The sequence below is a fragment of the Luteimonas lutimaris genome (genome assembly GCF_039537065.1).
In the GTDB taxonomy this organism is placed as follows: Bacteria; Pseudomonadota; Gammaproteobacteria; order Xanthomonadales; family Xanthomonadaceae; genus Luteimonas; species Luteimonas lutimaris.
The window spans coordinates 54,489-169,831 of sequence record NZ_BAAAZU010000024.1; the positions used below are offsets into that span (position 1 = coordinate 54,489).

The 115,343-nt window shown below is 70.3% G+C and carries 92 protein-coding genes, 1 pseudogene and 1 riboswitch (2 of these 94 cut by a window edge); of the genes and pseudogenes, 43 read left to right on the forward strand and 50 right to left on the reverse strand.

Annotated features, from left to right (window positions below; translation table 11 throughout):
- From ggt to ABD679_RS11705, 3 genes are all read left to right on the forward strand, one after another.
- On the forward strand, positions 1-1,226 hold the 3' portion of the coding sequence (gene ggt, locus ABD679_RS11695) for a gamma-glutamyltransferase (protein WP_344760160.1). Its footprint begins 508 nt before the window's first position; only the last 1,226 of its 1,734 coding nucleotides appear in the window; the start codon falls outside the window, past its left edge; its stop codon occupies positions 1,224-1,226.
- A gap of 91 nt (positions 1,227-1,317) precedes the next feature.
- A complete protein-coding gene (locus ABD679_RS11700; RefSeq protein WP_344760265.1) occupies positions 1,318-2,205 on the forward strand; it encodes an MBL fold metallo-hydrolase in 888 nt (295 codons plus the stop codon).
- A complete protein-coding gene (locus ABD679_RS11705; RefSeq protein ID WP_344760161.1) occupies positions 2,205-2,993 on the forward strand; it encodes a TMEM43 family protein in 789 nt (262 codons plus the stop codon). Before ABD679_RS11700 ends, ABD679_RS11705 begins: the two co-directional genes overlap by 1 nt.
- A gap of 38 nt (positions 2,994-3,031) precedes the next feature.
- Here ABD679_RS11705 and ABD679_RS11710 read toward each other — a convergent pair whose 3' ends face one another.
- The 3 genes from ABD679_RS11710 to ABD679_RS11720 all read right to left on the reverse strand — a co-directional run bounded on the left by ABD679_RS11710 (position 3,032) and on the right by ABD679_RS11720 (position 6,191).
- A complete protein-coding gene (locus ABD679_RS11710) occupies positions 3,032-3,829 on the reverse strand; it encodes an SGNH/GDSL hydrolase family protein (protein WP_344760162.1) in 798 nt (265 codons plus the stop codon).
- A 14-nt stretch (positions 3,830-3,843) separates the two neighbouring features.
- Positions 3,844-4,473 carry a uracil phosphoribosyltransferase gene (gene upp, locus ABD679_RS11715; RefSeq protein WP_344760164.1) on the reverse strand — a complete coding sequence of 210 codons (630 nt, stop codon included), beginning with the start codon at positions 4,471-4,473 and terminating at the stop codon, positions 3,844-3,846.
- A 206-nt stretch (positions 4,474-4,679) separates the two neighbouring features.
- The gene (locus ABD679_RS11720; RefSeq protein ID WP_344760165.1) at positions 4,680-6,191 is read right to left on the reverse strand and encodes an aminotransferase class III-fold pyridoxal phosphate-dependent enzyme; all 1,512 of its coding nucleotides are present in this window, start codon (positions 6,189-6,191) and stop codon (positions 4,680-4,682) included.
- Between the two features lie 145 nt (positions 6,192-6,336).
- On the opposite strand from ABD679_RS11720, the gene ABD679_RS11725 reads away from it, so the two are divergent.
- The 6 genes from ABD679_RS11725 to secF all read left to right on the forward strand — a co-directional run bounded on the left by ABD679_RS11725 (position 6,337) and on the right by secF (position 12,817).
- Positions 6,337-6,768, forward strand: a complete 432-nt coding sequence (locus tag ABD679_RS11725; protein WP_344760166.1) for an Lrp/AsnC family transcriptional regulator — start codon at positions 6,337-6,339, stop codon at positions 6,766-6,768.
- Positions 6,769-6,943: 175 nt separating this feature from the next.
- On the forward strand, positions 6,944-7,999 hold the full coding sequence (queA, locus tag ABD679_RS11730) for a tRNA preQ1(34) S-adenosylmethionine ribosyltransferase-isomerase QueA (RefSeq protein ID WP_344760266.1): 1,056 nt from the start codon (positions 6,944-6,946) through the stop codon (positions 7,997-7,999).
- 136 nt (positions 8,000-8,135) lie between these two features.
- A complete protein-coding gene (gene tgt, locus ABD679_RS11735; protein ID WP_344760267.1) occupies positions 8,136-9,260 on the forward strand; it encodes a tRNA guanosine(34) transglycosylase Tgt in 1,125 nt (374 codons plus the stop codon).
- Positions 9,261-9,513: 253 nt separating this feature from the next.
- Positions 9,514-9,861 (forward strand): preprotein translocase subunit YajC, encoded by a 348-nt coding sequence (yajC, locus tag ABD679_RS11740; RefSeq protein ID WP_344760167.1) that lies wholly within the window; start codon positions 9,514-9,516, stop codon positions 9,859-9,861.
- Positions 9,862-9,964: 103 nt separating this feature from the next.
- Complete coding sequence (gene secD / locus ABD679_RS11745) at positions 9,965-11,833, forward strand: protein translocase subunit SecD (RefSeq protein ID WP_344760168.1); 1,869 nt, start codon at positions 9,965-9,967, stop codon at positions 11,831-11,833.
- An 18-nt stretch (positions 11,834-11,851) separates the two neighbouring features.
- Positions 11,852-12,817, forward strand: coding sequence for a protein translocase subunit SecF (gene secF, locus ABD679_RS11750; protein ID WP_344760169.1), 966 nt, complete (start codon positions 11,852-11,854; stop codon positions 12,815-12,817).
- A 154-nt stretch (positions 12,818-12,971) separates the two neighbouring features.
- On the opposite strand, the gene ABD679_RS11755 is transcribed toward secF, so the two are convergent.
- Positions 12,972-13,799 carry an inositol monophosphatase family protein gene (locus ABD679_RS11755; RefSeq protein ID WP_344760170.1) on the reverse strand — a complete coding sequence of 276 codons (828 nt, stop codon included), beginning with the start codon at positions 13,797-13,799 and terminating at the stop codon, positions 12,972-12,974.
- A gap of 87 nt (positions 13,800-13,886) precedes the next feature.
- Between ABD679_RS11755 and ABD679_RS11760 the strand changes: the two genes are divergently transcribed.
- The 3 genes from ABD679_RS11760 (at position 13,887) to ABD679_RS11770 (ending at position 17,830) form a co-directional block, all read left to right on the forward strand.
- The gene (locus ABD679_RS11760; protein WP_344760171.1) at positions 13,887-14,684 is read left to right on the forward strand and encodes an RNA methyltransferase; all 798 of its coding nucleotides are present in this window, start codon (positions 13,887-13,889) and stop codon (positions 14,682-14,684) included.
- A 108-nt stretch (positions 14,685-14,792) separates the two neighbouring features.
- Entirely contained in the window at positions 14,793-15,701 is a 909-nt protein-coding gene (locus tag ABD679_RS11765; protein WP_425561894.1) for a phosphate/phosphite/phosphonate ABC transporter substrate-binding protein, read from the forward strand.
- On the forward strand, positions 15,698-17,830 hold the full coding sequence (locus ABD679_RS11770) for a putative bifunctional diguanylate cyclase/phosphodiesterase (RefSeq protein WP_344760172.1): 2,133 nt from the start codon (positions 15,698-15,700) through the stop codon (positions 17,828-17,830). Before ABD679_RS11765 ends, ABD679_RS11770 begins: the two co-directional genes overlap by 4 nt.
- Before the next feature lie 99 nt (positions 17,831-17,929).
- Here the strand turns inward: ABD679_RS11770 and ABD679_RS11775 are convergent, their stop codons facing one another.
- The 3 genes from ABD679_RS11775 to ABD679_RS11785 form a co-directional block, all read right to left on the reverse strand.
- Positions 17,930-18,529, reverse strand: a complete 600-nt coding sequence (locus ABD679_RS11775) for a hypothetical protein (protein ID WP_344760173.1) — start codon at positions 18,527-18,529, stop codon at positions 17,930-17,932.
- A 145-nt stretch (positions 18,530-18,674) separates the two neighbouring features.
- Positions 18,675-19,325 (reverse strand): exopolysaccharide biosynthesis protein, encoded by a 651-nt coding sequence (locus tag ABD679_RS11780; protein WP_344760174.1) that lies wholly within the window; start codon positions 19,323-19,325, stop codon positions 18,675-18,677.
- Entirely contained in the window at positions 19,315-20,637 is a 1,323-nt protein-coding gene (locus ABD679_RS11785) for a hemolysin family protein (protein WP_344760175.1), read from the reverse strand. The genes ABD679_RS11780 and ABD679_RS11785 overlap by 11 nt, the downstream gene beginning before the upstream one ends.
- 275 nt (positions 20,638-20,912) lie before the next feature.
- On the opposite strand from ABD679_RS11785, the gene ABD679_RS11790 reads away from it, so the two are divergent.
- Positions 20,913-21,539, forward strand: a complete 627-nt coding sequence (locus tag ABD679_RS11790) for a DUF47 domain-containing protein (protein WP_344760176.1) — start codon at positions 20,913-20,915, stop codon at positions 21,537-21,539.
- 94 nt (positions 21,540-21,633) lie between these two features.
- Positions 21,634-22,755: an inorganic phosphate transporter gene (locus ABD679_RS11795; protein ID WP_344760177.1), complete on the forward strand. Its 1,122-nt coding sequence runs from the start codon at positions 21,634-21,636 to the stop codon at positions 22,753-22,755.
- 118 nt (positions 22,756-22,873) lie between these two features.
- On the opposite strand, the gene ABD679_RS11800 is transcribed toward ABD679_RS11795, so the two are convergent.
- Positions 22,874-23,284 carry a hypothetical protein gene (locus ABD679_RS11800; protein ID WP_344760178.1) on the reverse strand — a complete coding sequence of 137 codons (411 nt, stop codon included), beginning with the start codon at positions 23,282-23,284 and terminating at the stop codon, positions 22,874-22,876.
- 68 nt (positions 23,285-23,352) lie between these two features.
- Here ABD679_RS11800 and ABD679_RS11805 point away from each other — a divergent pair, with 68 nt between their 5' ends.
- Together ABD679_RS11805 and ABD679_RS11810 are read left to right on the forward strand one after the other, a co-directional pair.
- Positions 23,353-23,658 carry an MGMT family protein gene (locus tag ABD679_RS11805; protein ID WP_344760269.1) on the forward strand — a complete coding sequence of 102 codons (306 nt, stop codon included), beginning with the start codon at positions 23,353-23,355 and terminating at the stop codon, positions 23,656-23,658.
- Between the two features lie 149 nt (positions 23,659-23,807).
- On the forward strand, positions 23,808-24,470 hold the full coding sequence (locus tag ABD679_RS11810) for a rhomboid family intramembrane serine protease (protein WP_344760179.1): 663 nt from the start codon (positions 23,808-23,810) through the stop codon (positions 24,468-24,470).
- A 263-nt stretch (positions 24,471-24,733) separates the two neighbouring features.
- On the opposite strand, the gene ABD679_RS11815 is transcribed toward ABD679_RS11810, so the two are convergent.
- The 3 genes from ABD679_RS11815 to ABD679_RS11825 form a co-directional block, all read right to left on the reverse strand.
- The gene (locus ABD679_RS11815) at positions 24,734-26,752 is read right to left on the reverse strand and encodes a M13 family metallopeptidase (RefSeq protein ID WP_344760180.1); all 2,019 of its coding nucleotides are present in this window, start codon (positions 26,750-26,752) and stop codon (positions 24,734-24,736) included.
- A 190-nt stretch (positions 26,753-26,942) separates the two neighbouring features.
- On the reverse strand, positions 26,943-29,003 hold the full coding sequence (locus ABD679_RS11820; RefSeq protein ID WP_344760181.1) for a M13 family metallopeptidase: 2,061 nt from the start codon (positions 29,001-29,003) through the stop codon (positions 26,943-26,945).
- Positions 29,004-29,227: 224 nt separating this feature from the next.
- Positions 29,228-31,327 carry a M13 family metallopeptidase gene (locus ABD679_RS11825; RefSeq protein ID WP_344760270.1) on the reverse strand — a complete coding sequence of 700 codons (2,100 nt, stop codon included), beginning with the start codon at positions 31,325-31,327 and terminating at the stop codon, positions 29,228-29,230.
- Positions 31,328-31,585: 258 nt separating this feature from the next.
- On the opposite strand from ABD679_RS11825, the gene ABD679_RS11830 reads away from it, so the two are divergent.
- Complete coding sequence (locus ABD679_RS11830; RefSeq protein ID WP_344760182.1) at positions 31,586-31,879, forward strand: putative quinol monooxygenase; 294 nt, start codon at positions 31,586-31,588, stop codon at positions 31,877-31,879.
- 363 nt (positions 31,880-32,242) lie between these two features.
- Positions 32,243-33,565: a DEAD/DEAH box helicase gene (locus ABD679_RS11835; protein WP_344760183.1), complete on the forward strand. Its 1,323-nt coding sequence runs from the start codon at positions 32,243-32,245 to the stop codon at positions 33,563-33,565.
- Between the two features lie 150 nt (positions 33,566-33,715).
- On the opposite strand, the gene ABD679_RS11840 is transcribed toward ABD679_RS11835, so the two are convergent.
- The 6 genes from ABD679_RS11840 to ABD679_RS11865 all read right to left on the reverse strand — a co-directional run bounded on the left by ABD679_RS11840 (position 33,716) and on the right by ABD679_RS11865 (position 44,280).
- Entirely contained in the window at positions 33,716-37,294 is a 3,579-nt protein-coding gene (locus ABD679_RS11840) for an ABC transporter permease/M1 family aminopeptidase (protein ID WP_344760184.1), read from the reverse strand.
- 1 nt (position 37,295) lies between these two features.
- The gene (locus ABD679_RS11845) at positions 37,296-38,195 is read right to left on the reverse strand and encodes an ABC transporter ATP-binding protein (protein WP_344760185.1); all 900 of its coding nucleotides are present in this window, start codon (positions 38,193-38,195) and stop codon (positions 37,296-37,298) included.
- 234 nt (positions 38,196-38,429) lie between these two features.
- Positions 38,430-40,250, reverse strand: coding sequence for a DUF885 domain-containing protein (locus ABD679_RS11850; protein ID WP_344760186.1), 1,821 nt, complete (start codon positions 40,248-40,250; stop codon positions 38,430-38,432).
- A gap of 190 nt (positions 40,251-40,440) precedes the next feature.
- Positions 40,441-41,211 carry a queuosine precursor transporter gene (locus tag ABD679_RS11855; RefSeq protein ID WP_344760187.1) on the reverse strand — a complete coding sequence of 257 codons (771 nt, stop codon included), beginning with the start codon at positions 41,209-41,211 and terminating at the stop codon, positions 40,441-40,443.
- A gap of 222 nt (positions 41,212-41,433) precedes the next feature.
- Positions 41,434-42,150, reverse strand: a complete 717-nt coding sequence (locus tag ABD679_RS11860) for a DUF502 domain-containing protein (protein WP_425561895.1) — start codon at positions 42,148-42,150, stop codon at positions 41,434-41,436.
- A 30-nt stretch (positions 42,151-42,180) separates the two neighbouring features.
- Complete coding sequence (locus ABD679_RS11865; protein WP_344760188.1) at positions 42,181-44,280, reverse strand: protein kinase domain-containing protein; 2,100 nt, start codon at positions 44,278-44,280, stop codon at positions 42,181-42,183.
- Between ABD679_RS11865 and ABD679_RS11870 the strand changes: the two genes are divergently transcribed.
- On the forward strand, positions 44,228-45,724 hold the full coding sequence (locus ABD679_RS11870) for a hypothetical protein (RefSeq protein ID WP_344760189.1): 1,497 nt from the start codon (positions 44,228-44,230) through the stop codon (positions 45,722-45,724). The two genes, ABD679_RS11865 and ABD679_RS11870, sit on opposite strands and share 53 nt — an antisense overlap.
- 10 nt (positions 45,725-45,734) lie before the next feature.
- On the opposite strand, the gene ABD679_RS11875 is transcribed toward ABD679_RS11870, so the two are convergent.
- Entirely contained in the window at positions 45,735-46,205 is a 471-nt protein-coding gene (locus ABD679_RS11875; RefSeq protein WP_344760190.1) for a DUF4442 domain-containing protein, read from the reverse strand.
- Between the two features lie 12 nt (positions 46,206-46,217).
- On the reverse strand, positions 46,218-47,105 hold the full coding sequence (trxA, locus tag ABD679_RS11880; RefSeq protein WP_344760191.1) for a thioredoxin: 888 nt from the start codon (positions 47,103-47,105) through the stop codon (positions 46,218-46,220).
- 102 nt (positions 47,106-47,207) lie between these two features.
- On the opposite strand from trxA, the gene ABD679_RS11885 reads away from it, so the two are divergent.
- Positions 47,208-47,834 (forward strand): DUF998 domain-containing protein, encoded by a 627-nt coding sequence (locus tag ABD679_RS11885; protein ID WP_344760192.1) that lies wholly within the window; start codon positions 47,208-47,210, stop codon positions 47,832-47,834.
- Positions 47,835-47,839: 5 nt separating this feature from the next.
- Here ABD679_RS11885 and ABD679_RS11890 read toward each other — a convergent pair whose 3' ends face one another.
- On the reverse strand, positions 47,840-48,328 hold the full coding sequence (locus tag ABD679_RS11890) for a thioredoxin domain-containing protein (RefSeq protein WP_344760193.1): 489 nt from the start codon (positions 48,326-48,328) through the stop codon (positions 47,840-47,842).
- A 175-nt stretch (positions 48,329-48,503) separates the two neighbouring features.
- Here ABD679_RS11890 and leuS point away from each other — a divergent pair, with 175 nt between their 5' ends.
- The 6 genes from leuS (at position 48,504) to rlmH (ending at position 54,792) form a co-directional block, all read left to right on the forward strand.
- Complete coding sequence (gene leuS / locus ABD679_RS11895; RefSeq protein WP_344760194.1) at positions 48,504-51,242, forward strand: leucine--tRNA ligase; 2,739 nt, start codon at positions 48,504-48,506, stop codon at positions 51,240-51,242.
- 54 nt (positions 51,243-51,296) lie between these two features.
- Positions 51,297-51,932, forward strand: a complete 636-nt coding sequence (locus tag ABD679_RS11900) for an LPS-assembly lipoprotein LptE (RefSeq protein ID WP_344760195.1) — start codon at positions 51,297-51,299, stop codon at positions 51,930-51,932.
- 34 nt (positions 51,933-51,966) lie between these two features.
- Positions 51,967-53,016 carry a DNA polymerase III subunit delta gene (gene holA / locus ABD679_RS11905; RefSeq protein WP_344760196.1) on the forward strand — a complete coding sequence of 350 codons (1,050 nt, stop codon included), beginning with the start codon at positions 51,967-51,969 and terminating at the stop codon, positions 53,014-53,016.
- An 81-nt stretch (positions 53,017-53,097) separates the two neighbouring features.
- Positions 53,098-53,811: a nicotinate-nucleotide adenylyltransferase gene (gene nadD, locus ABD679_RS11910; RefSeq protein ID WP_344760197.1), complete on the forward strand. Its 714-nt coding sequence runs from the start codon at positions 53,098-53,100 to the stop codon at positions 53,809-53,811.
- A 34-nt stretch (positions 53,812-53,845) separates the two neighbouring features.
- On the forward strand, positions 53,846-54,286 hold the full coding sequence (rsfS, locus tag ABD679_RS11915; protein WP_344760198.1) for a ribosome silencing factor: 441 nt from the start codon (positions 53,846-53,848) through the stop codon (positions 54,284-54,286).
- Positions 54,287-54,321: 35 nt separating this feature from the next.
- A complete protein-coding gene (gene rlmH, locus ABD679_RS11920) occupies positions 54,322-54,792 on the forward strand; it encodes a 23S rRNA (pseudouridine(1915)-N(3))-methyltransferase RlmH (protein WP_344760199.1) in 471 nt (156 codons plus the stop codon).
- Between the two features lie 61 nt (positions 54,793-54,853).
- On the opposite strand, the gene ABD679_RS11925 is transcribed toward rlmH, so the two are convergent.
- Positions 54,854-55,531 (reverse strand): energy transducer TonB, encoded by a 678-nt coding sequence (locus ABD679_RS11925; protein WP_344760200.1) that lies wholly within the window; start codon positions 55,529-55,531, stop codon positions 54,854-54,856.
- A 356-nt stretch (positions 55,532-55,887) separates the two neighbouring features.
- Here ABD679_RS11925 and ABD679_RS11930 point away from each other — a divergent pair, with 356 nt between their 5' ends.
- Positions 55,888-58,731: a TonB-dependent receptor gene (locus tag ABD679_RS11930; protein WP_344760201.1), complete on the forward strand. Its 2,844-nt coding sequence runs from the start codon at positions 55,888-55,890 to the stop codon at positions 58,729-58,731.
- Positions 58,732-58,824: 93 nt separating this feature from the next.
- Here ABD679_RS11930 and ABD679_RS11935 read toward each other — a convergent pair whose 3' ends face one another.
- Positions 58,825-59,571, reverse strand: coding sequence for an SIMPL domain-containing protein (locus tag ABD679_RS11935; protein WP_344760202.1), 747 nt, complete (start codon positions 59,569-59,571; stop codon positions 58,825-58,827).
- 122 nt (positions 59,572-59,693) lie between these two features.
- On the opposite strand from ABD679_RS11935, the gene ABD679_RS11940 reads away from it, so the two are divergent.
- The 4 genes from ABD679_RS11940 (at position 59,694) to tldD (ending at position 67,428) form a co-directional block, all read left to right on the forward strand.
- Positions 59,694-60,314: a Maf family protein gene (locus tag ABD679_RS11940; RefSeq protein WP_344760203.1), complete on the forward strand. Its 621-nt coding sequence runs from the start codon at positions 59,694-59,696 to the stop codon at positions 60,312-60,314.
- On the forward strand, positions 60,311-61,801 hold the full coding sequence (gene rng / locus ABD679_RS11945) for a ribonuclease G (RefSeq protein ID WP_344760204.1): 1,491 nt from the start codon (positions 60,311-60,313) through the stop codon (positions 61,799-61,801). Before ABD679_RS11940 ends, rng begins: the two co-directional genes overlap by 4 nt.
- 195 nt (positions 61,802-61,996) lie before the next feature.
- Positions 61,997-65,977, forward strand: a complete 3,981-nt coding sequence (locus ABD679_RS11950; RefSeq protein ID WP_344760205.1) for a YhdP family protein — start codon at positions 61,997-61,999, stop codon at positions 65,975-65,977.
- Complete coding sequence (gene tldD / locus ABD679_RS11955; RefSeq protein ID WP_344760206.1) at positions 65,974-67,428, forward strand: metalloprotease TldD; 1,455 nt, start codon at positions 65,974-65,976, stop codon at positions 67,426-67,428. The genes ABD679_RS11950 and tldD overlap by 4 nt, the downstream gene beginning before the upstream one ends.
- 110 nt (positions 67,429-67,538) lie before the next feature.
- Here the strand turns inward: tldD and yjgA are convergent, their stop codons facing one another.
- Complete coding sequence (gene yjgA, locus ABD679_RS11960) at positions 67,539-68,084, reverse strand: ribosome biogenesis factor YjgA (RefSeq protein WP_344760272.1); 546 nt, start codon at positions 68,082-68,084, stop codon at positions 67,539-67,541.
- 47 nt (positions 68,085-68,131) lie between these two features.
- Here yjgA and pmbA point away from each other — a divergent pair, with 47 nt between their 5' ends.
- The 3 genes from pmbA to ABD679_RS11975 all read left to right on the forward strand — a co-directional run bounded on the left by pmbA (position 68,132) and on the right by ABD679_RS11975 (position 70,647).
- A complete protein-coding gene (pmbA, locus tag ABD679_RS11965) occupies positions 68,132-69,493 on the forward strand; it encodes a metalloprotease PmbA (RefSeq protein WP_344760273.1) in 1,362 nt (453 codons plus the stop codon).
- 109 nt (positions 69,494-69,602) lie between these two features.
- Positions 69,603-70,031, forward strand: coding sequence for a DUF4870 domain-containing protein (locus tag ABD679_RS11970; protein ID WP_344760207.1), 429 nt, complete (start codon positions 69,603-69,605; stop codon positions 70,029-70,031).
- A 160-nt stretch (positions 70,032-70,191) separates the two neighbouring features.
- Positions 70,192-70,647 carry a DUF4870 domain-containing protein gene (locus ABD679_RS11975; RefSeq protein WP_344760208.1) on the forward strand — a complete coding sequence of 152 codons (456 nt, stop codon included), beginning with the start codon at positions 70,192-70,194 and terminating at the stop codon, positions 70,645-70,647.
- Between the two features lie 352 nt (positions 70,648-70,999).
- Here the strand turns inward: ABD679_RS11975 and ABD679_RS11980 are convergent, their stop codons facing one another.
- From ABD679_RS11980 to tilS, 5 genes are all read right to left on the reverse strand, one after another.
- Complete coding sequence (locus tag ABD679_RS11980; RefSeq protein WP_344760209.1) at positions 71,000-72,298, reverse strand: M48 family metalloprotease; 1,299 nt, start codon at positions 72,296-72,298, stop codon at positions 71,000-71,002.
- Positions 72,274-74,139: a CHASE2 domain-containing protein gene (locus ABD679_RS11985; RefSeq protein WP_344760210.1), complete on the reverse strand. Its 1,866-nt coding sequence runs from the start codon at positions 74,137-74,139 to the stop codon at positions 72,274-72,276. Before ABD679_RS11985 ends, ABD679_RS11980 begins: the two co-directional genes overlap by 25 nt.
- Positions 74,140-74,210: 71 nt before the next feature.
- Positions 74,211-75,107 (reverse strand): farnesyl diphosphate synthase, encoded by an 897-nt coding sequence (locus ABD679_RS11990; RefSeq protein WP_344760211.1) that lies wholly within the window; start codon positions 75,105-75,107, stop codon positions 74,211-74,213.
- A 5-nt stretch (positions 75,108-75,112) separates the two neighbouring features.
- The gene (locus ABD679_RS11995) at positions 75,113-75,382 is read right to left on the reverse strand and encodes an exodeoxyribonuclease VII small subunit (RefSeq protein ID WP_344760212.1); all 270 of its coding nucleotides are present in this window, start codon (positions 75,380-75,382) and stop codon (positions 75,113-75,115) included.
- A 26-nt stretch (positions 75,383-75,408) separates the two neighbouring features.
- A complete protein-coding gene (gene tilS, locus ABD679_RS12000; protein ID WP_344760274.1) occupies positions 75,409-76,707 on the reverse strand; it encodes a tRNA lysidine(34) synthetase TilS in 1,299 nt (432 codons plus the stop codon).
- Positions 76,708-76,844: 137 nt separating this feature from the next.
- Between tilS and ABD679_RS12005 the strand changes: the two genes are divergently transcribed.
- Complete coding sequence (locus ABD679_RS12005) at positions 76,845-77,906, forward strand: NADH:flavin oxidoreductase/NADH oxidase (RefSeq protein ID WP_344760213.1); 1,062 nt, start codon at positions 76,845-76,847, stop codon at positions 77,904-77,906.
- Between the two features lie 79 nt (positions 77,907-77,985).
- On the opposite strand, the gene ABD679_RS12010 is transcribed toward ABD679_RS12005, so the two are convergent.
- From ABD679_RS12010 to ABD679_RS12030, 5 genes are all read right to left on the reverse strand, one after another.
- Positions 77,986-78,276, reverse strand: coding sequence for a hypothetical protein (locus ABD679_RS12010; protein ID WP_344760214.1), 291 nt, complete (start codon positions 78,274-78,276; stop codon positions 77,986-77,988).
- A 107-nt stretch (positions 78,277-78,383) separates the two neighbouring features.
- Positions 78,384-79,343 carry an acetyl-CoA carboxylase carboxyltransferase subunit alpha gene (locus ABD679_RS12015; protein WP_344760215.1) on the reverse strand — a complete coding sequence of 320 codons (960 nt, stop codon included), beginning with the start codon at positions 79,341-79,343 and terminating at the stop codon, positions 78,384-78,386.
- 102 nt (positions 79,344-79,445) lie between these two features.
- Positions 79,446-83,108 carry a DNA polymerase III subunit alpha gene (gene dnaE / locus ABD679_RS12020; RefSeq protein WP_425561896.1) on the reverse strand — a complete coding sequence of 1,221 codons (3,663 nt, stop codon included), beginning with the start codon at positions 83,106-83,108 and terminating at the stop codon, positions 79,446-79,448.
- A 282-nt stretch (positions 83,109-83,390) separates the two neighbouring features.
- Positions 83,391-83,612 carry a hypothetical protein gene (locus ABD679_RS12025; protein ID WP_344760216.1) on the reverse strand — a complete coding sequence of 74 codons (222 nt, stop codon included), beginning with the start codon at positions 83,610-83,612 and terminating at the stop codon, positions 83,391-83,393.
- A 33-nt stretch (positions 83,613-83,645) separates the two neighbouring features.
- The gene (locus tag ABD679_RS12030; protein WP_344760217.1) at positions 83,646-84,290 is read right to left on the reverse strand and encodes a YkvA family protein; all 645 of its coding nucleotides are present in this window, start codon (positions 84,288-84,290) and stop codon (positions 83,646-83,648) included.
- A 138-nt stretch (positions 84,291-84,428) separates the two neighbouring features.
- Here ABD679_RS12030 and ABD679_RS15650 point away from each other — a divergent pair.
- The 3 genes and pseudogenes from ABD679_RS15650 to ABD679_RS12040 all read left to right on the forward strand — a co-directional run.
- A pseudogene (locus tag ABD679_RS15650) lies at positions 84,429-84,743 on the forward strand (winged helix-turn-helix domain-containing protein); the annotation flags it as partial.
- A gap of 1,343 nt (positions 84,744-86,086) precedes the next feature.
- Positions 86,087-86,674, forward strand: a complete 588-nt coding sequence (locus ABD679_RS15655; protein ID WP_425561899.1) for a tetratricopeptide repeat protein — start codon at positions 86,087-86,089, stop codon at positions 86,672-86,674.
- A 156-nt stretch (positions 86,675-86,830) separates the two neighbouring features.
- On the forward strand, positions 86,831-87,160 hold the full coding sequence (locus ABD679_RS12040) for a hypothetical protein (RefSeq protein ID WP_344760219.1): 330 nt from the start codon (positions 86,831-86,833) through the stop codon (positions 87,158-87,160).
- Here the strand turns inward: ABD679_RS12040 and ABD679_RS12045 are convergent.
- From ABD679_RS12045 to ABD679_RS12115, 15 genes are all read right to left on the reverse strand, one after another.
- Positions 87,147-87,872: a ribonuclease HII gene (locus ABD679_RS12045; protein WP_425561897.1), complete on the reverse strand. Its 726-nt coding sequence runs from the start codon at positions 87,870-87,872 to the stop codon at positions 87,147-87,149. The genes ABD679_RS12040 and ABD679_RS12045 overlap by 14 nt on opposite strands.
- Positions 87,869-89,113 (reverse strand): lipid-A-disaccharide synthase, encoded by a 1,245-nt coding sequence (gene lpxB / locus ABD679_RS12050; protein WP_425561900.1) that lies wholly within the window; start codon positions 89,111-89,113, stop codon positions 87,869-87,871. Before lpxB ends, ABD679_RS12045 begins: the two co-directional genes overlap by 4 nt.
- Before the next feature lie 29 nt (positions 89,114-89,142).
- Complete coding sequence (lpxA, locus tag ABD679_RS12055) at positions 89,143-89,928, reverse strand: acyl-ACP--UDP-N-acetylglucosamine O-acyltransferase (protein WP_344760222.1); 786 nt, start codon at positions 89,926-89,928, stop codon at positions 89,143-89,145.
- A 1-nt stretch (position 89,929) separates the two neighbouring features.
- The gene (gene fabZ / locus ABD679_RS12060) at positions 89,930-90,385 is read right to left on the reverse strand and encodes a 3-hydroxyacyl-ACP dehydratase FabZ (RefSeq protein WP_344760223.1); all 456 of its coding nucleotides are present in this window, start codon (positions 90,383-90,385) and stop codon (positions 89,930-89,932) included.
- Complete coding sequence (gene lpxD / locus ABD679_RS12065; RefSeq protein ID WP_344760224.1) at positions 90,385-91,416, reverse strand: UDP-3-O-(3-hydroxymyristoyl)glucosamine N-acyltransferase; 1,032 nt, start codon at positions 91,414-91,416, stop codon at positions 90,385-90,387. The genes fabZ and lpxD overlap by 1 nt, the downstream gene beginning before the upstream one ends.
- Positions 91,417-91,461: 45 nt before the next feature.
- Positions 91,462-93,978: an outer membrane protein assembly factor BamA gene (bamA, locus tag ABD679_RS12070; protein WP_344760225.1), complete on the reverse strand. Its 2,517-nt coding sequence runs from the start codon at positions 93,976-93,978 to the stop codon at positions 91,462-91,464.
- 64 nt (positions 93,979-94,042) lie between these two features.
- A complete protein-coding gene (gene rseP, locus ABD679_RS12075) occupies positions 94,043-95,407 on the reverse strand; it encodes an RIP metalloprotease RseP (RefSeq protein WP_344760226.1) in 1,365 nt (454 codons plus the stop codon).
- A gap of 10 nt (positions 95,408-95,417) precedes the next feature.
- Complete coding sequence (locus ABD679_RS12080; RefSeq protein WP_344760227.1) at positions 95,418-96,614, reverse strand: 1-deoxy-D-xylulose-5-phosphate reductoisomerase; 1,197 nt, start codon at positions 96,612-96,614, stop codon at positions 95,418-95,420.
- 2 nt (positions 96,615-96,616) lie between these two features.
- Positions 96,617-97,474: a phosphatidate cytidylyltransferase gene (locus ABD679_RS12085; RefSeq protein ID WP_344760228.1), complete on the reverse strand. Its 858-nt coding sequence runs from the start codon at positions 97,472-97,474 to the stop codon at positions 96,617-96,619.
- Positions 97,471-98,202, reverse strand: coding sequence for a polyprenyl diphosphate synthase (gene uppS / locus ABD679_RS12090; RefSeq protein WP_344760229.1), 732 nt, complete (start codon positions 98,200-98,202; stop codon positions 97,471-97,473). Before uppS ends, ABD679_RS12085 begins: the two co-directional genes overlap by 4 nt.
- A gap of 133 nt (positions 98,203-98,335) precedes the next feature.
- Positions 98,336-98,893, reverse strand: coding sequence for a ribosome recycling factor (gene frr / locus ABD679_RS12095; RefSeq protein ID WP_344760230.1), 558 nt, complete (start codon positions 98,891-98,893; stop codon positions 98,336-98,338).
- Between the two features lie 194 nt (positions 98,894-99,087).
- Complete coding sequence (locus ABD679_RS12100; RefSeq protein ID WP_344760231.1) at positions 99,088-100,002, reverse strand: cation diffusion facilitator family transporter; 915 nt, start codon at positions 100,000-100,002, stop codon at positions 99,088-99,090.
- Positions 100,003-100,095: 93 nt separating this feature from the next.
- A complete protein-coding gene (pyrH, locus tag ABD679_RS12105) occupies positions 100,096-100,812 on the reverse strand; it encodes a UMP kinase (protein WP_344760232.1) in 717 nt (238 codons plus the stop codon).
- A 155-nt stretch (positions 100,813-100,967) separates the two neighbouring features.
- Positions 100,968-104,540, reverse strand: coding sequence for a transcription-repair coupling factor (gene mfd, locus ABD679_RS12110; protein ID WP_344760233.1), 3,573 nt, complete (start codon positions 104,538-104,540; stop codon positions 100,968-100,970).
- A gap of 208 nt (positions 104,541-104,748) precedes the next feature.
- Positions 104,749-105,342, reverse strand: a complete 594-nt coding sequence (locus tag ABD679_RS12115; protein WP_344760234.1) for a GNAT family N-acetyltransferase — start codon at positions 105,340-105,342, stop codon at positions 104,749-104,751.
- A 125-nt stretch (positions 105,343-105,467) separates the two neighbouring features.
- On the opposite strand from ABD679_RS12115, the gene ABD679_RS12120 reads away from it, so the two are divergent.
- Positions 105,468-106,406, forward strand: a complete 939-nt coding sequence (locus ABD679_RS12120) for a cation diffusion facilitator family transporter (RefSeq protein WP_344760235.1) — start codon at positions 105,468-105,470, stop codon at positions 106,404-106,406.
- A gap of 157 nt (positions 106,407-106,563) precedes the next feature.
- Here ABD679_RS12120 and ABD679_RS12125 read toward each other — a convergent pair whose 3' ends face one another.
- Positions 106,564-107,421, reverse strand: coding sequence for a 23S rRNA (adenine(2030)-N(6))-methyltransferase RlmJ (locus ABD679_RS12125; RefSeq protein WP_344760236.1), 858 nt, complete (start codon positions 107,419-107,421; stop codon positions 106,564-106,566).
- A gap of 163 nt (positions 107,422-107,584) precedes the next feature.
- On the opposite strand from ABD679_RS12125, the gene creB reads away from it, so the two are divergent.
- The 3 genes from creB (at position 107,585) to creD (ending at position 111,444) form a co-directional block, all read left to right on the forward strand.
- Positions 107,585-108,271 carry a two-component system response regulator CreB gene (gene creB, locus ABD679_RS12130; protein ID WP_344760237.1) on the forward strand — a complete coding sequence of 229 codons (687 nt, stop codon included), beginning with the start codon at positions 107,585-107,587 and terminating at the stop codon, positions 108,269-108,271.
- A gap of 24 nt (positions 108,272-108,295) precedes the next feature.
- Positions 108,296-109,735: a two-component system sensor histidine kinase CreC gene (gene creC / locus ABD679_RS12135; protein WP_344760238.1), complete on the forward strand. Its 1,440-nt coding sequence runs from the start codon at positions 108,296-108,298 to the stop codon at positions 109,733-109,735.
- Positions 109,736-110,115: 380 nt separating this feature from the next.
- Positions 110,116-111,444, forward strand: a complete 1,329-nt coding sequence (creD, locus tag ABD679_RS12140) for a cell envelope integrity protein CreD (RefSeq protein ID WP_344760239.1) — start codon at positions 110,116-110,118, stop codon at positions 111,442-111,444.
- 80 nt (positions 111,445-111,524) lie between these two features.
- Here the strand turns inward: creD and gcvP are convergent, their stop codons facing one another.
- Positions 111,525-114,419: an aminomethyl-transferring glycine dehydrogenase gene (gene gcvP, locus ABD679_RS12145; RefSeq protein ID WP_344760240.1), complete on the reverse strand. Its 2,895-nt coding sequence runs from the start codon at positions 114,417-114,419 to the stop codon at positions 111,525-111,527.
- 49 nt (positions 114,420-114,468) lie between these two features.
- Positions 114,469-114,590: riboswitch (glycine riboswitch) on the reverse strand.
- 265 nt (positions 114,591-114,855) lie between these two features.
- Between gcvP and ABD679_RS12150 the strand changes: the two genes are divergently transcribed.
- A protein-coding gene (locus tag ABD679_RS12150) for a multidrug effflux MFS transporter (RefSeq protein ID WP_344760241.1) crosses the window boundary here: on the forward strand, positions 114,856-115,343 show its beginning. 775 nt of this gene lie beyond the right edge of the window; the window shows 488 of its 1,263 coding nt (coding positions 1-488); the start codon lies at positions 114,856-114,858; the stop codon falls past the right edge of the window.

The following is a 115,343-nucleotide window of genomic DNA, read 5'->3' on the forward strand; positions in this document are numbered from 1 at the left end:
ACGGGCGCATGGCCCGCGGCTACGCGGCAAAGGGCAAGGTGATGGCGCGCTATCCCGGCACCCGCGCGGTGTACGAGCCCGGCGGCAAGCCGATCGCCGAGGGCGACACCTTCCGCCAGCCGGACCTGGCGCACACGCTGGAACTGCTGGCGCAGAAGGGCCATGACGGCTTCTACCGCGGCGAGACCGCGCAGAAACTGATCAAGGGCGTCAACGACGAGGGCGGTGAGTGGACCGCCGACGAGCTGGCCGGCTACCAGGTCCGCGAGCGCGCGCCGATCGTGTTCGACTACCACGACTGGAAGATCACCACCGCGCCGCCGCCGTCCTCGGGCGGGATCGCGCTGGCGGAGATGCTGCAGATCCTCGAGCCCTGGGACCTGCCCAAGCTCGACCAGGCGCACCGCGTGCACCTGGTGGTCGAGGCGATGCGCCGCGCGTATCGCGACCGCACCTTCTACCTGGGCGACCCGGACTTCGTGAAGATCCCGCAGCGCACCCTGACCAGCGCCGACTACGCCGCCGGCCTGCGCGCGACGATCAACCCGGACAAGGCGACGCCCAGCGACATGCTGTCCGGCCAGCAGACGCCGCTGGAGGACGACGAGACCACGCACTTCTCGATCATCGACGCCGACGGCAACCGCGTCGCCGCCACGCAGACGGTGAACCTGCTGTTCGGCTCGGGCCTGATCCCGCCGGGCACCGGCGTGCTGCTCAACGACGAGATGGACGATTTCGCGCTCAAGCCCGGCACGCCCAACGCCTTCGGCGTGATGGGCTACGACGCCAACGCGCCCAAGCCGGGCAAGCGCATGCTCAGCTCGATGACGCCGACGTTCATGGAGTCCGCCGACAAGGTCGCCGTGCTCGGCACGCCGGGCGGCACCCGCATCATCACCATGGTGCTGCTGGGCATCATGGGCTACGACGACGGGCTGTCCGCGCAGGACGTCGCCGCGCTGCCGCGCTACCACCACCAGTGGATGCCGGACGTGGTCGAGGCCGAGCCGGGCACGTTCGCGCCGGACACGGTCGTCGCGCTGCGCAAGATGGGCCACACGATCGAGATGCCCGAGGACGAACCCGGCGACGGCGGCCGTTCCAGCCACGTCTGGGGCAACCTGCAGACGGTGGAGTGGGACCGCGCGACGGACAAGCTCTCGGGCGGTACCGATCCGCGCAATCCGGTGGGCGCGGCAAAGGTGGAGCTTTCGTCGCCGTAGCGGCGCACTTGCCAGCTTTTCCCGGAGCGCGGCGGCGGTTCGAACGCCGCCGCGTTACCATGCCGGCATGCGATCCAAGGACGCGACGGCGATGAAACTCTGGTCGATCCCCGGCAACAGCCAGCAGCTCGATGGCGGCGCGATGTTCGGCAACGCGCCGCGCGCGATGTGGGCGAAATGGATGGCGCCCGACGAGGCCAACCGCATCCCGCTGGCCTGCCGCGCGCTGCTGGCCAGCCCGCTGGCTGGCAAGACGGTGCTGTTCGAGACCGGCATCGGCGCGTTCTTCGAACCGAAGCTGCGCGACCGCTACGGCGTGGTCGAGGACCGCCACGTACTGCTCGACTCGCTGCGCGCGGCCGGGTTCGAGCACGAGGACATCGACGTCATCGTGCTCTCGCACCTGCATTTCGACCACGCCGGCGGCCTGCTGGCGCCGTGGGCGGAAGGGCGCGCGCCGGAACTGCTGTTCCCGAACGCGACCTTCCTGGTCGGAGCCGAGCAGTGGCAGCGCGCGCGACATCCGCATCCGCGCGATCGCGCCAGCTACATCCCCGAACTGCCGCAGCTGCTCGAGGACAGCGGGCGGCTGGAGATCGTCGAGGGCGAGCGTTCGGCCACGCTCGGCGACACGGTGCGCTTCCACTACAGCGACGGCCACACGCCGGGACTGATGCTGGCCGAGATCGTCGGTCCGGAGCGCGTCGACGGGCAGGCGCACGGCGGCGTGGTGTTCTGCGCCGATCTCGTGCCCGGCAAGCCATGGGTGCACGTGCCCATCACCATGGGCTACGACCGCAACCCCGAACTGCTGATCGACGAGAAGCGCGCGTTCCTGGAAGACAAGGTCGCGCGCAACGTGCACCTGTTCTTCACCCACGACCCGGAGATCGCGCTGGCGCAGCCGGTGCGCGACGAGCGCGGCCGCTTCGGCACGGCGCACGAAGCGGCGCAGCTGCAGGCGAGGGCGCTGGGCTGATGCGCCCGGGCAGCGCTGGCGTGCCCGCGCGTGGATGTGGCGGCATCGCGGCCGTTGTCCGGCGCGGTACGTTCGCGCTGGCGGCAGTGCTGGCCTTCGCCGGTGCCACCTTGCCCGCGTTTGCCGCGCAGGCGCAGGACGGCGCAGGGCCGCGCGGCGAACCGCAGTCGAAGTCCCTGCGTGATCCCGACTTCGGCGTCACCACCCGCCACCCCGGCCTGCAGCGGCACGTGGAGATGTACCAGTGGACCCGCGACGGCGCCGGCTACGCGCTGGAATGGCGCGGCGCGCGCGTGGATTCGTCCGGCTTCGCGCCGGGCCATGCGAACCCGCGCGACATCCCGCTGCGCGAGCGCGAGTGGCGTGCGGACGTCACGCTCGACGGCAAGCCGGTGGCGCGCGACGTAGTTGATGCGCTCGGCCACTGGCAGCCGTTCCGGCCCAACTTCTCCGCGCTGCCGGGCAATATGGCGGCCACCTTCCAGCCCGAAGGCGACGGCCTGGGCAGCGCCGAGAACCCGCTGGAGCCGCAGGTCGGCGACCTGCGCATCACCTGGCGCGCACTCGTGCTGCCCCCGCTCGCCGACCGCCTGCTGCTGCGCGACGGCGCATGGGCGCTGCGCGAGCCGGTGGAAACACCTCCGGCCGTCGATGCGGCCACCGCGACGCCTGCGCCGGACGACACCGGCCGCGACCGGCCGCGCTGGCCATTCGTGGTCGTACCGATCCTGGTCGTGCTGGTGGGACTGGCCATAGCGATGCGCCGCCGCCGCGGCCAACGGGCATAGCGCCAGCGACCCTGCCTGCGGGCAGCGGGGCGGATCGGTCAGTCGTTGTCCTGTCCGATGACCGACAGCAGCCTGTCGATCGTGGCGGCTGCATAGGAGGTGCCGTGTGGAGTGCCAGCCTTGGGCGGCGGGGCGCCTGCCGGCCTCAATTCCGGCGTCAGGCCACTGTCGCTGGTGTAGATCGGGGCATCGACGGTGAAGTCAGGGGTGTCGGGAAGCGAGCCGAACGCGTCGCGGTAGAGAAGGACGGCGTCCAGCAGCACCAGGTCCTTTCCCGGATGCATGCCGTCCATGTAGAACCATGCGAACCCCGGCTCGGCGGCGCGCAGGCGCTGCAACTGCCCGGAGACTTCGATGTACGGGATGCCGGCATCGTTTGCCGCGGAAGCTTCCGCCTCAACCAGTCTGCGGGACGGGGCGGGAAGGGACTGGTAGGTTCCCAGCAGCACGGCGCGCGCGCCCTTCTTCCGGGCGAGGTCCGCCAGGGACTTGACCGCCTCGCGGGAGCGGATGCACGAGTCCGGACCGAATGCGCACATCAAGTCCCCGCCACGCTCCTGCAGGACCACCGTGGTGTAGGCATGTTTCGACAGCGCGCGTGCAACGGACCCGTCAGCCACGCGTTCTTCGAGCGTCGCGCCGCCCTTGACGATCATGTCGCTGTGGACGGCGTGGCCGCTTGCCGCTGCCAGCGCGGAGAAGACCGCCGGCAGGTTCCCGACGTAGACAAGGCTGTTGCCCACGAACAACACGCGGTCCGGGCGATCTGCCGGCGGCGCGGCACGGCACGCGCATAGAAGGACGATCGACAGGAAGGTGATCGCAAGCGTTCGCATGCGTGCTGGCCGGATCAGACCCGCGTGCCGAAGATCTTGTCGCCGGCGTCGCCCAACCCAGGCAGGATGTAGCCCTTCTCGTTGAGCCTTTCGTCGATCGAGGCGGTGTAGACCTCGACGTCCGGGTGCACGGCTTCCAGCGCCTTCAGGCCCTCCGGCGCGGCGACCAGGAACAGGCCCTTGATGCGCGGTGCACCCGCGGCCTTGAGCATGTCGACGGTGGCGATCAGGGTGCCGCCGGTGGCGAGCATCGGGTCGAGGATCAGGGCGGTGCGGTCGGCCATGTCGCCGACCAGGTTCTCGTAGTAGGGTATCGCCTGCAGCGAGGCCTCGTCGCGCTTGATGCCGACCACGCTGACCTTGGCGGCGGGGATCAGCTCCAGCACGCCCGGCAGCATGCCGATGCCGGCGCGCAGGATCGGCACCAGGGTGATCTTGCGGCCCTTGATCCGGCGCACGCACACCGGCCCGGCCCAGCCTTCTACCTCGGCGTCCTCGGTTTCCAGGTCCGACGTGGCCTCGTAGGTCAGCAGCGTGGCGACTTCCGCCGACAGTTCGCGGAAGGTCTTGGTACTGTTGTCGGCGCGGCGCATCAGGCCGAGCTTGTGCTGCACCAGCGGGTGGCGGACTTCGACTATTTTCATGCGGCGAAGTCTAGCGTGGCGGCGCGTGTCGCGCGCGCCCACAGGGCCGTGCTTCATTGGGATGCAGGAGCGGCTTCAGCCGCGAGTTCTTTCGTTCCTGCGTGCCACATGCAAAAGCTCGCGGCTGAAGCCGCTCCTGCAGAATCGGGAGACGGGAAAGGCCGGGTTGCCCCGGCCTTTCCCGGTTCCGCGATCTTGCCGTGCGGTCAGGCCGCGTCGGCCTGCTTCTGCCGCGGGCCTTCCAGCAGGGCGCGCTTGACCATCGACACGATCAGTTCGATCTCGTTCTCGTCGGCCTCGAAGCGCGGGGTGAAGCGCAGCGAGTTCTCGCCGCCGTGGATCACGCCCAGGCCCTGTTCGCGCAGCCATTCCTCGCTGGAACCGGCGCCGTAGCCCTTGAAGGCCGGGTCGAGTTCGCACGAGAACAGCAGGCCGGTGCCCTGGACCTTGGTGATCAGGCCGCCGAGTTCGTCCTTGAGCTTCTCCAGCGAGGCGATCGCCTGCTCGCCGCGCTTGCGGATGTTCTCGCGCAGTTCCGGCGTGAGCGCGCCCAGCACCACGCAGGCCACGTCCAGCGCGCGCGGGTTGCCGGTCATGGTGTTGCCGTAGGTGCCGCGCCTGTAGATGCCGGCGGCGCGCTCGTTCACCGCGAGCACCGACAGCGGGTACTGGCCGGCGTTGAGCGCCTTCGAGTACGTCTCCATGTCCGGCGCTTCCTGGCCTTCGAAGCCGGGATAGTCGACGACCGACAGCGTGCCGGTCGCGCGCAGGCCGGCCTGGATCGAGTCGACCAGCAGCAGCGAGCCGTGCGCCTTGGTCAACTCGCGCGCGGCGGCGTAGAAGTCCACCGGCACCGCGCGGCCCGGGTCGCCTTCGCCCATCACCGGCTCCAGGAACATCGCCTCGATGAACCAGCCGTTGGACTCGGCGTCGGCGAAGACCTGCTTGAGCGCGTCGATGTCGTAGGGCTCGATCGCGATCACGCTGTCCTCGCCGCGGTAGCTGGCGAGGAAGTTCATGTAGGTCTTGCGGGTGGAATCCGAATACAGCGCCGGGCGGTCGGTGCGGCCGTGGAAGCTGCCCTTGACCACCAGCCGCTTGACCTTGCGGCCGGCGTACCTGGCGCCGTCGTCGGTCATGGCCTTGGTGTTGGTGTCGGCGATGCGCGCGGCCAGCGAGACCGACTCGGAGCCGGAGTTGAGGCACATGAAGGCGGAGTAGGGGCATTTGCCGCCGCGGCTGTGGCCGATTTCCTTGCGCAGCGCGCGCTCGGCGCGCAGCTGCGACAGGCTCGGGGTCATGATGTTGGCCATCGCCTGGGGCTTGGCCATCGCGTCGATGATCGCCTGCGGCGCGTGGCCGAAGCCGAGCATGCCGTAGCCGCCGGTGTCGTACAGCACGGCGCCGTTGAGGGTCACGATCCACGGCCCGCGCGCGGCCAGCGCGATGTAGGGGTTCACGCCGTCCTGCGGGTAGAAGTTGACGAAGCCGGCCTGCACCGCCTGGACCTGGGCGTCCTCGTCGAGGTCGAGCAGGTCGGTGAGGTCGCCCTTGATGCGCGCGTATTCGGCCACGGCGGCATCGACGGCGGCTTCGAGTTCGGGATGGGTGGCGGCGAACTTCGCCAGCGTCGCGTCGTCCAGGCCGGTGGTGCGGCGCTTGCCCTTGTGGGCGCGGAGCGGGGCGAGCCTGTCGGCGAGCGGGTTGGTCTGCGACATATGCGGATCCTCCGTTGCGGGGTGGGGCCGGTGCCGCACGGGCGATGGCCAGCCCTCTATTATCGGCATCTGTTCGTCGGTTAACAGGTGCGATCTGCGCAGAATTCATGTAGATTTCGTCGAATCGACGAACCGGGAGGGTGCCATGCGGCTGACCGACGCCGACGAGGCCCTGCTGTCGCTGCTGCGCGAGAACGCCCGCACGTCCACCGCCCAGATCGCGCGCCGCCTGCAGCTTTCGCGCACCACCGTGCAGAGCCGGATCGAGCGCCTGGAGCGGCGCGGCGTGATCGCCGGCTACACCGTCCGCGTCGGCGACGACTTCGAGCGCGAGCAGGTACGCGCGCTGATCATGATCACCGTGTATCCCAAGCAGATGCCCGCCGTGGTCGAGGAACTGCAGCGCATGCCCGAGGTGCGCAGCCTGCAGTCGGTGAGCGGCATCTGGGACCTGGCCGCGGTGGGAATGGTGCCGACGATCGGCGACATGGACGCGCTCACCGACCGGATCGGCGCGCTGGACGGCGTCGAGCGCACCACCTCGTCGCTGGTGCTGTCGACCAAGTTTGAGCGCTGACCGGGAGTCCCTGTGGACCTTTGCAGGCTTTATGGGAGCGGCCATGGCCGCGATCCGGGCCGGGTCCGGCATCCAGGGCAATCGCGGCCATGGCCGCTCCCACAAGGGATCCCACAACGGGAATGCTCCATGCCGCGCCGCTTACAATGCGCGCCCACGCAGCGCCATGCCCGCCTTGAAGAAATCCGACTTCCACTACGACCTGCCCGCCGAGCTGATCGCGCAGGCGCCGCTGCCCGAGCGCTCGGCCAGCCGCCTGCTGGTGGTGCCGCCGGGCGAGTGCGCCTTCGACGACCGCCACGTGCGCGACCTGCCCGGGCTGCTGCGCGAGGGCGACCTGCTGGTGTTCAACGACACCCGGGTGATCCCGGCGCGGCTGTTCGGCCACAAGGCCGGCAGCGGCGGACGGGTGGAGATCCTGATCGAGCGCCTGCTGCCCGGCAACGAAGCGCGGGTGCAGGTGGGCGCGAGCAAGCCGCTCAAGCCCGGGGGGCGGATCGAACTCGACGCCGGCGGCGAGGCCGAGGTGCTCGGCCGCGAGGGCGAGTTCTACCACCTGCGGTTCGAAGTCGGCGACGCGCTGGAAGCCTGGCTGCTGCGCGCCGGCCGCCTGCCGCTGCCGCCCTACATCCGCCGCGAGCCCGGCGCCGACGACGACGAGCGCTACCAGACCGTGTTCGCGCGCAGGATCGGCGCCGTGGCCGCGCCGACCGCGGGCCTGCACTTCGACGACGCCCTGCTCGACGCGCTGCGCGAACGCGGCGTGCAGTTCGGCCACGTCACCCTGCACGTGGGCGCCGGCACCTTCCAGCCGGTGCGCGTGGACGACATTGCCCGGCACCAGATGCACAGCGAATGGCTCAACGTCGGCGCCGAACTGGTCGAGCAGGTGCGGCGCACGCGCGCTGCCGGTGGCCGCGTGATCGCGGTGGGTACGACGGTGGTGCGTGCGCTGGAGAGTGCCTGGCGTAAAAGCGGGGCGCTGGCCGACGGCGAGCTGCAGCCGTTCGCCGGCGAGACCCGGATCTTCATCTTCCCCGGCTACCGCGTCCGCTCGGTGGATGCGCTGCTGACCAACTTCCACCTGCCCGAGTCGACGCTGTTGATGCTGGTGTCGGCGTTCGCGGGCAAGGCGCGGATCTTCGCCGCCTACGAACACGCGGTGCGCGAGCGCTACCGGTTCTTCTCCTACGGCGACGCGATGCTGCTGTGGCCGGAGCATGCCGGATGAGCGCTCTCGACCGTCATTCCCGCGAACGCGGGAATCCAGTGGTTTTCCTTCCCGGCACGCGGGAGATCGCGGCTCGAAAGACGCCGGGCTCCCGCCTTCGCGGGAATGACGGCGATGGAGAGTCGACGTGAGCCGCATGTCCTTCGAGCTGCTCGGCACCGACGGCGCCGCCCGCCGCGGCCGGCTCGCGTTCCCGCGCGGCACCGTCGAGACGCCGGCCTTCATGCCGGTGGGGACCTACGGCACGGTCAAGGGCATGCTGCCCGCGCAGGTGCGCGACCTCGGCGCGCAGATCATCCTCGGCAACACCTTCCACCTGTTCCTGCGGCCCGGGCTGGAGGTGATCGAAGCGCACGGCGGCCTGCACGGTTTCGCGCGCTGGGACGGCCCGATCCTCACCGACTCGGGCGGCTTCCAGGTGTTCTCGCTGGCGCATCGCCGCAAGATCACCGAGCAGGGCGTGACCTTCGCCGCGCCCACCGACGGCCGCCGCGTCTTCCTCGGCCCCGAGGAGTCGATGCGCATCCAGAAGGTACTGGGCAGCGACATCGTGATGATCTTCGACGAGTGCCCGCCGGTGCACGTCGACGGCAAGCCGGTGGACCCGCGCGTGATCGAACGCTCGATGGAGCTGTCGCTGCGCTGGGCCGAACGCTCGAAGAAGGCGCACGAAGGCAACGACGCGGCGCTGTTCGGCATCGTCCAGGGCGGCGTGCACCGCGACCTGCGCACGCGCTCGGCCGAGGGGCTGAAGGCGATCGGCTTCGACGGCTACGCGGTCGGCGGCCTGGCGGTGGGCGAGACCGAGGCCGAGCGCAACGCGATGCTGGAGCACACCTGCCCGCAGCTGCCCGGGGACCGCCCGCGCTACCTGATGGGCGTGGGCCGGCCGGAGGACTTGGTCGAGGCGGTGGCGCGCGGCGTGGACATGTTCGACTGCGTGATGCCCACCCGCAACGCGCGCAACGGGCATTACTTCACCTCCACCGGCACGCTGCGCATCCGCAATGCGAAGTTCGAGCGCGACACGCGGCCGATCGAGGAAGGCTGCGGCTGCCCGGCCTGCACCGGCGGCTTCAGCCGCGCCTACCTGCGCCACCTGGACCGCTGCAACGAGATGCTGGGCCCGATCCTCGGCACCCTGCACAACCTTTGGTACTACCAGTCGCTGATGGTCGGCATGCGCGCGGCGATCGAGGAAGGCCGCTTCGCCGCCTTCCGCGACGCGTTCCACGCCGCGCGCCGGCCGGCCGGCGGCTGAGGCCCCGCCCGCTGTAGCGGGTAGCGGCCACGGCCGCGATCGCCTTGCCCGCCAGGACCCGGTGCGGCAAGGCATGCTCCATGACCGGCCGGATGCGCCCCCAGCGGAACCTTCTCCGGCGCGCGGAGTCCATTGCTGCCCCGGTGCCACCTGCGGCCGGGCATGGCCGGAATCGCGGCCCGGGGAGCCGCCGCGCGGCTTCGCGGCCGCCGCCGTGGCATAATTCCCCGCTATTTTGCCCGTGGAACCCCAGATGAACGTGTTCAATCCGCTCGACCTGCTGATCTCCCCCGCATACGCCCAGGCCGGGCAAGCGCCCCAGGGCGGTGGCCTGAGTTTCCTGATCATGCCGATCGTGCTGATCGCGGTGATGTACTTCCTGATGATCCGCCCGCAGATGAAGCGCGCCAAGGAACACCGCGCCATGCTCGACAAGCTCGGCAACGGCGACGAGGTCATCACCAACGGCGGCATGGCCGGTGTGGTGCGCGAGATCGGCGACAGCTTCATCACCGTCGAGATCGCCGACAACGTGCGCGTGCGCGTGCAGAAGGCCGCCATCGGCAACGTGCTGCCCAAGGGCACGCTCAAGTCCGCCTGATCCACCCTCCACCGGGCGCGGCGCCAGCCGTGCCCGGCACTGACCGCAACGTCGCGCCGAAGGCCCCCGGGGCCGGACCGCGCGATGCCCTGGAAACGCACTGATGCTTGAATTCCCGCGCTGGAAGTACGTCGTCATCCTGATCGTGGTGCTGGTGAGCACGCTGTACGCGCTGCCCAACATCTATCCGCAGGATCCCTCCGTCCAGATCACCGCCAACCGCGGCGGCAGCATCGACGACGCGTTGCGGCAGAAGGTCGAGAAGACCCTGGCCGACGCCGGCATCGCGAACAAGTCGGTCGAAATCGAGGACGGCAACATGCTGGTCCGCCTGCCGGGCCTGGACGAACAGACCCGCGCATCCGACACCCTGCGGCCGGCGCTGGGCGACGACTACGTGGTGGCGCTCAACCTGGCATCGACGGTGCCTTCCTGGCTGGAGGCACTGCGCGCACGGCCGATGCTGCTCGGCCTCGACCTGCAGGGCGGCGTGCACTTCCTGCTCCAGGTCGACCAGAAGGCGGCGCTGGAAAAGCGCTTCGAGGCCTACGCCGAGGACATCCGCGTGGCCCTGCGCGACGGCCGCGTGGGCTACGAGTCGGTCGAACGCGTCGGCAGCGGCGGCACCATCGTCGCCACCCTGGGAGAAGGCGTCGACGCCGCCACCGCGCGCGACGCGATCGCCAAGGCGCTGCCGACGATGCAGCTCTCCTCTGAAGGCAACAAGGTCACCGCCCGCGTGCCCGAGGCGGAGGTCAACGAGATCGTCTCCAACGCGATCGAGCAGAACGTCGGCACCCTGCGCAACCGCATCAACGAACTCGGCGTGGCCGAGCCGATCATCCAGCGCCAGGGCGCCAGCAACGTCGTGGTCGAGCTGCCGGGCGTGCAGGACACCGCCCAGGCCAAGCGCATCATCGGCGCGACCGCCACGCTGGAATACCGCGGCGTGGTCGACGGCAACCCCTACGACGCCGTCGCTAGCGGCAACGTGCCGCCGGACGCGCGCGTGTACTACCGCAAGGACCTGGGCCCGGACGGCAAGCCGATGCCGATCCTGCTGAGCAAGCGCGTGATCGCCACCGGCGAGCAGCTGGTCGACGCGCGCTACCAGATGGACCCGCAGAGCGGCACGCCGGCGGTGTCGGTGACGCTCAACGGCCCCGGCGGCCAGCGCATGTTCGACTTCACCAGCCAGAACGTCGGCAAGCAGATGGCGGTGGTCTACATCGAGCGCATCCCCGAGGTGAAGGTCATCGACGGGCAGGAAGTGCGCACCACCCGCACCACCGAGGAAGTGATCAACGCCGCCACCATCCAGGGCGTGTTCGGCAAGAACTTCCAGACCACCGGCCTTGAGAGCGCGCAGTTCGCGCAGGACCTGGCGCTGCAGCTGCGCGCCGGCTCGCTGGCCGCGCCGATGGACTTCGTCGAGGAACGCGTGGTCGGCCCCAGCCTGGGCAAGGACAACGTCGCTCGCGGCACCAAGGCCGTGGTGTTCTCGTTCGTGTTCGCGCTGGCGTTCTTCCTGATCTACTACCGGACGTTCGGCCTGCTGACCTGCATCGCGCTGCTGCTCAACCTGGTGATCATCGTGGCGGTGATGTCGCTGTTCACGGCCACCATGACGTTGCCCGGCTTCGCCGGCCTGGCGCTGTCGGTGGGCATGTCGGTGGACGCCAACGTGCTGATCAACGAACGCATACGCGAGGAGTTGCGGGCGGGCATGCCCGCCAAGACCGCGATCGCCGTGGGCTACGACCGCGCCTCGGGCACGATCTTCGACTCCAACATGACCGCGCTGCTGGCCGGCGTGGCGCTGTTCGCGTTCGGCACCGGCCCGCTGAAGGGCTTCGCGGTCACCATGATCGTCGGCATCCTCGCGTCGCTCTACACCGCGGTGACCGTCTCGCGCGGCCTTGCAACGCTGATCTACGCGCGTCGCAAGAAGATCAAGACGATCGCCATCTGACCGGAACCGGATACGACCATGAAACTTTTCCCGCTGCATCTCATTCCGGCCAGCCCCAACGTCGACTTCATGCGGCTGCGCTGGGTCTCGATCGGCCTGGCCGTCGCGCTCGCGGTCATCGCGGCCGGGGCGATGGCCTTCAAGGGCTTCAACTACGCGCTCGACTTCACCGGCGGCACGCTGGTCGAACTGCGCTTCGACCGCCCCGCCAACGTCGACCACGTCCGCGACCAGCTGGCCGAGGCCGGCTATGACGGTGCGCAGGTCCAGACCTACGGCAGCGGCAGCGACCTGCTGGTGCGCCTGCAGACCGAGGAGGGGCAGGACACCGCCGCGGCCTCCAGTACCGCCGCCAAGGCGGTGCTGGAAGCGGTCAACTCGGCGGACAACCCGGCGCACATCACGCGTTCGGAGTTCGTCGGCCCGCAGGTCGGCAAGGATCTGGCGCGCAACGCCGTGTGGGCGCTGCTGTTCGTGATCGTCGGCTTCCTGATCTACATCGCGATGCGCTTCGAATGGAAGTTCGCGGTCGCCGCCATCATGACTACCCTGCACGACGTGCTGATCGTGGCCGGCTTCTTCGCCCTGACCGGGCGCGAGTTCGACCTGACCGTGCTGGCGGGCCTGCTGTCGGTGATGGGCTTCTCGATCAACGACACCATCGTGGTGTTCGACCGCGTGCGCGAGAACTTCCGCAACCTGCGCGTGGAGCCGGTGGAACTGCTCAACCGCTCGATCAACCAGACCCTGTCGCGCACGATCATCACCTCGTTTGTCGCGTTCCTCAGCGCGCTGGCGCTGTACATCTACGGCGGCGGCTCGCTGGAAGGCATGGCGCTGTCGCAGATGATGGGCATCGTGATCGGCACCATCTCCTCGATCTTCATCGCCTGCCCGCTGCTGACCATCGGCCCGCTGAAGGTGAGCAAGCAGGACCTGATGCCGAAGGCCAAGGACCTGGAGGCGCTGGCGCGCCGGCCGTGACGGCCGGCTTTTGCCGGATGGGAAAAGGCCGCGCATTGCGCGGCCTTTTTTCGTGTGGGTTACCGCGGTGTGCTGCGGGAGCACTGCGGGCGCCGCCATGGCCGCTCCCATAAGGCCTCACAGTATCCCGCGACGGCCTGCTACCGGGCAGTGATCAGGAAAACGCCTGCAGGTAGCCCGACGAGGTGATCGTCTTCAGCAGCGGGTCCACGATGCGCACGTTGCCGGCGACCAGGTGGCGCGGGCCGGTTTCGATGTGCAGCGGGCCGGTGGCGCCGCCGCGGAAGTCGTTGACGCGGCCGCCGGCCTCGCGCACCAGCAGGATGCCGGCGGCGATGTCCCAGGGCTGCACGCCGGACTCGAAATAGGCGTCGCTGCGGCCACAGGCCACGTAGGCCAGGTCGAGCGCGGCCGAGCCGGTGCGGCGGATGTCCTCGGCGGTGCCGAGCAGGGCGCCGATGCACTTGAGCTGGGCCTCGGCACGCTTGCGCTCGCGCGGCGGGAAGCCGGTCCCGATGACGGCGCCGGCGATCTCCCTGCGCTCGCCGACGCGCACGCGGCGTTCGTTGAGCTGGCTGCCGCTGCCGCGGCTGGCGGTGAACAGCTCGTTGCGCAGCGGGTCGAAGATCACGGCCTGGACCGGTTCGGGGCCCTCGCACAGCGCGATCGACACGCACCAGTGGGGAAAGCCGCGCAGGTAGTTGCTGGTGCCGTCGAGCGGGTCGATGACCCAGGTGTAGCGGCTGGGGCCGCGGCTGCCCTTCTGCGTACCGCCTTCCTCGCCGAGCACGGCGTACTCGGGGTAGGCCCGGCGCAATTCCTTGACGATCGCCTCCTCGGCGAGGCCGTCGACCTCGCTGGCGTAGTCCATGCGCTCCTTCTCGACCACGTTCAGCGCATCGAGGCGGTGCATGTGGCGCAGCAGGATGTTGCCCCCGGCGCGCGCCGCCTTGACCATGACATTGACAGCGGGTTGTTGCATCGCGGACAGCTCCGGGCGCAGGCGGGGATCGGGAGGGAAAAGAACGGGACCGGCGCCAGGGCCGGGCGCGCAGTTTACCATTCACGGATGAATCAGGATCCATCGCGGCCATCGCGCGATCCGGCACCCGCGGACCGTATCCGCATCGTGCTGGTCGGCACCCAGCATCCAGGCAACATCGGTTCGGCGGCGCGGGCGCTCAAGACCATGGGACTGGCGCGGCTGGTGCTGGTGGCGCCGCAGCGCTTTCCGCATGCCGATGCGCAGGCGCTGGCCGCCGGCGCGGACGACGTGCTGGCGGCGTCATCGCGCGTGGAGACGCTGGCTGAAGCGGTGGCCGACTGCCACCTCGTGCTGGGCTGCACCGCGCGCAGCCGGCGCGTGCCGCTGGAGGAGCTGCCGCCGCGCGCGGCAGCGGCGCGGGCGCGCGACGCGGCGCTGGCCGGGGGCGAGGTCGCGCTGGTGTTCGGCCGCGAGCGCACAGGGCTGGAGAACGACGAACTGCAGTTGTGCCATGCCGCCGTGCATATTCCGGCAAACCCGGATTACAGTTCGCTCAACCTCGCCGCGGCCGTGCAGGTGCTGGCCTACGAACTGCGGCTGGCGCTGCTGGAACAGGACGCACCGGCCTCGGCCGGCGGGCACGGGCAGGCGGGCCATCCGGATCCGCCGGCCAGCCACGCCCAGATGGAAGGACTGTTCGAACAGCTGGCGCAGACCCTGGACGACATCGATTTCCACAAGGGCAGGGCGCCCGATTCGGCGATGCGCAAGCTGCGGCGCCTGTTCCTGCGCGGCGGACTCGACGAGCGCGAAGTGCGGCTGCTGCGCGGCATCCTCGCCGATGCCCAGCGCATGGCCCGGCTCGCCGGCGGGCGCCGCTGAGTGCGTGCCCGCGGGTGCCCCGGATGCGTGCCAGCAGGCCGCATTTGGGCTAGGCTCGCTGGGTCCCAGCCGCCCGGTGCCGCGAACTTGGCCAAACCGCTAGCCCGTATGTGCAGACTGCTGCTGGCCAGCCTGCTCGGGTTCGCATTCTCCCAGGCCGCGATGGCCGACGACGACGGCCACGTGCTGGTGCTCGGCCGCATCAGCGACAACCCGCAGGCGCATTACGAACAGCTCAAGCCGCTGCTCGACTACGTGGTCCCGCGGATGCGCGACGTGGGCATCACCGAGGGCCGGATCCTGATGGCGCGCGACGCGCAGCAGATGGCCAGTTACCTGCGCCGCGGGCGCGTGGACTGGGTGACCGAGACCGCCGGCACCGCGATGCAGCTGCAGCAGGGTGCCCATGCGCAGCCGCTGCTGCTGACCGAGCGCAACGGCGTCAACCGCTACCACACCGTCTTCTTCGCCCGCCGCGACAGCGGCATCGATTCGCTGAAGGACCTGCGCGGGCGCAGCATCGCGTTTCAGAACGCGGCGTCCACCAGCGCCTACTTCGTGCCGGCGACGGAGATCCTGCGCCTCGACCTGCCGATGGAGATCCTGCTCTCGCCGATGGACCGCCCGCCTGCGGGTTCGGTCGGCTACCTGTTCGCGCGCTCGGAACTGAACATCTCGACCTGGGTGGACAAGCGGCTGGTCGACGCCGGGGTGATGAGCAACCTGGACTGGGACAACCCCAGGCGCATGCCGCCGGCGTACCGGCGGGCGATGAAGATCGTCCACCAGACCAACGACTATCCGCGCGCGGTGGAGATGGTGCGCGCCGACCTCGACGCGCGCGTGCGCGACCGCCTGCGCGAGGTGCTGGTCGAGGCCGCGAACGACCCCGATGCGCGCGAGCCGCTGCTGCGCTTCTTCAAGACCACCCGTTTCCTGCCGATCGACGCGCAGGACGTGCAGGCACTCGATGCGCTGCGCAAGGGCATCGTGCGGGTAGGGCAGCAGATCGAATGAAGCTGCGCCACGGCCTCTATCCGCGCTTCCTGATGCTGACCGCCGCCGTGCTGGTGGTGATGCTGGGCGTGGTCGGGGTGATGCTGCACCGGCAGGCGACGATGCAGCGCGAGGTCATCGCGCTGAACAAGGACTCGGTGCACGCGCTGGTTTCCAGCCGCGTGCGTGCGCGCGGCGAAGCGGCCGCCTCGCAGCTGGCCGACTCGCTGGTCAACCCGCTGTACTACTTCGACCTCGACGCGATCGGCGAGATCCTGCGCAGCGTGCTGCACGAATCAGACGTGGTCTACGCGATCGTCTACGACAACAGCGGCGCGGTCATCCATGACGGCAGCAGCGACATCGCCACCTACGGGCAGGTGATGCAGGACCAGCTGGCCTACGAAGTCATCACCGCGCGTGGCCCGCACGTGCAGGTGACCAGCAAGCTCCTGGACGTGTCGGCGCCGGTGCGCATCGGCGACCAGCGCATCGGTGGCGTACGCATCGGCTACTCGCTCGCCTCGGTCGTGGCCGACGAGGCGCGTGCCACGGCCGCGATGCAGGACAGGATGGACCGGATCAGCCGCCACCACGCGCTGTGGGTGCTGCTGATGCTGGTGGTGCTGCTGGCGATCGGGGTGCTGGTGAGCCTGGTCGTGCAGCGCGCGCTGGTGCGGCCGATCCGGCAGCTGGCCAACGCCGCGCGCGAGATCGAGGCCGGCAACTTCGCCACCGAAGTGCCGACCTCGCCGCGCCACGACGAGATCGGCGACCTGATGCGCGCGTTCTCGCGCATGGGCGAGAGCATCGTGCGCCACGACCGCGACATCCGCCGCATGGCCTACACCGATGCACTCACCGGCCTGTCGAACCGGCTGGCCTTCCGCGAGCACCTCGACCAGCAGCTGATGCTGGTGCGCGGCGCGGCGCGGCAGATGGCGCTGCTGTTCGCTGACATCGACGACTTCAAGCGCGTCAATGACACCCTCGGCCACGACGCCGGCGACGAAGTGCTGGTGCAGTTCTCCAGCCGCATCCGCGAAGTAATGGAGCACTCGGGCAACGGCAGGAGCACGCTGGCGCGCTTCGGCGGCGACGAGTTCGTGATCCTGCTCGAGTCGGCGGAAGAGGGCGACAGCGGCATCCGCGACGACGCCAGCAGCCTGGCCGAGGCGCTGGTGGTGGAGCTGAGCCGGCCGATCATGGTGCGCGGACGGCAAGTGTTCCTCGGCACCTCGATCGGCATCACCCTGTTCCCGGACGACGCGTCCAACGCGGCGATGCTGATGAAGAACGGCGACATCGCCATGTACCAGGCCAAGGTCGCCGGCAAGAATTGCCACCGCTTCTACAGCCGCGCCATGGACCAGGCCGTGGAGCGGCGCGTGCACATGGAGCAGGACCTGCGCGGTGCGTGGGAGCGCGGCGAGCTGAGCCTGGTCTACCAGCCGGTGTTCGGCCTGTCGGACGGCAAGCTGGCCGGCGCCGAGGCGCTGCTGCGCTGGCAGCACCCCGAGCACGGGCCGATCGCGCCCTCGGTGTTCATCGACGTCGCCGAGCAGAGCGGCCTGATCGAGACCCTCGGCCCGGCGGTGCTGCGCGCCGCCTGCGTCGACGCCATGCGCTGGTCGCAGGAGCATCCGGGCGCGGACGGCCTGTTCGTGTCGGTCAACGTCTCGCCGCGGCAGCTGCGCAACGGCGACCTGTCCGAACAGGTCGCGCAGGCACTGGCCGAAACCGGCCTCGACCCATCGCGCCTGCACGTCGAACTCACCGAAACCGCGGTGATCGGCGACGAGATCCGCGCCAGCACCCTGCTCGGGCGCCTGCGCAGCACCGGTGTGAAGGTGTGGCTGGACGACTTCGGCACCGGCTTCTCCGGCCTGAGCCACCTGCGCCGCGTGCCGGTGGACGGGGTGAAGATCGACCGCAGCTTCGTCGCCGACGTGCTGCGCGACCCCGACGACCTGGCGCTGACCACCGCCATCATCGCCATGGCCCACTCGCTGGGCATCACCGTCGTCGCCGAGGGCGTGGAGAAGGAAGGCCAGTACGACATCCTGCGCGAACGCGGCTGCGACCTCGCCCAGGGTTACTGGCTGGGGCACCCGATGACGACGCAGGATTTCATGCGCCTGCTCGACTGAGACGGCGCGATTTCCGTCGCGCAGCGTGTCAGGTTTGCCGGCAGCAAATGACGACGGCCGCGATCCGCGGCCGTCGTGGCTTGCAACCTTGGCCTGGTTTCAGTCGATCTGGCCGGGTACGGTTTCCGACTTGCCGCTGCTGCCGGTGGCGGCGACCGGGCTGCCGGTCATCGCCGCCAGCGCGTCGTGGATCGCGCCGCCCGCGGCCCTGATCTGCGCCGGCGTGGTGTTCTCGCCGCCGATGAAGGCGATGAAGTCCTGGCGGTGGTCGGCCACGAGCTTCGGGGCGAAATCCGACTTGATCCGCTCGCAGCGGTCGGCCGTGATCTGCAGGAACCGGTCGCTACCGACATCGCAGAACACCTGTGTCTTGAACTCGACCTGGCCGGGCGCCGCCTGCTTCATGTACACGCGCACGGCGAAGTGCTGGTAGCCGCTCTTGCCGCCGATTTCATTGGTCCGGTAGACCCAGACCGTGCCTTCGCCGGGACCCCAGCGCATGGCGGACACCGTGATCTGGTCGTCGGCCAGCAGCCTGCGCACGGCGCTGTGCGACGACAGCGTCGCGGACAGCGCGTTCACCGTGTCCTTGCCGAGCCCCTCGTCCTGCGCGCCGCGGTTGGGAAGCTCCTGCGCGAACGCGGAAGCGGGCAGCATCAGGGCCACCAGTGCGATGGCGTGGATCTTCTTCATCATCATCATGCAACTCCTTTTGTGGGTGGACCGCGCGTCGTACGCAGCGGCGACCCTTATAGCGGACGCCGGGTGAAAGATTCCCGAAGAAGGGATGCGTGCAAACCGCTCCGTCCCGGAGGCACGCGGCCCGCAGCCGGGGCTTCCCCGATCAGCCCAGCCGCCCGATCCACTCCGCCGCCGCTGCCGCCAGCGCGCCGCTGAGCACGCCGAACACCGCCACCGCCGCCGCACCCAGGCTCCAGGCCACGCACATCAGCGCGCCGTCGCGTTCGAGCAGGGCAAGGGCGAACAGCAGGAGCAGGGCGCCGAAGACGTAGTTGGTGAACGGAATCGGCAGCGCCAGCAGCAGGCCGAGCAGGACCAGCAGCAGGCCGCTGAACATGCCGGCGACGCGATGGTTGAGCAGGTAGGACATCCGCGGCCTGACCAGCCGCTCCAGCCGCGTGAGCCAGGGGGCGAGGCGCTGTTCAAAGCGCGCGAGCGCGCGCCGGTGCGGCCCGCGGCAGGCGATGAATCGCGGCAGCCACGGCGTGCGCCGGCCGACCAGCAGCTGCAGGCCGATCAGCATCACCAGCGGTCCGCTGACCGCGCCGCCGACGCCGGGAATCGGGATGAAGGCGGGCAGGGTGGCCACGAACAGCAGCATCCCGAACGCGCGCTCGCCAAGCCCGGCGAACACGTCGGCGAAACGGAGGGTCTCGTCCGGATCGCCGGCGGTCAGCGCGGCCAGCAGCAGGCGGGTGCCGGGTGGCCGGGGCCTGTCGTCGCGCGGCGGCTCGCCAGGCGCGTCACTGCGCATCGTGCGCGGCCGCCCCGGGCAGGCGCTGCAGCAGCAGCTTGTCGATGCGCGGGCCGTCGAGGTCGACGATCTCGATCCGCCAGCCGTTCCATTCGAAGTGCTCGCCGACGTTCGGGATGCGCCCGAACTGGGCGATGATCATGCCGGCCGCGGTGTGGTAGTCGTGCTCTTCCTCGAGCGGGAGCAGGCCGGTGCCGAGCAGTTCGCGCAGGTTGTCGACGGTCAGGCCGCCGTCGACGAGCAGGGAGCCGTCGTCGCGCACGACCACCAGCGGTGCGGCGTCGCCGCCGTTGCTGCCCTGGGTGCGGCCGATCACGGCTTCGACCACGTCGTTGATGGTGACCAGGCCGGTGATGTCGCCGTACTCGTCGACCACCATCGCCAGTGACTGCCGGTCCTCGCGCAGGATTTCCAGCAGCTTCAGCGCCGGGGTCGACTCGGAGACGAACAATGCTTCGCGCAGGTCGCGGAACAGGTCCTGCTCGCGCTGGTCGAGGCGGTCGAGCAGCGACTTGACCTCCAGCACGCCGAGGACTTCCTCGTCGCTGCCGCGGTAGACGGGATAGCGCGAGAACGGCGTGGCGCGCATGGTGGCCAGGTTTTCCTCGTAGCTTTCGGACGCGTCCAGCCAGACGATGCGGGTGCGCGGGGTCATCAGGTTTTCCGCGTCGCGATCGCCCAGGCGCATCACCCGGTTCATCATGTTGCGTTCGTCGGCGTCGATCACGCCCTGCTCGTGGCCCTCGCTGACCAGCAGGCGGATCTCTTCCTCGGTGATGGCGTTGCGGGCGTCGTCGCGGATGCCGAGCAGGCGCAGCACGCCGCGGTTGATCGCGCCGAGGCTGAACACGACCGGCTTGGCGGCGGTCGCCAGCAGGTCCAGCGGCATCGCGACCATGCTGGCGATGCGCTCGGAATTGGTCAGCGCCAGGCGCTTGGGGATAAGTTCGCCGAACACCACCGACGCGGAGGTGATCAGGCCCACCGCGATGACCAGGCCGATGGTATGCGCGTACTGCCCCAGCTGCGGGAACGCGCCGGTGAACCAGGTGGCGATCTTTTCGCCGATCGAGTCGCCGCCGAGCACGCCGGTGAGGATCGCGATCATGGTGATGCCGATCTGCACCGTCGACAGCAGGTTGTCCGGCTGTTCGGCCAGCGCCAGCGCCTTGCGCGCCCCGCGGCCGAGGTTGCCCGGCGCATCGCCCATCTGCCGCAGGCGCGACTTGCGCGAGGTCATCAGCGCCATCTCCGACATGGCGAAGAAGGCGTTGAGCACGATCAGGGCGGCGACGACCAGCAGTTCGATCACGGGCGCCCCCCGCTGCGGATGGCCGCGTGCGCGGCAGCCGGAAGGCCGGTGCCGGGGCGTGGATCGGGCGGGGGAGGCGGTGGTTCGTCCATAGCTGCGCCTCGGGGGCGCGGCCGCATGATAGCAGGGGCGTCGGCGGGATCCGCGCCGCGGGCAGGGGCGCCGCGCCGCGCCGCGGAGGCGGCGCGGGTGGGCCTTCGGCTTCGGCTGCCGTCATTTTCCGGTCATAATCGCGCCTTCGCTTCGAACGCAGGCCCGCACAGGGACGCCCCACGATGTTCTCACTGCAGACGATCTTCGGTTCCGGGAAACAGTTCTACGACCTGCTCGACGAGTCGGCCGACGCGGCCTACGACGCCGCCAAGGCCCTCCACGCGATGATGAAGGAGGCCGACCGGCAGCCTGCGCTGGACGCCTTCAAGCTGGCCCGCGTGCGCGAGCGCAGCGCGTCGGACCGGATCAGCCACGCGCTGGTGGACAGCTTCATCACCCCGATCGAGCGCGAGGACATCGAGACCCTGGGCTCGGCGCTGTACAAAATCCCCAAGCAGATCGAGAAGTTCGCCGACCGTTATTCGCTGGCGCTGCAGCACCTGGAGCACATCGACTTCGCCCCGCGCGCGGCGATGCTCGAGCAGGCCGCCTCGGTGGTGGTGGAGATGGTCCACGAGCTCAAGCGCATGGACCTGGACCGCATGAGCGCGCTCAACGACAAGCTGCGCGCGCTGGAGAACGAAGCCGACCGGCTGATGCTGGAGCTGTACCGGGACATCTATTCCGGCAACCTCGACGCACTGCAGATGTTCCTGCTCAAGGAGTTCTTCGAGATCCTGGAGAAGGCCATCGACCGCTGCCGCGAGGCGGGCGTGGTGGTCTACCAGATCGTGCTCAAGAACAGCTGACGGGGACGATCGTGATGGATGGCCTGCACACCCGAGCGCAACCCGGTGCGCCGCAGCGCGTGGCCGGCACCGCCTCCACTGACGGAGCCGCGCGATGCTGACCCTGGTGCTGGTGGTCATCCTGGTGGCGCTGGTGTTCGAGTTCATCAACGGCTTCCACGACACCGCCAACTCCATCGCCGCCTCGGTGGCGACCAAGGCGCTGTCGCCGGGCCAGGCGGTGAGCCTGGCGGCGGTGATGAACCTGATCGGCGCGCTGACCGGCACCGCGGTGGCCGCGACCATCGCCACCGGCATCATCAACACCGACGTGGTGGAGGCCACCTCGCAGGTGATCCTCTGCGCGCTGCTGGGCGCGATCGTCTGGAACCTGATCACCTGGTGGTTCGGACTGCCGTCCTCGTCCTCGCACGCCCTGATCGGCGGCCTGTGCGGGGTGGCGCTGGCGGCGTCGGGCAACGACTGGAACGCGATGATCTGGTCGGAAAATCTCGGCCACTGGGCGGCCAACAAGGGCCTGGTGTGGAAGGTGCTGATGCCGATGGTGGTTTCGCCGGTGGCGGGTTTCCTGCTCGGCATGCTGATGATGATGGTGCTGTGGGCGCTGATCTCCGGCATGGAGCGCGTGGGCGGCGTGCTGGCGCGGATGGTGCGGCCGCGCTGGGTCAACCGCGTGTTCCTGCGCGCGCAGGTGCTGTCGGCGTCCTACATGGGCTTCGCCCACGGCCACAACGACGCGCAGAAGACCATGGGCGTGATCGCACTGACCCTGCTCGGCGCGGAGAGCGCGGGCGTGCTGGACGAGCTGCCGGCATGGCTGGGCTTCATGCATCCGGACAACATGGGCGACACCGGCGTGGCGACGTGGATCGTGGTGACCTGCGCCGTGGTCATGGCCGCCGGCACCGCATCGGGCGGCTGGCGCATCATCAAGACACTGGGCCACAAGATGGTCAAGCTGCAGCCGATCCACGGCTTCGCGGTCGACACCAGTTCGGCGACGATCCTCACCGTCGCCGCGCACTTCGGCATGCCGGTGTCCACCACCCACAGCATCTCCACCGCGATCATGGGCGTGGGCTTCGCCAAGAACCCGCGCGCAGTGAAGCTGGGCACGGTGGAGCGCATCATCTGGGCGTGGATCCTGACGATCCCCGCGGCGGGATCGGTGGCGTACCTGTTCTACAAGGCGTTTGCGCTGGCCGGCTGGGTCTGAAAGCCCGCCGACCCGTGGGAGCGGCTTCAGCCGCCGCGAGCTTTCGAGGGGCTGGCAAGGGCAAACCCCATGCCCTCTTCTTGCAAGGAAGGGCGAGTGCTTTCCCCTGGCCCCGGTCTTACAGCAGATCCCCTTCCGCCGACAGCGCCCGCTCCAGGCTGTCGCCCATGCCACCGATCTCGAGCACCAGGCGGTCGATCTCGGCCGCCGTGAGCGCGTCGTAGGGGCGGTTTTCGCACAGCTGCAGGTAGGGCACGCCGTCGAGTTCGTCGATGGCCAGGTAGCCGATCCGGCTCTGCCAGTTGAACACCAGCGCGCGGCGGCAGTCGACGCCGGTGATCGGCGCGATCACGGTGTTCACTCGCAGGTAGTTGCGGCCGTCGTCGTCGTGCAGCTCGGACAGGAAAATCGCCTGGTGGCGGCGCCCGCCGTCGAGCGAGAGCTCCACGCACAGGACGTAGGGCTCCTGCATGGTGACGCGATAGTCGCCGGCGCTGACGTGGCGGCGGATCTGCTCGAAGTTCTGCATGCTCGTGTGCCCTGGTCGCGGATGGCCGCTATGCTAGCCCAATGGCCTAAGCATCCGCCGAGCAGCGCATCCTCGCCGCGATCCGCGCGGTGCCGCGCGGGCAGGTGGCCGGCTACGGCCACATCGCGCGCCGCGCCGGATTGCCCGGGCGGGCACGGCTGGTGGCGCGGATCCTGTCCGGCAACGAGGACGCGAAACTGCCTTGGCACCGCATCCTGCGCAGCGACGGCCGCATCGCCCTGCCCGAGGGTTCGGCCGGCTGGCGCGAACAGGTCCAGCGCCTGCGCGCCGAGGGCGTGGTCGTCGAGAACGGCCGCGTCAGGATGCCGGCCGCAGACGCCAGCCTGGACGCGATGATCTGGGGGCCGGGTTAGCCGTCCTTCCCCTGTGGGAGCTGCCATGGCCGCGATTGATCTCCAGGAGGCATCGCGGCCATGGCCGCTCCCACGGCGGGCATCCGTCCGGGTACCGCTGGGATCGGGCCGCTCTGCCGGTATCATGCGCGGCAGCCACAAGGATCCCGATGTTCACCAATCTTCCCCCCGTCACCAAGGCGCTGTTGATCGCCAACGTCCTCGTTTTCCTGCTGGAACTGGCCGTGGGCATGCCGGCGCTGTCGCTGTTCATGCTCTGGCCGCTGCAGTCGGGCGGCTTCGATGCGCTTTCGCAGGGCGTGGGCTTCATGCCCTGGCAGCTGCTGACCTATGGCTTCCTGCACGATCCGAACAACTTCGCCCATGTGCTGTTCAACATGCTGGCGCTGCTGATGTTCGGTGCGCCGCTGGAATACACCTGGGGCAACCGCCGTTTCCTGACCTACTACCTGGTCTGCGTGGGCGGTGCGGGGCTGTGCCAGCTGCTGGTGACCACGTGGATGGCAGCGCAGGGCTCGCCGGTGGGACCGACGCTGGGTGCCTCGGGCGGCGTGTTCGGCCTGCTGCTGGCCTACGGGATGCTGTTCCCGAACCAGCGCGTGATGCTGCTGATCCCGCCGATCCCGATGAAGGCACGCACGCTGGTGATGATCTACGGCGCGATCGAACTGCTGCTGGGCTTCACCGGCCTGCAGCCGGGCGTGGCCCACTTCGCCCACCTGGGCGGAATGCTGTTCGGCTGGCTGCTGATCAACTACTGGCGCGGGAAGCCGCCGTTCAGCAGGAGCGGGGCGAGGATCAGGCGGTTCTAGACGGGGCGGGCAGGGGACGGGTGCCGGTGCTTGTGCTTGTGTAGGAGCGGCGGAAGCCGCGAGCTTTTGACCGGCCAGGACACGGCAGGGCATCGCGGCTTCCGCCGCTCCTGCGGGAGATGAGTCCGCGGCTGCATCGCGGCCATGGCCGCTCCCACAAGGGGCAGTGGAAGCTCCTCCCACAAGGGGGCAGTGAAAACGGAAACAGGCGCGGTTGCCCGCGCCTGTTCCGTGTCCGGTGACCGCCGCAATGGACGCGACGGTTACCGCCAGATCGAGACCTGCTGTTCCGGCTTTGCCTGCATCGCGGTGCCGGCCTTGCAGCCGTAGGCTTCGCCGAAGGCGGGCAGGTTCACCAGCGGGCCGTTGACGCGCCACTGGCCGGGGGCGTGCACGCCGACGGCGGCGCGGCGGGTGGCGTCGTCCTCGCTGGACTGCTGCGCCCAGAGCCGCGCCCAGCCTTCGAAGAAGGCCTGCTTCGATTCCTTCGGCAGCTCCGGCTGCGAGGCCGCCAGCGCGTCCCAGGCCAGTTCGACGCCGGCCAGGTCGGCGACGTTTTCTTCCAGCGTCTGGTTGCCGTTGACCTTGACCTCGCGCAAGCCGGGGTACGGGTAGGCCGAATACTGGGCCACCAGCGGCGCGGTGCGCAGGCTCCAGGCGGTTTCGTCCTCGGGCGTCCACCAGGTCTTCAGCTCGCCGGCGGCGTCGACGAACTTGCCCTTGGCATCGATGCTGCGGCCCAGCTCGTGCCCGACCAGCGCACCGAAGCTGCCGTAGTGGCTGGCGGCGTTCTGCGTCATGTCCAGCACCGGCGGCTGCAGCACGGCGGCGCTGACGACCAGGCGGTTGTGCGCCATGTCGTAGGCCAGCGCCGGCTGCTGCGCGAGCACTTCCCAGCGGCGCGTGGCATTGGCGCTGCCGATGCGCTTCATTTCCTCGCGGTGGCGCCAGGTGGAAGCGATCAGCATGTTGCCGCCGAAGCTGCCGCGGCCCATCGGCTGCACGCTGTAGTCCAGGTCGCGCTTGGGACGGCCGACCTCGATCGCCAGTTTGCCCAGCTTGTCCAGGGCCTGGGCCTTGGTCGGTTCGCTCATCCAGGTGCTGCGTTCGACCGCATGGACGAGGGCATCGCGGACTTCGCCTGCAATGGTTTCGGCGCGAGAGACGGTGGTCGCCGGCAGGTAGCGCGAGACGTACTCGCGCGCCAGCATCGGGCCTGCGGCGAGGTTGATCGCGTCCAGCACCAGCTGGTCGCGCGGCGGCGGCACGGTCTCGCCGCGCAGTACGCGGCCGCGGAATTCGAAGTCGGCGTCGCGGAAGCTCTTCGACAGGTACGGTGCCATCGCGTTGCCGACCTGGAAGCGCAGGTAGGCCTTCCACTGCTCGGGCTTGATCTTGTCGACCATCGTGTCGAGTTCGGTGAACAGCGCCGGGTTGGACAGCGAGACCACGTCGTCCTTCACCGCCTGCGCCTCGAGGAAGGCGTCCAGCTGCAGGTGGCGGTAGCCCTTGCCCAGCGTGTCGGTCTGCACCAGCGCGTAGTTGTTGCGCGGGTCGCGCATCAGCGACATCGGCTTGGAGGCCGCGGCGATGCGGGTCTCGATGTCGATCACCTGCTGCGCCTGCGCGGCGGCCTTGTCGGCCGACGTGCCGGTCAGGACCAGGATCTTCTCCACGTAGTCGCGGTAGCGGCCGAGCAGGGCCTGCGTGTCGGCGTCGGTGCGCGTGTAGTAGGTGGGGTCGGTCAGCCCCAGGCCGCCCTGGGTGAAGTAGCCGATGTGGCGGTTGAGGTCGGCCAGGTCCAGGTCGGGCGTGAACTGGAACAGCACCGGGATGCCGACCTGGTGCAGCGCGGCGATCGCCGGCGGGATGTCCTTGCTGCGGCGGATGCCGTCGATGCGGGCGAGCAGCGGCGCGATCGGCTGCGCGCCGTCGGCCTCGACCGCGGCCACGTCCAGGCCGCTGGCCCAGAAGTCGCCGAGCAGTTTCTGCACGTTGTTCTGCGGCGACTGCATCGCCGAGTCGAGCAGTTCGCGCTGCTGCCGGGCGGCCAGGTCGCGCAGCTGGCCGAGCGCGGATACCGTGCCCGAGCCGTCGACCAGGATGTTCGCATCCAGCCACGGCTTGTTGGTGAAGCTGTAGAAATCCGTGCAGGCGGTGACGGCGGGCTCGGCCTTCTTCTTCGCCGCGGCGGCGGCATCGTTGGCAGGCAGGCCGGCGACCAGGACCAGGGCGAGGGCCAGGGCGGAATACCCGGGGAAGGCGGGGCGCGCGTTGGGCATTGCGGATTCCATGCGAAAAGTCCGCGCGAGTTTATCAAGCCCGCAGGCCGGCTCACTGAATCGACCGGTGCGGATTGCGCGCGCCGGCGAATGGGAGCGGCCATGGCCGCTCCCTCCAGGTGTTGCTCTCCTGCAGGTGCCGCTCCCGACAGGCACACTGCCGGCGCGGGGCGCCGGCAGTGGCTTGCGGTCACCAGATCCGGACGCGCTGGTCCTCGGGCCGCACCATCGGGTCGCCGGCCTTGCAGCCGAAGGCTTCTGCGAACGCAGGCATGTTGGACGGTGCGCCGATCGCGCGGAACTTCGCCGGTGCGTGCGGATCGGTGTTGAGCAGCACCAGCTGCGCCTTGTCGCGGATGTTGCCGCGCCAGACCCGCGCCCAGCTCAGGAAGAAGCGCTGGTCGCGCGACAGGCCGTCGATCATCGGGTCGGGCTTGTCGCCGTCGGCGGCCTGCAGGGCGTCGTAGGCGAAGTTCAGGCCGCCCAGGTCGCCGATGTTTTCGCCCAGGGTCAGCTTGCCGTTGACGTGCTTGTCGGGCTGGTCGGCCAGCGGCGCGTACGCGTCGAACTGCGCGACCAGCTTGTCGGCACGGGCCTCGAAGCGCTCGCGGTCGGCCTTCGTCCACCAGTTGACGTTGTTGCCGGCGCCGTCGAACTGGCTGCCCTTGTCGTCGAAACCGTGCCCGGCCTCATGCCCGATCACCGCGCCGATGCCGCCGTAGTTGATTGCGTCGTCGCCGTGGGCGTAGAAGAACGGCGGCTGCAGGATCGCGGCCGGGAAGTTGATCGTGTTGGTGCCCGAGCTGTAGTAGGCGTTGACCGTCTGCGGGGTCATGTGCCACTCGTAGCGGTCGGTCGGCTGGCCGATCTTGTCCAGACGATAGCGGTAGTTGAAGGCGTTGGCCGCACGCACGTTGGCGAAGTAGTCGTCGGGCGCGATGTCCAGCCCGTCCCAGCCGCGCCAGGTGTCGGGGTAGCCGATCTTGGGCAGGAAGGTGCTCCACTTCTCCAGGGCCTTCGCCTTGGTCTCGTCGCTCATCCAGTCCAGGCCCTCGATGCGGGCCTTGAGCGCGTTGCGCACGTTGTCGACCAGCGCCTGTGCGCGCGCCTTGGCCTCGGGCGGGAAGTACTGCTTGACGTACAGCTGGCCCAGCGCCTCGCCCATGCCGCCGTTGACGGCCTCCAGTACCCGCTTCCAGCGCGCGCGCTGCTCGGGCTGGCCGTTGAGGGTGTGGCCGTAGAAGGCGAAGTTCTCGTCCTGGAACGGCGTGGACAGGTATTCGGAGGCGTCATCGATGGTGTGGAAAGCGAGGTAGTCGCGCCACTGCGCGGCCGGCACGTCGGCCAGCATCGCGTCGAACTGCCTGAAGAACTCCGGCTGCGAAAGCGAGAAGCCGTCGCCGGCGGGCACGTCGAGCGCCTTGAAGAAGGCCGCCCAGTCGAAGTGCGGCGTAATCCTGTTCGCTTCCTCGATGGTCATGAAGTGGTACTGGTTGGCCGGGTCGCGCAGCTCCACGCGCGACAGCGACGCCTTCGCCAGCCGCGTCTCGAAGGCGAGGATGCCGTCGGCCTTCGCCTTCGCGTCCGCCGCCGGCACGCCGGTCAGCTCGAACAGCTTCGCGATGTGGGCCAGGTAGGCGCTGCGGATGTCCTTGTATTCGTCCTGGGTGTAGTAGTCCGGCGTGGGCAGGCCGAGGCCGCCCTGGCGGGCGAAGGCGATCTGGCGCGCGGCATCCTTGAAGTCCGAGCCCGGCCCGAAACCGAAGCCCTGGCCGTCACCGCGGGCGAAGGCCTCGTCCAGCCAGGCGACGATGGCGGCGGTGTCGTCGAGCTTCGCGATCGCGTCCAGGTCCGGCTTGATCGGGTCGAAGCCGGCGGCGTCGATGGCCGCCGCGTCCATGCCCGAGCGGTACAGCCAGCCGATCTTCTGCCCGATCGAGCCGGCGGTCGCCTTGTCGGCGCCCGCGTCGGCGGCTTCCACGATGTCGCGCTGCGCCTGCAGGCTCTGCTCGCGCAGCTCGTCGAACGCGCCCCAGCGCGTGCGGTCGGCCGGGATCGGATTGGCGGCGACCCACTTGCCGTTGGCGTAGGCGTTGAAGTCGCGGCAGGCGGGGATCGACGGGTCGAGTTCGCCCACGTCGAAGACCGGCGAGGCGGAGGCGGCCGGCTCCGCTGCGCGCAGCGACGCCTGCGGGGCAGCCAGCACGAGCGTGGTGGCGAGGACGAGGGGCTTGAGCACGGATGCGGCCATGAGGGTTCCTTGCGTGTTGCGTGGATGGAAGCAGGATGCGGGAAGAACAACGGCCGTCGTGGAGAACCGCGACGGCCGTTGGCGTTGCAGCGTGTGCCGCGCGCGGTCACCCGCGCGCGGGATGGATCACCAGGTCACGACCGCGCCCCCGCGGCACTCGCATACCCGATTGTCGAACGCGCCGCAGCGCGCCGGGATGGCGAAGTGCCGGGGACGCCTTGCCGTCACCAGATCACGACCTTTTCATCGTCGCCGCGCACCATCGCGTCGCCGGCCTTGCAGCCGAACGCCTCGGCGAAGGCCGGCATGTTCGACGGCGTGCCGATCGCGCGGAAGTTCGCCGGCGCGTGCGGGTCGGTGGTCAGGCGCACCTTCAGCTCGTCGGGGGTGAAGTTGCGGCGCCACACCGTGGCCCAGTTGAGGAAGAAGCGCTGGTCGCGGGTCAGGCCGTCGGTCTTGGGGTCGTCCTTGCCCTCGGTCGCGACCTTCATCGCGTCGTAGGCGGTGTTCAGGCCGCCCAGGTCGGCGATGTTCTCGCCCAGCGTCAGCTTGCCGTTGACCTTGCCGCCGGCATCGGTGGTGTAGCCGTTGAACTGGTCGACCAGCTTGCCGGTACGCGCGGCGAAGCCCTTGGCGTCGTCGTCGGTCCACCAGTTCTCGAAGTTGCCGGTCGGCCCGAAGCGCGCGCCCTGGTCGTCGTAGCCGTGGGTCATCTCGTGGCCGATCACCGCGCCGATGCCGCCGTAGTTGGTGGCGTCGTCGGCGTTGGCGTCGAAGAACGGCGGCTGCAGGATGGCGGCCGGGAACACGATCTCGTTCTGCAGCGGGTTGTAGTAGGCGTTGACCGTCTGCGGGGTCATGCCCCATTCGGTCTTGTCGACCGGCTTGCCGATCTTCGACAGGTCCCACTTGTAGTTGAATTCGGTGGCGGCCAGCACGTTGCCGATGTAGCTGTCGCGGCTGGTGTCCAGCCCGCTCCAGTCACGCCACTTGTCGGGGTAGCCGATCTTGGGCGTGAAGGTCTCCCACTTGGCGATGGCCTTCTGCTTGGTGTCGTCGCTCATCCATTCGAGCTTCTCGATGCGGGCCTTGAGCGCGACGCTGAGGTTCTTGACCAGGTCTTCCATCTTGGCCTTGGCGTCGGGCGAGAAGGCGACCTTGACGTACAGCTGGCCCATGGCCTCGCCAGCGTCGCTCTCGATCGTGCCCAGCACGCGCTTCCAGCGCGGCTTGATCTCTTCCTGGCCGCGCATCGCCTTGCCGTAGAAGTTGTAGTTCTCCTCGACAAAGGCGTCGCTCAGGTAGGGCGCTGCGCCGTCGACGGTGTGGAAACGCAGGTAGGCCTGCCAGGTGGACGGAGCGGTGTCGGCCAGCATCTTGCTGACCTCCTCGTGGAACGCAGGAATGGCCAGCGAGAACTTCTCCTGCGGCGCCACGCCCTGCGATTCGAAGAACTTCGTCCACGGGAAGTTCGGCGTCAGCTTGTCGGCCTCTTCCATCGTGACCGGGTTGTAGTACAGCGACACGTCGCGCGACATTTCCTCGCTCGACTTCGACACCTTGGCCAGGCGGGTCTCGAACGCGACCACGGCCTTGGCCTGGTCAGCGGCATCGGCGGCAGGAATGCCCGACAGCTCCAGCGTTTTGGCCACGTGCTTTTCGTAGGCGTCGAGCTTGTCCTTCTTGTCGGCGTCGAAGTAGTAGCCCTTGTCGGGCAGGCCAAGGCCGCCCTGCATGGCGTAGGCCATGTTCATCGACGAGTCCTTGAAGTCGGCCTCGGCGCCGAAGCCGAACAGCATGTTCTCGCCCTTCGCCGCGCTGCTGCGCAGGTAGTCGGCGATGGCGTCCTGGCTGTCGAGCCTGGCGATCGCGTCCAGGCGGTCCTGGATCGGGGCGATGCCCTGTTCGTTGATCCTGGCCTCGTCCATGCCGGTGGCCCAGAAGTCGCCGACGATCTTCTCCACGCCGGTGGCGTCGGCATCGGCCGCGGCCTGTTCGGCGAGCTGGTGCTGCACGCCGACCGAGCGCTCGTCGAGCATCTCGAACGCGCCCCAGCTGGTGCGGTCGCCCGGCACCGGGTTGGCGGCCAGCCACTTGCTGTTGGCGTAGGCGTTGAGGTCGGTGCAGACATTCTTGCTGTCGTCGATGTCAGCGAACTGGAAGCGGTTGACCGGCGGCAGCTTGCTCTCGTCCAGGGTCAGCGCCTTGGCGCCGTTCGCGTCGGCGTCTGCGGTGGCTGCGGGCGCGTCGTCGGCGGCAGGCGCATCGGCCTTGTCGCCGGAACATGCGGACAGCGCCAGCGCGACGGCCAGCGAAAGGAGCAGGGCTTGCGGTTTCTTCACGGTCACTTGCAACTCCGGCCCGGAAGGGCATTGGATGGAAAAAGGGTGCGCCGGCCGGCAGGCGGAACCGGGCATTCGGTCACGATACCCCCGCCTCCGGCGGGCCGGGGGTGTCGAAGGTCATGGCGCCGGGCGCTTGCAGGGGGGCCGTTTCCCCGCGAGCCGCGTCAACACCGGGTGCTCACCCGCCACCTGCGACGCTGCCCGCGGACAGGGCGCATCGAGTCGAGGAGGCGCGGGATGACGAAGCTGGCCATGCTGGTGAACATCGAGGCGAAGTCGGGCAAGGAGCGGGAGGTCGAGGCGCTGCTGCTGGGCGCGCTGCCGCTGGCGCAGGCCGAGGCCGGTACGCGCGGCTGGCATGCGTTCAGGTCGGGGCCGTCGACGTTTGGCATCTTCGAGACCTTCGACGACGAAGGCGGCCGGCACGCGCACGCCGAAGGGCGGATCGCCCGGCTGCTGCTGGACCATTCGGAGGAGCTGCTCGCGCGGCCGCCGCAGATGGTCAGCGTGGACGTGCTGGCGGCGAAGTAGGGCGGATGCCTGGCCGGGGGCGAAACTGAACGCCGGGATCGCGGCCCCGGATGCACCGGCGCCCGCATTCACGTAAACTCCGCCGGTCCTGCAACACGGCTGCCGCTGCCCGGATCCAGATCCGGGTAGTTACGATCCTGGTACGCCTGCCGCGACGGCCGAACACTTCGGTCCCCCGCGGCCTTATCCCGCACGTCCTTCGTCGCGCAGGCACGGTCCGGAGCATCCGGTAACCGTTCAACCCATTGTCCGCGGCGCGGTTACGGATAGCCAGGACAAACAATCGCACTCCTGCCGGGAGCCCGCGCGCCATGCGTGGCTCGTTGCTGTTGGCGGGCGTCGATTTCCAGGAGCAACCGATCCATGACGTTCGAAACTCTCGGGCTTTCGCCCGCACTGCTGCGCGCGCTTGCCGACGCCGGCTACACCACTCCCACCCCGATCCAGGCCCAGGCCATCCCGCTGGTGCTCGGCGGCCACGACGTGCTCGGCGGCGCCCAGACCGGCACCGGCAAGACCGCCGCGTTCGGCCTGCCGCTGCTGCAGCGGCTGGCCAGGCAGACCCCCGCCAACGGCCCGCGCAAGCCGCGCGCGTTGGTACTGGTGCCCACCCGCGAGCTGGCGGTGCAGGTCTCCGACAGCCTCAAGGCCTACGGCCGCGGCCTGCGCCTGCACGTGGCCACGCTGTTCGGCGGCGTCGGCATGCAGCCGCAGGTGGACAGCCTGCGCCGCGGCGTCGACGTGCTGGTCGCCTGCCCGGGCCGCCTGCTCGACCACCTCGAGCGCGGCACCGCCAAGCTCGACGCGGTCGAAGTGCTGGTGCTCGACGAAGCCGACCGCATGCTCGACATGGGTTTTTTGCCCGGCATCAAGCGCATCCTTGCCCGGGTGCCGAAGGAGCGCCAGACGCTGCTGTTCTCGGCGACCTTCGAGCCGCGCATCAAGGCGCTGGCGCTGGAGTTCATGCGCAACCCGCAGCAGGTGCAGGTGGCGGCGAACAACACCATCGTCGACACCATCACCCACCGCGTGCACCCGGTCGACGCCGCGAACAAGCGCGCGCTGCTGGTGGACATCCTCAGCCGCCGCCATACCGACCAGGTGCTGGTGTTCGGCAAGACCAAGCACGGCTGCAACCGCCTGGCCGAACAGCTGGAGAAGGACGGCCTGAAGGCCGTCGCCATCCACGGCAACAAGAGCCAGGCGCAGCGGCAGAAGGCGCTGGACGCGTTCAAGGCCGGCCGCGCGCGCGTGCTGGTGGCCACCGACGTGGCCGCCCGCGGGCTCGACATCCCCGACCTGCCGCTGGTGGTCAACCACGACCTGCCGATGGTCGCCGAGGATTACGTGCACCGCATCGGCCGCACCGGCCGCAACGGCGCGACGGGCGAGGCGCTGTCCCTGGTGGCACCGGAAGAGGGCGGCCTGCTGCGGCAGATCCAGCGCATGCTCAAGGCCGAGATCGTGATGGAAACGGTCGAAGGCTATGCGCCGAGCACGCCGATCCGCCTGGATGCGCCGATCCCGAAGAACGGCGGCGGCCGTCGCCAGGGCGCCCCGCGTCCGGGCGGCAAGCCCGCGCATCGCCCGCACGGCAAGCCCGGCGCGCGCAACGGCGCGCCCGGACACGCCGGGCCGAAGCAGCATCGCGGCCGCGGCGGGCAGCGCGGTACGCGCGCAGGCTGAGGCTTCGGCGCATCGCAAAAGGGCCGGCATTGCCGGCCCTTTTCTCAAATCCGTCATTGCAGGAGCGGCTTCAGCCGCGAGCCCTTGCCTTGTTCCGACACGGCGGATCGAAAAGCTCGCGGCTGAAGCCGCTCCTGCAAGGGGCGCGCGCTACTGCACCGTCACCCGCTTGCGGTTGTCCTCCGAACTGCGGTCGACCAGCTTGTTGTAAGGGTCGATGCCGGCCTCGTAGGGCTCCTCGTCCACCACCAGTTCGATGGTGTTGTCGGTGCCGTTGATGTGGCGCTTTTCCAGGAACAGCACCTTCTCGTCCGATTCCTTGCCGCTGGCCGGGCGCGAGAACACGCCGATGTCGACGATCTCGTCCATCGGCTCCTCGGACTCCTTGCCCTTGCCCGCCGCGACCAGCTTGGCCGAATGCACCTTCAGCGTGACCGCGTACTTGCCGTCGGGCCGCTTCGTGGCGGTGGCCTCCACGGCGCGGTTGTCGAAGAACACGATGCGCTCGAACATGTCGCGGATCAGCGGGTGGAACTTCTCGTCGGTGCCCGCGTACAGGTCGTCGAGGAAGTCGCGCGTGGTCGGGTAGGGCGGGCCCTTGAACGCCCACTTGTCGAGAAAGCGGGACAGGATCCGGTTCAGCGTTTCCTCGCCGATCGCGTCCTTGAGCGCGTAGAACACCACCGAGCCCTTGTTGTAGTGGATGTACTGCTGGTTCTCGTTGAGTGCCAGCGGCAGCTCCTGCACGCGCTCGGTGGCGCGGCTCATCAGGTAGGTGTCGAGCTCGTGGCGCAGGAACTTGCGCATCTTGCGCGGCCCGTACTCGTGCTCCATCACCATCAGCGCCGAGTACTGCGCCAGCGACTCGGACAGCATCGTCGCGCCCTGCACGTTGGCGCCGACCACCTGGTGCGCCCACCACTGGTGCGCGACTTCGTGCGCGGTCACGTAGAACACGTAGTCGATCTTCTCCTTGTCGCGCAGGTCGGCGACGAAACCGATCGACTCCGAGTACGGCACGGTGCCGGCGAAGGCCTGGGCGAAGGTGGCGTACTTCGGGAACTCCAGGATCCGCAGCTGCCGGAACTGGTACGGCGAGAACTCGCGCGTGTAGTAGTCCAGCGACTTCTTCGCCGAGGCAATCATGCGGTCGACGTTGTACGGGTGCTTGTGGTCGTAGTAGACCTCCAGCGCGACATCGTTCCAGTGGTCGCGTTTCACCTGCCAGTCCGCGGACAGCCACGAGAAGAACGGCAGCAGCCTGGCCTCCGATTTGTAGTGGAAGTAGTGCCGCCCGTCCTTGCTCCACTCGCGCTGCAGGTAGCCGGGGGCGAGGGCGATCTGCCCGGACGAGGTGGACACCGTGGTCTCGAAGTTCACCCAGTCGGCGTTGCCGGAGATGTAGTTGTTGTTGCGCTCGAGAGGGTCGTCGATCGGCGGCATGCGCGGCAGTTCCGGCAGGTCGTACTTCCTGCGGTCATTGCGGTCCTGCAGTTGCCGCCGGGCGTCGTAGCCCAGGTGGGGCAGGGCGGCGAAGTTGTCGAAGAAGCTGCCGTTGTAGACCACGGCGGTGCTGCCTCGGCCCAGCGGGAAGCCGTGTGGCGCATTGGTGTACCGGAAGTCGAAATCCATGGTCGCGCCCGGTGCCAGGGGTTCCTCGAGCCGGTAGATCGCATAGCCGGAGACGGGGTCGGACTCCACCATTTCATGGGCCGGGAAGTCGAACTTCGCCTCCAGTTCCGGGTCGAGGGTGACGTGCAGCTCCGCGATCGGCTTCGGCGTCCGGTTTTCCAGCCGGTAATGGCCCTTGATCTCCACGGTGCGCCTGTCCGGGTAGATATCCACGTCGGCGCGGATGTCGGTAATGCGCGGCTGCGGCAGGTCGATGTACTTGCGGTAGGCCTTCTCGTAGTCCGCCTGGCGCTGCTTGGCCAGGTCGCCGGGTACGTACTCGTTGAGCACGTTGGTGTTGTAGAAGATCCAGCCGCCCGTGCCGATGAAGGCCAGCAGCGCCACCGCCAGCGTCGCGCGCAGCGGCGTGCTGCGCAGGCGCTGCCTCGCGGCCTTGAGCCGGTCCTTCCATGCCAGCGACGTGCCGCGCGGCCACAGCGCGGTGGCCACGGCCAGCAGGAACAGGGCGAACGCCCCCCAGTACGCGCGGAACCAGAGCCACGGGCCGATGAAGTGTCCGTAGCCGTTCATGTCCGAGTACGGCGTCGGCGAGGCGCGGCCGTAGTTGTACAGCGCGTGGTCGAAGTCGTACATGCCCATTACGGCGCGTCCGACCAGGTAGGCGATCATCAGCACGTAGCCGACGAACATGTTGCCGGTGACGACCTGGAAGAACACCGCCAGCGCGGCCGTCAGCACGAACGACACCAGCAGCAGCCCAAGGCCCTTGGCGTACAGCAGCGGTTCGATGTTGGTATAGCCGTCGAACAGCTGGTAGCCGATGGTGAGCAGCGCGCTGGCGACGAGCACCACCGCGACCACGCCGGCCAGCGCGGTCATCTTCGCCGCCAGCGGCACCCAGTCCGGCGCGGCGTACGCGTCGGTGGCCTCGGCCACGCGCATGCTGCGCTCGCGCCAGACCATCTCGCCGGCGTAGAAGGTGATGATGATGATCAGGAACAGGCTCATGCCGCCGCTGATCATGTCCAGCATCTGCGCCGTCACCGGCAGCGTCTCGGTCCCGTAGACCAGCCCGCTGAACTTGATCACGGTGAAGGTCAGCAGCAGGCCGAGTACCACCATCACGATGAACGGCGCGCCGCGCACGGTGGCGCGCAGGTCGAACCAGGACTGGTGCAGGTACTGGCGCAGGTGTGCGCGCCAGTCGCCACGCAGCGCGACCCGGGGCAGCGCGATGGCCTTGCCGGCGTCGTCGTCGGCCGCTTCGGCCGCCGCCTTGCGCCTGCGCAGCACGATGCCCTCGCGGTCTGCGCGGAACAGGCGGAACGCGGCCAGCAGCATCACGATGGCGATGCCCAGCCACAGCGCGCGGTTGCCCAGCAGCAGCCCGGTGAGCTCGGGCAACTGGCTGTTGAACTGGGCGCTGGACCAGTAGCGGATGTGCTCGGCGACCGCGGTGCCGCCGGACGGGTCGACCAGCGCGCCGATCCAGCGGCTGTCCAGGTCCTTGGTGAACGAGCCGGACATCGACCACAGCACGAAGAACACGATCACGCCCAGGTAGGTGTAGAGCATCGACCGCGTGAGCGTGGCCAGCAGGAACATCAGCGATGACACGAACAGCAGGTTTGGCAGCACCAGGATGCCGAAGGCCCATGCGTAGGCCAGCCACGGCGTCGGCCCCAGGCGCGAGCTGTCGAGCCAGGGCATCAGGCTGCCGACGTACAGGCCGACGGCCATCGCCAGCATGATCGCGAAGGTCGCGAACAGGCCGCCGCCGAAGCGCCCGAGCAGGTAGTCGCGCTTCTTCATCGGCGTGGCGAAGAACAGCTCCGCGGTGCGTTGCTCGAAATCGCGGATCGCGATGCCGGCCACGAAGATCGTCGCCAGCAGCACGCTGAAGACGCTGAACGTGCCGAGGATGGAGATCACCACCGCCGGCGCGTTGCGCATGATGTTGCCGACGCCGCCGCCGATGGTGACGTCGTCCGAGGCCATGGTGCCGAACCCCATCAGCGCGTAGACCGCGACGACGATCCAGAACACCCCGTTCTTCAGCAGTTGGGCCAGCTCGAAGCCCAGCAGGTGGCGCAGCATGTCAGGCCGCCTTCGCGACGGCGGCGTCGCCGGCCGCGGCGCGCCGCAGCTCGCCGAAGTACACGTCCTCCAGGTCCGGTGGCACCGCGGCGAAGCCGTCGCCGGGATTGCCGTCGCTGAGCACGTGGATCACCGGCTGGCCGCCGACCAGGCGCGTCGACAGCACGGTGTACGCCGCGAGGTGTTCGTCCAGCGCGGCCTTGTCCACGGACTTCTTCCACACCCGGCCGTCGAGCGAGGCGATCGCCTCGCGCGGCTCGCCGGTCAGGCGCAGCTCGCCCTGGGCGATGATCGCCATGCGCGGACACAGGTCGGTCACGTCCTCGACGATGTGCGTGGACAGGATCACCACAACCTGCTCGCCGACCTCGGCCAGCAGGTTGAGGAAGCGGTTGCGCTCCTGCGGGTCAAGGCCCGCGGTGGGTTCGTCGACGATGATCAGCTGCGGTTGCCCGATCAGCGCCTGGGCGATGCCGAAGCGCTGGCGCATGCCGCCGGAAAACGTGCCCAGCTTGCGATGCCGCACCGGCCACAGGTTGACCTGCTGCAGCAGTGCCTTGACCAGGTCCTTGCGCTGGCGGCCGTCGACCACGCCCTTGAGGATCGCGAAATGGTCGAGCATCGCCATCGCCGAAACCTTGGGATACACGCCGAATTCCTGCGGCAGGTAGCCCAGCCGGCGCCGCGCCTCGGTCTTGTCGGCCAGCACGTCCAGGTCGCCCAGGTGCACGCTGCCGCTGTCGGCATCCTGCAGCGTGGCGATGGTGCGCATCAGCGTCGACTTGCCGGCGCCGTTGGGTCCCAGCAGGCCGAACATGCCGGTCGGGATGTCGAGGCTGATGCCCTTCAGCGCCTGCACGCCGTTGGCATAGGTCTTGGACAGGTCGCGGATCTTGAGCATGAACGCCTTCCCCTGGGAGTCGTGGCCATCCTAAACGCTGGCGCGGTACGCGTGACCGCGCCGGAAGTCATGTTTTCGCGTCCACCATCTCGTCGACGCGCAACGGCTGGATCGGCCCCGGTTTGCATCTTGCCCCCCGGCACGCGACGCAACTCGCCATGCGAGCGAACCGCACGGCGGCGCAGTCGCCAACGGCAATGGCTGGTGTCGTGCCGCCGTGGTTGCCTGCCGGGCTCAGCCCTCCTGCTTTTCCGCGATCCAGCGGTCGATCTTGTCCTCGAGGATCTGCAGCGGCACCGCGCCGTCCTTGAGCACCTCGGCGTGGAACTCGCGCACGTCGAAATCCGGCCCCAGCGCCTTTTCCGCCTTCGCGCGCAGCGACTGGATCTTCAGCGCGCCGATCTTGTACGCCAGCGCCTGCGCGGGCCAGGCGATGTAGCGCTCGGCTTCGGCGGTGGCCTGGGTTTCGCTCTCGGCCGAGTTCTCCAGCATGTAGTCGATCACCTGCTGCCGGGTCCAGTCCTTGCTGTGCAGGCCGGTGTCGGTGACCAGGCGGATCGCGCGCCACAGTTCGTTCTGCAGGTAGCCGAAGTAGTCGTACGGTGTCTCGTACACGCCCAGCGACTTGCCCAGCGATTCGGCGTACAGGCCCCAGCCTTCGATGAAGGCGGTCTCGCCGCCGAAGCGGCGGAACTTGGGCAGGTCGGTCAACTCCTGCTGCAGCGCCAGCTGGAAGTGGTGGCCGGGGATCGCCTCGTGCAGGTACAGGTCCTCGGCATCCCAGGTCTTGCGCGTGGGCAGGTCGTAGGTGTTGACGTAGAAGATGCCCGGCCGCGAACCGTCCTCGCTGGGCGACATGTAGCTGCCGCCGGCCGCGGACTTGGCGCGGAACGGCTCGACCGGGCGGATCTCGAACGGCGCCTTCGGCACCAGCGAGAACTGCTCCGGGATGCGCTTGTTGATGCGGTCCTCAAGCGAGCGGTAGTAGGCCAGCAGCGCGTCCTCGCTCTTGAAGCTGAACTGCGGGTCGGTCTTCATGAACTCGAAGAACGCCTGCAGCGAGCCTTCGAAGCCGACCTCGGCCATCACCTTGTGCATCTCGCCGTGGATGCGCGCGACCTCGTCCAGGCCCAACTGGTGGATCTCCGCAGGGGTCATGTCGGTGGTGGTCGACTGGTGCGCATTGAAGGCGTACCACGCGGCACCGTTCGGCAGCTTGTCCAGGCCCACGCTGTCGCGCGTGGCCGGCAGGTAGTCGTCGGCGATGAAGTCGCGCAACTTGCGGAACGACGGCACGATGCGTTCGCCGATCATCTCGCGGTAGGCCGCGGTCAGGCGCGTCCTGTCGGCGTCGCTGAAATCGTCCGGCATCGACGTGATCGGCCCCCACAGCAGCGTGTCCTCGGGCTTGTCCTTGATCAGCGCGTCGAGCTGCGGCACCACCTTTTCCATCAGCGCGCGCGGCTGCACCACGCCGGCCTTGATGCCCTGGCGCATGTTGTCGATCACAGAGTCGAACAGCACCGGCAGGCGGTTGCCGCGCGCCAGCCAGTTGTCGTAGTCCTTGACCGTCTTGAACGGCTGCGCGCCGGTGCCCGAGCCGAGCATGATGGTATAGCTGGCGATGCTGCCCATCTGGTTGACCGGCATCATCCAGTCCGGGTACTTCTCCGACTCGAGCTCGTCCTTCGCGCCGCGCACGAAGATCTCGTAGCTCAGCAGCGCCTGTCCGGACAGGCCGTCGCTGCCCACCGACTCGATCTTCTGCAGCCATTTGGTGGTGAAGTCGTGCGACTTCGCACGGAAGGCGGCGCTGTAGAAGTCCGGTAGCTGGTCGTTGTAGCGGTTGTCGCCCTGGAACGTGGCCTGCAGCGGGTTGAGCTTGAGCAGCTCCTCCCAGTACTGCTCGTACAGCGCGTCGAGTCGCGCGGCCTTGTCGCCGGCCGGTACCGCTTCGGCGGTGGCATCCTGGGCGAAAGCGGGCGAGGGCAGGGCCAACGCACCGGCGAACGTGGCGGCGATGGCGAGGCTGAGCAGCAGCGGTCGTGCGGTCATGGCGGGCTCCCGGGCGAGTGGGGACAATCGTGCACTGTCGCCGGCCGCTGCGCCGCGGGCATGGGCCAAAGGTCACCGCGCACCCGGCGCAAATCGTGGGTGTGTGTGATGTGGGAGCGGCCCTGGCCGCGATCGGGGTATGCGGGTAAAGCCATCGCGGCCATGGCCGCTCCCGCAGAATCCCGTCCTCCTACCCCGCAGCGGCGTGCGCCTGCAGCTCGGCCGCGCGCGCATCGCCCAGGTAGCGGCGGATGCCGATGCGGGCCGCGTACAACAGCGGGATCAGGGCGATCGCCGCCAGCATCTTGTAGAGATAGTTGAGCGTGCCGACGGCGAAGAACAGCGACAGCTCCCAGTGCTGCGGCCCGAGCACGAAGGCGATGTACAGCACCACGAAGCTGTCGATCAGCTGCGACACCGCGGTCGAACCAGTCGCGCGCAGCCACGCATGGCGGTCGCCGGTGCGGCGGCGGATGCGGTGGTACACCGCCACGTCGATCAGCTGGCCGAGCATGAAGGCCACCAGCGAACCCCAGATCGTCCACAGCCCCTGGCCGAACACCGCCGCGAACGCGGCCTGGTAGTCCGGCACGCCCTGGTCGGCGGCGATGCCCGTCCACCAGGCCGCCGGTGCAAGGTGGATGGCGATGAAGGCGAACGCGAAGCCGTACACGATCAGCGCCGCGGCCAGCCAGCTGATGAAGCGCACGCCGCGGCGGCCGAAGTACTCGTTGATCGTGTCGGTCATGATGAACACGATCGGCCACAGCAGCGTGCCGGCGGTGAAGCTGAGCGAGCCGCTCTGGCCGAACAGGTTCCACTCCAGCGGCCGGATCCCGAGCGTGTCCTCGAGCGCGAAGATCTTGACGCCGATGAATTCGGCCAGCACCGCGTTGACGCAGAAGAACGCCGACAGTGCGATGAACAGTCGCGTGGTGCGGTCGTCGATCAGGCGGGTCATGGGGTGCGGCGTCCTGTTGGTCGAGGTGGCGGAGCGGGTGGGGGTTCGGGTCGTGCGGCGGCAGCATCAGAAGTCGTCATCCCCGCCTGCGCGGGGATCACGATCAAGGGCGCTGATCGAAGGCGCCAACTGAAGACACCAATCGAAGGCGCAGCCAGAACGCCAACCAGGGACACCACTCGCGGCAAGGTCGCCGCATCCCGCCTGCCGCCCGGTTCCTCTTCAGGATTTGCCGCCCATCACCCCGTCCGTCGCAGCCGGCACGGCAAACGGTATCGAATCCGGCGACACCGCCCCACCCGAGATGATGAAGCTCATCGCCTGGTCCACCGTCCAGTCGGTGGGCGTGATCTTTTCCACCGGCACGATCTCCAGGTAGCCGGAGGTCGGGTTCGGCGTGGTCGGCACGTACACCGCGGCCAGCTCGCGGCCGCTGCCCTGCTCGCGGATCACGCGGGTGACGAAGCCGACCGCCTTCATCTGGCTGTGCGGGAAGTCAATCAGCACCACGCGCTGGGTGCCGTCGGGCTTGGTCTGCAGGATGTCGAGCAGCTTGCGCGCGCTGCCGTAGATGGTGCTGGCCAGCGGTACGCGCGCGACCAGGGCCTCGAACCAGCCCAGCAGCCGCTGCCCGACCACGCGCCGCGCCAGCCAGCCGACCAGCAGGATCACCAGTACCGTGGCGATCATGGCGATGGTCGTCTGCACCCAGGCGTCGGCGAACCAGCCCAGCAGCCGCGGGTCGCTGGCGGCGATGCGGCGCGACAGCGGCAGCACCCAGGGCGCACTCAGGTCGCTGAGCAGGACGAAGACGAACTTCACCACGACCCACGTCAGCCAGATCGGCAGCAGGGTCAGCAGGCCCGTGAACAGGGTCTTCTTGAAGCCGTGCCGGGGCGGCCGGTCCGGCATGGCGGCGTTCTGCGGGGACGTGGACATGGTGCGGATTCTAGCGGCAGCGCGTTGCCGTCAGCGGCCGGCGACCGCGTGCGGCAGGTCGCTGACCAGGCGGATGCCGACGTCGTCGTAGCCGCGCGTGGCGTCGAGCGCGCGCCGGCCGCCTTCGCCGTGCCAGCTTTGCCCGTCGGCGATCCGCTGCCCGCAATCGCCGCTGCAGTCGTTGCTCCAGACCGAGACGGCGCGCCCGGCGGCCGCGGTCGGCAGCAGGGCGGCCTCGCGCGCGTGCGGCAGGCGGTAGACGTGGCCGTTGCGCTCGCCCAGCCAGCGGGCGTACGCGCTGGCATCGTCCCAGGAGACGCACACCACGGCGTCGCCGCCCGCCTGCTCGAAGCCGGGCGACGCCCAGTCGCGCGGCGCCAGGATACGCAGCAGCGATGCGCCGGTCCTGCAGCGCGCCGGCTTGCGCCCGGTGGCGCTGGCAAAGCGCGCGTACTCGTCGCGGGTGACCGGCTGCCGCGACGCGGCGAACACGGCGTCGCCGCTGCGCACCAGCACCATGTCGCCGGCGATCCTGTCGAGGCGTTCGCCCGGCGCCGGGACCTCGCGCGCGCGCCTGGCCAACGCGTCGAGCTGGGCGCGCGTCAGGCCGAGTCCGCGAGCGTAGTCCACCGTCCGCAGCGCCCGGTCACGGTCGAACGACCTGGCCGCGGCGTCGATGCGTGCCGCCAGCGCCTGCATCATCCTGCGCTGCAGCCGGTCGATGGCCGGGCTGCCGGCCTGGCCGGTCGCCGTGGCGACCTTCCGTGCATCGGTCACCAGGGCCGCGGCCTGTTCGTCGCCGCCTTCCCGGATGTGGCGCGCGGCGGCATCCGCGCTGGCGTCGATGAAGGCGGCGACGGCCGCCGGCAGCGCCTGGTAGCTGGCGTCGCTGCGATGGGCGGCGAGCAGGCTGTCGCGGGCGTTGCCGCCCCTGGGCGTGCGCAGGTGGCCGCGCCGCAGCTGTTGGGTGGCCTCGGCGATCCAGCGCTCGGCGTCCGAGCGCGGCGCGGCGCGCAGCATGGCGTTGGCGGGGTCGCCGGCCTGCGCCGCGCTGCCCGCGTCGGGGGGCGCGGGGCGCGCGAATGTCGCCTCGGCTTCGGTCATGGCCACCGATTCCGCCCCGGTGGCGCGGAAGTAGTTTGTCGTCCCGCCGCCCTGGCGCAGGAACAGCCCGGTGCCCGCGGCGACCAGCAGCGCCACGCCCAGCCATGCCCAGACCGGCATCTTCCGGACTTTCGCCGCCTGCGCGCGCAGCGCGGGCAGGGCGAGCATCTCGTGCGTGCCGCTGCGTTTGGGCACGCGATCGAGCGCGGCGAGCATGTGCGCGGCGTCGGCGTGGCGCTTGAGCGGGCCCTTGGCCAGCGCGCGATCGAAGAAGCGCTGCCAGTGGCGCAGCTTCGGCGGCAGGCGCGGGATCGGTTCCTTGACGTGCATGATCGCCATCGACACCGCGTCGCCGGCCTCGTACGGCAGCTTGCCGGTCAGCATCTCCCAGGCCAGCACGCCGATCGCGTAGAGGTCGGTGCGGTGGTCGACCTCCTCGCCGCGCGCCTGCTCGGGCGCCATGTAGGCGGTGCTGCCCACGGCCATGCCGGTGGTGGTCACGCGGGTGCCGAAGCCGCGGCGCAGGGCGATGCCGAAGTCGGCCAGCAGCGGCCGGTCGGTTTCGTCGAACAGCACGTTCTCGGCCTTGACGTCGCGGTGGATGGTGCCGCGCGCGTGGGCGTAGCCAAGCGCGGACAGCAGCGCGTGCAGGATCTCGCGCACGCGCGCCTGGTCCATGCCTTCGGGGTTTTCGCCGATGCGCTGGCCGAGATGGCCGCGCGTGAGGTGCGGCATCGAGTAGTAGGGCAGGCCATCGCGGGTGCGGCCGACATCGTGGATGCCGACGATGTGCGGGTGCTCGAGCCGGGCGATCGTGCGCGCCTCGTTCTCGAAGCGGCGGCGGCTGACCTCGTCGGCCAGCGCCTCGGGCAGCATCACCTTGATCGCGACCTGGCGCGACAGCGAGACCTGCTCGCCCAGGTACACCGTCGACATGCCGCCGTGCCCGATCGCGCGCAGCAGCGTGTAACCGGTGATCTCCGGCAGCGATGCCTTTCCGCTCTCGTCAGACAGCGTGGTGCGCATGGTCCCCCCGTGGCCGGCCAAGGATACGTCGGGCGCGCGCAAGAGGCATGAACGGCGTCCACCGTTTGCTACCCTGCCGCCGGGAAGGAGCAGGGGGCATGGAGTGCGCAGGTTGATTCGCTACACGCTGCTTGCGGTCGCGGTGCTGCTGGCCGTGGTTCTTGCACTGTGGACATGGTCACGCTTGCAGCCGTTGTCGGCCGCGCAGCGCGAGGCGGTCGCGCTGCTGCAGCCGTTGCCGGAGCCGACGGGACGCAACGCGTTCGACGCACTGTGGCTGCTGGGGCGTGACGTGCCGGTCGCGCGGCTGCGGGCGGTCGCCGACGCGGACATGGCGCGGATTCGGGCCGAACTGGCGGATTCGCCTGCCGCCATGCCATCCGTGCCTGGCGACGCAGTCGCCGGGGAGCGTGACCTGCGGCCTTCCGATGCGGACAGGGGCATGTTCTGCCGGCTGCGCGAGGATTGCCTGCAGCGCGTGCAGGCCGATGCCGGCGGTTATGCCCGGCTCGTGGGCAGGAACCGCGCATTGCTCGATCGCGTCGCCGCATTGTCGGGATACGACTTCTATCGTGGCCGGCAGCCGCCGGACATTCGCGCGCCGATGCCCGACTTCACGCTGGTGCAGTTCGGCCTGACCGATGCCGCGCAGGCCTATGCGTCCGGCGACATCGATGGCGGGCTGTCCCGCGCCTGCGCGGGCCTGGACACGTGGCGACGGCTGGGTGCGCGGTCCGATTCACTCGTCGTGCGGATGTTCGGGGCCGGGCTGTCCACGGATGGCTATGGGGCGTTGCTCGCGCGGATGCTGGTGCAGTTGCCAGACGACCATCCACTGCCGCCGGCGTGCAATGCGGCATTGGCGCCGGTTGCCGGGGACGAGCTTTCGATCTGCGACGCGATGCGCGGCGAGTACGCCCTGGTCGCGGCCACGAGCGACACGGTCAGCGACCCCGAGGTCGTGGGGACCGCACGCGCCATGCTCGCGCGCCTGGTCTACGATCCGGAACGGTCGCGCGCCCTGATGGCGGAAAACATGGCGCCGGCCTGCACCGATGACGCCCGCGCCTCCCTCGTCGCCGACCGGCCATTGCGTTGGCCGCAGCGCGTGCAATCGCGCTGGCGGCTGGAGTGCGCCGCGAACCTGGCCGGCTGCATCCTCGCCGATATCGCTTCGCCGGCCTATGTCGACTACGTATCGCGGGTACAGGATGCCGGCGCACGGCTCGAACTGCTGCGCGGTGTGGTTTCGGTACGCGGCACCGGCGACCTGCAGGCGCGGGAAGCCGCGCTGCGCCGGTTCTGGACCACCACCGGCAACCGCGGCCGCGAACTGCGGTTCGTCGACGAAGGCAGGGCGGTCGAGGTGCGCGAGTTCTACACCGCGCGCGGCGAATGGTGGCAACTGCCGCTGCCGCGGCCGCAGCCCGCGCCGGCGGACTGAGCGGCAGCCTTCAATTGCCGCCGCCCGGGCGCTTGCGGCGCACGTAGACCTGCTTGCGCACCCTGGCGACGACATCGCCGCCGGTGTCGGTCACGTCGGTCTCGAACCAGTGCAGGTACTTGTCGCCGCCCGCGGTGGCATCGCGGATCTGCCCGAGCACGTCGTCGCCGAGGTCGAACTCCGCGGACACCATGCCGCGGCCGGGCTTGATGAAGTCGATCGTGGCGGCCTTGTCCCAGACGATGTAGCCATCGCCCAGCGCCTGCATGGTCATGATCATCCAGAACGGATCGGTCATCGCGAACAGGCTGCCGCCGAAGTGGGTGCCGACGAAGTTGCGGTTGTACCAGCACTGCCGCAGTTCGACGCGCGCGTGGCGGAAGTCCCCGGACACCGCGCGCACGCGGATGCCGGCGAACAGGAACGGCGGCCAGACGTTGAGCACGCGGCGCAGCGTGGAAGCGGAAACCCTGCGGGCCATGGCCGGCGGCGCTCAGACCAGCAGCAGCGAGGACATCTTCCGCCGGTAGCGCCCCACCATGTCCTCGTCCTCGACCACGCGGAAGGCGTCGATCAGCGCCTTCTTCGGCAGCGATTCCTCGAAGTCGCGATTGCGCCGCAGCATCTCCAGGAACTGCTCGAACCCGGCCTCGGCGTCGCCGGCGACGATGTGGTGCACGCCGAGCAGGTGGCGCGCCTTGAGGTCGTCCGGGTTGGCGGCGATGGCCGCTTCCAGCACCTGCGGCGGCGGCGCGTCCTCGAGCAGCGACGCGAAGCCCAGCCGCGCGCGGGCGCGGACGGTGCGGTCGTCGGTGGCCAGGTTGGCGGGCAGGGCATCGAGCAGCTGGCCGGCCTCGGCGGCGGCGCCGGTCTGCAGCAGGGCCAGGGCGAGGTCGAGCTTGAGTTCGGCCTTGTCCGGCTCGGCCTCGATCGCCTGGCGCAGGCGCATCACCTCGGCGTGCGGGTCGGCGGGCGGTGCGGCCTGTTCTGGCGCGGCCTCGGCCGCCGCCTCCGCCGGGGCGATGCCGTGGCGGGACAGGAACTCGCGCAACTGGCCCTCCGGCAGCGCGCCCTGGAAGCCGTCCACGATCTGCCCGTCCCGGACCAGGAACACGGTGGGGATGGAGCGGATCTGGAATGCCCCGGCGATCTGCGGCTCGGCCTCGGTGTCGACCCTGGCCAGCTCGAAGGCGCCGTTGTACTCACCGGCCAGCTTTTCCAGGATCGGCCCCAGCGCCTTGCACGGCCCGCACCATTCGGCCCAGAAGTCGACCAGGACCGGGATCTGCAGCGATTTCTGCAGGACTTCGGCCTCGAACGAGGCGGTGGTGGCGTCGAAAACGTACGAATTCGGAGGGGAGGAAGCCGTTTCGGGGGGCATGGCGGGAGTCCGTGGCGTGTTCAGTTACAGATTGTGCCAGCTGGTCCCGATTCCAACCGCTGTGCGAAAGTCGGCGTTCCGCAGCGATCAGGAATATGTGCGATGGACAGCTGGAGGGAGCGCCTGCCGCTGCCGGCCGCGATCGCCGCGACCATCGTGTTTGTCGCGTCGATGGCCGGTTTCGGCGCGGCGCTGGAGGGCTATTCGCAGGCATCGCATCCGGTCGGCCTGCTTGGCGCGCGCGGGTTGCCGCATGCGCTGGCCTTCAACGCCTGCGGCCTGGTACTGCCCGGTGCGCTCGCCGCGTTCGTTGCCTGGCGGCTGCGCGCGGCGATCGGCGACGGCGCGCCGTGGGTGGCGCGCATCGGTGCGTGGCTGGCGCTGCTGTCGGCGCTGGCGTTCGTGGGGCAGGGACTGCTGCCGCTGGATCCGACGGACCTGGAATCCAGCACCAGCCGCGCGCACGCCACGGCGTGGACGCTGTGGTGGGTGGCGTTCCTGCCGGCGGCGGTGATGCTGGCGTGGGGGCTGCTGCGGATGCCCGCATCGCGCGCGCTGGCGCTGGCGAGCGCGGCCGCTGCCGCGCTCGTTGCCGCGCTCGTGCTGCTGCCGCTGGACCTGCTGCCGTCGCCGGTGGCGCAGCGCGTGGCCTTCGTCGCGTGGTTCGCCTGGCTGGTGGCCGCCGGCCGCGGGTGCGCGCTGCCGCGCGTGCGCGACGCGACCGGCTGAGCCGCCTACGCAGGTTCCGCCAGCAGTGTGGCGATTTCCGCGCCCAGCCGCAGGTCGTCGACCAGCCCGAAGACCTGCCGACGCAGCCGTCCGCCGCGGTCGATCAGGACCAAGGTCGGCGTGCCCTGCATCGCGTAGGCCTGCATGGTCAGCGGCAGCGGCTGCGCCTCCGGGTCGCCGCCGCGATGGGCGTCGACGCCGACCGGGTAGCCGATCCGGTTCTCGCGCAGGTACACCTGCAGCGCTTCCGGACCCATCGCGTGGTGGTGCTCGAACACCGTGTGCAGGCCGACCACCGCCAGGTCCGTGGACGCGAACGCGGCGGCCACCTTCAGGCTCTGCGGCACCGCGTGCTGCACGCAGGCCGGGCACAGCATCTGGAAGGCATGCACGAACACCACCCGCCCGCGCAGCGCCTGCAGCGAAAGCCCGTCGCCGGCGTTGAACCAGCGCGAAACCGCCCATCCGGGCGCAAGCGGGGCGGGGTCAGCCATGGCGCAGCCCGGGCAGCCCGACTGCCGCCGGCATCTGCGCGACAGGGGTGGCGGCGGTGGCGCCGTGCCGTTGCGGAATCATGGGCTTTCCTCCGATCGTGTGGCCATTCTGGCCCGATGGCGGCGATTTGTGCACTGCGGTAGGCTTGCTGGCCGCCCCCAGATCGCCCCCGCCGTGTCCGCCGATCCCGCCAGCTACGACCCCCGCTCCGTCGAATCCGCCGCCCAGCGCTACTGGAACGACACCCGCGCGTTCGAAGTGGCCGAGGACGCGTCGAAGCCCAAGTACTACTGTCTGTCGATGCTGCCGTACCCGTCCGGCGCGCTGCACGTGGGCCACGTGCGCAACTACACCATCAGCGACGTCATCAGCCGCTACCAGCGCATGTGCGGCCGCAACGTGCTGCAGCCGATGGGCTGGGACGCCTTCGGCCTGCCGGCCGAGAACGCCGCGATCAAGAACGCCACCGCACCGGCGAAGTGGACGCGCGCCAACATCGACCACATGCGCGACCAGCTCAGGACCATGGGCTACGCGATCGACTGGTCGCGCGAGTTCGCCACCTGCGATCCCGATTACTACGTGCACGAGCAGCGCATGTTCGTGCGGCTGATGAAGAAAGGCCTGGCCTACCGCCGCAACTCGGTGGTGAACTGGGACCCGGTCGACAAGACCGTGCTGGCCAACGAGCAGGTGATCGACGGCCGCGGCTGGCGCACCGGCGCGCTGGTGGAGAAGCGCGAGATCCCGCAGTGGTTCCTCAAGATCACCGACTACGCGCAGGAACTGCTCGACGGCCTCGACGCGCTCGACGGCTGGCCGGATTCGGTCAAGACCATGCAGCGCAACTGGATCGGCCGCAGCGAGGGCCTGGAGATCCGGTTCAAGGTTGACGGCGAAGACATGCCGGTCACCGTCTACACCACGCGCCCCGACACGCTGATGGGCGTGACCTTCCTCAGCATCGCCGGCGAACACCCGCTGGCGCTGAAGGCCGCGCGCGACAACCCGGAGCTGGCGGCGTTCCTCGAGGAACTGCGCCGCGGCGGCGTGTCCGAGGCGGAGATCGAGGCCCAGGAAAAGCGCGGCATGGCGACCGGGCAGTGGGCGATCCATCCGGTCACCGGCGAGGACGTGCCGGTCTACGTCGCCAATTTCGTGCTGATGAACTACGGCACCGGCGCGGTGATGGGCGTGCCGGCGCACGACCAGCGCGACTGGGAGTTCGCCAAGGCCTACGGCCTGCCGGTGCATCCGGTGATCGTGCCCGACGGCGTGCGCGACGCGCTGCGCGAGATCGGCCATGACATCGCCGTGGATGCCGACCCGTTCCAGGCCGCGCTGTCGGGCGGTACGGTCGACGCATTCGATACCGCGGCCGCGGTGTCGATGGTGCGCGAGTACCTGGATGCGATCCAGCAGCAGGGCGCCTTCGGCGGGCGCGGCACGCTGGTCAATTCGGGCGAATACAGCGGCCTGGGCTTCGACGCCGCATTCGATGCGCTGGCCAGGCGCTTCGAGGCCGAAGGCACCGGCGCGCGCAAGGTCAACTTCCGCCTGCGCGACTGGGGCGTGAGCCGCCAGCGCTACTGGGGCTGCCCGATCCCGGTGATCTACTGCGACAAGTGCGGCGCGGTGCCGGTGCCCGAGGACCAGCTGCCGGTGGTGCTGCCCGAGGACGTGGCCGACGCGTTCTCGAAGGCCGGCGTGGTGCACTCGCCGATCAAGTCCGATCCCGACTGGCGCAGGACCGTTTGCCCGCAGTGCGGGGGTGCAGCCGAGCGCGAAACCGACACCTTCGACACCTTCATGGAGTCGAGCTGGTACTACGCGCGCTACACCTCGCCGGGCGCGACCGACATGGTCGACGCGCGTGCCGACCACTGGCTGCCGGTCGACCAGTACATCGGCGGCGTCGAGCACGCGATCCTGCACCTGCTGTATTTCCGCTTCTTCCACAAGCTCATGCGCGACGAGGGGCTGGTGAAGAGCGACGAGCCTGCCACCAACCTGCTGACCCAGGGCATGGTCGTGGCCGAAACCTACTACCGCGAAGGCGAGGGTGGCCGCCGCGAATGGATCAACCCCACCGACGTCGACGTGCAGCGCGACGAGCGCGGCCATGTCGCCGGCGCCGTGCTCAGGGCCGACGGCAAGCCGGTGCGGATCGGCGGCATCGAGAAGATGTCCAAGTCGAAGAACAATGGCGTCGACCCGCAGGCCATGGTCGACCGCTACGGCGCCGACACGGTGCGACTGTTCTCGATGTTCGCCTCGCCGCCGACGCTGTCGCTGGAGTGGAACGAGGCGGGCGTCGAAGGCATGGCGCGCTTCCTGCGCCGCTTCTGGCGCGAAGTGCAGCAGCACGTGTCGCAGCCGGACCATCCGGAAGTCGACGCGGCCGCGCTCGACGCCGGGCAGAAGGCCCTGCGCCGGCAGCTGCACGAGACGATCCAGAAGGTCGGCGACGACTACGGCCGCCGCCACAGCTTCAACACCGCGATCGCCGCGCTGATGGAGCTGCTCAACCACGTGGCGAAGTTCGACGACATGTCCGACCAGGGCCGCGCGGTGCGCCACGAGGCGCTGCAGGCGATGGTGCTGCTGCTCAACCCGGTCACCCCGCACGTCTGCCACGCGCTGTGGCAGGCGCTGGGGCATGCCGAGGCGCTGCTGGAGGACCAGCCGTTCCCGCGCCCCGACCCGGCCGCGCTGGTGCGCGACATGGTCACCCTGGCGGTGCAGGTCAACGGCAAGCTGCGCGGCACGATCGAGGTCGCGCCGGACTGGCCGCGCGAGGCGGTCGAGGCCGCCGCGCTGGCCGAGCCGCACGTGGCCCGCTTCATCGGCGAGGGCCAGGTGCGCAAGGTGATCGTGGTGCCCGGCAAGATCGTGAACATCGTCGTTGCCTGAACGATGGAGACGCGCTGCTTGCCGGGCCAACCGGCGTCGTACAGACTTGCCCGCATGACCCGACTGATCGCGATCCTCGCCCTTGCGCTGGGCCTGACGGCCTGTGGCTTCCACCTGCGCAATGCGCTGAGCCTGCCTCCCGACCTGGGACCCGTGCGCGTGGTCGCCAAGGATCCCTACAGCCCGCTGGCCGAATCGCTGGCCATGGCGCTGGAGCAGGCCGGCGCGACGCCGGCGGCGGAAGACGCGCCCGGCGACGTGGCCACGCTGCGCATCCGGCTGGAGAAGTGGGGCTCGACCCCGATCAGCATCGACCAGTACGGCCGTGCGCAGGAGTACACGCTGCGCTATGCGGTGATGTTCAGCCTCGACAAGGCCGACGGCACCAACGTGGTGCCCGAGCAGACCGTGGAACTGGCGCGCGACTACGTGTCGGTGCCCACGCGCTCGACCGGCACCGAGGGCGAGCGCGAGGTGCTGGCGCGCGAGATGCAGAAGGAAATGACCGCCTCGATCCTGCGCCGCATCGACGCCGCCTCGCGCGCGCCGATGCCGGTGGGAATGCCGGTCGCACCGCCGGAGGCCGACGAGGCCGTTCCCGCGGACGAAGCGTGGCCCGTTGGTGCTCCGTTTGAGGACGCGCCCGCGCCCGTGGAAGAACCCGCCGCGGAGCCGGCGGACACGCCCTGACCGGCGTGGCGCCCGCGCCCGCACCGGACACGCCGTGGAGCTGAGCCCCGACAGCCTGGTCGCGCGGCTGGCTGGCGAGCCGCTGTGTCCGGTCTACATGGTCACGGGCCCCGAGCCGCTGCTGGTGCTCGAAGCCGCCGACGCCATTCGCGCCCACGCGCGCGAACAGGGCTACGCCGAACGCGAGGTGTTCGACGCCGACGGACGCGACTTCGACTGGGGCCCGCTCGCGGCCACCTTCCGCGCGCCCAGCCTGTTCTCGTCGCAGCGCCTGGTCGAACTGCGCCTGCCTACCGCCAGGCCCGGCAAGGAAGGCGCAGAACTGATCGTCGACTACTGCGCGCAGCCGCCCGGCGACATCGTGCTGCTGATCACCGGCAACGAGTGGAGCAAGAAGCACGGCGGCAAGTGGAGCGAGGCCGTCGCCAGGACCGGCCGGCTCGCCGTGGCGCGGGCGCTGCGGCCCGACCAGATGACCGGCTGGGTCGAAGCGCGGCTGCGCATGCGCGGGGTGAAGGCCGATCGCGGCGCGGTGCAGCGGCTGGTCGAGCGGGTCGAGGGCAACCTGCTGGCCGCCGCGCAGGAAATCGACAAGCTCGCGCTGCTCGCCGACGGCCAGCCGCTCGACGCCGCGCGGATGGAATCGCTGGTGGCGGACGCGGCGCGTTTCGACGTGTTCCGCATGATCGATTCGGCCCTGAACGGGCAGGGCGCGCGCGCCGCGCGCATGCTCGCCGGCCTGCGCGCCGAGGGCGAGGCGATCCCGGCGCTGATGGGCATGGTGGTCAAGGAGCTGCTGACTGTCGCCACGCTGGCGCGGGCCCAGGCGCGCGGCGCCAACATGGCCGCCGAATTCAGGGCGCAGCGGGTGTGGGCGTCGAAGGAAGCGGTCTATCGCCGTGCGCTGCAGCGGCACCCGGCGCTGCAGTGGGAGCGCTTCGTCGCCGAAGCCGGCCGCGTCGACCGCATCGCCAAGGGCCGCGCGGATGGCGATGCGTGGCAGGTACTTGAGCGCCTGCTGTTGGCGGTGGCAGAGGCGAAGGCGAGGCCGTTGCTGGGGCAGGCGCCGGGGGCTGGGAGCTAGGGGCTGGGTGCAGGGCGGGTTCGCGCCGAAGGCGCTCTTTTCGTTCGCAGGTTCCATTCGATCCCGACTACGCTGTCCTGCATGACTCCCGGTTCCCAGCCCCCAGTCCCCAGTCCCCGGCTCCTGGTCTATTACGGCGGCACCTTCGACCCCGTCCACGACGGCCACCTGTCCATCGCCCGCGCCGCACGCGACGTGCTGGAGACGGACATCCGGATGATGCCGGCCGCGGATCCGCCGCATCGCGCGCCGCCGGGCGCCACCGCAGACCAGCGGGCGGGCATGCTCGACCTGGCCGTCGCCGGCGAGCGCGGCCTGTGCGTGGACCGTCGCGAACTGCACCGTGCCGGCCGCAGCTACAGCATCGACACCCTGCTTGGTCTGCGCGCGGAGTTCGGCACCCGGGTACCGATCGCGCTGCTGGTCGGCGCCGACAGCTTCGTCGACCTGCCGGACTGGCACCGCTGGCGCGAGCTGTTCGAACACGCACATTTCGTGGTGGCCGAACGCCCGGGCAGCCCGCTCGACGGCGACCTGCGCCCGGAGCTGGCTGCGGCGCTGGCGGGCCGGTGGTGCAGGTCGCCCGGACAGCTGCGCGATGCGCCCGCCGGACGCGTGCTGCGCCTGCGCCAGCCGCTGCACGGCGAGTCGGCGACCGCCATCCGCGCGCGCATCGCCGCCGGCGAGCCGTGGCGCGACGACGTGCCGCCCGCGGTCGCCGACTACATCGAACACCATCGCCTTTACCTGAATGGGGGCGAGGCCGGCGGGCCGGACGCGCCGCCTCGCCTATAATCCACGCACGCCCAGTCCCCAGAGCCGAGCCCACTTGACCAATACCGCGCAAGTCATCAAGACCCGCCTCCCCAACCCGCCGCCCGCCGTCGAAACCCTGCTCCGCACGGTCCAGGACGCGGTGGCCGAACTCAAGGCCAACGATATCGTCCAGATCGATGTCCGCGGCAGGACCAGCGTCTGCGATTACATGGTCATCGCCTCGGGTACCTCGACCCGGCACGTCAAGGCGATCGCCGACGAGGTCGTGCGCTTCGCCAAGAAGCTCGACTGCCAGCCGCTGGGCGTGGAAGGCGAGAGCGAGGCCGAGTGGGTGCTGGTCGACCTGGGCGACGTCGTCGTCCACATCATGCTGCCGCGCGTGCGCGAGTTCTACGCGCTCGAGCGCCTGTGGACGGTCGGCGACGAGCCGCCGCAGGAAGACGGCGCACCCGAAGATCATGCGCTCGAAGCGGATGCCGGCGAGCGCGATTGAACCGGCGCGCGGACTGACCGCCGCGGGTTGATGCGGTGAAAGCCCGCCTGGTCGCCGTCGGCGAACGCGCCCCGCACTGGGTCGCCGAAGGCTACGCCGAATACGAAAAGCGCCTGTCCCACTGGTTGCCGCTGGAGCTGGTGGAAGTCGCGCCTGGCCTGCGCGGCAAGCAGCGCGACACCGCGCGCGCCACCCACGACGAAGGCGCCCGCGTGCTTGCCGCATTGCCGAAGAACCCGCACGTGGTCGTGCTCGACGGCCGCGGCCGCCAGCATTCCTCCGAACAGCTTGCGGTGCGCATGGAGCACTGGCGCGGTCTCGGCCGCGACCTGGCCTTCCTCGTCGGCGGCCCCGAAGGCCATGCGGCGGATGTTGTCGCGCGGGCGGACGAGCAGTGGTCGCTGGGGCCACTGACGCTGCCGCACATGCTGGTGCGCCTGGTGCTGGCGGAGCAGCTGTACCGGGCGTGTGCGCTGCTGGCGAACCATCCGTACCACCGGGCGTAGCGCGCGGGACGCCGCCCGCGCTGTCCGGCGCGGGCGGCGTCCATTTCCGGTACGGCCGATTTCAGTCGAGGCTGTACGCGATCGGCACGATGCCCACCGCCTGTACCGGTCGTCCGTCCACCATCGCCGGGCGGAACGTCCAGTGCCGCAGCACGTACTTGCGAGCCGCAGCGTCGAGCGAGCGATGCCCGCTGCTCTGCCGTACCTCGACTTCGAGCGGGTGCCCGTCGACGTCCACCAGCACCTGCAGCATCACGATTCCCTGCAGGCCGGCGCGCAGGGCGTCGCGCGGGTAGGGGGGCGACGGCGCCTTTGCGTACTCCAGGCGTACGCCCGCAACGGGACCGGCGGGTGGGGCGATGTCGCCGATGCCAGCGTCGACCGGTGGCGACACGACCTCGTCCGCCTGCAGCGTGCCTTCGTCCATGACCACCTGCTCGACCACTGGCTGCAGCTCCCTGTGCACGGGCGCCGGCGTCGCCGGTGCGACTGGGGTGAGCGGCTGCGTCACGGGAACCGGGACCGGTGGCCTTGGAGGCGGCACGATCCTTTCGGTGATCGGGACCACCATCATCCCGCGCTCCGGCATCGCTGCCGGGTCCGGCACGCCCGCCGGGATCAGCAACAGCAGGAGCACGGCGACGTTGGTTGCGATCGCCCCGGCACCGGCGGCGATGCGGGTCGTGTCGAGCTTGGGGAGCGAAGCGCCTGAGAACGGATGCACGTGTTGCAACACCATGACCCACCTCCATTGGTTGCGTTGTACGAGCGTTAACGCGCGGGGCACGACTGCGGGGTTACGGCGAGCAGAGCAGGCGGCACCCGGCCCCGGGGCGCTTTCAAGTTGCACCTGTTCAGCGTGGACGGCAAGTGACGGCATGCGCCACTGGCTCGCTTGTTCGTTCGCTCCTGCGTGAATGGTTATTGAGTGAACCCTGATTGAATGGATCGAGGGAAAAGCGCTATTCATGGCGCCTGATTGGGATGCGGGTCACGCCATGCACGACGACGCATTGCGATGCGTTCTCCCCGGGGTTTAAGAAACGGTTAGCGAGCAGGACGGGGGGATCACTCAAGAACGAGGACGACACCGCCATGCCCTGTTCCCCCCTCAGCCATGCCATCCGGCGTGCCCTCCTGGCCATCTCCCTGACCGGCCTCGCCCCCTTGGCGCTGGCGCAAGCGCAGGACCCCGATGCGCCAACGCCAGACACGCAGTCGGATCCCACAACGCTCGAACGGATCGAAGTCACCGGCTCGCGCATCATGCGCACCGATTCGGAAACCGCTTCGCCGGTCCAGGTCATCCAGCGCCAGGAGATCGACCGCACCGGCAAGACCAACCTCGGCGAGTACCTGCAATCGCTGACCGTCGACGGTTCGGGTTCGGTGCCCAAGAGCTTCGGTGCCGGCTTCGCCTCGGGTGCGTCCGGCATTTCGCTGCGCGGCCTGGGCGCTGGGTCCACGCTGGTGCTGGTCAACGGCCGTCGCATCGCCTCCTACGGCCTGGCCGATGACGGCCAGAAGGTGTTCACCGACCTGAGCATCATCCCGCTCGAGGCGGTGGAACGGGTGGAGGTACTCAAGGACGGCGCGTCCTCGATCTACGGTTCCGACGCCATCGCCGGCGTCGTCAACGTGATCCTGCGGCGCGATTTCGACGGCGCGGTGCTCAAGGGTTCCTACGGGACCTCGGGCGATGGCGACGGCAACGAGCGCAAGTTCTCGGTGACCTGGGGCACGGGTGACCTTGCACAGGACGGCTTCAATTTCTTCTTCAGCGCCGAAGCCGCGAAGAGCGACGAGATCTACGTCCGCGACCGCAGGAACCGCAAGTGGATCGGCAACGGCGACATCTCCCGCTATGGCTACGACCCCACCAGCTTCGGTGGCCTGTTCGGCTTCATCTCCGATCCGAACTCGCTGGGTGGAACCAGCTACAACTCGCCGACCGGCGCCGTGCAGGCGGTGGGACAGCCGGGTTCGCCGGTGGTCCCGCTGCAGGGGGCGGACGCGTGCTCGCAACTGTCCACCGCCACCATCCAGGATCCCAACGGCGGCTGCGTGTGGGACAGCGCGCAGTTCACCAGCCTGCAGCCCGAGCAGGAGTACGTGAACTTCTTTTCGCGCGGGACGTTCGCGCTCTCCGACACGACCGAGTTCTACGCCGAGTTCGGCTACGGCAAGAAGAAGAGTTCGTTCCACAACACGCCCAACGCCGTCTCGGGGACCTGGGCGTCGCCCGACGGCGGCGCGATCAACGCCAACGACGGGCCCGACGCCACCATCATCGGTGCCAACCATCCCGACAATCCGCTCGGCGTCGATGCGGGACTGCGCTATTCGGCGTTCGATGTCGGGCCGCGCACGGTCGATGTCGACAACCAGTTCGCGCGGCTGCTGGTCGGCGTCAAGGGCATCGCAGGCGACTGGGACTACGACGTCGGCTACCTGCACTCGGAAACCAACCTCACCAGCCGGCGCAACGGCTACCTGCGCTACAGCCGCGTGCGCGAGGTGCTGACCGACGGCGACAGCAGTCCGGTTGGCTGGTGGCGCCTGGGCGCGAATGCGGGCGAAAACTCGCAGGCGCTGTACGACTACATCGCGCCGACCATCGGCACGACCGCCGAGACCAGGCTCGAAGTGGTCGACGCCAAGGTCTCGCGCAGCCTCGCGGACCTGCGCGGCGGCGCACTGGGCCTTGCCATCGGCGCGGAGTGGCGGCGCGACGTCGCCACCCTGCCGCCGGTCACGTACACCGACCAGAGCGACATCATCGGCCTGGGCTACTCCGCCTACGATGGTGCCCAGGAAGTCACCGCCGCCTACGTCGAACTCAACGCCCCCGTGCTCGAGTCGCTGGAACTCAACGCGGCGCTGCGCATGGACGACTACAAGGACGGCGAGAACTCGGTGACGCCGAAGTTCGGCGTCAAGTGGAAACCGGCCAGCTGGATCGCCCTGCGCGGCACCTACGCCGAGGGTTTCCGCGCGCCGAACCCGGCCGAGACCGCGGGGTCGTCGGTCGGCTTCGCGACCGCAAGCAACCCGGTGCGCTGCGCGATCGACGTCGATCCCGGCACCCCGGGCACGCAGCGGCCGGTCAATTGCCCCGGCCCGGTGGCCTTCATCAACCGCCCCAACCAGGATCTGGAGCCGGAGGAATCGAAGAGCTATTCGGCCGGCATCGTGCTGCAGCCGACGCAGTCCACGACGCTGACGCTCGACGCCTGGCAGATCAAGCGCGAGAACGAAATCACCACCCAGAGCCTGGCCGACGCGCTGGCGTCAGGCGACTACATCGCCGGTGACGACCTGGTCAATGGCGTTGCCGGCAGCGGCAGCCTGCTCGCGGTGTTCACCAGCTACATCAACGCGACCTCGACCAAGGTCAGCGGCATCGACCTGGACGCGCGCCAGAGCTTCGACATGGGCAACGCCGGCCGGCTGTCGCTGGACCTGCAGTGGAGCCACGTCAGCAAGTACGAGTTCGTCGACACCGACGGCACCAGGTACGACTTCGCCGGCACCCACGACAACTGCAATGTCACCAACTGCCTCGGCACGCCGAAGGACCGCATCAATTTCGGCGCCACCTGGGACATCGGCGACTGGAGCGTGAGCGGGGTGGCCAATTACCGCGGCAAGTTCGACAACGTCGCACCGTACGCGGTCGGCCCCGGCTGCGCGGCCACCTACGCCAACGGCGACGACGCACCGGGCGGCTGCGAGATCCCGTCGTTCACCAGCATCGACCTGTCGGCCAACTGGCGGGCCACCGATGCGCTGGAAGTGTTCGGCTCGGTGCAGAACGCGACCGACAGGATTGCCCCCCTGGACCCGACCACCTATGGCGGACTCAACTACAACCCGCTGGACTTCAGCGGCGCGATCGGCCGGTTCTACACGCTGGGGGTGAAGTACAGCTTCCAGTGATCGACGGCCACGGGACATTCGGCCTCCCGGAAACGGGGAACCCCGCCTTCGGGCGGGGTTCCTGCTTGCAGCTCCGTGGCGGTGCGGGCCGGGTCAGCGGGAGAGTTCGAAGACCACGTCCAGGTTCGCCGTCAGCGTGGTTTCGCCTGGCGATACGGGCGGCGCGCCGGCGGCGTCGTAGCCCTCGGCCTTGGCCATGCGCATCATCACCGGCTGCGGCGGCTGGAATCCGCCGCCTTCGCTGATGCTGACGATGCGGCGCACCTTCAGGCCCAGCGCTTCGGCATACATCCGTGCGCGCTGCTGCGCCTTTTCCAGCGCACCGCGCCGCGCCTCGTCGTAGACCGCTTCCGGCTCGTCGATCTCGAAGCTGGGGCCGTGGACCTGGTTGGCACCGCTGGACACCAGGGCGTCGAGCACGTCGCCGAGCTTGCCGATCTCGCGCACCTTGACGCTGACCGTGTTGCTGGCCTGGTAGCCGGTGATCGTCGGCGGCTGGTTCTCGGCGTACTTGTATTGCGGATTGACGTTGATGCCGCTGGTCTGGATGTCCTTCTCGGCGATGCCCGCGGCCTTGATCGCGGCCATCACCTTGTTCATCTGCGTGGTGTTGGCGGCCATGGCGGCCTTGGCGTCGGCGGCCTGGGTGACCACGCCGGTCGACAGCGAGGCCACGTCCGGTACGCGGCTGGCCTCGGCCCGTGCGGACACGGAGAGCAGGGTGCCGTCGCTGGTGGTGGCGAGGGTGGGGGAGGCGTTCTGGGCACAGGCAGTCATGGTCAGGCAGCTCAGGGCAAGGGCGCTGGCAAGCGCGAGCGGATGGAAGGGGTTGCGAAGCATGGTCTTCTCCGGACGTGGTTGGGGGCAGGGTCGGTACCATCCAGTGAACGGCCCGTGAGCCTGAATGGGGTTGCGGGGCGCTGAACCGCGGCTGGCCGCGGCCTGCGGGTTATCCTTTCGCGATGTTGCATCTTGCCTCGCAATCCCCCCGTCGTCGCGAACTGCTGGGCCGTCTCGGGCTCGAATTCGGCGTGCTCGGGATCGATGTTCCCGAGCGCCGCGGACCCGGCGAGGCGCCTGCCGACTACGTGCGCCGCGTCGCCCGCGAGAAGGCCGGCGCCGGCCTGCTCCGGGTCGCCGGCGTGGCCGGTGCCGTGGTGGTCGGCGCGGACACCGAGGTGATCCTGGACGGCGAGGTGTTCGGCAAGCCGTGCGATGCCGGCGACGCCGCAGCGATGCTGCGCAGGCTTTCCGGCCGCACCCATGAGGTGGTTTCGGCCGTATCGGTGGTGTCCGCGGCGCGCGAGGCACAGGCAGTGTCGGTGTCGCAGGTGCGCTTCGCCGAACTGTCCGACGAGGACATCGCCGGCTATGTCGCCAGCGGCGAGCCGATGGGCAAGGCCGGCGCCTATGCGATCCAGGGGCGCGGGGAGGCATTCGTGCGCCATCTGTCCGGCAGCCATTCGGGCGTGATGGGGCTGCCGCTGTTCGAGACGCTGGAACTGCTGCGCGGGTTCGGCATCGCGCTTCCCGCCCCGGAGACGGCCGAGGCCGCGGCCGGCGACAGGAGCGCGGCCCGATGAGCGAGGAGATCCTGGTCAACGTCACCCCGCGCGAGACCCGCGTGGCGGTGGTCGAAAACGGGATGCTGCAGGAACTGCACATCGAACGCGGCTGGGCGCGCGGCGTGGTCGGCAACATCTACAAGGGCAAGGTGCAGCGGGTGATGCCCGGCATGCAGGCGGCGTTCGTCGAGATCGGCCTGGATCGCGCGGCCTTCCTGCACGCCAGCGACGTGATGCGCTCGCTGCCCACGCCCGAGATCGCCGGCGACGAGGCTGCCGCGCCGCAGCCGTCGCCGCCGGTGCCGCCGATCGGCGAACTGCTGCGCGAGGGCCAGGACATCGTCGTGCAGGTGGTCAAGGACCCGATCGGCAGCAAGGGCGCGCGCCTGACCACCCAGATCAGCATCCCTTCGCGCTACCTGGTGCTGCTGCCGCAGTCGCGCACGATCGGCGTGTCAGCGCGGATCGAGGACGAAACCGAGCGCACGCGGCTCAAGTCGCTGGTCGCCGGGCTCGCCGACGGTCGCGATCACGGCTACATCGTGCGCACCAACGCCGAGGGACAGCCGGCCGAAGCGCTGGCCGAGGACATCGCCTACCTCGGCCGCGCCTGGGCGCTGGTCGAACAGCAGGCGCGCGAAGCGAAGATCGGCGGCCGCATCTACGAAGACCTCACCTTGCCGATGCGCGCGGTGCGCGACCTGATGCGGCGCGACGTGGAAAAGGTGAAGGTCGATTCGCGCGAGACCTGCGACCGCCTGCGCACCTTTGCCGCGCAGTACATGCCGGGGCTGGCCGAGAAGATCGAGCACTATTCCGGCGCGCGCCCGGTATTCGACCTGTACGGCGTCGAGGACGAGATCCAGCGCGCGCTGGAGAAGGAAGTGCCGCTCAAGTCCGGCGGCTACCTGGTCATCGACCAGACCGAGGCGATGACCACGGTCGACGTCAACACCGGTTCGTTCCTGGGCCAGCGCAACCTCGAGGAAACCGTCTACCGCACCAACCTGGAAGCCGCGCAGGCGGTGGCGCGGCAGCTGCGGCTGCGCAACCTGGGCGGCATCATCATCATCGACTTCATCGACATGGTCGACGCCGAGCATCGCCGCCAGGTGTTGCGCACGCTGGAAAAATCGCTGGCGCGCGACCACGCCAAGACCACCGTCTACGACTTCTCGCCGCTGGGCCTGGTGGAAATGACGCGCAAGCGCACGGTCGAGAGCCTGCAGCGCCAGCTCAGCGAGCCGTGCCACGAATGCGGTGGCCGCGGCATGCTCAAGACCGCCGAGACCGTGACCTACGAGATCTTCCGCGAGATCGTCCGCGCCGTGCGCCAGTTCGAGGCCGAACGGCTGCTGGTGATCGCCTCGCCGAAGGTCGTCGGTCGCATCACCGACGAGGAGTCGGCGGCGGTGGCCGAGCTGGAGGAATTCCTCGGCAAGTCGATCCGCTTCCAGGCCGACGAGCAGTACCTGCAGGAACAGTTCGATGTCGTGCTGCTCTGAGGTCGGGGCGCGGGACTCGGGACTCGGGACTCGGCGAAGCAGGAACTCCCTTGTCCGCGGACCAGTGTTCTCGAGGCACCGGGCGCCTGGGCGTTCGGTGCCGCGTCGTGGTGACGGGTTGCATCGATGCCGGTGCCTTCGAGTCCCGAGTCCCGGGTCCCGAGTCCCGACAGCGCCGTGCGGAGCGCGACGCTGATGCCCAAAGCCTGGTCCCACCGCCTGCGTCGCGCGCGCCGCGGCCTGTGGTACGTGCTCGCCGGCGCGCTGGTGGTGATGGCGCTGGTGGCGGGCATCGTCAGCCAGGTCGTGCTGCCGTGGGCGGAGCGGCATCCGGAGCGGATCGAGGCGTGGCTCAGCGCCCGCGCCGGGCGCAGCGTCAGCTTCGACCAGGTCGAGACGCAATGGACGCGGCGCGGCCCGCTGCTGCGGCTGGACGGCATGCGCATCGGCGACGGTGCCGACGCGGTGCCGATCGGTGCGGCGGAAGTGCTGGTCTCGCAGTACGCGGGCCTGCTGCCGGGCAGTTCGTTCACCGAACTGCGGCTGCGCGGGCTGGAGCTGACCCTGCAGCGCGGCGACGACGGCCGCTGGCAGGTGCGCGGGCTGCCGGGCGACCGCAAGCCGGGCGGCGATCCGTTCTCGGCGCTGGAGGGGCTGGGCGAACTGCAGGTGATCGGCGGCCGGTTGCACGTCGAGGCGCCGGCGCTGGGCATCGCCGCGCACGTGCCGAGGATCGACATGCGGCTGCGCGTGGACGGCGATCGCGTGCGCATCGGCATGCGTGCGTGGGCGCGGGCGGGCGCGGCGCCGGTCGAGGCGCGCGCGCAGTTCGGCCGCGCAGGCGGCGATGGACGCGCCTATGTCGCGGCGAAGCAGGTCGCGCTGGCGCAGTGGTCGCCGCTGCTGCACGCCGCCGGCATCACCGTTGCCGACGGCAGCGGGCGGATCGAGGCATGGACGACGCTGCGCGACCACCGCATCTCCAGCGTGACCGTCGACGCCGACCTGCAGGCACTGCAGCTGCAGGGCGCCGCGCTGGAAAACGCGACCGCATCGCGCGTGGCCTTCGGCAAGGTGCAGCTGCGCGGCCGCTGGCAGGCGGTCGACGGCGGCTGGCGTGCCGACGCGCCGCTGCTGCGGATCGGCGACGGCAAGGATGCGCAGGTGCTGGACGGTCTGGTCGTCGCCGGCGGGCAACGGCAGGCACTGCTGGCCGAACGCATCGACGCCGGTCCGCTGCTCGCACTGGCCGCGCTGAGCGATCGCGTCGCGCCCGGCCTGCGCCACTGGCTGCTGGACGCCAGGCCGGACGTGGTGCTGCACGACGTCGAGCTGGCCGGCGCAGGCGGCGGCCGGTTGCGCGTGCACGCCGGCATCGAGGGCCTGCGTTTCGCCGCCCACGGCGATGCACCGGGCATCAGCGGCGTGGCCGGCACCCTCGACGGCGACGCCGGAGGACTGGTGTTCGAATTCGATCCCGAAGCCACGCTGCGCTTCGACTGGCCCAGCGGCTTCGGCGCGCCGCACGACGTGACGCTGCGCGGGCGTGTCGCCGGCTGGCGCGAAGGCGCGGACTGGCGGGTGGAAACCCCGGCGCTGCGCGTCGACGGCGACGACTACGGCGCGGATGTGCGTGGCGGGATGACGTTCGAGGGCGACGGCACGCGGCCGCGCATCGACATGGCCGCGCGGCTCGACGAGACCCGCGTCCCGGTCGCCAGGCGCTTCTGGGTGCGGTACCTGATGTCCGAGGCGGCGCTGCACTGGCTCGACACCGCGCTTGTCGACGGCCGCGTGCTTGACGGCCGTGCAGTGGTGTCCGGCGACCTCGACGACTGGCCGTTCCATTCCGACGCACACAAGGGCCTGTTCGAGGCGACCGGGCGCCTGGCCGGCGCGGTGGTCAGGTTCCAGCCCGACTGGCCCGCGGCCGAGCACATCGATGCCGATGTGGCGTTCGTCGGCAACGGGTTCACGGTGAAGGGGCGCGGCACGCTCGCGGACGTCGCGATCCCGCGGCTGCAGGCGGGCATCGCGGATTTCGGCGAGGCGGACCTGCGTATCGACGCCGATGCGAAAGCGGACGCGGGCAAGCTGCTCGCGCTGCTGCGCGCGAGCCCGCTCCACGACGAGCACGCCGAGACGCTCGACAACCTTGCCGCCAGCGGCCCGACCACGGCCGGCTTCTCGCTCGACCTGCCGCTGCATCACGATGCGCCCGCGCCGAAGATCGCAGGCCGCGTCGAGCTGGCCGGCGTGAACCTCGCGGAGAAGCGCTGGAAGCTCGACTTCGACGAGGTGCGCGGCGCCGCCAGCTACGACCACGAGGGCTTCAGCGCCGGCGCACTGCGCGCCGTCCACCTCGGCCAGCCCGGGCGGCTGTCGCTGCGCGCGGGCAAGGGCCATGTGCGCGAGGGCGGCAATGCGTTCGAGGCCGAGGCGACTGCCGCGTTCGATGCGCACGAACTGCTCGACCAGGCGCCGGACATGGCGTGGCTGAAGCCGTACGTCGACGGCCGTTCGCCGTGGACGATCGCGGTATCGATCGGGACCGCTGTCGCGGGGACCGCCGCGGACACGCTGCCGCCGACGCGCCTGCGCCTGCAGTCGTCGCTGGAAGGCACCCGGCTTGCGCTGCCGGCGCCGCTGGAGAAGCCCGCCGTCGAATCGCTGCCGACCACGGTGGAAACCATGCTGCCGCTCGGCGCCGGTGACATCCGCGTCGCCTTCGGCCAGCGCCTGGCGCTGCGCGCACGCAGCGCCGGCAACCGCACCGGCGTGCGCGTGGCGCTCGGCAGTGACCGCGTCGCCGAGGCGCCGCCGGCTTCGGGGCTCGTCGCCACCGGGCGCACGCCGACGCTGGACGCGATCGACTGGACGGCGCTTGCCACCGGCGGCAAGGGCGGCGGCTCGCTGCCGCTGCGGAACATCGACATCCAGGTCGACCGCCTGCTGTTGCTGGGCGGCAGCTTCGCCGACGCGCGCCTGCGCGCGCAGCCGTCGCGTGCCGGCACCGACGTGCGGGTGGACAGCGAACGGCTGGCCGGCAGCCTGTCGATCCCGGATGCGGACGGCGCGCCGATCACGGGCAGGTTCAGCCGCGTGTCGTGGGCGATGCCGGCCAGGCCGGCTGCCACGGATGCCGCAGGCAAGCCGATTGCCGCGGCATCCGCCGCCGGCGCCGCCGGATCGCCGCCGGCAACCGACAACGGCGCCGGCATCGATCCGTCCTCGATCCCGCCGCTGTCCATCGACATCGACGAACTGCGCCTGGGCGAGCTGGCGCTGGGCAAGGCCGAGGTGCGCACGCACCCGGTGCCCGCCGGGCTGCGCGTGGACCGCCTGCAGGCGCAGTCGCAGAAGCAGCGCATCGACATCAGCGGCGACTGGCTGGGCCGCGGTGCGAACGCCCGCACCCGGCTGACGGCCGACGTGCACAGCGAGGACTTCGGCGCGCTGCTGGCCGGGTTCGGCTACGGCGGCCGGCTGGCCGGCGGCAACGGCGAAGCGCGGCTGGACGCGAACTGGCCGGGCAGCCCGGCCGGGTTCCAGCTGGCGGGACTGCAGGGCAGCCTGGCGATCGCGATCAAGGAAGGGCAGCTGGTCGAGGTCGAGCCCGGGGCCGGGCGCGTGCTCGGCCTGCTCAGCGTGGCCGAGCTGCCGCGCCGGCTGATGCTGGATTTCCGCGACCTGTTCTCCAAGGGCTTCGCCTTCAACCGCATCGGCGGCAACATTGCCTTCGGCGGCGGCCAGGCGCGCAGCGACGACATGCACATCGACGGGCCCGCCGCCGAGATCCGCATCCGCGGCAGCGCCGACCTGCGCGCGCGCACCTTCGACCAGCACATCGACGTGCTGCCCAGGTCCGGCAACCTGCTCACGGTTGCCGGCGCGCTGGCGGGCGGTCCGGTGGGCGCCGCGGTCGGCGCGCTGACCAACGCGGTGCTGAAAAAGCCACTGGGCGAGATGGGCGCGAAAAGCTACCGGGTGAGCGGGCCGTGGGCGGACCCGAAAGTGGACGTTGTCAGTCGCGGGACGGCGCCGGAGCCGCCCGCGCCGGCAAGCAGCGCCCGCCCGCCGGACGCCGATACCGCGGATGCGCCGCAGCCCTCGGAAGCACCGCCGGGAACCGACGGCTTGCCAAACGGCGCCGCGGCCCCAAACTCGGGGCCATGACCACGCCTTCCGATTCGCCCCTCGCACTCGCCCAGACCCGCCTGCTGGCGCCCGCCGGCCTCGATTCTTCCGGGCTGGAACGCGCCTTCGGCGCCTTGCTCGGCCCCGGCATCGACTTTGGCGACCTGTATTTCCAGCACGCCCGGCGCGAGGCGTGGACGGTGGAGGACGGCATCGTCAAGGACGGTGCGCACTCGATCGAGCAGGGCGTGGGCGTGCGCGCGATCTCCGGCGAGAAGACCGGCTTCGCCTATTCCGACGACATCAACGGCGACGCGCTGCTGGCCTCGGCGCGCTCGGCGCGCGCGATCGCACGCGAGGGCGACGGCCACGTCGCGCGCACGCTGGTGCCGGGGCAGGGGCGGCAGCTGTACGCACCGCAGGATCCGATCGACGCGATGGGCAGCGCCGCCAAGGTCGAGGCGCTGCGCCGCATCGACAAACTGCTGCGCGCCGCCGACCCGCGGGTGAAGCAGGTGATGGTAGGCCTGACCGGCGGCGTCGACACCATCCTTGTTGCCCGCAGCGACGGCGTCCTCGCCGGCGACGTGCGCCCGCTGGTGCGCATGAACGTGCAGGTGATCGTGGAGCAGGATGGGCGCCGCGAATCGGGCTTCGCCGGTTTCGGTGGCCGCTACTCGTACGAGGAACTGCTGGCCGACGGCAAGCCGGAGAAGTTCGCCCGCGAGGCGCTGCGCCAGGCGCTGGTGAACCTGGAGGCGATCGATGCGCCGGCCGGCGTGATGCCGGTGGTGCTCGGCGCCGGCTGGCCCGGCGTGCTCCTGCACGAGGCCGTCGGCCATGGCCTGGAAGGCGACTTCAACCGCAAGGGTACGAGTACCTATGCCGGACGCATGGGCCAGCGCGTGGCCTCGCCGGGCGTGACCATCGTCGACGACGGCACCCTGGACGGCCGCCGCGGCTCGCTCAACATCGACGATGAGGGCACGCCCACCCAGTGCACCACGCTGATCGAGGACGGCGTGCTCACCGGCTACATGCAGGACACGCTCAACGCGCGCCTGATGGGCGCCAGCCCGACCGGCAACGGCCGCCGCGAATCGTTCGCGCACCTGGTGATGCCGCGCATGACCAACACCTACATGCGCGCCGGGACGCACGACCCGGAGGAGATGATCCGCTCGGTCAAGCGCGGCCTGTACGCGGTCAACTTCGGCGGCGGCCAGGTCGACATCACCAGCGGCAAGTACGTGTTCTCCGCGACCGAGGCCTACCTGATCGAGGACGGCAAGGTCACCGCGCCGGTGAAAGGCGCGACCCTGATCGGCAACGGCCCGGAGACGATGCAGAAGGTGCAGATGGTCGGCCACGACCTGGCGCTGGACGACGGCGTCGGCGTGTGCGGCAAGGATGGCCAGAGCGTGCCGGTGGGCGTAGGCCAGCCGTCGCTGCTGATCGACGGGCTGACGGTTGGCGGCACGCGGGCGTGATGCGGGCGATGCGACCTTGCAGGAGCGGCTTCAGCCGCGAGCTTTTTGTCGCAACCAACGGAAGCGAAGAGCTCGCGGCTGAAGCCGCTCCTACAGGAGCAGAGGTCGGGTCAGGCGGTTTCGTCGTCGCCGGCTTCACCGGCTTCCAGCAGTTCCTTCACCGCCCGGAACAGCTCGCGGAACGCATGCGGCGGCTTGTTGCGCTTGCGTTCGTCGAGCGTGTTGCGCACCAGCTGGCGCAGCTGCTGGCGGTCGGCGGCGGGGTGCGCCTCGATCAGTTCCGCGAGCGCGGCGTCGCCGTCGTCCAGCAGGCGCTCGCGCCAGCGTTCGGCGCGGTGCAAAAGGGCGGTTTCCTGGCGCGCGGCTTCGCCGCCGGCGTCGAGCGCGTCGCGGATCGCGTCCAGCACCTCGTCGTCCTCGCGCCGCATCTGCTTGGCCAGGAACGCGAGCTGGCGCTTGTGCGCGATGTGCGAGGTGATGCGCCGGGTGTCGGCGATGTGCGGATGCAGGTCGTCGGGCACCGGAAGCTTCGCCAGCTGCGCCGGCGACAGCGCCACCAGCCGCTGCGCCAGCGCCAGCACGTCCAGCGCCTCGCGCCGCTGCTGGCTGCGGCTGGCGCCGAGGAATTCGCCGCTGTCTTCGTCCCGTCCGCGCATGCCGTCCGCCGTTTCGATCCAGTCGCAAGGATAGTCCATTGACCACCGTGCTTACCCCCGACGTTTCCGCTTCCGACGACAGCCAGGCGCGCCTGGAGCACCTCGAAGCCACCGCCGTGCGCCTGCTCGAACGCTGCCGCGCCAGCGGTGCGGAGCAGGCCGAGGTTTCGTGCTCGGAGGAGCGCGGCCTCAACGTCAACGTGCGCATGGGCAGCGTCGAGACGGTGGAGTCGACCCGCGACCGCGGCATCGGCGTCACCGTCTACTTCGGCAAGCGCAAGGGCAGCGCCAGCACCGCCGACCTGCGCGAGGAAAGCCTGGAGGCGACCGTCGCCCAGGCCTGCGCGATCGCCAGGTTCACCGAGGACGACCCCGCCGCCGGCCTGGCCGACGCAGCGCTGATGGCGACCGACCTGCGCGAGTTCGACGGCTGGCACCCGTGGGCGCTGGACGCCGACCGCGCGGTCGACCTGGCCCTGGCCTGCGAGGCCGCCGGACGCGACGCCGATGCGCGCATCGCCAATTCCGACGGCGCCTCGGTCGGCAGCGGGCAATCGCTGAGCGTGTACGCGAATTCGCACGGCTTCGTCGGCCGCGAACGCGGCACCCAGCACAGCATCGGCTGCGCGCTGATCGCCGGGCAGGGCGAGGCGATGCAGCGCGATGGCTGGTACAGCCTGGCGCTGGCCGAAACCGATCTCGAATCCCCGGCCGCGATCGGACGCCACGCCGCGCAGCGCGCGCTGGCGCGGCTGGCGCCGCGCAAGGTGGCGACCGGCGAATACCCGGTGCTGTTCTCCGCCGAGATGGCCCGTTCGCTGGTCGGCCACCTGCTCGGCGCGGTGTCGGGCGGCGCGCTGTACCGGCGCGCGAGCTTCCTGGTCGACAGCGCCGGCACGCAGCTGTTCCCGGACTGGATGTCGATGCACGAGCGGCCGTTCCTGCCGCGCGGCCTGCGCTCGGCGGCGTTCGACGCCGAGGGCGTGGCCACGCGCGAATCGGCACTGGTCGAGGGCGGCGTACTGCAGCGCTACGTGCTGGGCAGCTACTCGGCGCGCAAGCTCGGCCTGCAGACCACGGCCAACGCCGGTGGCGTGCACAACCTGGAAGTTGCCGCCAACGCCGGCGACCTCGACGCGATGCTGCGCGGCATGGGCCGCGGCCTGCTGGTCACCGAGCTGATGGGGCAGGGCGTGAACAACATCACCGGCGACTACTCGCGCGGTGCGGCGGGGTTCTGGATCGAGGATGGCGCCATCTCGCACGCCGTCGATGGCATCACCATCGCCGGCAACCTGCGCACGATGTTCAGCGGCATCGAGGCGGTGGGCAGCGATGTCGACCCGCGTTCGCACATCCGCACCGGCCCGATCCTGGTCGGCAGGATGACGGTGGCCGGGGACCAGTAGCCCGGGCCCGCGGGAGGCGCCGATGGCAGGGTTGGGCGCCGTCTGACGTATGCTCCGGAGAGGCCCGGCGCGGCCGGCCCTCCAACATCACGCAAGCGGGGAACGAGAGATGACCGATTTCAATGAAACCGTAACGCCTCCACCACCGTCGCCATCGGCAGGCCCCAGCGCCGAGGAGCGGCAGTGGGCGATGTTCGCGCACCTGTCCGCGCTCGCCGGCGGCATCCTGACGTCCGGCTGGGCCGGCAGCCTGGGCTGTTTCATCGGGCCGCTGATCATCTGGCTGGTGAAGAAGGACACCATGCCCTTCGTCGACGACCAGGCCAAGGAAGCGCTCAACTTCAACATCACCGTGGGCATCGTGTTCTTCGCGCTGTTCCTGCTGGCGCTGCTGACCTTCGGCATCGGCCTGGTGATCTCGGTGCCGCTGTGGATCATCATCGGCATCGCCTGGCTGGTGTTCACCATCATCGCGGCGATCAAGGCCAACGAAGGCGTCGCCTACCGCTATCCGTTCACCCTGCGGCTGGTGAAGTAATCCGCACGCGCGCGCCGTCGATGCGACGGCGTGCGCGTGCCCGGTGCCGGGTTCCGGTATCCGCGCGGACGGCGCATAGGCCATCGGTTGGGTTGCCTGCGCCGTTCCAGGCCTCATCCTCTGTCCTGTGCCGGGCCTGTTTCCCGGCCGGGAGCGCACGATGGAACACACCGCCGACGGCAACCTGCCGCAGACCCTGTCCCCGACCGCCAGCGAGTGCCAGTGGGCCGCGCTGGCGCACCTGTCCGCGCTCGTGCTGGCGCTGTGCACAAGCTGGATCGCCGGTTTCGCCGGCATGGCCGGTGCCGGTGCCGTCTACCTGCTCAAGCGCGACGATTCGCCCTTCATCCGCGAGCACGCGCGCGAGGCGCTGAACTTCAACCTCAGCATGTTCGTCTACGCCTGCGTGGCGACCGCGATCGGCATCGCGCTGGTCGGCGTCACCGTGCTGACCCTGGGCCTGGGCATCCTGGTCACGCTGCCGGCCGGACTGGCGCTGTTGGCCGCGATCGGCGTCATCGCCGTGATGTGGCTGGTGTGCAGCATCGTGGCGACGGTCAAGGCGTGGAATGGCGAGGCGTATCGCTATCCGCTGACGCTGCGGCTGTTCGACTGAGCGGCGCGGGCCGAACATCCGTGCAGGAGCGGCCTCAGCCGCGAGGTTTGCCTTTCCTTTTGAGCGGATCAAGAGCGTTTCGCCCGCTGTGCGGGCGACTTCATTTCTTTTGATGAGCGTCAAAAGAAACGGAAGCAAAGAAAAACGCTTTGTGCCAACAGCAAACCCGGGAAATCGTCGTCGCGGGGATTTTTCTACAAGACATCCATGTCTTGTAGAAAAACGCCACACATCCATGTGCGGCGCCCTCCGGGTCTGGTCATATCGAATCGGCGTCCGCATCTCCAGAAGCGGAAGGGAAAAGGTGGGCTGGATCCATGGGCGTTGTGCGTCAACGGCGCGGGCTTTCCATCTACCGGTCCAGCCGGTCCATGCGCTCGTCCAGTGGCGGATGGGTGCGGTACAGCTGGGCGAGGGGGGCCGGGCGGTCGCCGAGGGCGGCCATCTTCTGCAGCACCGAGTAGAGCGCCAGCGGGTCGAAGCCTGCGCGCTGGAGGTAGATGCCGGCCGCGGCGTCGGCGCCGTATTCGGCATCGCGGTCGAGGCCGGTGAGCAGGACCGCGGCGCCGTGCCGGTCGACGTAGCGCTTGGCGTACGAGGCGGCAGCCGGGGCGTTGACCTGCGACATCACGGCGTCCTTGCCTGCTTCCCGCACCTGCTGCCTGCGGATGACCTCGAAGTGGTCGCGCTGGACGACGTGGGCGAGTTCGTGCGCGATCACCGCCGCCAGCTCGGCGTCGTCCGCCAGCAGCTCGTACATGCCGCGGGTCACCAGCACGTAGCCGCCGGGGGCGGCGTAGGCGTTGATCTCGCCATCGTCGATGACGCCGAAGGTCCACGGCAGGCCGGGGCGTGAGGTTTGCGAGGCCAGCCAGCGGCCGACCAGGTTGACGCGGCGCTGGGCGTCGTCGTTGTTCCACAGCGGTGCCACGCCGAGGACGCGGCCGGTGACGGCCGGGCCGAGCGCGCGCTCCTCTTCGGCGACCTCCTGGTCGGACTTGCCGACCGCGCGGTCGGCGACGCGCGCGACCGGCGCGCTGGCGATGGCGCCGCCGCCGATTTTCGACAGCAGGCCACGCGCGGCCGACAGTCCGCTGCGCTTCTCCGCGCGCGTGGCCTGCTGGCCCGAGGTGTCGAGCTCCTTCGCCTCGCCCGGATAGGACACCTGCCTTGCCTGCCAGCCCAGCTCGCGGGCGTGCGCGGCGGCGGTGTCGGCGTCGACGCGGTAGCCCTCCATCCGCGCCAGCGCCGCGGCATCGTGGCGGCCGCCGGCGAGGTCGCTGGCGTCGATGCCGCGCACGGTCGCGGTTTCGGTCACGCGGCCCTTGCCGGCGTTGCCCTGGAACAGCGGACGGGCGGTACCAGCGGCTTCGGTGCCTGATGGCAGCATGCGCACTTCGTTGACGCGTACGTAGCCACTGCGGCCATCGTCGAGCACCAGCGCGTACCACAGGCCCTGCTGGGCGCCGATCGCGACGCGTGTGTCGCGGCGGAGCGTGGTGATCGCCGCTGCCCCGGGATCAGGCGCCTGGCGGACCTCCACCGAGCGTTTGTGCACGATCGCGGGCACCTCGGCTGCCAGCGCGGCCGGCGTTGCGAGCGTGGCAGCGGCCAGCAGGAAGGGAGTCAGGAAGCGGAAGGGGAGTCGCATGGGTCGTTCTCCTCGCGTGGGGGAATCCGGGAAACAGGCAGGTTGTCGGCGGCCAGCGGCCATTCGCCGAGGCGGCCTGGGTCCTGTCCGAGCAGTGCGCGCAGGCGCCGGCGACGGTCGCCGGCAGGGATGTCGTCGCCGCCGATCCGCATTGCGCTGGCGCAGGCCAGCACCCGGCTGTCGTGATCGAGGCGTTCGCCGTTCCGGTCGAGGGCGGCGTGCAGCGCGTCGAGGTCGCGACGCGCGCGGGCGCGCACGCCGGCTTCGCTTTCGCCGTGCCACAGCAGCAGCACCGTGTCGTCGAGGATCGCCTGCAGCCAGTGCTTGCGCTCGACCACGCCTTCGATCAACACGATGCCCTCGCCGCGATAGAGGAACCGGCGCAGCACCCGCCGGTATTCGCGGCGCCTGCGGCGGGCCTGCTGCCGCGGCAGGGACGGCTCGGCCTCGAAGCGCAGGCGCACCAGGAGCAGCCAGGGCTGGGCGACGGGGTCGTATTCGCGCACGTAATCGACGTTGCCTGCCGTGCGCTTGCGCTGCACGGTCGCGTAGCCGCGGCACAGGCCGAAGCACAGCGCGCCGTAGCCGAGGCTGGCGAAGATGTCGACGAACCAGCCCAGCCACGTCAGCCCCGCGAATGCGCCTGCGACCAGCAGCAGGTTGGCGCCGAAGAAGGCCGGGTCGACGTCCTTGTGTGGTTCGCCGCGCCAGAACACGAAGGTCGACAGCAGCACCAGCAACGTGGCCAGCGCGTACTTCAGCCAGCCCGGCGGCATCCGGATCCAGGTGTCGGCAACCAGCGCCTCGACCGCTTCGGCCAGCACCTCGACGCCGGGCATGGCCATGTTGACGGGCGTGGGCTTGGCGTCTTCGACCCCGGCGGCGGTGTGCCCGACCACCGCCACCACGCCGCGCAGCGGCGGCAGCGTGCGCCCGCAGACCGGCTTGCCCTCGATGATGTCCGCGGCGCTGGCGTACGGCAGGCGCGCGTGCTCGCGCCAGTTGACGCGCAGGTCGCCGCCGCGCGCGGACAGGGCAGCGGCCGTGTCCGCACCCGCCGCCTGCGCCAGCCGCAGCACCAGCGACGGCAGCGCCCAGTCGCCCGCGGCCTCGTACAGACGTACGTCGCGGAGCACGCCGTCGCTGCCGCGGCGGATGTTGACCAAACCCGCGTGCCGGGCCATCGCCGTGCCGTAGGGCCGGGCCAGGGCGACGCGCGGCCCGGGCGGCGCGGCATCGGGCACGAGGCCGAACGCGCCGGGCACGTCGGCCGCGCGCAGGGCGGCGGCGGCGTCGAAGTCGGGATGCAGGCGGCTGGCCGCGAACAGGAACCGGCCTTTGCCGCCGGTGGCCATCGCCTCGAGCAGGGCGTCGCCGCCGGGATCATCCGGCGAAGGGTCCATGAACAGCACGTCGAAGCCCGCGGCGCGCGCGCCGGCGCGATCCAGCGCATCGAGCAGGTCGGCGTGGCGCTCGCGGGGCCATGGCCAGCCCCCTTCGCCGCGGGCGCGGTAGTACTCGATCGAGCAGTCGTCGATCTCGACCACCACCGTGCGTCCCGACGGCGCCGGTTCGGCCGGCCGCCAGCTGATCACGTTGTCGAAGATCGCGTCCTCGGCCGCGTCCAGCGAGCGGCCGTGGTGCCAGTCCCAGGCCAGCCAGCCGACCATGGCGATGGCCAGCAGCGGATAGAAGGCGTAGCGCAGGTGCCGCGCGAACCACGACAGCGGCCGGCGATAGTCCCGCTCGACGACGGCCCAGGCGTCGATGAACGCCAGGCTCGCGGCCGCCATGAAGCGGTCGATCGCGCCTTCCAGCCGGTGCCTGGCCTTGCCTGCCACTCGAAATCCTCCCCGCGGGTGCTGCACCCGTTCGGGAAAGAAACGTCAAAGCCGGGCGGCGACCGCCACGGTCAGTGCGAGCGGCGGATCGCCAGCTCGCCGAGCGTCGACAGCGCGGCTGCACGCGGCCCCAGCGGGGCCAGTGCGTCTTCCATGGTCTGCGCGAGCTCGGCCAGCCGCGCGCGCGAGCTTTCCACTCCTATCAACGCGGGGAAGGTGGCCTTGTCCTGTGCCGCGTCCTTGCCGGCCGTCTTGCCGAGGGTGGCGCTGTCGCCCTCGACGTCGAGCAGGTCGTCGCGGACCTGGAAGGCCAGGCCGAGGGCGTCGGCGTAGCGGTCGAGCTGCGCGCGCGTGTCCGCGTCGACGCCGGCGGCGATCGCGCCGAGCCGGACCGAGGCGCGCAGCAGGGCGCCGGTCTTCAGCGCGTGCAGGTGTTCGAGTTCGTCGATGCGCAGCACCCGCGCGCCGCCGGTGGCGTCGATGTCCAGCGCCTGCCCGCCGCACATGCCGCGCGCACCGGCGGCGACGGCCAGTTCGCGCAGCATGTCGACGGTGGCCCGCGCGTCGCAGCGCGCGTGGGCGAGGGTGTCGAACGCCAGCGACTGCAGCGCATCGCCGGCGAGGATCGCGGTGGCCTCGTCGAAGGCGACGTGCACCGTCGGTTGCCCGCGGCGCAGGGCGTCGTCGTCCATCGCCGGCAGGTCGTCGTGCACCAGCGAGTAGGCGTGCACCAGTTCGACCGCCAGTGCCGGGGCGTCGAGCGCTTCGAGACTTGCGCCGAACGCGGTGCCGGTCGCGTAGACCAGCAGCGGGCGCATGCGCTTGCCGCCCAGCAGCGCGGCGTGGCGCATGGCGGCGTGCAGGCGCTGCGGGGCTTCATCGGCCGGGGGCAGGATGCGTTCGAGCGCGGCGTCGATGCGCTGGCGCCACTGCGTGGCCGCCTGCGCCGGCGTGGCAGCGGCGTCCACGCCGCTCAGGGATCCTGCATCGCGCCGAAGGGTTCGGCCGACGCCGGGTTGTCCGGGTCGCTGAGCAGCTTGACCCGCAGCTCGGCCTGCTCCAGCGCCTGTTGGCAGCGGCGGTACAGGCCGACGCCGCGTTCGTAGGCGGCCAGCGATTCCTCGAGGCTGAGCTCGCCGTGTTCCATCTTCTCGACCAGCTGCTCGAGGGCGTCGAGCGAGGCCTCGAAATCGGCGACGGGCGAGGGTTCGGCGGACTTGTCGGGAGAGGCTTTGCGCGGCATGCGTGGAGTTTACGACAAGGCCGGTGTCAGGCGGGCGGGATTGCGCGTGGCGCCGCGTCGCGCCACACCAGGCGCGCGCCGCGCGCGCGCAGCCAGGTGTCGAACGGCGCGGACGTGACGAGGTCGCCTGCAGCCTGGACCCGGCCGTCGGCATCGGACAGCAGCGGCAGCCGTCCGCGCCGCCACGGCGGGACGCCGAGGTCCTGCAGCACGTGCTTGAGCGCGTGCGAGTGCGCGCGGCCGGGCAGCTGGATGCGCTCGCCGCCACCGCGGGCGTGGGCGAACAGCGGTGTTTCGAAGCCGTCCGCGCTTTCCAGCCGCAGTTCGCCGCCGCCGGGAAGCGCAAGCGGCGTGCGTCCGTCCCACGCGACGCGCCAGGTCGATGGCAATGGCTCGGGCAGCGCACCGGCGTGCAGCAGGTCGCGCCAGCGACGCACGGCGCAGCCCTGCCATTCGAACATCGCGCCGGCATCCGCGGCGGCCGCCAGCAGGTCGCATTCGATGCGCGCGACGCCCTGCGCGGGCAGCGGCGGCAAGCCCAGCGCATCGACCCAGCGCCGCAGCACCCGCGCGCGACGGGCCCGTGGCAGCGCGGCCAGCGCGGTCACCGACAGGGTGTACGGATCGGGCGTGCGCGCGGCGTCCAGCGCCGAGGCATCCTCATCGGCCAGCAGGTCGCCGGCTTCGGCGGCGAGCGCCGCGCTGCGCGCCAGCGCCGCATCGGCCGCGGGCCAGCGTTCGCGCAGCAGCGGCAGCACGCGGTGGCGCAGGAAGTTGCGATCGTGGGCGGTGTCGTCGTTGCTCGGGTCCTCGATCCACGGCAGCCCGTGCGCACGCGCGTGCGCGAGCAGGCCGGCACGCGGCACCGCGAGCAGCGGCCGCCACAGCCAGCCGCTGCCGAAGCGCTGCCACGGCCGCATCGCGGCCAGCCCATCCGGGCCGGAGGCGCGCAGCGCGCGCAGCAGGAAGGTTTCGGCCTGGTCGTCGCGATGGTGGGCGAGCGCCAGCACTTCGCCTTCGCGCAATGCGTCGGCGAAGGCCGCGCGGCGCGCGCTGCGGGCGGCGGCTTCCAGGCCGCTGCCGGTGTCGCGCGCCACGTCGACGCGCACCACCTGGAGCGGCACGTCCAGCGCTTCGCACACGGCGCGGCAGTGTGCGGCCCAGTCGTCCGCGGCCGGCTGTAGCCCGTGATGCACGTGGAGCGCGCGCAGTCCGGCGCCGCGGATGCGCGGCTGCGTCGAGAGCAGGTGCAGCAACGCGACCGAGTCGAGGCCGCCGCTGAGGCCGACCAGGACCCCTCGCACGCGGTCTTCGACGCCTGGCATTGCGAAGAATCCGGCGGGCAGGGCGTCGCTCATGCCGCGATGGTGCCACGTCGCCGCGACGCAGTGATCCGCCGGCGTGCGCGGGGATCGCGAGGTCGTTCGCTAGAGTAGCCAGACCTTCTCCGAATGCCCGGACCATGAGCCGACTCTTCCAGCCCCTGCAGCAACGCGGCCTCGTGCTGCGCAACCGCATCGCGGTGTCGCCGATGTGCCAGTACAGCTCGGTCGACGGCATGCCCGGCGACTGGCATCTGGTGCATTTGGGCAGCCGCGCGGTGGGGGGCGCGGCGGTGGTGTTCACCGAGGCCAGCGCGGTGTCGCCGGAAGGCCGGATCTCGCCGGAGGACGCGGGCATCTGGAACGATGCGCAAGCGGAGGCGTGGGCGCGGATCGCGCGTTTCATCGACGGGCAGGGCGCGGTGCCGGCGATGCAACTCGCGCACGCCGGGCGCAAGGCGAGCACGTTCGCGCCCTGGCGCGGATCGGGCGAGGTGCCGGTGGGCGAGGGCGGCTGGCAGACGGTCGCGCCGTCGGCGCTGCGCTTCGACGAGGACTATCCGCTGCCGGCGGCGCTGGATGCGGACGGCATTGCCCGGGTCGTGGCCGACTATCGCGCCGCGGCGGTGCGCGCACACGAGGCGGGATTCCGGATCGTCGAAATCCACGCCGCGCACGGCTACCTGTTGCACGAGTTCCTGTCGCCGCTGTCGAACCGGCGCGAAGACGCCTATGGAGGCGGTTTCGAAGGACGCACGCGCCTGCTGCGCGAAACGATCGCCGCCGTGCGCGAAGCCTGGCCGGAGTCGCTTCCGCTGTGGCTGCGCATTTCCGCGACCGACTGGGTGGACGGCGGCTGGGACATCGAACAGAGCGTCGAGGTGTCGCGCGTCGCGGCCTCGCTCGGCGTGGACCTGGTCGATGTGTCCAGCGGCGGACTCGACCCGCGCCAGCAGATTGCGACCGGCCCCGGCTACCAGGTGCCCTTCGCCGCGCGCATCCGCCGCGGGGCGGGCGTGGCCACCGGCGCGGTCGGCATGATCACCGCGCCGGAACAGGCCGAAGCGATCCTCGCGCGGGACGACGCGGACATGGTGCTGCTGGCGCGGGAGTTCCTGCGCGATCCGTACTTCCCGCGCCGTGCGGCACGCGCGCTCGACGTCGAGCCGCAGGCGCCGGCGCAGTACCTGCGCGCCTGGTGACGGCGCCGATATGCGATGCGGATGTGACGTGCTGATTTGAAGCAGCACGCCGGACAATGCGCCCGGCGTGCCGGAAGGCTTACTCGGTTTCGATCCGGATGCCGCCGACGAAGCCCGCGGCCAGGTTGTAGATGAAGGCCTGGATCACGCCGCCGATGAAACCGAAGATGCCGTACATGATCGGCAGTACGATCACGCCCACGATGCCCCCGCCCATGGCGATCAGGCCTCCCCCGTCCTGCTGGCCGGCGAGGCTGGCGATCATGCCGCCGAACACCAGGAACAGCAGGCCCGCGATCAGGCCGATGGCCGCGGCGATGATGCCGGAGATCTTCCCGGCGGACAGCACGTCGATACGCTTGATGATCATCGTGTGTTCTCCCCATGCCGGCCGAGTGCCGGCGGGGAGAGTCTAGATCATGAAATCCTGCACGCCGGCGGCCGGTGTTGCCGGCGCCAGCCTGGTGCGCAGGCGCGTCAGGCCGCTTCGTACGCCCCGTAGCTGCGCAGTCGGCGGTAGCGCTGTTCCAGCAGCTGGTCCGTCGGCAGTGCGTCGAGGGCGTCGAGCTCGTTGAGCAGCACGGCCTTAAGGCGCGTGGCGGTCTGCTTCGGGTTGCGGTGGGCGCCGCCGATGGGTTCACGGACCAGCTTGTCGACCAGCCCCAGCTCCAGCAGGCGCTTGGCGGTCAGGCCCAGCTGTTCGGCGGCGTCGCGCGCCTTGCCCGCGTCCTTCCACAGGATCGAGGCGCAGCCCTCGGGCGAGATCACCGAGTAGGTGCTGTATTCGAGCATCACCGTGCGGTCGCCGACGCCGATCGCCAGCGCGCCGCCGGAGCCGCCTTCGCCGATCACCGTGCACACGATCGGGATCTTCAGCTCCGACATTTCCAGCAGGTTGCGCGCGATCGCCTCGGACTGGCCGCGCTCTTCTGCGCCGATGCCCGGATACGCGCCGGGCGTGTCGATGAAGGTCAGCAGCGGCAGCCTGAAGCGCTCGGCCATCTTCATCAGCCGCAGCGCCTTGCGGTAGCCCTCCGGGCGCGGCATGCCGAAGTTGCGACGCACCTTGGCCTTGGTGTCGCGGCCCTTCTGGTGGCCGATGATCATCACGCTGCGGCCGTTGATGCGGCCCAGGCCGCCGACGATGGCGGCGTCGTCGGAATAGGCGCGGTCGCCGGCCAGCTCCTGGAACTCGTCGCAGATCACCCGGATGTAGTCGTTGGTGTACGGACGCGCGGGGTGGCGCGCCAGTTGCGAGACCTGCCACGGCGAGAGGTCGCGGAAGATCTGCGCGGTGCGCAGGCGCAGCTTGTCCTGCAGGGTGTGCAGCTCGGCGTCGATGTTGACCGCCGGGCCGTGGCTGGCCTGGCGCAGGTCCTGGATCTTCGCCTCGAGGTCGGCGATGGGCTGTTCGAAGTCGAGGTAGTTCGGGTTCATCGACGGGCCGTGACGCGGGAAAGCGACAGTCTAGCGGATGGCGGGTTTGCGGCCGTACGGGCGGGTGTGGGCGCGGCGCCTGCAGGAGGCTGCCCGGTTCGGTCAGCTGGCCCAGGGCCGGCTGCCCATCGCCACCTTCACCGCGCGCACGCCGGGCTGGGCGCGCAGGCTGCCGATCAGGTCGGCGTCGGCGCGCACCGAGTGGCTGCCGTTGAGGTCCAGCGTGCCGGCGGCGCCGTCGGGCAGCAGCAGGTCGTAGCGCAGCGGCGTGCCGCCGGGGCGGTGGCGGGCGAGCAGGGCCTCGATGCGGTCGAGCACGCCGGGCTCGCGCAGGTCCAGGCGCAGCGCCAGCCGGCGCGCGCTTTCCGGGCAGACCTGGTGGAAGTCCCAGCAGCGCCGCGCGCGCAGCGAGAAGCCGCCGTTGAATTCGTCCTCGCGCAGGCCGCCCTCGACTACCAGGATCCGGTCGCGCACCAGCAACTGCGCGTACTCGAAGCAGGCTTCGGAGAAGAACGCGCACTCGATCCGGCCGCGCCCGTCCTCCAGGTGCACGAAGGCCTGCGAGTCGCCGCGCTTGCGCATGCCCACGACCTGGCCGGCGATGACGACGTTGGCCTCCGGGCGCCAGCTGCGGCCTTCCTGCGGCCGCGCGCCGGACTGCGCGCGTTCCCACAGGGCGTCGAGCTGGCCGAGGTCGTGGCCGACCAGCGCGGCCAGTTCGTCGCGGTAGGGGTCGAGCGGATGGCCGCTGAGGTAGTGGCCCAGCGTCTCGCGTTCGCCGGCGAGCTTCTGCGCCAGCGGCCACTCGACGGCTTCGGGCAGTTCGATGCGTGCGGGCGAGGCGGGCTCGGCGAAGCCGCCGAACAGCGACACCTGGCCGGCCTCGCGCTCGCGCGCCATCTGCTCGGTGGCCTTGAGCACTTCGGGCAGCTGCAGCATCAGAGTGGCGCGGTTGCTGCCCAGCGCGTCGAGCGCGCCGGCGTTGACCAGCGCCTCCAGCGTGCGCCGGTTGAGCTTGTTCGATTCCACCCGCTTGCAGAAATCGAGCAGGTCCGCGAACGGCCCGTTGGCCGCGCGCTCGGCGGCGATCGCCTCGCAGGCACCGCGGCCCACGCCCTTCACCGCGCCCAGGCCGTAGCGGATCGTGCCTTCGCCGATCGCCTCGAACATGTAGGTCGACGCGTTGACGTCCGGCGGCAGCACCTCCAGCCCGATCGCGCGCGCCTCGTCGAGGAACATCACCACCTTGTCGGTGTTGTCCATGTCCGACGACAGCACCGCGGCCATGAACTCGGCCGGGTGGTGGGCCTTGAGCCACGCGGTCTGGTACGACACCAGCGCGTACGCGGCCGCGTGCGACTTGTTGAAGCCGTAGCCGGCGAATTTTTCCAGCAGGTCGAAGATCGGGCCGGACTGCCGCGGCTCGATGCCGTGGTGCTCGAGCGCGCCGGCCTCGAACTTGGCGCGCTCCTTGGCCATCTCCTCGACCTTCTTCTTGCCCATCGCGCGGCGCAGCAGGTCGGCGCCGCCGAGCGAGTAGCCGGCCAGGATCTGCGCGGTCTGCATCACCTGTTCCTGGTACACCACCACGCCGTAGGTCGGCGCCAGCACCGGTTCGAGCAGCGGGTGCGGGTACTGCACCTCGGCGCGTCCGTGCTTGCGCTCGATGAAGTCCGGGATCAGGTCCATCGGGCCCGGCCGGTACAGCGAGACCAGCGCGATCAGGTCCTCGAAGCGGTCCGGCTTCGCCCGCCGCAGCAGCTCGCGCATGCCGCGCGATTCGAACTGGAACACCGCGACGGTGTCGCCGCGCGCGAACAGTTCGTAGGTCGCGGGATCGTCGAGGGGGAGGGTGGTGATGTCGAGCGGGTCCCGGGACCCGGGACCCGGGACTCGGGACCCGGGGCCTGCCCTACCCTGCGTGGCTGGAGATTTGCCGTCGCCAGCTGGAAGCGGATCTCCGGCGCCAGCCTCCCGGCTTTCCGGGTCCCGCGTCCCGGGTCCCGGGTCCCGGCGACGATTCACCGCCTTCACCGCCCAGTCAATGATCGTCAGCGTGCGCAGGCCGAGGAAGTCGAACTTGACCAGACCCACCGCTTCGACGTCGTCCTTGTCGAACTGCGTCACCGGGTTGCGGCCGTGGCCGTCGCCGTCGTGTTCGGCGAACAGCGGGCAGAAGTCGCTGAGCGGTGTCGGCGCGATCACCACGCCGCCGGCGTGCTTGCCGGCGTTGCGGGTGAGGTCCTCGAGCTGCAGGGCAAGGTCGAGCAGGTCGCGGACGTCGTCCTCGTCGTTGTAGCGCGCGATCAGTTCGTCCGAGCGCCAGTTCTCGTCGCTGCGCGACTTGTCGGTGCGGCCGAGCGCGTCGTCGAGCGAGATGCCCAGCGTCATCGGCACCAGCTTGGCGATGCCGTCGACGAAGCCGTACGGGAAGCCGAGCACGCGGCCGGTGTCGCGCACCACCGCCTTCGCGGCCATGGTGCCGTAGGTGATGATCTGGCTGACGCGGTCGCGGCCGTACTTGGCGGCGACGTAGTCGATCACCTCGTCGCGGCGGTCCATGCAGAAGTCGATGTCGAAGTCGGGCATCGACACGCGTTCGGGGTTGAGGAAGCGCTCGAACAGCAGGTCGTAGGGCAGCGGGTCGAGGTCGGTGATGCCCAGCGACCAGGCCACCAGCGAGCCGGCGCCCGAGCCGCGGCCCGGGCCGACCGGGATGCCGTGGTCCTTGGCCCAGTTGATGAAGTCGGCCACGATCAGGAAGTAGCCGGGGAACCCCATCTTGGTGATGACGTCGAGCTCGGTCTCCAGCCGCGCGGCGTAGCTGTCGCGATCGTGGCCCTCGGCCAGCGGCTGCGTCTGCAGGCGCCTGGCCAGGCCGTCGCGCGCCTCGCTGCGGATCCACGAGTCGAGCGTGTGGTCGGACGGTACCGGGAAGGCGGGCAGGTAGTAAGTGCCCAGCCGCAGCTCGAGGTTGCAGCGCTGCGCCAGCGCCAGCGCGTTGTCGATCGCGTCGGGCACGTCGTCGAACAGCGCCGCCATCTCGTCGCTGGACTTGAGGTACTGCTGCCGGCCGTAGTCGTGCGGCCGGCGCGGGTCGTCGAGCACGCGTCCGGAGGCGATGCACACGCGCGCCTCGTGCGCGTCGAAGCCTTCGGGCGCGAGGAAGCGCACGTCGTTGCTGGCCACCACCGGGATGCCGAGCTTGCCCGAGGCATGCAGGGCGAAGTCGTTGAACGCCTGCTCGCCGTCGAGGCCGCAGCGGGTGAGCTCCAGGTGCAGGCGGTCGCCGAACCGGCGCTGCAGGTCAGCCAGCGCCTGTTCGGCCAGGTCATGCCGGTTGCCGGCGGCGAGCTGGCCCGGCTGCGCGTGGCGACCGGCGAGCGCGAACAGGCCTTCGTTGTGTTCGGCCAGCCACTGCGGCCGCACCACCACGCCGTCGTGGCGCTGGCCTTCCATCCACGCGCGCGTGAGCAGGCGCGAAAGCGCGAGGTAGCCGTCATGGTCGCGGCACAGCAGGGTCAGTCGCGTGGGCGCCTCGTCGGCCTCGGCGATGAACACGTCCGCGCCGGCGACGGGCTTGATGCCCTTCGATTCGGCCGCGCGGTAGAACTTGACCAGCGAGAACAGGTTGTTGCGGTCGGTGACCGCGACCGCAGGCTGGCCCAGCTCCACGCAGCGCGCGACGAGCTCCGGGATCCGGATCGTCGAGTCGGCGAGCGAGTATTCGCTGTGGAGATGGAGGTGGGCGAAGCGGGCGGGCATGGGTCAGGGGCGCGTCCGGCGCCGCCTGCCCGGACGGGTGTCGGGCCGGGACCGATGGGATTGCGCCATGGCGGGCATCGCAGGAAAACGGATGCAGGCAGGTTAGGCCGGGGGGCCGGCGCGGACAAGGACTTGACAGGCCATGGCCGCGGGGGCGGGCGTGATTGCGGGATCCGCGGGAGATCGGCAAAAGAAGGGCCGCCACGTGGACGGCCCGGGAAGGGCCGCCTGCGCAGGCCGGGGCGTGCGCAGGCGCGTGCCGGGGGCGCGCGGGCCGCGGCGCTACCGTCGTTCCGTCCCCGCCCGCAGCTGCGGGCATCCAGCCCGGAGCCACGGGCAGCGGCCTTCCACGGTGGGCGTGGCGACGGCGTGCGGGAAGGCCGGAGCCGCATCCCCGGGCCGGTCCACGGCGGACGCCCGCGCCGTGCGCGCGTCGATGATGAAGGCGCAGGCGACCACCACGGTGAGCAGGATGTTGCGGATCGGCATGCGTGCAATGTTCATGGTTGTCTCTCCGGTGGGTCCCGTGGGCGGGCATCAGCACACCCGGAAGTGGCGGGGCGCGGCGGAAGGCAGGTAGCTGCGTTCGCCGGATGCGCGGCAGTGTTCGATCCACGCCTGCTCGGCGCTGCGCGCCTGCTCCCAGTCGCCGCGGCTGAAGGCGAACTGGCTGACCTCGCATTGGCGCAGTTCGGCCTCGATGCGGCGGATGCGGCAATAGTCGAGGTAGCAGGCCACCTCGTCCGCCAGCCGCGGCCAGGCGGCGTCGACGACGATGGCGTCGTCCAGGCGGCCGATCCGCGGCAGGTCGTCCGGAATCAGGTCCTGGCGGCTGCGCAGGTAGTCCAGGACCAGCGCGGCCGGCTCGGCCGCCTCGTTGGCGGGCTCCCAGGCCGGGTCGGCGATCATCAGCCCGACCGAGGTCGCGCGCCGGAGGCGCTGCTCGATGCAGCGCGGGGCGCGCCCGGCGTCCTTCGGCCGGGGCAGCTCGCGGGCGGCGGTGGCGAGCTGGTCCGGATCCAGCGGCGCATGGCTCAGGCGGGCCATCAGCTGGTTGAACCGCGCCAGCGCGGCGTCGTCCAGCGGGTAGTCGCCGATCAGGTGGCGGCGCGACGGATGCGGGACGGACCGCGGCAGCAGGGAGGTCGGGAGGGGCTTGAAGCTGGAAAGCTGGGCGTTCATGGCGTGATCCTCGTGTGTGGCGCCACGGGCTTGCGGCGCACGCCCAGATTCCGCGCCGGGCCGCTTTGGGTCATGATGGCCGTGCAAGGTTTGTGTGAGCGAACACGGATGTTTCTGTGATCGCATGAGGACCTGGCGATGAAGCTGGCAGCAGCGGACCGGGACGACGGCACGGCGGGGCAATACCGCTTCGGCGACGTCGTGGTCGATGCTTCCGCCCACACCCTGGTGCGGGGTGGTGCGCCGCAACCGCTGGAGCCCAAGGCCTTCGCCGTGCTGCTGGCGCTGCTGCGGCGTCCGGGCGAGCTGATCGGGCGCGACGACCTGCTCGACCGGGTCTGGGGCCACCGCCACGTCACCCCGGGCGTGCTGACCCGCGCCATCGCGCAGCTGCGCCACGCGCTGGACGACGATTCCCACAACCCGCGCTACATCCAGACCCGGCACGCGCTGGGCTATTGCTTCATCGGCGTGCTGGAGGACGGGGAGGCCGCCGGTGCGCCGGAGCAGGCGGCAGGGGTGCCGGACACGGCTTCCGGCCTGTCATCGGAGATGGAGACGGGGTTGGCGATCCCCGAGAGCGATGCCGGGCCGCTGCTGCCGGAAGGGGGCGCTGCTGCCGGCGGTGCACCCGAGGCCGCGGCCGGAACCCTCGCGGCTCAAACGCCCGCATCGCCGCGCCGGTTGCCACGCCGCTGGCCCTGGCTGGCCGCGGCGGCGGCCATCGTGCTCGTGCTGGCCGCTGCCTGGTGGCTGCACGATCGCGCGACGGCGGTCCCGAGGCCGGCGGAGGCCTCGGTCGCCATCCTCCCGTTCACCACGCTCAGCGACGACCGCGACGATCGCTATTTCGCCGAAGGCCTGGCGCTGGAGATGCACGAGGCGCTGGCCGGCGTGCCGGGGATCAAGGTCGCCGCGCGCACCTCGCCCGACACCATCGCCGGGGACGGCGCGTTCGATGCGAAGGCGCTGGGCGCCAGGCTCGGCGTGGCGACCCTGCTCGACGCCAGCATCCGCCGCGAGGGTTCGCGCGTGCGCGTCAATGCGCGCCTCACCGACACCGGCAGCGGCTACACGCTGTGGACGCACAGCTACGACCGCCAGCTGTCGGACGTGTTCGACGTGCAGAACGAGATCGCCGACGAAGTAGTGCACGCCCTGCTCGGCGTCATCCCGGCGCAGGAGGGGGCGATTGCCCGGCGGCTGGCGCCGACCCGCAGCCTCGCCGCCTACGACGCCTACCTCAGGGGGCTCGACCGGCTGCAGGCGCGCGGCGAGGACGGCAACCTGGCCAGCGCGGTCGGCTACTTCAACCAGGCGCTCAGCGCCGACTCCGGCTTCGCGCGGGCGCAGGCCGGCATCTGCCGGGCGGAAATCCGGCATTTCGAATACGCCCGCGACGCCGATGCCTACACCCGCGCCCGCGACGCCTGCGAGCGCGCGGCCGGGATGGACCCGGGCCTGCACGAACTCCGCCTCGCCTTCGGCGACCTGTACCGCGTGCGCGGCGAGTCGGCCAAGGCGATCGAGCAGTACACCGGCGCGATGGAGGACCCCGCGTTCGCCGCCGACGCCGACATCGGCATCGCCAGGGTCCACGGCGCCAACGGCCGCGCCGGGATGGCGCTGGAATACCTGCGCCGCGCGCTGGACCTGCGGCCGGGCGACGGCGAGACCTGGCGGGAGATCGGCTACCAGCAGTACGCCAGCGGCAACCTCGATGGGGCGATCGAGGCCTATCGCAAGGCGACGGAGCTGCAGCCGCGGGAGGTCAGGCCTGGAGCGGGCTGGGCAGCATGTACCTGGCCGCGGGCCGCAGGGGCGAGGCCGGCGAGGCTTTCCGGCGCGCGCTGCGGATCGCGCCGAGCTACGGCGTGCTGGGCAACCTGGGCACCCTCCAGTACGAGGCCGGCCACTACGTCGAGGCCGCGCGCCTGTACCGGCAGGCGGCCGAACTCAAGCCCGAGGACTACCGCAACTGGGGCAACCTCGGTGACGCGCTGGCGGCGCAGGACGGTGGCGGCGACGCGGCGCGGGCGATGTACCGGCGCGCGGTCGAGCTGGCGCAGCCTTACGTCGACATCCGCTCCGACGACGCGCAGGCGCTGGCGTCATCGGCGTGGTACCGGGCCAACCTGGGCGAGGCCGATGCCGCGCGCGAACTGCTGGCCCGCGCCGAGGCGCTGGGCACCGAGCGCGGCGAGGTGTCGCTGTGGGCCGCGCAGACCCTGGCCCGGCTGGGCGACGCGGAGCAGGCGCGTACCCGGCTCGAGGCCGCGCGCCGGGAGGGTGTCGACCCCGACCGTATCCGCGCGTCGCCCGTCCTCAGGGCCCTGGCAGGCGCGGCGCTGGCCGGCGCGCCGCCCGGTTCGCGTAGGCACTAGCACGCGAAGCCAACCGGTGCCGGTGCACCGGATCCCCCGGAGGTCGCCATGCGTCCGATTTCGCTGCTGTTCGCGGTTCCCGCCTGCCTGTCCCTTGCCGCCTGCGCCACCCGCCTGTGCGGCACCGGGGAACCGGGACAGCCCGTCCACATCAACGTGACCTATGCCGCCGACCACACGCCACGGGTCGAGCCGGAAACGTGCAGGGTCCGGTCGGGCGTGGAGGTCACCTGGCGCGGCCCGCTGGCGGACAGCACGGCGTTCGCGCTTGAGTTCCCGCAGGGCAGCCCGGGCACGGTCACCGAAGGAACGCCCGGGCGCGGCTACCGGTCGGCCAGGTCGCCGGTGACGGTCGAGGCCGGCGAAGGATCCCCGCGCAAGGTCACGATCCGGGTGGAGAACAAGGGCAACGAGAGCATCGACCACAAGTACAACGTGACCGCCAACGGCCACGTCCTCGACCCGCACATCATCATCGACCGCTGAAGGCGGCCGCCGGCTCCGCGCCCGCCTGCGCCAGCGCCGCGCGCACGGGTGCGAAGCTGCGCCGGTGCTGCGGGCAAGGCCCGTGCTCGCGCAGCGACGCCAGGTGCGCCGGCGTCGAATAGCCCTTGTGCAGGTCGAAACCGTACTGCGGCCAGGCGTCGTGCAGCTCGCGCATGTGGCGGTCGCGCGCGACCTTGGCCAGGATCGACGCGGCCATGATCGAGCGGTCGAGCGCGTCGCCGCCGATCCACGCCTCGGCGCGGCAGGGCAGCGGGCGCGGAAGCTGGTTGCCGTCGATGCGGGCGACACAGCTGCCGCCGCCGAGCGCGGGCAGCACGCCTTCCAGCGCGCGCCGCATCCCGGTCATCGTGGCCTGGAAGATGTTGATGCGGTCGATCTCGTCGACACCGACGAACACGACCTTCCACGCCAGCGCGCGCTCGACGATGCGCGCGTACAGCGCCTCGCGCCGTCCGGCGGCGAGCTGCTTGGAATCGTCCAGGCCGTTGACCGGCGTGCGCCCGGGTGCGAACACGACCGCGGCGACCACCACCGGCCCGGCAAGCGGCCCACGGCCGGCCTCGTCCACGCCGGCAACGAAGGTCGGCAGGTTGGCGTCGGGCTCGGCGGCGCCGGCGAACAGGTCGCCTTCCGCCACGCCACCGGCGTCGGCGTCGGCCCTGCGCGCGATGACCGGCCTGCGACGGCTCATCGCGGCGCTCCTGCCGATGCCCCCGCGACGAGTTCGGCGATCGCGGCGGCCGCGCGTGCCGACGCGTCGCGGCGCAGCGTCTCGTGGATCTCGCGGTAACGCGCCTGCAGCGCCGCCACCGAGGCGGGGTCGCGGAACCAGCCGAGCACCGCGTCGGCGAGCCTGTCGGGTGTGCAGTCGTCCTGCATCAGCTCCGGGGCGAGGTCGGCGCCGGCGAGCACGTTCGGCAGCGCGTAGCGGTCGACCTTGAGCATGCCCATGCCCTTGACGATCGCGTGCGTGAGCGGTGCGATGCGGTAGCCGACCACCATCGGCCGCTTGGCCAGCATCGCCTCCAGCGTCGCGGTGCCGGAGGCGAGCAGGACCACGTCGGCGGCGACCATCGCGGTGCGCGCCTGGCCGTCGAGGAGCCGGAATCGGGAAGCGGGAATCGGTGACCGGGAGAGCAGGGCTTCGATCGCCTGCCGGCACGCCGCGTTGGCGGCGGGGACGACGACCTGCAGTCCGGGGACTTCGACGGCGACCTTCGCCGCGGCCTCCAGGAAGGGCGCGCCCAGCCGCGAGATCTCGCCCAGCCGCGAACCAGGCAGCACCGCGAGCACGGGCGCGTCGGCGGGCAGGTCGAGCTGCGTGCGCGCGGCGCCGCGGTCGGGTTCCAGCGGCATCGCGTCGGCGAGCGGATGGCCGACGAATCGTGCATCGACGCCGTGGCGCGCGTAGATCGGCGGTTCCATCGGGAACAGGCACAGCACGCGGTCGGCACTGAGGCCGATCTTTTCCGCGCGCTTCTCGCGCCACGCCCACACCGACGGGCTGACGTAGTGCACCGTGCGCACGCCGCGCCGCTTGAGCCACTTCTCGACGCCGAGGTTGAAGTCGGGCGCGTCGATGCCGATGAAGGCGTCCGGCCGCCAGTCCAGCACCTGCCGGCGGAATCCGCGCCGCAGCTTCAGCAATCGCGGCAGGTGCGCCAGCACTTCGGCGAACCCCATCACCGCCAGCGCCTGCGCATCGTGCCAGGCCTCGAATCCCGCCGCGCGCATCGCATCGCCGCCGATGCCGGCGAACTGCGCATCCGGGAATCGCGCGCGCAGCTGCTCGACCAGCCCCGCGCCGAGCAGGTCGCCGGAGGCTTCGCCGGCGCAAAGGGCGAAGCGGGGAGGGCCGGGACGTGGGACCCGGGACCCGGGTCCCGGAAAGGCGGATGCCGACGCCGGGCGTTCGCCCGTGCCGCTGGCGATCTCCGGCTCCCGATTCCCGATTCCCGTCGTCACCGCGCCAGCGGTCGCTCGCCGCGCTCGATGAAGTCGAGGAAATCGCGCACGTCGGCGCTGTCGGCGGCCATGCCGGACAGTTTTTCCTTCGCCTCGGCCAGGCTGCCGTCGGCGACGTACACGGTGCGATACGCGCGCTTGATCGCGGCGATGCGGTCGGCGTCGAAGCCGCGGCGCTTGAGGCCCTCGGCGTTGATCCCGCGCGGGCGGCCGTGATCCTCGATGCCCACCATCACGTAGGGCGGCACGTCGCCACTGACCAGCACGCCCATCCCGAGGAAGGCATGGGCGCCGATCCGGCAGAACTGGTGGATGCCGGAAAAGCCGCTCATGATCACCCAGTCGCCGATCTCGACGTGCCCGGCGAGGGTGGAGTTGTTGGAGAACACGCAGTGGCTGCCGACGATGCAGTCGTGGGCGACGTGGGTGTAGGCCAGCAGCCAGTTGTCGTCGCCGATCCGGGTCGTGCCGCCACCGCCGCCGGTGCCGCGGTTGATGGTGACGAACTCACGGATCACGTTGCCGTCGCCGATCTCCAGCGACACGCGCTCGCCGGCGTACTTCTTGTCCTGCGGGTCGCCGCCGATCGCGGCGTGGCCGTGGATGCGGTTGTCGCGGCCGATGCGGGTGGGCCCGTGGATGCTGCAGTGCGGGCCGACGCGGGTGCCATCGCCGATCTCGACGTCGGGGCCGATGAAGGTGAACGGCCCGATCTCGACGTCGCTGCCGATCCGCGCCGACGGATCGACCACCGCGCTGGCGTGGATGGTCGCGTCGGCCACGTCAGCTCTTGACCTCGGCGCAGAGGATGTCGGCGCAGGCCACCTGCTGGCCGTCGACGCTGGCGACGCCGCAATACTGGGTCATGTTGCGGATCTCGCGCCGGATCGTGACCTCCAGGTCCATGCGGTCGCCGGGCACCACCATGCGCGAGAACTTGGCGTTGTCGATCTTCACCAGGTACGACAGCCGGCCCTCGATGCCGCCGCCGTGGGTGAGCTGGGTGAGCACGCCGCCGGCCTGCGCCAGCGCTTCGATCACCAGCACGCCGGGCATCACCGGGCGGTCCGGGAAGTGGCCCTGGAAGTAGCCTTCGTTGGCGCTGACGTTCTTGTAGCAGAGCACGCGCTTGCCGGCTTCGAACTCGACCACGCGGTCGACCAGCAGGAACGGATAGCGATGCGGCAGCATTTGCCGGATCGCGGTGACGTCGATCGGCAGGGTCACGGGTGCGGACATCAATCCTCCTCGTCGCGCGGGGTCTTGCCGAGGGCATTGACCCGGCGTGCAAGTGTATCGAGTTGCCGGAACCGCGCCGCGTTGCGGCGCCATTCGCGGTTGGCCATGAGCGGCGTGCCGGAAGAATACTCTCCCGGCTCGCGGATCGAGTGCGTCACCAGGCTCATCGCCGTGATCATGACCCGGTCGCAGACCTCGAGGTGGCCGAGGATGCCCGCTGCGCCGCCGACCAGGCAGTAGCTGCCGATGGTGGCGCTGCCGGCCACCGCGGCGCAGCCGGCCATCGCCGTATGCGCGCCGATGCGCACGTTGTGGCCGATCTGGATCTGGTTGTCCAGGCGCACGTCCTCGCCGAGCACCGTGTCCTCGATCGCGCCGCGGTCGATGGTCGTGTTGGCGCCGATCTCGCAGTCGTCGCCGATGACCACGCCGCCCTGCTGCGGCACCTTGATCCAGTGCCCGGCGTCCATCGCCAGGCCGAAGCCATCGGCGCCGAGCACCGCGCCCGGATGGACGAGCACGCGCCTGCCCAGCCGTACCCGACGCACGAGCGTGACCCGCGCGACCAGCACGCAGCCTTCGCCGACCTCACAGTCGTCGCCGATCACGCAGCCCGGGCCGATGACCGCGCCGGCACCGATCTGCGCGCGCGCGCCGATGCTGCAGAAGGCATCGACCTGCGCCTGCGGGTCGACCCTGGCCGAAGGATCCACCACCGCGCTGGCGTGGACACCCGGCCGCAGCGGCGGCGGCGGGTCGAACAGCGCAGCGATCTTCGCGAACGCGACGTAGGGGTCGGCCGCGAGCAGCGCGGTGCCGGCGTAGCCTTCGCTGTCCTGCGCGCGCATCACCACCGCGGCCGCCTGCGAATCGGCAAGCTGGGCGCGGTAGCGCGGGTTGGACAGGAAGGACAGCCGGTCCGGACCGGCATTGGCGAGCGTGGCGACGCCGGCGACCACGGCCGCGCCGTCGCCCTTCAGCTGCAGGGCGAACCGGTGTGCGAGTTCGGCGGCGGTGAATCCGGCTGGCAAGTCGCGATTCCCGGTTCCCAAATCCCGATCCTCGATCCCTTGCCGCTAGAACGCGCCGCCGAAGGTGAACTGCAGGCGTTCGACCTCGTCGTTGTCGCCCTGGCGCAGCGGGAACGCATAGCTGATCGAGATCGGGCCGACCGGTGCGCGCCACATCAGCGCGACGCCGGTGGACACGCGCAGCTCGTTGGCGTCGAAGGCGTCCACGTCCTTGTACACGTTGCCGAAGTCCACGAACGCCGAGATGCGCGCGGCCGGGCTGTCGAACAGCGTGGGGAAGAACATTTCCAGCGAGCCGACCGTCTTCAGCGAGCCGCCCAGCGGCTGCAGGTAGGTGCTGTTGGCCGCCGCCTCGCGCGGACCGAGGGTGTTGTCGCGGAAGCCGCGCACCGAGCGCGCGCCGCCGGCGTAGAAGTTCTCGAAGAACGGCAGGCCGCTGGCGACCAGGGTCCGGTCGTAGGTCGAGCCCGGCGCGCAGTCCGCCGGTGCGGCCGCCATGACCGCGCCGGAAGGCGTCGGCAGCGGCTGGCCGGGATTGGTCTGGCAGAACACGCGCACCGAGTCGGAACCGTAGCTGTCGCCGTAGCCCAGGTCGATGCGCGTGTTGAGCACCAGCGCGCGCGAGATCGGCCAGTACTTGGAGAACTCGTAGTTGAGCTTGTAGAACTGCACGGTGGAGCCGGGCAGGGTGGTTTCCAGCGACACGCGCTGCAGGGTGCCGCGGGTGGGCTGCAGGTAGTCGTTGCGGGTGTCGCGCGCCCAGGCCAGTTCGGTGCGCCAGGAGTGGAATGTCCGCGCGCCCAGCGCGTCGATGTAGTCGACGATGCTGTCGGGCGTATAGCCGCGGAAGGTGCTGATCTGGTTGCGGTCGATGCCGAACAGCGCGCTGACGGTATCGGATTCGGTGATCGGCACGCCCAGCACCATCTGCCCGGAGGCGCTGGTCGACGAATACTGCGCGGTGTTGAACTCGGAGTTGTCGAACTCGCGCCACCACAGGTTGTAGCCCAGCGACAGGCCGCCGTCGGTGAAGTAGGGGTTGAGGAACGAGAACGAATACCGCTGCAGGTAGACGTTGCGCTGCGCCTCGACCGAGATGCGGTTGCCGCTGCCCAGGAAGTTGTTCTGCGACAGCTGCACCGAGGTGGTCACGCCGGCCAGCTGCGAGTAGCCCAAGCCGAAGACGAAGCTGCCGGAGGTGGTTTCCTTGACGTTGACGACCACGTCCACCTGGTCGGAGGTGCCGGGCACCGGCTGGGTCTGCACGTCGACGCTGCCGGGCTCGAAGAAGCCCAGGCGCTGCAGGCGCACCTTGGAGCGGTCGATCGCGACCTGCGAGTACCAGGCGCCTTCGAACTGGCGCATCTCGCGGCGCATCACCTCGTCGGAGGTGCGGGTGTTGCCCTTGAACACGAGCCGGCGCACGTTGACGCGCGGGCCGGGCACCACCTGCAGGTTGATGGCCACGGTGCGGTCGTCGCGGTCGATGTCCGGGATCGGGTTCACCTGCGCGAACGCGTAGCCGATGTTGCCCAGGGTGGCGGTGATCGAGTCGGCGGTCAGTTCCAGCAGCGCGCGCGAGAAGGTCTGGCCTTCCTTCACCAGCACCATGCGCTCGATGCTTTCCTTCGGCAGCACGGTGTCGCCGGTGACCTGGATCGAGGAGACCTTGTACACCTCGCCCTCGGTCAGCCCCATGGTCAGGAACATGTCGCGCTTGTCGGGGCTGATCGCGACCTGGGTGCTGTCGACGCTGAAGTCGACGTAGCCGCGGTCGAGGTAGTAGTTGTTGAGCTTCTCCATGTCGCCGGAGAGTTTCTCGCGCGAATACTGGTCGTCGCGCCGGTACCAGCTCAGCCAGTTGCTCTCGGCCGACTCCCAGGAGTCGGTGAGGTCTTCCTGCTCGAAGGCCTCGTTGCCGATCAGGTTGATGTGGCGGATCTTGGCGGCCTTGCCTTCCTTGATCGCGATGGTGACGTCGACGCGGTTGCGGTCGAGCTTGCTTACCGTCGGGCTGATCTCGACGTTGTACTTGCCGCGGTTGTTGTACTGGCGGGTGAGCTCCTGGGTCACGCGGTCCAGGCTCAGGCGGTCGAAGGTCTCGCCCTCGGCCAGGCCGATGTCGCCCAGGCCCTTGAGCAGTTCCTCGCTCTTGATGTCCTTGTTGCCGGTGACGGTGAGCTTGTTGATCGCCGGGCGCTCGCTGACGGTGAACACCAGGATGTCGCCCTGGCGGCCGGCGCGCACGTCCTCGAAGAAGCCGGTCTTGTACAGCGCGCGGATCGCCTGGGCGATGCGCGAGGAATCGACGCTGTCGCCGCGCTCGATCGGCAGGTAGGTGAACACGGTGCCGGCGCCGATGCGCTGCAGGCCGTCGACGCGGATGTCGCTGACGGTGAAGTTGCTGTCGGGCCGTGCGACCGGCGCGGCGGGCGCCTGCTGTTCAGGGGGCGTGATCCCGAAGGCGGCCTGCGGGTCGACTGTCTGCTGGGCCCAGGCGGGGCCGGTCATGGCCGTGGCGAGGGCAAGGACAAGCAGGCGGCGGTTGGGGGTACGCGTCATCAAATCGGATCCAGGATTGGGGTCGGCGCCCGAACCGCGGCGCGGGCTGGGCATGGTGGGACAGTTACCGTACGAAGTTGTTCAGGATGTCGTTGTAGAACGCCAGACCCATGAGTCCCGCCAGCAGGGCAAGGCCGACATACTGCCCTGCGGCCATCGCACGCTCGCTTAACGGGCTGCCCTTGACCAACTCGATAAGGTAATACAACAGGTGACCCCCGTCCAAGAGCGGGATCGGCAGCAGGTTGAGCACGCCCAGGCTCAGCGAGAGCAGCGCGAGGATGGTCAGGTACCAGGCCGCGCCGCGCTGCGCGTAGGCGTTCGCGGCGCGGGCGATGGTGATCGGGCCGGCCACCGAGTTCTGCACCGACACCCGGCCCGAGAACACCCGCCCGACCATTTCGAACAGCTGCACGGTCTGGTAGCGCATCTCGCGTACCGCCGCTGGCACCGCGGCCAGCGGGCCGTAATGCTCGACGGCGTCCTTGGGCGGCAGTTCGCTGCGGTGGAGCGGCTCGATGCCCAGCATCCAGAAGTCCCCGCGCCCGTCCACCGAGGTCAGGCGCGGCGTGACCGGCAGGGCGAGGCGCTCGCCGTCGCGCTCGACCTCCACCATGGCCTCGCCGCCCTGGCGGCCCAGCTGCTGGATCATCACGCCGATGTCGTCGAAGTAGCGCACCGGGCGGCCGTCGATGGCGGTGATGCGGTCGTTCTCGGCCAGCACGCCCCAGGCCGGGGTGTCCTCGCGGACCTTGCCCACCACCGGCGGCAGCAGCGCCTGGTGCGAGGTCAGGCCGATCGCGGCCAGCACGCCGCGCTCGTCGAGGCTGGAGGGCAGGGCGGACAGCCCGAGGGCGTGCTCGCGCTCGCCGCCATCGGCGTCGCGCACGCGCAGGTCGACGTCCTCGCGGTCGAGGGCGTGCGGCAGCAGGGCCATCATCACCCCGTCCCAGGTTTGCGTGGTGCGGTTGCCGACGGCAAGGATGGTGTCGCCGCGATGCAGGCCGGCCGCGGCGGCGATGCCGTCGGCCTGTCCGACCACCGGCGCATAGCCCGGGCGCCCGATCACGAACATCGCCCACAGCAGCAGCACGCACAGCAGCAGGTTGGCCGCGGGGCCGGCGATCACAATTGCGATCCGCCGCCACACCGACTTGCGGTTGAACGCCTGGTCGAGCTCGTCGGCCGGCACCTCGGCCTCGCGTTCGTCGAGCATCTTGACGTAGCCGCCGAGCGGGATCGCGGCGATCACGTACTCGGTGCCGTCGCGCCCGCGCCGCGACCACAGCGGCCTGCCGAAGCCGACCGAGAAGCGCAGCACCTTGACCCCGTTGCGGCGCGCGACCCAGTAATGGCCGAATTCGTGGAAGGTGACCAGCAGCCCCAGGCTGATGACGAACCACCACAGGGATCCAACGAGGGTGCTCATGCGGACGGACTCATGGGGCGGTCAGGCGGGTGGCCAGTTGCGTGGCGCGGTCGCGTGCACGGGCGTCGGCCTCGCGCAGCGCGTCCAGCGAGGATGCCGGCGCCGCGGGCAGCGCCGCCAGCGTGTCTTCGACCAGGGCGGGAATGGACAGGAAACCGATCCGCCCCTGAAGAAACGATGAAACCGCCACTTCGTTGGCCGCATTGAGGGTCGCCGGGGCGGTACCGCCGGCCTCCAGCGCCTCGAACGCGAGCCGCAGGCAGGGAAATGCCGCCGTGTCGGGGGCCTCGAACTCCAGCCGCCCGTGCGTCAGCAGGTCCAGCCCGCCGACCCCGGATTCCATCCGCCGCGGCCAGCCGAAGCCCACGGCCAGCGCGGTGCGCATGTCCGGCAGGCCAAGCTGGGCGAGGGTGGAGCCGTCGATGAACTCGACCAGCGAGTGCACCAGGCTCTGCGGGTGCACCAGCACGTCGATGCGCGCGCCAGGCATGTCGAACAGGTGATGGGCCTCGATCACCTCCAGGCCCTTGTTCATCAGCGTGGCCGAGTCGACCGAGATCTTCGGCCCCATCGACCATTTGGGATGGGCGATCGCCTGCGCCGGGGTCACGTCGGCCAGCTGTTCGCGGCTGCGCCCGCGGAACGGTCCGCCGGAGGCGGTCAGCACGATCCGCCGCACGTCCTCGGCGTGGTTGGCCGAACCCCGGCCGTCAAGGCACTGGAAGATGGCGTTGTGCTCGCTGTCGACCGGCACGATGCAGGCGCCGCCGTCGCGGGCGGCGGCCACCAGCAGCTCGCCGGCCAGCACCAGCGACTCCTTGTTGGCCAGCAGCAGGCGCTTGCCGGCGCGGGCGGCGGCCAGGGTCGAATCCAGCCCGGCGGCGCCGACGATGGCCGCGACCACGGTCTGGCAGGCGTTGCCGGCGGCGAGGTCGGTGATCGCGTCCATGCCCGCATGCGCCCGCGTTGGCAGGCCGGCGGCGGCCAGGCCGTCGCGCAGGGCCGCATGGCCGTCCGGGTCGGCGATCGCCGCATGATCCGGGCGATGGGTACGGCACAGGGCCAGCAGTGCATCGACGTTGCGGCCTGCGGCCAGCACCGAGGCGCGCAGGCGGCCGGGATGGCGCGCGATGACGTCCAGTGCCGACGTCCCGATCGAGCCGGTGGCGCCGAGGACGGCGACGGATTGCAGGTCGGAAGCCGGCATGTTCAGAAGCCGAGCAGTTCCTTGCCGAGCAGGAACACCGGCAGGGCGGCGAGTACGCCGTCGAGGCGGTCGAGCACGCCGCCGTGGCCCGGGATCACGTTGCCCGAATCCTTGGCGCCGACGTGGCGCTTGAGCAGGCTCTCGAACAGGTCGCCGACCACCGAGAACAGCACGGTCGCCAGCGCCACCAGCGCCAGCGCCGGCAGCTGCGCGGGCGCGGCGCCGGCCAGCCAGCCGAACGCAAGCCCGGTGGCGACGCCGGCCACCACGCCGCCGAGGAGGCCTTCGATGGTCTTGTTCGGGCTGATCCTTGGCGCCAGCTTGCGGCCCTTGAACAGCTTGCCGCCCAGGTGGCGGCCGGCGAAGTAGGCACCCGAGTCCGCGGCCCAGACGATCGCCAGCGCCGTCAGCAGCCAGCGATGGCCCATCGGCGGATCGCCCTGCACCGGCTGGTCGCCGTGGATCAGCACCAGCGCGCACCACGCCGCCAGCGTCGCCAGCGTGCCGGCGGCGAGCTTGAACACGCGCGCATGGGTGTCGTGGTCGGAGGCGAAGGAGGAAAAGCGCAGCCACAGCAGCGCCAGCAGCCACCAGCCCACGCCCACCACGGCGACGATCTGGAACAGCACGAACGAACCCTGCGCCGCCCACACCATCAGCACCATCAGCAACAGGTTGAGCAGCAGCAGGATGGTCCGCTGCAAGGTGTCGTCGACCTCCGCCAGCTTCAGCCATTCCCACAGCCCGGCCAGGAACACCACCGCCGCCACCGCCGCCATCCACGGCGTGGGCAGCAGCAGGATCGCCAGGATCGCCAGCGGCGCCATCAGCAGTGCGGCGATCACGCGGGTGCGGGTCATTCGGAGGTCTCCAGTGCGGCGGCCTGCTCGCCGGTGAGGCCGTAGCGGCGCTCGCGGCCGGCGAAATCGTCCAGAGCGCGCGACAGGGTCGCCGCGTCCAGCTCGGGCCACAGGGTATCGGTGAACCACAGCTCGGTGTAGGCCAGCTGCCACAGCAGGAAGTTGCTGATGCGCATGTCGCCGCCGGTGCGGATGAACAGGTCGGGCGGCGGCAGGTCGGCCAGCGCCACGCGCGAGGCGAACAGTGCCTCGTCGATCTGGTCCGGTTGCAGCCGGCCCTCGGCCACGTCACGCGCCAGCGCGCGCGCGGCCATGGCGATGTCCTGGCGGCCGCCGTAGCTGGCGGCGATGTTCAGCGCCAGGCGCGTGTTGCCGGCGGTCTGGGCCTCGGCGGCTTCCATGCGCGCGCGGATCTGCGCGGCGAAGCGCCCGCGCTCGCCAATGAAGCGCACGCGCACGCCGCGGCGGTCGAGTTCGACCACCTCGCGCTCGAGCGCGTTGAGGAACAATTTCATCAGCGCGCCGACTTCCTCCTCCGGCCGGCCCCAGTTCTCGCTGGAGAAGGCGAACAGGGTCAGCGCGCCGATCCCGCGCTCCAGGCAGAAGTCGATGCACAGGTTGACCGCCCGCGCGCCCGCCCGGTGCCCGACCATGCGCGGCCGCCTGCGCCGCGCGGCCCAGCGGCCGTTGCCGTCCATGATGACGGCGAGGTGGCGGGGGAGGGTCATTGGGGCGCCGGGATTCGGGATTGGGGATCGGGGATTCGAGAAAGCAGGGAAACGCCTGCGCTGGCGCCATGCCGTGGAGCCGGATGCATTCGCTCTTCCGAATCCCCCGTCCCCGATCCCGGATCCCGGGTCCTCATACCGCCATCAATTCCTGTTCCTTCGCCTTGACCACCTCGTCGACGTCCTTGATGCCCTGGTCGGTGAGTTTCTGGATGTCGTCGGCGGCGCGGCGGTCGTCGTCCTCGGAGATTTCCTTCTCCTTGAGCAGGTCCTTGACCTGCTGCAGGGCGTCGCGGCGGATATTGCGGATCGCGACCTTGGCGTTCTCGCCCTCGCCGTGGACCAGCTTGGACAGCTCCTTGCGGCGCTCCTCGGTCAGGGCAGGCAGGTTGATGCGGATCACGGTGCCGGCGGTGGTCGGGTTCAGGCCCAGATCGGAGGCGAGGATCGCCTTCTCGACCGGCTGCACCATCTGCTTTTCCCACGGGGTGATGACCAGCGAGCGTGCGTCGGCGACGGTGACGCTGGCGACCTGGGTCAGCGGCATGTCCGAGCCGTAGTAGTTGACCTTCAGGTGGTCGACCAAGGCGGTGGAGGCGCGGCCGGTGCGGACCTTGGTCAGGTCGTGGCGCAGCGATTCCACGCTCTTGTTCATGCGGGTCTGCGCATCCTTCTTGATGTCGTCGATCATGGCCGGCTCCGGGGCAAAGGCATAATCCCGGGATTATAGGGTGAAGCGGCGGATCACGAATCGGGGACCCAGGCGGCCCCGTGCCCCAGGTCACCCCGCGGGCTCGGCATCAGCCCCGAGCGCCTGATCCAGGCGCCGGAAAACCTCGCCGCCGAAGCCGCTCCTGCAGCCTCGCCGGCAACGAAGCCGGCCTCTCAGTGCCCCTGGTCTGCCTGCGCATGCATATCCTGGATGCAGGCCTCGCCGCGCTCGATCTGCAGCGTGGGATGGTGGATGCCGAAGCGTTCGTCGAGATCGTGGACGAGGCGGCCGATGAACGCGTCGTGGTCCCCGGCCTCCGCGCGCACCAGGTGCGCGGTCATGGCGACTTCGCCGGCGCCCAGCGGCCAGATGTGCAGGTGGTGCACGGCCGAAACCCCCGGCTGTCCGGCAAGGAAGGCCTGCACGGCCGCCTGGTCGATGCCCGCGGGCACCGCGTCCATGGTCGCGTCGAAGCTGTCGCGCAGCAGGGCGAACGCGCCAACCGCCACCACCGCGCCGACCAGCAGTGCGGTCGCCGGGTCCAGCCAGGCCCAGCCGAGCGTGAGCATGCCGATGCCGGCCAGCACCGCGGCCAGCGATACCGCCGCGTCGGCGACCAGGTGCAGGTAAGCGCCGCGGCGATTGAGGTCATGGGCGTGCCCGTCGCGCACGAACCAGGCCGCGCCGAGGTTGACCGCGATGCCGATCGCCGCGACCACGATCACCGGCGTCGCCGGGATCTGCGGCGGCGCGCCCAGACGGCGCACGGCCTCCCACGCCAGCGCGCCGGAAAAGCCGATCAGCAGGGCGGCGTTGGCCAGCGGCGAGAGCAGCGTCGCGCGTCGCCAGCCGTAGGTGTGGCGCCCCGTCGGCCGCCGTTTGGCGAGCACCGCCGCGCCCCAGGCCAGGCCGAGGCCGAGCACGTCGCCGAGGTTGTGCAGCGCGTCCGACAGCAGCGCCAGCGAATCGGTGGCAAAGCCGTAGCCGGCCTCCAGCGCGGTGAAGGCGAGGTTGATCAGCGTGATCGCGGCAAATGCGCGCGTCGACGAGCCGTGGTGATGGGCGTGGGAGTGCGAGTGGCCGTGCATGGGAGGGCATGCTGCCAGTGGAGGGGGGCGGACACTATTTCAGGAGGCCAGGGGCTGGGGACTCCTGCTTTTCCCGAGTCCCGAGTCCCGCTTTCACCGCACCAGCGTGCCGATTTCCTCGCCCCGCAGGATGCGCAGCAGCACGCCCGGCTGGCCCATGTCGAAGATGCGCAGCGGCAGGCTGCTGTCGCGGGCCAGGGCGAAGGCGGCGGTGTCCATCACGTTGAGGTTGCGGCTGATGACCTCGTCGTAGCCCAGCGTGTCGAAGCGCTTGGCGTCCGGGTTCTTCTTCGGGTCCGAGTCGTAGACGCCGTCGACCTTGGTGGCCTTGAGCAACAGGTCGGCGCCGATCTCGATCGCGCGCAGCGCGGCGCCCGAGTCGGTGGTGAAGAAGGGGTTGCCGGTGCCCGCGGCGAAGATCGCGATCCGGCCCTTTTCGAGATGGCGGATGGCGCGGCGGCGGATGTAGTCCTCGCACACGTCGTTGATCTTGATCGCGCTCATCACCCGGACCTTGCCGCCCAGTTTCTCCAGCGCGTCCTGCATCGCCAGCGCGTTGATCACGGTCGCGAGCATGCCCATCTGGTCGCCGGTGACCCGGTCCATGCCGCCGGCCGCCAGGCCTGCGCCGCGGAAGATGTTGCCGCCGCCGATCACCACGCCGATCTCGGCGCCGGCCTGCTGCGCCTCGATGACCTCGCGCGCCAGGCGGCCGATCACCTTGGGATCGATGCCGTAGTCCTCGTCCCCCATCAGGGCCTCGCCGGAGAGCTTGAGCAGGATGCGGCGATAGGCGAGTGGGGATGACATGCGGGGCTCCGGGCGGGCAAACGCGGCAATTCTAGCTGAAGGGTCGGGATCGGTGATTGGCCTTTTTGCAGGAGCGGCTTCAGCCGCGAGCTCTTTGCGTGCAGGTCGATCAGGCAAAAAGCTCGCGGCTGAAGCCGCTCCTGCAGGATTGCGGGTTACGCGGCCTTGTCGGGCCGCAGCGCGGTCAGCAGCCCGCGCGCGGCGTTGAAGCGGGTGGCGGCGTCGGGCAGGTCGAGGGTGATGCGCAGCTTGTCCGGGCCGTCCATGCGGTAGTGCTTCGGCTGGCCCTGGATCAGGCGGATGACCGCCATCGGGTCCACGTTCGGCTTCTCGACGAACTGCAGCCGGCCGCCGTTGGCGCCCAGGTCGAGCTTGCGGATGCCCAGCGCGTTGGCCTGCAGCTTCAACTCGGCGGTGGCGAACAGCGACTTGACCGGGTCGGGCAGGAGGCCGAAGCGGTCGATCATCTCCACCTGCAGCTCCCGCAGTTCTTCGGCGTCGCGCGCCGAGCTGATGCGCTTGTACAGCATCAGCCGGGTGTGCACGTCGGGCAGGTAGTCCTCGGGGATCAGCGCCGGCACGTTCAGCAGTACCTCGGCGCCGCGGTCGTGGATGGCGTCGTCGTCCGGCAGCTTGCCGGCCTTGATGCTGCGCACCGCGCGCTCCAGCAGTTCGGTGTAGAGGCTGAAGCCGACTTCGGCCATCTGCCCGCTCTGGTCCTCGCCCAGCAGTTCGCCGGCGCCGCGGATCTCCAGATCGTGGGTGGCCAGGGTGAAGCCGGCGCCGAGTTCGTCCATCGATGCGATCGCTTCCAGCCGCTTGCGCGCGTCGCTGGTGATCGAACGCTTGTCCGGGATCACCAGGTACGCATAGGCGCGATGGTGCGAGCGGCCCACGCGCCCGCGCAGCTGGTGCATCTGCGCGAGGCCGAAGCGGTCGGCGCGGTTGATGATGATGGTGTTGGCATTGGGGATGTCGATGCCCGACTCGATGATGGTCGAGCACAGCAGCACGTTGAAGCGCTGCTTGTGGAAGTCGAGCATCACCCGCTCCAGCTCGCGCTCGGGCATCTGGCCGTGGGCGATGCCGATGCGCGCCTCCGGTACCAGCTCCTGCAGCTGGCGCTGCATGCGGCCGATGCTCTCGACATCGTTGTGCAGGAAGTAGACCTGCCCGCCGCGCGCCAGTTCGCGCTCGAAGGCCTCGCGCAGCTGTGCGTCGTCCCACGGCACCACGAAGGTCTGCACCGCGAGGCGATGTGCCGGCGGGGTGGCGATGATCGCCAGGTCCCGCAGCCCGGCCATCGCCATGTTGAGCGTGCGCGGGATGGGGGTCGCGGTCAGTGTGAGCAGGTGCACGTTGGCGCGCAGCGCCTTGAGCGCCTCTTTCTGGCGCACGCCGAAGCGCTGTTCCTCATCGACGATCACCAGCCCCAGGTCCTTGAAGCGCACGTCCTTCTGCAACAGGCGGTGGGTGCCGACGATCACGTCGATCCTGCCCTCGGCCAGACGGTCCAGTTCGGCCTTGTTCTCCTTGCCGGACTTGAAGCGCGACAGCACTTCCACGCGGATCGGCCAGTCGGCGAAGCGGTCGGCCATGGTGCGGTAGTGCTGCTCGGCCAGCAGCGTGGTCGGCACCAGCACCGCGACCTGGCGGCCGCCGGTGGCGGCGACGAATGCCGCACGCACGGCCACCTCGGTCTTGCCGAAGCCGACGTCGCCGCAGACCACGCGGTCCATCGGCTGCGAGGACGACAGGTCGCGGATCACCGCCTCGATCGCGGCATGCTGGTCGGGCGTCTCCTCGAACGGGAAGGTCGCCGCGAACGGCTCGTACATCGCGCGGTCGACGTCGATCGCCAGGCCCGCGCGGGCTTGGCGCTTGGCCTGGATCTCGAGCAGTTCGGCGGCGACGTCGCGGACCTTCTCGGCGGCCTTCTTCTTCGCCTTCGTCCACTGTTCGCCGCCAAGGCTGTGCAGCGGCGCGGTGTCCGGCGACGCGCCCGAGTAGCGGCTGACCAGGTGCAGCTGCGCGACCGGCACGTACAGGCGGTCGCCCTTGGCGTACTCGATGTCGAGGTATTCGCCGGGCTGGCCACCGGCCTCCAGCGTCACCAGCCCGCGGTAGCGGCCGACGCCGTGGTCCTCGTGCACGATCGGGGCGCCCTCGGACAGTTCGCCGAGGTCGCGGATGATCGCTTCGGGCTCGCGCCCGGCGCGACGGCGGCGGCGCGGTTGCGAGGCGCGTTCTGGAAACAGCTGGCGCTCGGTGAGGATGGCGAATGGAACGCCGCCCGCGGCGTCCGCGTCGAGCGCGAAGCCGTCGTCCAGCGGTGCGACCGCGATGTGTACGTTCTCCATCCCCTGCGCGGACGGATCGACTGCCGCCATTGGAGCGACGCTGTCGCCACGCCGGACGCCGGCAATGAAATCCTGGAACGATGCCAGCACATCCGGTCGAATACCGGCGGCGTGCAACACTTCCAGCAATGCCTCGCGCCGCCCGGCGGTGTCCGCGGCAATCAGTACCTGGCCGGGATAACTGCCCAGGAACGACTTCAGCGCCGCGGCCGGCTGCGCGTCCCTGGCCACCAGCGGCAACTCCGGCGCCGGCTGGTCACCCAGTGCGGCGGCCTGCGCGTGGCGCGGGTGCTGCGCACCGCAGACCTCGATCCGGTCGCCTGCGTTGAGCCGTTCGCGCAGCGCCGCCGGCGGCAGGTACAGCGCGTCGGGCGGCAGCAGGGGGCGTTCGATGTCATGGCGGCGCTGTTCGTGGCGTTCGCCGGTCTGCTTCCAGAAGTGATCTGTCGCCTCGGCCACGCCGGCAGCGACCAGCGGCAGCGTGTCGTCGGCGAGATAGTCGAACAGCGTCGCGGTGCGGTCGAAGAACAGCGGCAGGTAGTACTCGATGCCCGCCGGCGCGTGGCCGGCCTTCAGGTCCTGGAACAGCACGCTGCGGCGGGTGTCGATGTCGAAGCGCTCGCGCAGCGCATCCGTCGCGCGTGCGGTGGACGCCTCGTCCAGCGGCACCTCGCGGCCGGGCAGCAGCTGCACCGCCTCGACCTTGTCCAGCGAGCGCTGCGTCTCCGGATCGAAACCGCGGATGGTGTCGATGGTGTCGTCGAACAGTTCGATCCGGAACGGCGCGTCCGCGCCCATCGGATACACGTCCAGCAGCGCGCCGCGCACGGCGAAGTCGCCCGGGTCGAACACCTGCGGCACGTTGCGGTAGCCGGCGGACTCCAGCCGGCGCTTCTCCGCGTCCATGTCCAGCGTCTGTCCGACGCGGATGTCGAAGCTGCCGCCGACCACGTAGGCCAGCGGCGCCAGCCGCTGCATCAGCGTCTGCACCGGCACCACCACGATGCCGCGCCGCAGCGCCGGCAGCCGGTGCAGGGTCGCCAACCGTTGCGACACGATCTCCGGGTGCGGGCTGAAGTGGTCGTACGGCAGGGTTTCCCAGTCGGGGAAGTTCAGTACCGGCAGCGCGGGGTCGTCGCCGACCAGCGTGCGCAGGTCGGCTTCGAGCTGGTTCGCGTGCTGGTTGTCGCGCGCGACGGCCAGCAGCGGGCCGCCATGGGCGCGCGCGGCGCCGGCGATCGACCACGCCAGCGCGCTCGCGCTAGCCGGCTGGCGCCAGTACGCGCGCTGCTGCCCGGTCCTGGGCAGCGGCGGGGCGGGGACGGCGGGGACAGCGGGGGATCGGGGGGAATCGGGGGTCCGGGACATCTGCATCCGCAACAACGACAGCGCCGGACGCGATGCGCCCGCCGCAGGGACGTCCATTTTAGCCGCTCGCGGCGACGGCATCGCCGCGATGCGGGATCAGCGCGCGATCGCGCTCATTCGACGGTCGCCGGGTCGATCGGGAGGGTGATCCCCGGGGATGCGGCCGGGAAGCCGATGCCTGTGACAGGCGCCGGCGCTCGGCCTCTGGCTAACCGGGCGGGCGCGGCCCTTCACCGCGACCGGCCGATGTTTTCCGCGCACTGGACGGCGACAGGTCGAGCACCACGCGGACCAGGCCCGGCGTGCCCGCGGATTCGCGGCGGAAATCCAGCGAATCGAGCAGCGACAGCATCGGCTGGTTGTCCTCCAGCACCTCGCCCCACAGGCGGTCGAGCTTCTTGCCCTTCGCCCAGCGCACCAGCCGTCGCATCAGGTGCCGGCCCAGGCCCATGCCGGCGACGTAGTGGCTGACGAGGATGGCGAATTCCGCGTCGCGCGTGCCCGGCGCGATCGCCGCGCGCGCGACCGCGCCCACCAGCGCCTCGCCGGGCGGCAGCGGCTCGGCGGCGACCAGTGCGAACTCGGTCTTCGGCTGCGGCTGGGTCAGGCGCTGCAGCGTTTCGTCGCTCAGCTCCTTGACCCGATGCTGGAAGCGCTGCCGCACTTCCTCGGGCTGCAGCAGGGGGAACGAGGCCTTCAGCGGACCAGCGTCGTCGGCGCGGATCGGCCGGATCAGGATTTCACGGCCGTTGGCCAGGCGCAGTCGTTCGTGCCAGGGGGGGAGTCGGTTGCGAGCGCTCATGCGGGAAAGATGGCATCCATGGCGTTAAGGAACCCTAGCCGCCGTGAAGAACGGGTGTTCGGCGCGCGTTGCGGATGCCAGGACGAGGTTGCACCATGCCGGTCCCGACGAAACGGATATGCCCAATGGCCGGCAGCGGCGATTCCACCCGCGCGATCTTCTTCGCGCTCGGCGCCAACTTCGCGATCGCCTGCGCCAAGGGCGTGGCGGCGTTCTTCACCGGTTCCAGCGCGATGCTGGCCGAAACCGTGCACTCGCTGGCCGACTGCGGCAACCAGCTGCTGCTGCTGCTCGGCGTGAGGCAGTCCCGGCGCCCGCCGTCGCCCGATTACCCGCTCGGCTACGGCAAGGCGATCTACTTCTGGTCGTTCCTGGTGGCGGTGATGCTGTTCACCGTCGGCGGCATGTTCTCGCTCTACGAGGGCATCCACAAGTTGCAGCAGCCAGAGCCGCTGCGGCAATGGGGGTGGGCGGCCGGCGTGCTGGTGTTCGGCATCGTCGCCGAGGGCATCTCGATGCGGACCTGCATGCAGGAAGTGAACAAGGCGCGCGGCGGGCGCAGCCTGTGGCAGTGGTTCCACGGCAGCCGCCAGGCCGAGCTGGTGGTGATCTTCGGCGAGGACCTGGCCGCGCTGTTGGGCTTGGCGTTCGCGCTGTTCGCGGTGCTGATGACGGTGGCCACCGGCAACCCGATGTGGGACGCGCTGGGCACCATCGCCATCGGCGCGCTGCTGATCGTGGTGGCGGTGTTCGTCGCCATCGAGGTCAAGGCGATGCTGATCGGGCAGGGCGTGCACCCGGAGCGGCAGGCGCAGATGCGGACCTTCCTCGAGGCGCGCCCGGAGATCGCGCGCGTGTTCAACCTGATCACCCTGCAGCTGGGCAACGAGGTGATGGTGGCGGTGAAGGCGCGGATGCGCGCGGCCGACGCCGGCGCGCTGGTGGCGCAGGTCAACGCGGTGGAGCAGGCGATGCAGGCGGAATTCCCGGACGTGCGCTGGAGCTTCTTCGAGCCGGATGTCTCCGACGACGACGTGCACGGGGCGTCCAGCCCGGCGAACTGAGTCAGCGACCCTTGCAGGAGCGGCTTCAGCCGCGAGCTTTTGAATGGCCGGGCTGGCAAGACAGAAGAGCAAATCCTCCGTACCCACCCGGGTCCCGGGTCCCGGGTCCCGAGTCCCGAGTCCCCAAAAAGCTCGAACACTGATGGCGATTTCGCGCTTATTCCGGCGGGCGCAGCCACTCCAGGCGGGTCGAGGCGCCGGCTTCGCCCAGCGCGCCCTGCAGCGCGCGCAGCGCCGGTGCCAGCGCCGCGTCCAGCTTCCAGGGGGCATTGAGCAGCAGCAGGCCGCTGCCGTTCATGCGCAGCGGCGAGTCATCGGCACGCACCAGCAGTTCCGCCACCAGCGCCGACTTCGCCGGCAGCCGCGCGGCCTTGCGCAGGAAGGGGTGCAGGGCGCGCCGCAGCTTGATCGGGTACCACAGCGAGTAGGTGCCAGTCGGCCAGCGCGCCAGCGCCTCCTTCAGCGCGGCCAGCGCGGCGCTGAATTCCTCCAGCTGCGCCTCGTACGGCGGGTCCACCAGCACCAGTCCGCGGGCGTAGCGCAGCGCGCCGTGGCGGGGCGGCAGCAGCGCGCGGACCGCGGCGTAGCCGTCGCGCGCATGCACGGCCATGCGCTCGTCGCCGGTGAAGTTCGCGCGCAGCGCCTCGGCCTCCACCGGCTGCAGCTCGCAGCAGGCAATCCGGTCCTGTTCGCGCAGCGCGTGGGCCAGCAGCCACGGCGAGCCGGGGTAGGCGTCCGCGCCGTGGGCAGCGCGGCAGGCTTCCACCGCGGCGAGGTAGCGCTTGATAGCCGACTCGCGCGGGCGCTCGGCCAGCAGCCGCGCGATGCCGTCCTCGGCTTCGCCCGTGCGCTGCGCGGCGGTGGAACCGAGCCGGTACAGCCCGCGCCCGGCATGCGTGTCCAGCGCGAAGCACGGCGCCGGCTTGGCCACCAGCGCGTCGCAGATCGCCAGCAGCGCGACGTGCTTGAAGACGTCGGCATGGTTGCCGGCGTGGAAGGCGTGGCGATAGTTCATGGGAGACCGGGACTGGGGAATGGGACTGGTGATTGCAAGCAGCGGGGAGCAGCTACCATCCCGTGCAAGGGTATCCCGGATGCAAAGCACCCGACCGATCCGTACGTTGCCAGTCCCGAGTCCCGAGTCCCGAATCCCTCAGCCCGCAGCCCCCACCACCCCCATGCCCTCCATCCTCCTGGTCGAAGACGAAACCGCGATCGCCGACACCGTGCTCTACGCGCTGCGGGCCGAGGGCTTCGAGGCCGAGCACTGCCTGACCGGGCAGGACGCACTGCGTGCCGCGCAGGGCGGCACCCACGACCTGGCGATCCTCGACGTCGGCCTGCCGGACATCGGTGGCTTCGCGCTGTGCCGCGAGCTGCGCCGCGGGCGCGACCTGCCGGTGATCTTCCTCACCGCGCGCGACGCGGAGGCCGATCGCGTGCTCGGGCTGGAACTGGGCGCCGACGACTACGTGGTCAAGCCGTTCTCGCCGCGCGAGCTGGTGGCGCGGGTGCGCGCGCTGCTGCGGCGGGTGCGGGCGGCGGCGGAGGCACCCCGCGCGGCGGCCACCGGGGCGTTCGAACATGACGCCGAAGGCATGCGCATCCGCTACCACGGCCATGCGCTGGACCTGACCCGCTACGAGTACGGCCTGCTCGCCGCGCTGCTGGCGCGCCCCGGCGCGGTGTTGTCGCGGGCGCAGCTGATGGACCGGGTCTGGGGCGACGCGCTGGAGAGCGGCGACCGCACCGTCGATACCCACGTCAAGACGCTGCGCGCCAAGCTGCGCGCGCTGGCGCCGGGCGAGGATCCGATCCGCACCCACCGCGGGCTCGGCTATTCGCTCGAGCTGGCGGGACGCTGAGCCCGTGGGGCGGGACGCGCGAACATGAAGATCGGCCTGCGCATCCTGCTGGGCTACTTCGTCATCGTCGCGCTGGCGGCATGGCTGCTGGGCAACGTGTTCGTGCAGGAGGTCAAGCCGGGCGTGCGCCAGGCGATGGAGGACACCCTGGCCGACACCGCCAACGCGCTGGCCGAGCTGGCCGCCGACGACTTCCTCGCAGGCCACATCGCCGACGGCCGCTTCGCGCGCCGCATGCGGGCGCTGGGCGAACGCGACATCGACGCGCACATCTGGGGCTTCCGCAAGCAGGCCAGCGACTACCGCGTCTACGTCACCGACGCGCGCGGCATCGTGGTGTTCGATTCGGCCGGGCGCGACATGGGGCGCGACTACTCGCGCTGGAACGACGTCTTCCTCACCCTGCGCGGGCAGTACGGCGCGCGCTCGACCCGCAGCGACCCGGACGACGAGAACTCCACCGTCATGCACGTTGCCGCCCCGATCCGCGATGCGGACGGCCGCATCGCCGGTGTGCTGACGGTGGCCAAGCCCAACCGCGCGATCGCGCCGTTCATCGAGCGCAGCCAGCAGGCGGTGCTGCGTTGGGGCCTGGTCCTGCTGGGCACCGCGCTACTGGTCGGCGTGCTCGCGGCCTGGTGGCTGTCGCGGCAGCTGGGGCGGCTGCGACGCTATGCGCAGGCGGTGACCGCGGGCGAACGCGTCGAAGTACCGCGCACGGCGGGCGAGTTCGACGACCTCGGCCGTGCACTGGCGACGATGCGCGACCGGCTGGAAGGCAAGCAGTACGTCGAGCAGTACGTGCATGCGCTCACGCACGAGCTGAAAAGCCCGCTGTCGGCGATCCGCGGCAGCGCCGAACTGCTCGAGTCGCCGCTGCCCGACGCCGACCGCGTGCGCTTCGTCGCCACCATCCGGGCCCAGGGCGACCGCATGGCGCAGATGATCGACAAGCTGCTGGCGCTGGCCGCGGTCGAACACCGCCAGCGCCTGGAGCAGCCCGCGCCGGTGGCGGTAGCCGGGCTGCTGGACGAAACGCTGGCGCAGGTCGAAACGGCCGCCACAGCGGCGGAAGTGTCGCTGGCCCGCGATATCGGCGATCCGGGCGCGGTGGTGGTGGGCGACGGTTTCCTGCTGCGGCAGGCGCTGGCCAACCTGCTCGACAACGCGATCGACTTCGCGCCGCACGGCAGTGTGGTCGAGATATCGGTGCAGCGTGACGGCGACACGCTGCGGCTGGCGGTGGCCGATCGCGGGCCGGGCGTGCCGGACTATGCCGCCGGTCGCGTGTTTGAACGGTTCTATTCGCTGCCGCGGCCGGAGGGCGGCAGCCGGAGCAGCGGGCTGGGGTTGTGCTTCGTTGCGCAGGTGGCGGAGTTGCACGGCGGGTGTGCGGGGCTGGTCAATCGCGAGGGTGGCGGTGCGGTGGCGAGTATCGAGCTGCCGGCCGCGGCGACGCCGTGACCCTTCTCCCGCGTGCGGGAGAAGGTGCCCGAAGGGCGGACGAGGGCGCGAGCGCAGCGAGCTGCTCCTGCTGTCTCCGCGAATAACAAGATCAAGTCCAGGTTCAAGATCAAGAGCGTTTCGCGCGCTGAGCGCGCGAGCCACCTTTCTTTGCTTGTGCAAAGAAACCTGGCGCAAAGAAACACGCCGCACATCCATGTGCGGCGCCCTCCGGGTCTTGTCCGCCGGCTCCGCCGCTTCGGAGGGGCCCCGAAGGTCAAGATCAACAGCAACAGCAACAGCAACAGCAAAGGCAACTTCACCGCCACTTCACCATCGCGCCATCGTCCCGCCGCGGCCGGTCGCCATCGTGCGGTCCTCACACGACGAGGGGAAACACGATGCGACTGGGCTTCAAGATCCTGATGGTGCTGGGCCTGACCCTGGCCATCCTGGTGCCGCTGGCGATGATCCGCGGCGTCATCCATGAGCGCGAGGGCTACCGTGCGGAGGCGGTGGCCAAGGTGGCGCGGAGCAATGCCGGGCGGCAGTCGCTGGCCGGGCCGGTGCTGGTGGTGCCTTACAGCGAGCAGGTGGAGGTGGTCGAGCGCGACAAGTACGGGGTCGAGCAGGTGGTGCACCGCACCGAGCGGCGGCAGTGGGTGTTTTTCCCGAAGACGCTGGACGTGGGCGGGAAGCTGGAACCGGAGGTCCGCCGCAGCGGGCTGTACCGGGTGCGGGTGTATGCGTGGCAGGGACATGCGCAGGCGGACTTCGACGTGCGCATTCCCGACGACGCCGATCCGGCCGCCGCGCGCAGCATCGGCCGCCCCTACCTGGGCTACGCGGTCGGCGACGTGCGCGGGCTGCGCAAGTCGCGGCTGCAGGTGGACGGCCGCGAGGCGAAGGTGCTGCAGGGCCTGGACGGGCAGGGCGGCGACGGCGTGCACGCGCGCCTGCCGGCGCCGCGCGCGGGGCAGCGGCTCGCGTTGCGCAGCCGCCTGGATTTCACGCTTGCCGGCACCGAGTCGCTGGCCGTGGTGCCGCTGGGCGACAACAACCACGTCGCGCTGGACTCGCCGTGGCCGCATCCGAGCTTCGTCGGCACGCTGTCGCCGGACGTGCTCGACGTCGGCGACGACGGATTTCGCGCGAGCTGGGACCGCCCGGCGCTGGCGTCGAACACGCAGGCGCAGGTCCTGCGCGGCTTGAAGCGGGGTGGTGGCAACGCATCCAGCGTGCTGGCCGGCGTGGACGGCATCGAGCTGAAGCTGATCGACCCGGTCGACATCTACACCAAGGCCGACCGCGCCACCAAGTACGGGCTGCTGTTCGTGGCGCTGACCTTCGTCGGCTTCTTCATGTTCGAACTGATCCGGCAGCTGCGCATCCACCCGGTCCAGTACGCGCTGGTCGGGCTGGCGCTGGCGATCTTCTTCCTGCTGTTGGTGAGCCTGTCCGAGCACATCGAGTTCGGCTGGGCGTACCTGGTCGCGAGCGTGGCGTGCATCGGACTGCTGGGCTTCTACCTGAGCGCGGTGCTGCGCAGCGCGCTGCGCGGGCTGGGTTTCGCGGTGATGCTGGCGACGCTGTACGCCGCGCTCTACGGCCTGCTCGTGTCGGAGGACAACGCGCTGGTGCTCGGCGCGGGCCTGCTGTTCGTGATCCTGGCGGCGGTGATGGTGCTGACCCGCAAGGTCGACTGGTACCGGCTGTCGGTCGCTGGCTGACGCGACGCCGGCGCGGCGCCGGAGCACAAAGCGAAAAGCCCCGCACCGCGGGGCTTTTCGTGTGTCGCGGCAGCCTGGGACTACGCCACGTCCGGCTCGCTGAACGCCTCCGGCTCCTCGTCGGCGGAGCCGATCGGGATGCAGCTGCAGAACACGTTCTTGTCGCCGTGCACGTTGTCCACGCGCGCCACCGGCGGCCAGTACTTCTGCTGCCGCAGGCTGGCCAGCGGGAACGCCGCCAGCTCGCGCGGGTAGGCATGGGTCCACTCGCTGGCCGAAACCTGCGCCGCGGTGTGCGGGGCGTTGAGCAGCGGGTTGTCGTCGCGTTCGAGCTTGCCTTCCTCGATCGTACGGATCTCCTCGCGGATCTGGATCATCGCGTCGATGAAGCGGTCCAGCTCGTGCAGCGACTCGCTCTCGGTCGGCTCGACCATCAGCGTGCCGGCGACCGGGAAGCTCAGCGTCGGCGCATGGAAGCCGAAGTCGATCAGGCGCTTGGCGACGTCCTCGGCGCCAACGCCGGTGGCGTCCTTGAGCGGGCGCAGGTCGAGGATGCACTCGTGCGCGACCAGGCCGTTGCGGCCGGTGTAGAGCGTCCTGTAATGCGGCGCGAGCCGGCGCGCGACGTAGTTGGCGTTGAGCAGGGCGACCTGGCTGGCGCGGCGCAGGCCGTCGGCGCCCATCAGCGCGATGTACATCCAGCTGATGGGAAGGATGGAAGCACTGCCGTGGGCGGCGGCGGAGACCATGCCGACGCCGCCTTCGGGTGCATCCCCCGGCGCCGTGCGCGGCAGGAACGGCGCAAGGTGCGACTTCACCGCGCAGGGGCCGACGCCGGGGCCGCCGCCGCCGTGCGGGATGCAGAAGGTCTTGTGCAGGTTCAGGTGCGACACGTCCGAACCCCACTTGCCGGGGCGGGCGAGGCCGCACAGCGCGTTCATGTTGGCGCCGTCGGTATACACCTGGCCGCCATGCCGGTGCACGATCTCGCAGATCTCGACTACGTCCTCCTCGAACACGCCGTGCGTGGACGGGTAGGTGATCATGATCGCGGCGAGGCGGTCGGCGTGCTTTTCGGCCTTGGCGCGGATGTCCTCGACGTCGACGTTGCCGTTGGCGTCGCAGCGCGTGACCACGACCGTCATGCCGCACATCTGCGCGGAGGCCGGGTTGGTGCCGTGCGCGGACTCGGGGATCAGGCACACGTCGCGGTGGCCTTCGCCGCGCGAGCGGTGGTAGGCGCGGATCGCCAGCAGGCCGGAGAACTCGCCCTGCGCGCCCGAGTTGGGCTGGAAACTGACCGCGTCGTAGCCGGTGATCGCCACCAGCATCTTCTCCAGGCCGTCGACCAGGTCCTTGTAGCCCGCAATCTGCCCGGCCGGCGCCAGCGGGTGGATGTCGGCGAACTCCGGCCAGGTGACCGGGATCATCTCGGCGGTGGCGTTGAGCTTCATCGTGCACGAGCCCAGCGGGATCATCGTGCGGTCCATCGCCAGGTCCTTGTCGGCCAGCGCGCGCATGTAGCGCAGCAGTTCGTGCTCGCTGTGGTGGGTGTTGAACACCGGGTGGGCGAGGAACTTCGAGCCGCGCAGCAGCGCCGCGGGCAGGGCGTCGGGCGTGGCTGCGTCCAGCGCGTCGATGTCGTCGATGGCCGCGCCGAACAGGCCGGCCAGCGCGACGACGTCATCGCGGGTGGTGGTCTCGTCGAGGCTGATGCCGACGGCGGCGTCGCCGAGGTCGCGCAGGTTGATCCGCGCCGCGCGCGCCCTGGCGTGGATCGCTGCGGCGTCGATGCCGGTGACGTGCAGGGTGTCGAAGAAGTCGTCGCCGACCGCGACACCTGCCTTGCCCAGCGCGGCGGCAAGGATCGCCGCCAGCCGGTGCGTGCGGCGCGCGATGCACACCAGCCCGTCGGGGCCGTGGTAGACCGCGTACATCGCCGCCATCACCGCCAGCAGCACCTGCGCGGTACAGATGTTGGACGTCGCCTTCTCGCGGCGGATGTGCTGCTCGCGGGTCTGCAGGGTGAGCCGGTAGGCGGGGTTGCCCTCGGCGTCGACCGATACGCCGATCAGGCGGCCGGGCATCGAGCGCTTGTAGGCGTCGCGGCAAGCCATGAAGGCCGCGTGCGGGCCGCCGAAGCCGAACGGCACGCCGAAGCGCTGGGTGTTGCCGACGACGATGTCCGCGCCCCATTCGCCGGGCGCGGCGAGCAGGGTCAGCGCGAGCAGGTCGGTGGCCACCGACACCAGCCCGCCGCGCGCGTGCACGGCCTCGACCAGTGCCTTGTAGTCGTGGACGCGGCCGAAGGTGTCGGGGTACTGCAGCAGCACGCCGTAGCTCTCGACGCCGGCCGCGTCGGCATCGTCGCCGACGTGCAGCTCGATGCCCAGGCCGCCGGCGCGCGTGCGCAGCACTTCCAGCGTCTGCGGGTGCACGTTCTTCGACACGAAGAACACGTTCGACTTCGAGCGCGAGGAGCGCTTGGCCAGGGTCATCGCCTCGGCCGCGGCGGTGGCCTCGTCGAGCAGCGAGGCGTTGGCGATTTCCATGCCCGTCAGGTCGGCGACCATGGTCTGGAAGTTGATCAGCGCCTCCATGCGGCCCTGCGAGATCTCCGCCTGGTAGGGCGTGTAGGCGGTGTACCAGGCCGGGTTCTCGAGGATGTTGCGCAGGATGACGTTCGGCGTGTGGGTGCCGTGGTAGCCCTGGCCGATGAAGCTGCGGAAGACTTCGTTTTTGTCGGCGATGGCGCGGATCTTCGCCAGCGCGTCGACTTCGGTCAGCGAGGCGGGCAGGTCGAGCGCGCCGGTCGAGCGGATCGAGCCGGGGACGATGGCGTCGGTCATCGCCTCGAGGGATTCCTGGCCGATGGCGCGCAGCATGTGCGCGACCTCGGCGTCGTTGGGGCCGATGTGGCGCTCGACGAAGGCGGAATGGTGTTCCAGGTCGCGCAGGGAGGGCGTGTTGGGCATGAGGGCATCCATGGTGGCGATGAGAGCCGGGCGTGCGTCGCCGCACGATGGGTGCCCCTCTGTCCTTTTGCCTGAGAGTTTGGAAGTGCGCAGGGGAGGATTGCGCGCTTCGTGCCCCTTCGGCGCCGGCCCTGCCGAAAAGCGGCAGCCGGTCTCTCCAGAGTGTTGTTGTACGCGGCGGTCTGGGGCCTGAGCGATTACGGGCGTTGCGCCTTCGGCAGCGGCCTCGTGCCGGTTGGCAAGGACCGCTTCTCCCACCGCGTGCTAGCGGCGGATTATAGCCCGGCGACCGGAGGCGGGCGTTCAGCGGCGGCGCGGCGCTCCCTGCCGGACCGGGACGCTCCGTCCCGCGTGCTCCGGCGGCATGCCGCGTAAGATGGCCGGCCGCTCCCGCCGGGGCGTCTCCGCCCACGCAGCCTTCCCCCGTTCATCCTCCATGACCGCGCCCCAGCCGCCATCGGCCGTCCCGCTGCGCCGCCTCGCGTTCCTGCTCGGCGGGCTGGCGATGTTCGGCCCGTTCTCGATCGACACCATCTTTCCGGCGTTCGAGCGCATCGGCGCGGAGCTGGGCGCCGACAAGGTGGCGATGCAGCAGACGATCAGCGTGTACCTGGTCGCCTACGCGCTGATGAGCGTGGTGCACGGGCCGCTGTCGGACGCGATCGGCCGGCGCAAGGTGATCATCGGCGGTCTGGCCGTGTTCGTGCTCGCCTCGGTGGGCTGCGCGCTGGCGCGCGACCTGCCGACGCTGCTGGCGTTCCGTGCACTGCAGGGGCTGTCGGCCGGCGTCGGCCTGATCGTCGGGCGCGCGGTGATCCGCGACGTGCTGCATGGCGACGACGCGCAGCGGCTGATGAGCCAGGTGTCGATGATCTTCGGCGTGGCACCGGCGATCGCGCCGATCATCGGCGGCTGGATCCTGGG

Coding starts and splice junctions, on each gene's coding strand:
- ABD679_RS11700 (WP_344760265.1), top strand. CDS start 1,318: ATGAAACTCTGGTCGATCCCCGGCAACAGCCAGCAGCTCGATGGCGGC.
- ABD679_RS11705 (WP_344760161.1), top strand. CDS start 2,205: ATGCGCCCGGGCAGCGCTGGCGTGCCCGCGCGTGGATGTGGCGGCATC.
- ABD679_RS11710 (WP_344760162.1), bottom strand. CDS start 3,829: ATGCGAACGCTTGCGATCACCTTCCTGTCGATCGTCCTTCTATGCGCG.
- upp (WP_344760164.1), bottom strand. CDS start 4,473: ATGAAAATAGTCGAAGTCCGCCACCCGCTGGTGCAGCACAAGCTCGGC.
- ABD679_RS11720 (WP_344760165.1), bottom strand. CDS start 6,191: ATGTCGCAGACCAACCCGCTCGCCGACAGGCTCGCCCCGCTCCGCGCC.
- ABD679_RS11725 (WP_344760166.1), top strand. CDS start 6,337: ATGCGGCTGACCGACGCCGACGAGGCCCTGCTGTCGCTGCTGCGCGAG.
- tgt (WP_344760267.1), top strand. CDS start 8,136: ATGTCCTTCGAGCTGCTCGGCACCGACGGCGCCGCCCGCCGCGGCCGG.
- yajC (WP_344760167.1), top strand. CDS start 9,514: ATGAACGTGTTCAATCCGCTCGACCTGCTGATCTCCCCCGCATACGCC.
- secD (WP_344760168.1), top strand. CDS start 9,965: ATGCTTGAATTCCCGCGCTGGAAGTACGTCGTCATCCTGATCGTGGTG.
- secF (WP_344760169.1), top strand. CDS start 11,852: ATGAAACTTTTCCCGCTGCATCTCATTCCGGCCAGCCCCAACGTCGAC.
- ABD679_RS11755 (WP_344760170.1), bottom strand. CDS start 13,799: ATGCAACAACCCGCTGTCAATGTCATGGTCAAGGCGGCGCGCGCCGGG.
- ABD679_RS11760 (WP_344760171.1), top strand. CDS start 13,887: ATGAATCAGGATCCATCGCGGCCATCGCGCGATCCGGCACCCGCGGAC.
- ABD679_RS11765 (WP_425561894.1), top strand. CDS start 14,793: ATGTGCAGACTGCTGCTGGCCAGCCTGCTCGGGTTCGCATTCTCCCAG.
- ABD679_RS11770 (WP_344760172.1), top strand. CDS start 15,698: ATGAAGCTGCGCCACGGCCTCTATCCGCGCTTCCTGATGCTGACCGCC.
- ABD679_RS11775 (WP_344760173.1), bottom strand. CDS start 18,529: ATGATGATGAAGAAGATCCACGCCATCGCACTGGTGGCCCTGATGCTG.
- ABD679_RS11780 (WP_344760174.1), bottom strand. CDS start 19,325: ATGCGCAGTGACGCGCCTGGCGAGCCGCCGCGCGACGACAGGCCCCGG.
- ABD679_RS11790 (WP_344760176.1), top strand. CDS start 20,913: ATGTTCTCACTGCAGACGATCTTCGGTTCCGGGAAACAGTTCTACGAC.
- ABD679_RS11795 (WP_344760177.1), top strand. CDS start 21,634: ATGCTGACCCTGGTGCTGGTGGTCATCCTGGTGGCGCTGGTGTTCGAG.
- ABD679_RS11800 (WP_344760178.1), bottom strand. CDS start 23,284: ATGCAGAACTTCGAGCAGATCCGCCGCCACGTCAGCGCCGGCGACTAT.
- ABD679_RS11810 (WP_344760179.1), top strand. CDS start 23,808: ATGTTCACCAATCTTCCCCCCGTCACCAAGGCGCTGTTGATCGCCAAC.
- ABD679_RS11815 (WP_344760180.1), bottom strand. CDS start 26,752: ATGCCCAACGCGCGCCCCGCCTTCCCCGGGTATTCCGCCCTGGCCCTC.
- ABD679_RS11820 (WP_344760181.1), bottom strand. CDS start 29,003: ATGGCCGCATCCGTGCTCAAGCCCCTCGTCCTCGCCACCACGCTCGTG.
- ABD679_RS11830 (WP_344760182.1), top strand. CDS start 31,586: ATGACGAAGCTGGCCATGCTGGTGAACATCGAGGCGAAGTCGGGCAAG.
- ABD679_RS11835 (WP_344760183.1), top strand. CDS start 32,243: ATGACGTTCGAAACTCTCGGGCTTTCGCCCGCACTGCTGCGCGCGCTT.
- ABD679_RS11840 (WP_344760184.1), bottom strand. CDS start 37,294: ATGCTGCGCCACCTGCTGGGCTTCGAGCTGGCCCAACTGCTGAAGAAC.
- ABD679_RS11845 (WP_344760185.1), bottom strand. CDS start 38,195: ATGCTCAAGATCCGCGACCTGTCCAAGACCTATGCCAACGGCGTGCAG.
- ABD679_RS11850 (WP_344760186.1), bottom strand. CDS start 40,250: ATGACCGCACGACCGCTGCTGCTCAGCCTCGCCATCGCCGCCACGTTC.
- ABD679_RS11855 (WP_344760187.1), bottom strand. CDS start 41,211: ATGACCCGCCTGATCGACGACCGCACCACGCGACTGTTCATCGCACTG.
- ABD679_RS11860 (WP_425561895.1), bottom strand. CDS start 42,150: ATGTCCACGTCCCCGCAGAACGCCGCCATGCCGGACCGGCCGCCCCGG.
- ABD679_RS11865 (WP_344760188.1), bottom strand. CDS start 44,280: ATGCGCACCACGCTGTCTGACGAGAGCGGAAAGGCATCGCTGCCGGAG.
- ABD679_RS11875 (WP_344760190.1), bottom strand. CDS start 46,205: ATGGCCCGCAGGGTTTCCGCTTCCACGCTGCGCCGCGTGCTCAACGTC.
- trxA (WP_344760191.1), bottom strand. CDS start 47,105: ATGCCCCCCGAAACGGCTTCCTCCCCTCCGAATTCGTACGTTTTCGAC.
- ABD679_RS11885 (WP_344760192.1), top strand. CDS start 47,208: ATGGACAGCTGGAGGGAGCGCCTGCCGCTGCCGGCCGCGATCGCCGCG.
- ABD679_RS11890 (WP_344760193.1), bottom strand. CDS start 48,328: ATGGCTGACCCCGCCCCGCTTGCGCCCGGATGGGCGGTTTCGCGCTGG.
- ABD679_RS11900 (WP_344760195.1), top strand. CDS start 51,297: ATGACCCGACTGATCGCGATCCTCGCCCTTGCGCTGGGCCTGACGGCC.
- nadD (WP_344760197.1), top strand. CDS start 53,098: ATGACTCCCGGTTCCCAGCCCCCAGTCCCCAGTCCCCGGCTCCTGGTC.
- ABD679_RS11925 (WP_344760200.1), bottom strand. CDS start 55,531: ATGGTGTTGCAACACGTGCATCCGTTCTCAGGCGCTTCGCTCCCCAAG.
- ABD679_RS11930 (WP_344760201.1), top strand. CDS start 55,888: ATGCCCTGTTCCCCCCTCAGCCATGCCATCCGGCGTGCCCTCCTGGCC.
- ABD679_RS11935 (WP_344760202.1), bottom strand. CDS start 59,571: ATGCTTCGCAACCCCTTCCATCCGCTCGCGCTTGCCAGCGCCCTTGCC.
- ABD679_RS11940 (WP_344760203.1), top strand. CDS start 59,694: ATGTTGCATCTTGCCTCGCAATCCCCCCGTCGTCGCGAACTGCTGGGC.
- rng (WP_344760204.1), top strand. CDS start 60,311: ATGAGCGAGGAGATCCTGGTCAACGTCACCCCGCGCGAGACCCGCGTG.
- ABD679_RS11950 (WP_344760205.1), top strand. CDS start 61,997: ATGCCCAAAGCCTGGTCCCACCGCCTGCGTCGCGCGCGCCGCGGCCTG.
- tldD (WP_344760206.1), top strand. CDS start 65,974: ATGACCACGCCTTCCGATTCGCCCCTCGCACTCGCCCAGACCCGCCTG.
- yjgA (WP_344760272.1), bottom strand. CDS start 68,084: ATGCGCGGACGGGACGAAGACAGCGGCGAATTCCTCGGCGCCAGCCGC.
- ABD679_RS11970 (WP_344760207.1), top strand. CDS start 69,603: ATGACCGATTTCAATGAAACCGTAACGCCTCCACCACCGTCGCCATCG.
- ABD679_RS11975 (WP_344760208.1), top strand. CDS start 70,192: ATGGAACACACCGCCGACGGCAACCTGCCGCAGACCCTGTCCCCGACC.
- ABD679_RS11980 (WP_344760209.1), bottom strand. CDS start 72,298: ATGCGACTCCCCTTCCGCTTCCTGACTCCCTTCCTGCTGGCCGCTGCC.
- ABD679_RS11995 (WP_344760212.1), bottom strand. CDS start 75,382: ATGCCGCGCAAAGCCTCTCCCGACAAGTCCGCCGAACCCTCGCCCGTC.
- tilS (WP_344760274.1), bottom strand. CDS start 76,707: ATGCCAGGCGTCGAAGACCGCGTGCGAGGGGTCCTGGTCGGCCTCAGC.
- ABD679_RS12005 (WP_344760213.1), top strand. CDS start 76,845: ATGAGCCGACTCTTCCAGCCCCTGCAGCAACGCGGCCTCGTGCTGCGC.
- ABD679_RS12010 (WP_344760214.1), bottom strand. CDS start 78,276: ATGATCATCAAGCGTATCGACGTGCTGTCCGCCGGGAAGATCTCCGGC.
- ABD679_RS12015 (WP_344760215.1), bottom strand. CDS start 79,343: ATGAACCCGAACTACCTCGACTTCGAACAGCCCATCGCCGACCTCGAG.
- dnaE (WP_425561896.1), bottom strand. CDS start 83,108: ATGCCCGCCCGCTTCGCCCACCTCCATCTCCACAGCGAATACTCGCTC.
- ABD679_RS12025 (WP_344760216.1), bottom strand. CDS start 83,612: ATGAACATTGCACGCATGCCGATCCGCAACATCCTGCTCACCGTGGTG.
- ABD679_RS12030 (WP_344760217.1), bottom strand. CDS start 84,290: ATGAACGCCCAGCTTTCCAGCTTCAAGCCCCTCCCGACCTCCCTGCTG.
- ABD679_RS15655 (WP_425561899.1), top strand. CDS start 86,087: ATGTACCTGGCCGCGGGCCGCAGGGGCGAGGCCGGCGAGGCTTTCCGG.
- ABD679_RS12045 (WP_425561897.1), bottom strand. CDS start 87,872: ATGAGCCGTCGCAGGCCGGTCATCGCGCGCAGGGCCGACGCCGACGCC.
- fabZ (WP_344760223.1), bottom strand. CDS start 90,385: ATGTCCGCACCCGTGACCCTGCCGATCGACGTCACCGCGATCCGGCAA.
- bamA (WP_344760225.1), bottom strand. CDS start 93,978: ATGACGCGTACCCCCAACCGCCGCCTGCTTGTCCTTGCCCTCGCCACG.
- rseP (WP_344760226.1), bottom strand. CDS start 95,407: ATGAGCACCCTCGTTGGATCCCTGTGGTGGTTCGTCATCAGCCTGGGG.
- ABD679_RS12080 (WP_344760227.1), bottom strand. CDS start 96,614: ATGCCGGCTTCCGACCTGCAATCCGTCGCCGTCCTCGGCGCCACCGGC.
- ABD679_RS12085 (WP_344760228.1), bottom strand. CDS start 97,474: ATGACCCGCACCCGCGTGATCGCCGCACTGCTGATGGCGCCGCTGGCG.
- uppS (WP_344760229.1), bottom strand. CDS start 98,202: ATGACCCTCCCCCGCCACCTCGCCGTCATCATGGACGGCAACGGCCGC.
- frr (WP_344760230.1), bottom strand. CDS start 98,893: ATGATCGACGACATCAAGAAGGATGCGCAGACCCGCATGAACAAGAGC.
- ABD679_RS12100 (WP_344760231.1), bottom strand. CDS start 100,002: ATGCACGGCCACTCGCACTCCCACGCCCATCACCACGGCTCGTCGACG.
- pyrH (WP_344760232.1), bottom strand. CDS start 100,812: ATGTCATCCCCACTCGCCTATCGCCGCATCCTGCTCAAGCTCTCCGGC.
- mfd (WP_344760233.1), bottom strand. CDS start 104,540: ATGTCCCGGACCCCCGATTCCCCCCGATCCCCCGCTGTCCCCGCCGTC.
- ABD679_RS12115 (WP_344760234.1), bottom strand. CDS start 105,342: ATGAGCGCTCGCAACCGACTCCCCCCCTGGCACGAACGACTGCGCCTG.
- ABD679_RS12120 (WP_344760235.1), top strand. CDS start 105,468: ATGGCCGGCAGCGGCGATTCCACCCGCGCGATCTTCTTCGCGCTCGGC.
- ABD679_RS12125 (WP_344760236.1), bottom strand. CDS start 107,421: ATGAACTATCGCCACGCCTTCCACGCCGGCAACCATGCCGACGTCTTC.
- creB (WP_344760237.1), top strand. CDS start 107,585: ATGCCCTCCATCCTCCTGGTCGAAGACGAAACCGCGATCGCCGACACC.
- creC (WP_344760238.1), top strand. CDS start 108,296: ATGAAGATCGGCCTGCGCATCCTGCTGGGCTACTTCGTCATCGTCGCG.
- creD (WP_344760239.1), top strand. CDS start 110,116: ATGCGACTGGGCTTCAAGATCCTGATGGTGCTGGGCCTGACCCTGGCC.
- gcvP (WP_344760240.1), bottom strand. CDS start 114,419: ATGCCCAACACGCCCTCCCTGCGCGACCTGGAACACCATTCCGCCTTC.